The 112,784-nt window shown below is 58.2% G+C and carries 106 protein-coding genes, 8 tRNA genes and 1 other RNA gene (2 of these 115 cut by a window edge); 53 read left to right on the plus strand and 62 right to left on the minus strand.

All coding sequences use genetic code 11. The features are described from left to right. Positions 1–806, plus strand: the 3' portion of a protein-coding gene (locus tag G0D83_RS25115) for a hypothetical protein (protein WP_164197309.1). The gene continues 109 nt to the left of window position 1, outside the view; 806 of the gene's 915 nt are visible here — the last part of the coding sequence; its start codon lies off the left edge, out of view; its stop codon occupies positions 804–806. Here the strand turns inward: G0D83_RS25115 and G0D83_RS25120 are convergent. Then, positions 793–1,392 carry a hypothetical protein gene (locus G0D83_RS25120; RefSeq protein ID WP_164197310.1) on the minus strand — a complete coding sequence of 200 codons (600 nt, stop codon included), beginning with the start codon at positions 1,390–1,392 and terminating at the stop codon, positions 793–795. The two genes, G0D83_RS25115 and G0D83_RS25120, sit on opposite strands and share 14 nt — an antisense overlap. Before the next feature lie 64 nt (positions 1,393–1,456). Here G0D83_RS25120 and G0D83_RS25125 point away from each other — a divergent pair, with 64 nt between their 5' ends. Then, the gene (locus G0D83_RS25125) at positions 1,457–1,945 is read left to right on the plus strand and encodes a DUF1682 domain-containing protein (protein ID WP_164197311.1); all 489 of its coding nucleotides are present in this window, start codon (positions 1,457–1,459) and stop codon (positions 1,943–1,945) included. Positions 1,946–1,963: 18 nt separating this feature from the next. Here G0D83_RS25125 and G0D83_RS25130 read toward each other — a convergent pair whose 3' ends face one another. The 6 genes from G0D83_RS25130 to gyrB form a co-directional block, all read right to left on the minus strand. Further along, a complete protein-coding gene (locus G0D83_RS25130; protein WP_164197312.1) occupies positions 1,964–2,272 on the minus strand; it encodes an H-NS family nucleoid-associated regulatory protein in 309 nt (102 codons plus the stop codon). A gap of 104 nt (positions 2,273–2,376) precedes the next feature. After that, positions 2,377–3,393, minus strand: coding sequence for a hypothetical protein (locus G0D83_RS25135; RefSeq protein ID WP_164197313.1), 1,017 nt, complete (start codon positions 3,391–3,393; stop codon positions 2,377–2,379). Positions 3,394–3,483: 90 nt separating this feature from the next. Next, positions 3,484–6,201 carry a DNA gyrase subunit A gene (gene gyrA, locus G0D83_RS25140; protein WP_370457315.1) on the minus strand — a complete coding sequence of 906 codons (2,718 nt, stop codon included), beginning with the start codon at positions 6,199–6,201 and terminating at the stop codon, positions 3,484–3,486. Between the two features lie 147 nt (positions 6,202–6,348). Further along, the gene (locus G0D83_RS25145) at positions 6,349–6,840 is read right to left on the minus strand and encodes a polymer-forming cytoskeletal protein (protein WP_164197315.1); all 492 of its coding nucleotides are present in this window, start codon (positions 6,838–6,840) and stop codon (positions 6,349–6,351) included. Between the two features lie 245 nt (positions 6,841–7,085). Then, the gene (locus G0D83_RS25150; protein WP_164197316.1) at positions 7,086–7,520 is read right to left on the minus strand and encodes a hypothetical protein; all 435 of its coding nucleotides are present in this window, start codon (positions 7,518–7,520) and stop codon (positions 7,086–7,088) included. Continuing rightward, positions 7,513–9,963, minus strand: a complete 2,451-nt coding sequence (gene gyrB / locus G0D83_RS25155) for a DNA topoisomerase (ATP-hydrolyzing) subunit B (RefSeq protein ID WP_164197317.1) — start codon at positions 9,961–9,963, stop codon at positions 7,513–7,515. The genes G0D83_RS25150 and gyrB overlap by 8 nt, the downstream gene beginning before the upstream one ends. 152 nt (positions 9,964–10,115) lie before the next feature. Between gyrB and G0D83_RS25160 the strand changes: the two genes are divergently transcribed. Together G0D83_RS25160 and G0D83_RS25165 are read left to right on the plus strand one after the other, a co-directional pair. Beyond that, on the plus strand, positions 10,116–10,526 hold the full coding sequence (locus tag G0D83_RS25160; RefSeq protein WP_164197318.1) for a ribbon-helix-helix domain-containing protein: 411 nt from the start codon (positions 10,116–10,118) through the stop codon (positions 10,524–10,526). A 415-nt stretch (positions 10,527–10,941) separates the two neighbouring features. Further along, complete coding sequence (locus G0D83_RS25165; protein WP_164197319.1) at positions 10,942–14,283, plus strand: DotA/TraY family protein; 3,342 nt, start codon at positions 10,942–10,944, stop codon at positions 14,281–14,283. A gap of 29 nt (positions 14,284–14,312) precedes the next feature. Here the strand turns inward: G0D83_RS25165 and G0D83_RS25170 are convergent, their stop codons facing one another. Beyond that, positions 14,313–14,705 carry a hypothetical protein gene (locus tag G0D83_RS25170; protein WP_164197320.1) on the minus strand — a complete coding sequence of 131 codons (393 nt, stop codon included), beginning with the start codon at positions 14,703–14,705 and terminating at the stop codon, positions 14,313–14,315. Between the two features lie 327 nt (positions 14,706–15,032). On the opposite strand from G0D83_RS25170, the gene G0D83_RS25175 reads away from it, so the two are divergent. Both G0D83_RS25175 and G0D83_RS25180 read left to right on the plus strand, forming a co-directional pair. Next, positions 15,033–15,605, plus strand: a complete 573-nt coding sequence (locus G0D83_RS25175; RefSeq protein ID WP_164197321.1) for a hypothetical protein — start codon at positions 15,033–15,035, stop codon at positions 15,603–15,605. A 67-nt stretch (positions 15,606–15,672) separates the two neighbouring features. Then, positions 15,673–16,581: a hypothetical protein gene (locus tag G0D83_RS25180; RefSeq protein WP_164197322.1), complete on the plus strand. Its 909-nt coding sequence runs from the start codon at positions 15,673–15,675 to the stop codon at positions 16,579–16,581. 277 nt (positions 16,582–16,858) lie between these two features. Here the strand turns inward: G0D83_RS25180 and G0D83_RS25185 are convergent, their stop codons facing one another. Next, positions 16,859–18,064 carry a hypothetical protein gene (locus G0D83_RS25185; protein ID WP_164197323.1) on the minus strand — a complete coding sequence of 402 codons (1,206 nt, stop codon included), beginning with the start codon at positions 18,062–18,064 and terminating at the stop codon, positions 16,859–16,861. A 101-nt stretch (positions 18,065–18,165) separates the two neighbouring features. Further along, on the minus strand, positions 18,166–18,852 hold the full coding sequence (locus G0D83_RS25190; RefSeq protein ID WP_164197324.1) for a hypothetical protein: 687 nt from the start codon (positions 18,850–18,852) through the stop codon (positions 18,166–18,168). 51 nt (positions 18,853–18,903) lie between these two features. Between G0D83_RS25190 and G0D83_RS25195 the strand changes: the two genes are divergently transcribed. Next, positions 18,904–19,644: a thioredoxin domain-containing protein gene (locus G0D83_RS25195; protein WP_164197325.1), complete on the plus strand. Its 741-nt coding sequence runs from the start codon at positions 18,904–18,906 to the stop codon at positions 19,642–19,644. A 3-nt stretch (positions 19,645–19,647) separates the two neighbouring features. Here G0D83_RS25195 and G0D83_RS25200 read toward each other — a convergent pair whose 3' ends face one another. Continuing rightward, positions 19,648–20,439, minus strand: coding sequence for a hypothetical protein (locus tag G0D83_RS25200; protein ID WP_164197326.1), 792 nt, complete (start codon positions 20,437–20,439; stop codon positions 19,648–19,650). An 88-nt stretch (positions 20,440–20,527) separates the two neighbouring features. Here G0D83_RS25200 and G0D83_RS25205 point away from each other — a divergent pair, with 88 nt between their 5' ends. After that, positions 20,528–21,085 (plus strand): hypothetical protein, encoded by a 558-nt coding sequence (locus G0D83_RS25205; RefSeq protein WP_164197327.1) that lies wholly within the window; start codon positions 20,528–20,530, stop codon positions 21,083–21,085. Positions 21,086–21,204: 119 nt separating this feature from the next. On the opposite strand, the gene G0D83_RS25210 is transcribed toward G0D83_RS25205, so the two are convergent. Then, a complete protein-coding gene (locus G0D83_RS25210) occupies positions 21,205–21,459 on the minus strand; it encodes a YlcI/YnfO family protein (RefSeq protein ID WP_164197328.1) in 255 nt (84 codons plus the stop codon). A 191-nt stretch (positions 21,460–21,650) separates the two neighbouring features. Here G0D83_RS25210 and G0D83_RS25215 point away from each other — a divergent pair, with 191 nt between their 5' ends. Further along, positions 21,651–22,940 (plus strand): ATP-binding protein, encoded by a 1,290-nt coding sequence (locus G0D83_RS25215; RefSeq protein WP_164197329.1) that lies wholly within the window; start codon positions 21,651–21,653, stop codon positions 22,938–22,940. Positions 22,941–23,086: 146 nt separating this feature from the next. Here G0D83_RS25215 and G0D83_RS25220 read toward each other — a convergent pair whose 3' ends face one another. Next, positions 23,087–24,244: a hypothetical protein gene (locus tag G0D83_RS25220; RefSeq protein ID WP_164197330.1), complete on the minus strand. Its 1,158-nt coding sequence runs from the start codon at positions 24,242–24,244 to the stop codon at positions 23,087–23,089. A 130-nt stretch (positions 24,245–24,374) separates the two neighbouring features. Between G0D83_RS25220 and G0D83_RS25225 the strand changes: the two genes are divergently transcribed. Both G0D83_RS25225 and G0D83_RS25230 read left to right on the plus strand, forming a co-directional pair. After that, complete coding sequence (locus tag G0D83_RS25225) at positions 24,375–24,848, plus strand: hypothetical protein (RefSeq protein WP_164197331.1); 474 nt, start codon at positions 24,375–24,377, stop codon at positions 24,846–24,848. Positions 24,849–24,858: 10 nt separating this feature from the next. After that, the gene (locus G0D83_RS25230) at positions 24,859–25,212 is read left to right on the plus strand and encodes a hypothetical protein (RefSeq protein ID WP_164197332.1); all 354 of its coding nucleotides are present in this window, start codon (positions 24,859–24,861) and stop codon (positions 25,210–25,212) included. A gap of 797 nt (positions 25,213–26,009) precedes the next feature. Here the strand turns inward: G0D83_RS25230 and G0D83_RS25235 are convergent. Both G0D83_RS25235 and G0D83_RS25240 read right to left on the minus strand, forming a co-directional pair. Continuing rightward, positions 26,010–27,206: a transglycosylase SLT domain-containing protein gene (locus G0D83_RS25235; protein WP_164197333.1), complete on the minus strand. Its 1,197-nt coding sequence runs from the start codon at positions 27,204–27,206 to the stop codon at positions 26,010–26,012. Continuing rightward, entirely contained in the window at positions 27,203–27,445 is a 243-nt protein-coding gene (locus tag G0D83_RS25240) for a hypothetical protein (RefSeq protein WP_164197334.1), read from the minus strand. Before G0D83_RS25240 ends, G0D83_RS25235 begins: the two co-directional genes overlap by 4 nt. Positions 27,446–27,821: 376 nt before the next feature. On the opposite strand from G0D83_RS25240, the gene G0D83_RS25245 reads away from it, so the two are divergent. Continuing rightward, entirely contained in the window at positions 27,822–28,016 is a 195-nt protein-coding gene (locus G0D83_RS25245; protein ID WP_164197335.1) for a hypothetical protein, read from the plus strand. A 350-nt stretch (positions 28,017–28,366) separates the two neighbouring features. Here the strand turns inward: G0D83_RS25245 and ssrA are convergent. Then, positions 28,367–28,695, minus strand: a transfer-messenger RNA (tmRNA) gene (gene ssrA, locus G0D83_RS25250). 399 nt (positions 28,696–29,094) lie between these two features. Here ssrA and G0D83_RS25255 point away from each other — a divergent pair. From G0D83_RS25255 to G0D83_RS25270, 4 genes are all read left to right on the plus strand, one after another. After that, the gene (locus G0D83_RS25255; protein ID WP_164197336.1) at positions 29,095–30,495 is read left to right on the plus strand and encodes a hypothetical protein; all 1,401 of its coding nucleotides are present in this window, start codon (positions 29,095–29,097) and stop codon (positions 30,493–30,495) included. 100 nt (positions 30,496–30,595) lie between these two features. Next, positions 30,596–31,705 (plus strand): recombinase RecA, encoded by a 1,110-nt coding sequence (gene recA / locus G0D83_RS25260; RefSeq protein ID WP_164197337.1) that lies wholly within the window; start codon positions 30,596–30,598, stop codon positions 31,703–31,705. A gap of 30 nt (positions 31,706–31,735) precedes the next feature. Then, the gene (locus tag G0D83_RS25265; RefSeq protein ID WP_164197338.1) at positions 31,736–32,425 is read left to right on the plus strand and encodes a thioredoxin domain-containing protein; all 690 of its coding nucleotides are present in this window, start codon (positions 31,736–31,738) and stop codon (positions 32,423–32,425) included. A 61-nt stretch (positions 32,426–32,486) separates the two neighbouring features. Then, positions 32,487–33,383, plus strand: a complete 897-nt coding sequence (locus G0D83_RS25270; RefSeq protein ID WP_164197339.1) for a thymidylate synthase — start codon at positions 32,487–32,489, stop codon at positions 33,381–33,383. Between the two features lie 49 nt (positions 33,384–33,432). Here G0D83_RS25270 and G0D83_RS25275 read toward each other — a convergent pair whose 3' ends face one another. Further along, positions 33,433–33,627, minus strand: coding sequence for a hypothetical protein (locus tag G0D83_RS25275; RefSeq protein WP_164197340.1), 195 nt, complete (start codon positions 33,625–33,627; stop codon positions 33,433–33,435). Positions 33,628–33,809: 182 nt separating this feature from the next. Here G0D83_RS25275 and dut point away from each other — a divergent pair, with 182 nt between their 5' ends. Next, entirely contained in the window at positions 33,810–34,295 is a 486-nt protein-coding gene (dut, locus tag G0D83_RS25280; protein WP_203595656.1) for a dUTP diphosphatase, read from the plus strand. Here dut and G0D83_RS25285 read toward each other — a convergent pair. The 5 genes from G0D83_RS25285 to G0D83_RS32875 all read right to left on the minus strand — a co-directional run bounded on the left by G0D83_RS25285 (position 34,285) and on the right by G0D83_RS32875 (position 40,737). Then, positions 34,285–35,040 carry a sigma-70 family RNA polymerase sigma factor gene (locus G0D83_RS25285; RefSeq protein WP_164197341.1) on the minus strand — a complete coding sequence of 252 codons (756 nt, stop codon included), beginning with the start codon at positions 35,038–35,040 and terminating at the stop codon, positions 34,285–34,287. The genes dut and G0D83_RS25285 overlap by 11 nt on opposite strands. A gap of 181 nt (positions 35,041–35,221) precedes the next feature. Further along, entirely contained in the window at positions 35,222–37,390 is a 2,169-nt protein-coding gene (locus G0D83_RS25290) for a penicillin-binding protein 1A (protein WP_164197342.1), read from the minus strand. Between the two features lie 142 nt (positions 37,391–37,532). Next, a complete protein-coding gene (mutL, locus tag G0D83_RS25295) occupies positions 37,533–39,209 on the minus strand; it encodes a DNA mismatch repair endonuclease MutL (protein ID WP_164197343.1) in 1,677 nt (558 codons plus the stop codon). Positions 39,210–39,243: 34 nt separating this feature from the next. Further along, positions 39,244–40,017: a hypothetical protein gene (locus G0D83_RS25300; RefSeq protein WP_164197344.1), complete on the minus strand. Its 774-nt coding sequence runs from the start codon at positions 40,015–40,017 to the stop codon at positions 39,244–39,246. A 168-nt stretch (positions 40,018–40,185) separates the two neighbouring features. Further along, positions 40,186–40,737 carry a GIY-YIG nuclease family protein gene (locus tag G0D83_RS32875; protein WP_203595657.1) on the minus strand — a complete coding sequence of 184 codons (552 nt, stop codon included), beginning with the start codon at positions 40,735–40,737 and terminating at the stop codon, positions 40,186–40,188. An 80-nt stretch (positions 40,738–40,817) separates the two neighbouring features. Between G0D83_RS32875 and G0D83_RS25310 the strand changes: the two genes are divergently transcribed. Beyond that, positions 40,818–41,390, plus strand: coding sequence for a hypothetical protein (locus tag G0D83_RS25310; RefSeq protein ID WP_164197345.1), 573 nt, complete (start codon positions 40,818–40,820; stop codon positions 41,388–41,390). A 19-nt stretch (positions 41,391–41,409) separates the two neighbouring features. Here the strand turns inward: G0D83_RS25310 and G0D83_RS25315 are convergent, their stop codons facing one another. From G0D83_RS25315 to G0D83_RS25325, 3 genes are all read right to left on the minus strand, one after another. Then, positions 41,410–42,636, minus strand: a complete 1,227-nt coding sequence (locus tag G0D83_RS25315; protein WP_164197346.1) for a hypothetical protein — start codon at positions 42,634–42,636, stop codon at positions 41,410–41,412. A 79-nt stretch (positions 42,637–42,715) separates the two neighbouring features. Beyond that, entirely contained in the window at positions 42,716–43,573 is an 858-nt protein-coding gene (locus G0D83_RS25320) for a hypothetical protein (protein ID WP_164197347.1), read from the minus strand. Between the two features lie 34 nt (positions 43,574–43,607). After that, a complete protein-coding gene (locus tag G0D83_RS25325) occupies positions 43,608–44,627 on the minus strand; it encodes a hypothetical protein (protein ID WP_164197348.1) in 1,020 nt (339 codons plus the stop codon). 118 nt (positions 44,628–44,745) lie between these two features. Here G0D83_RS25325 and G0D83_RS25330 point away from each other — a divergent pair, with 118 nt between their 5' ends. The 22 genes from G0D83_RS25330 to G0D83_RS25435 all read left to right on the plus strand — a co-directional run bounded on the left by G0D83_RS25330 (position 44,746) and on the right by G0D83_RS25435 (position 63,738). Next, a complete protein-coding gene (locus G0D83_RS25330) occupies positions 44,746–45,027 on the plus strand; it encodes a hypothetical protein (RefSeq protein ID WP_164197349.1) in 282 nt (93 codons plus the stop codon). Further along, positions 45,024–46,925, plus strand: coding sequence for an ATP-binding protein (locus G0D83_RS25335; RefSeq protein ID WP_164197350.1), 1,902 nt, complete (start codon positions 45,024–45,026; stop codon positions 46,923–46,925). Before G0D83_RS25330 ends, G0D83_RS25335 begins: the two co-directional genes overlap by 4 nt. 7 nt (positions 46,926–46,932) lie before the next feature. Beyond that, positions 46,933–47,955, plus strand: coding sequence for a metallophosphoesterase (locus G0D83_RS25340; protein ID WP_164197351.1), 1,023 nt, complete (start codon positions 46,933–46,935; stop codon positions 47,953–47,955). After that, the gene (locus G0D83_RS25345) at positions 47,955–48,986 is read left to right on the plus strand and encodes a hypothetical protein (protein WP_164197352.1); all 1,032 of its coding nucleotides are present in this window, start codon (positions 47,955–47,957) and stop codon (positions 48,984–48,986) included. The genes G0D83_RS25340 and G0D83_RS25345 overlap by 1 nt, the downstream gene beginning before the upstream one ends. Before the next feature lie 108 nt (positions 48,987–49,094). Beyond that, the gene (locus tag G0D83_RS25350; protein WP_164197353.1) at positions 49,095–51,224 is read left to right on the plus strand and encodes a class I SAM-dependent DNA methyltransferase; all 2,130 of its coding nucleotides are present in this window, start codon (positions 49,095–49,097) and stop codon (positions 51,222–51,224) included. After that, the gene (locus tag G0D83_RS25355) at positions 51,221–52,525 is read left to right on the plus strand and encodes a restriction endonuclease subunit S (protein WP_164197354.1); all 1,305 of its coding nucleotides are present in this window, start codon (positions 51,221–51,223) and stop codon (positions 52,523–52,525) included. Before G0D83_RS25350 ends, G0D83_RS25355 begins: the two co-directional genes overlap by 4 nt. Beyond that, a complete protein-coding gene (locus tag G0D83_RS25360) occupies positions 52,522–52,911 on the plus strand; it encodes a hypothetical protein (protein ID WP_164197355.1) in 390 nt (129 codons plus the stop codon). Before G0D83_RS25355 ends, G0D83_RS25360 begins: the two co-directional genes overlap by 4 nt. Positions 52,912–52,939: 28 nt before the next feature. Further along, positions 52,940–55,939, plus strand: coding sequence for a type I restriction endonuclease subunit R (locus tag G0D83_RS25365; RefSeq protein WP_164197356.1), 3,000 nt, complete (start codon positions 52,940–52,942; stop codon positions 55,937–55,939). A gap of 40 nt (positions 55,940–55,979) precedes the next feature. After that, a complete protein-coding gene (locus G0D83_RS25370) occupies positions 55,980–56,153 on the plus strand; it encodes a hypothetical protein (protein ID WP_164197357.1) in 174 nt (57 codons plus the stop codon). A gap of 57 nt (positions 56,154–56,210) precedes the next feature. Further along, positions 56,211–56,522 (plus strand): nucleotidyltransferase domain-containing protein, encoded by a 312-nt coding sequence (locus G0D83_RS25375; RefSeq protein WP_164197358.1) that lies wholly within the window; start codon positions 56,211–56,213, stop codon positions 56,520–56,522. Further along, the gene (locus G0D83_RS25380) at positions 56,519–56,998 is read left to right on the plus strand and encodes an antitoxin (RefSeq protein WP_164197359.1); all 480 of its coding nucleotides are present in this window, start codon (positions 56,519–56,521) and stop codon (positions 56,996–56,998) included. The genes G0D83_RS25375 and G0D83_RS25380 overlap by 4 nt, the downstream gene beginning before the upstream one ends. A gap of 142 nt (positions 56,999–57,140) precedes the next feature. Continuing rightward, complete coding sequence (locus tag G0D83_RS25385; RefSeq protein WP_164197360.1) at positions 57,141–59,051, plus strand: pentapeptide repeat-containing protein; 1,911 nt, start codon at positions 57,141–57,143, stop codon at positions 59,049–59,051. A gap of 357 nt (positions 59,052–59,408) precedes the next feature. After that, positions 59,409–59,484: transfer RNA gene (locus tag G0D83_RS25390), tRNA-Asn, on the plus strand. Positions 59,485–59,552: 68 nt separating this feature from the next. Continuing rightward, a tRNA-Gly gene (locus G0D83_RS25395) sits at positions 59,553–59,628 on the plus strand. Positions 59,629–59,637: 9 nt separating this feature from the next. Further along, positions 59,638–59,714 (plus strand) — tRNA-Pro (locus G0D83_RS25400). 294 nt (positions 59,715–60,008) lie between these two features. Beyond that, positions 60,009–60,100: transfer RNA gene (locus G0D83_RS25405), tRNA-Ser, on the plus strand. Between the two features lie 32 nt (positions 60,101–60,132). Continuing rightward, positions 60,133–60,222 (plus strand) — tRNA-Ser (locus G0D83_RS25410). 151 nt (positions 60,223–60,373) lie between these two features. Further along, positions 60,374–60,449: transfer RNA gene (locus G0D83_RS25415), tRNA-Thr, on the plus strand. A gap of 175 nt (positions 60,450–60,624) precedes the next feature. After that, positions 60,625–60,715, plus strand: a tRNA-Ser gene (locus tag G0D83_RS25420). Positions 60,716–60,906: 191 nt separating this feature from the next. Next, a tRNA-Ser gene (locus tag G0D83_RS25425) sits at positions 60,907–60,998 on the plus strand. A gap of 134 nt (positions 60,999–61,132) precedes the next feature. After that, the gene (locus G0D83_RS25430; protein WP_164197361.1) at positions 61,133–61,903 is read left to right on the plus strand and encodes a hypothetical protein; all 771 of its coding nucleotides are present in this window, start codon (positions 61,133–61,135) and stop codon (positions 61,901–61,903) included. A gap of 275 nt (positions 61,904–62,178) precedes the next feature. Next, positions 62,179–63,738 (plus strand): serine protease, encoded by a 1,560-nt coding sequence (locus G0D83_RS25435; RefSeq protein ID WP_164197362.1) that lies wholly within the window; start codon positions 62,179–62,181, stop codon positions 63,736–63,738. Between the two features lie 7 nt (positions 63,739–63,745). Here G0D83_RS25435 and G0D83_RS25440 read toward each other — a convergent pair whose 3' ends face one another. The 5 genes from G0D83_RS25440 to G0D83_RS25460 form a co-directional block, all read right to left on the minus strand. Continuing rightward, entirely contained in the window at positions 63,746–64,606 is an 861-nt protein-coding gene (locus G0D83_RS25440) for a hypothetical protein (protein WP_164197363.1), read from the minus strand. 5 nt (positions 64,607–64,611) lie between these two features. Beyond that, complete coding sequence (locus G0D83_RS25445; protein ID WP_164197364.1) at positions 64,612–65,715, minus strand: hypothetical protein; 1,104 nt, start codon at positions 65,713–65,715, stop codon at positions 64,612–64,614. Between the two features lie 72 nt (positions 65,716–65,787). Further along, complete coding sequence (locus tag G0D83_RS25450) at positions 65,788–66,255, minus strand: hypothetical protein (RefSeq protein WP_164197365.1); 468 nt, start codon at positions 66,253–66,255, stop codon at positions 65,788–65,790. Further along, on the minus strand, positions 66,221–66,649 hold the full coding sequence (locus G0D83_RS25455) for a hypothetical protein (protein WP_164197366.1): 429 nt from the start codon (positions 66,647–66,649) through the stop codon (positions 66,221–66,223). The genes G0D83_RS25450 and G0D83_RS25455 overlap by 35 nt, the downstream gene beginning before the upstream one ends. Positions 66,650–66,748: 99 nt before the next feature. Further along, positions 66,749–67,216 carry a DUF5406 family protein gene (locus G0D83_RS25460; RefSeq protein WP_164197367.1) on the minus strand — a complete coding sequence of 156 codons (468 nt, stop codon included), beginning with the start codon at positions 67,214–67,216 and terminating at the stop codon, positions 66,749–66,751. A gap of 56 nt (positions 67,217–67,272) precedes the next feature. Between G0D83_RS25460 and G0D83_RS25465 the strand changes: the two genes are divergently transcribed. After that, positions 67,273–68,007, plus strand: a complete 735-nt coding sequence (locus G0D83_RS25465; RefSeq protein ID WP_164197368.1) for a hypothetical protein — start codon at positions 67,273–67,275, stop codon at positions 68,005–68,007. A 55-nt stretch (positions 68,008–68,062) separates the two neighbouring features. Here the strand turns inward: G0D83_RS25465 and G0D83_RS25470 are convergent, their stop codons facing one another. From G0D83_RS25470 to G0D83_RS25480, 3 genes are all read right to left on the minus strand, one after another. Then, positions 68,063–68,533 carry a ProQ/FINO family protein gene (locus tag G0D83_RS25470; protein WP_164197369.1) on the minus strand — a complete coding sequence of 157 codons (471 nt, stop codon included), beginning with the start codon at positions 68,531–68,533 and terminating at the stop codon, positions 68,063–68,065. 152 nt (positions 68,534–68,685) lie between these two features. Further along, the gene (locus G0D83_RS25475) at positions 68,686–68,940 is read right to left on the minus strand and encodes a hypothetical protein (protein ID WP_164197370.1); all 255 of its coding nucleotides are present in this window, start codon (positions 68,938–68,940) and stop codon (positions 68,686–68,688) included. Beyond that, positions 68,937–69,614, minus strand: coding sequence for an MT-A70 family methyltransferase (locus G0D83_RS25480; RefSeq protein WP_164197371.1), 678 nt, complete (start codon positions 69,612–69,614; stop codon positions 68,937–68,939). The genes G0D83_RS25475 and G0D83_RS25480 overlap by 4 nt, the downstream gene beginning before the upstream one ends. Positions 69,615–69,754: 140 nt before the next feature. Between G0D83_RS25480 and G0D83_RS25485 the strand changes: the two genes are divergently transcribed. Together G0D83_RS25485 and G0D83_RS25490 are read left to right on the plus strand one after the other, a co-directional pair. After that, positions 69,755–70,093, plus strand: coding sequence for a hypothetical protein (locus G0D83_RS25485; protein WP_164197372.1), 339 nt, complete (start codon positions 69,755–69,757; stop codon positions 70,091–70,093). Position 70,094: 1 nt separating this feature from the next. Further along, on the plus strand, positions 70,095–70,535 hold the full coding sequence (locus G0D83_RS25490) for a hypothetical protein (RefSeq protein ID WP_164197373.1): 441 nt from the start codon (positions 70,095–70,097) through the stop codon (positions 70,533–70,535). Here the strand turns inward: G0D83_RS25490 and G0D83_RS32880 are convergent. The 4 genes from G0D83_RS32880 to dnaQ are packed head-to-tail and all read right to left on the minus strand — an operon-like array spanning position 70,528 to position 73,920. Continuing rightward, on the minus strand, positions 70,528–71,736 hold the full coding sequence (locus tag G0D83_RS32880) for a methyl-accepting chemotaxis protein (protein WP_370457317.1): 1,209 nt from the start codon (positions 71,734–71,736) through the stop codon (positions 70,528–70,530). The genes G0D83_RS25490 and G0D83_RS32880 overlap by 8 nt on opposite strands. Before the next feature lie 44 nt (positions 71,737–71,780). Beyond that, positions 71,781–72,236 carry a hypothetical protein gene (locus G0D83_RS25500; protein ID WP_164197374.1) on the minus strand — a complete coding sequence of 152 codons (456 nt, stop codon included), beginning with the start codon at positions 72,234–72,236 and terminating at the stop codon, positions 71,781–71,783. After that, positions 72,211–73,137 (minus strand): hypothetical protein, encoded by a 927-nt coding sequence (locus tag G0D83_RS25505; protein ID WP_164197375.1) that lies wholly within the window; start codon positions 73,135–73,137, stop codon positions 72,211–72,213. The genes G0D83_RS25500 and G0D83_RS25505 overlap by 26 nt, the downstream gene beginning before the upstream one ends. Before the next feature lie 3 nt (positions 73,138–73,140). Beyond that, positions 73,141–73,920, minus strand: coding sequence for a DNA polymerase III subunit epsilon (gene dnaQ, locus G0D83_RS25510; RefSeq protein WP_164197376.1), 780 nt, complete (start codon positions 73,918–73,920; stop codon positions 73,141–73,143). A 60-nt stretch (positions 73,921–73,980) separates the two neighbouring features. On the opposite strand from dnaQ, the gene G0D83_RS25515 reads away from it, so the two are divergent. Continuing rightward, positions 73,981–74,460: a hypothetical protein gene (locus G0D83_RS25515; protein ID WP_164197377.1), complete on the plus strand. Its 480-nt coding sequence runs from the start codon at positions 73,981–73,983 to the stop codon at positions 74,458–74,460. A gap of 7 nt (positions 74,461–74,467) precedes the next feature. Continuing rightward, positions 74,468–75,097: a RusA family crossover junction endodeoxyribonuclease gene (locus G0D83_RS25520; protein WP_164197378.1), complete on the plus strand. Its 630-nt coding sequence runs from the start codon at positions 74,468–74,470 to the stop codon at positions 75,095–75,097. 114 nt (positions 75,098–75,211) lie between these two features. On the opposite strand, the gene G0D83_RS25525 is transcribed toward G0D83_RS25520, so the two are convergent. Further along, entirely contained in the window at positions 75,212–77,401 is a 2,190-nt protein-coding gene (locus G0D83_RS25525; protein ID WP_164197379.1) for an ATP-dependent helicase, read from the minus strand. Between the two features lie 85 nt (positions 77,402–77,486). On the opposite strand from G0D83_RS25525, the gene dnaE reads away from it, so the two are divergent. From dnaE to G0D83_RS25540, 3 genes are read left to right on the plus strand one after another with little or no spacing between them, the layout of a single operon-like run. Continuing rightward, complete coding sequence (gene dnaE, locus G0D83_RS25530; protein WP_164197380.1) at positions 77,487–81,158, plus strand: DNA polymerase III subunit alpha; 3,672 nt, start codon at positions 77,487–77,489, stop codon at positions 81,156–81,158. Positions 81,159–81,214: 56 nt separating this feature from the next. Then, positions 81,215–81,364, plus strand: coding sequence for a hypothetical protein (locus G0D83_RS25535; RefSeq protein WP_164197381.1), 150 nt, complete (start codon positions 81,215–81,217; stop codon positions 81,362–81,364). A gap of 13 nt (positions 81,365–81,377) precedes the next feature. After that, positions 81,378–81,599 (plus strand): DUF433 domain-containing protein, encoded by a 222-nt coding sequence (locus G0D83_RS25540; protein ID WP_203595658.1) that lies wholly within the window; start codon positions 81,378–81,380, stop codon positions 81,597–81,599. Positions 81,600–81,718: 119 nt separating this feature from the next. On the opposite strand, the gene G0D83_RS25545 is transcribed toward G0D83_RS25540, so the two are convergent. From G0D83_RS25545 to G0D83_RS25555, 3 genes are read right to left on the minus strand one after another with little or no spacing between them, the layout of a single operon-like run. After that, the gene (locus G0D83_RS25545; protein ID WP_164197382.1) at positions 81,719–81,877 is read right to left on the minus strand and encodes a BrnA antitoxin family protein; all 159 of its coding nucleotides are present in this window, start codon (positions 81,875–81,877) and stop codon (positions 81,719–81,721) included. 41 nt (positions 81,878–81,918) lie between these two features. After that, on the minus strand, positions 81,919–83,331 hold the full coding sequence (locus tag G0D83_RS25550; RefSeq protein WP_164197383.1) for a hypothetical protein: 1,413 nt from the start codon (positions 83,329–83,331) through the stop codon (positions 81,919–81,921). Between the two features lie 21 nt (positions 83,332–83,352). Then, complete coding sequence (locus tag G0D83_RS25555) at positions 83,353–84,030, minus strand: HNH endonuclease (protein WP_164197384.1); 678 nt, start codon at positions 84,028–84,030, stop codon at positions 83,353–83,355. A gap of 208 nt (positions 84,031–84,238) precedes the next feature. Between G0D83_RS25555 and G0D83_RS25560 the strand changes: the two genes are divergently transcribed. Continuing rightward, on the plus strand, positions 84,239–84,487 hold the full coding sequence (locus tag G0D83_RS25560) for a type II toxin-antitoxin system VapB family antitoxin (protein ID WP_164197385.1): 249 nt from the start codon (positions 84,239–84,241) through the stop codon (positions 84,485–84,487). After that, on the plus strand, positions 84,484–84,909 hold the full coding sequence (locus G0D83_RS25565) for a type II toxin-antitoxin system VapC family toxin (protein ID WP_164197386.1): 426 nt from the start codon (positions 84,484–84,486) through the stop codon (positions 84,907–84,909). The genes G0D83_RS25560 and G0D83_RS25565 overlap by 4 nt, the downstream gene beginning before the upstream one ends. A 140-nt stretch (positions 84,910–85,049) precedes the next feature. Here G0D83_RS25565 and G0D83_RS25570 read toward each other — a convergent pair whose 3' ends face one another. The 4 genes from G0D83_RS25570 to G0D83_RS25585 are packed head-to-tail and all read right to left on the minus strand — an operon-like array spanning position 85,050 to position 89,861. Next, complete coding sequence (locus G0D83_RS25570; protein WP_164197387.1) at positions 85,050–86,618, minus strand: hypothetical protein; 1,569 nt, start codon at positions 86,616–86,618, stop codon at positions 85,050–85,052. Positions 86,619–86,673: 55 nt separating this feature from the next. Then, entirely contained in the window at positions 86,674–88,077 is a 1,404-nt protein-coding gene (locus tag G0D83_RS25575) for a DotG/IcmE/VirB10 family protein (protein ID WP_164197388.1), read from the minus strand. An 11-nt stretch (positions 88,078–88,088) separates the two neighbouring features. Then, complete coding sequence (locus G0D83_RS25580) at positions 88,089–89,246, minus strand: DotH/IcmK family type IV secretion protein (RefSeq protein WP_164197389.1); 1,158 nt, start codon at positions 89,244–89,246, stop codon at positions 88,089–88,091. 12 nt (positions 89,247–89,258) lie between these two features. Beyond that, positions 89,259–89,861 (minus strand): type IVB secretion system apparatus protein IcmL/DotI, encoded by a 603-nt coding sequence (locus G0D83_RS25585; protein WP_164197390.1) that lies wholly within the window; start codon positions 89,859–89,861, stop codon positions 89,259–89,261. A gap of 280 nt (positions 89,862–90,141) precedes the next feature. Between G0D83_RS25585 and G0D83_RS25590 the strand changes: the two genes are divergently transcribed. The 3 genes from G0D83_RS25590 to G0D83_RS25600 all read left to right on the plus strand — a co-directional run bounded on the left by G0D83_RS25590 (position 90,142) and on the right by G0D83_RS25600 (position 91,631). After that, a complete protein-coding gene (locus tag G0D83_RS25590) occupies positions 90,142–90,711 on the plus strand; it encodes a hypothetical protein (protein ID WP_164197391.1) in 570 nt (189 codons plus the stop codon). 89 nt (positions 90,712–90,800) lie between these two features. Next, positions 90,801–91,016, plus strand: a complete 216-nt coding sequence (locus G0D83_RS25595) for a hypothetical protein (protein ID WP_164197392.1) — start codon at positions 90,801–90,803, stop codon at positions 91,014–91,016. Positions 91,017–91,091: 75 nt separating this feature from the next. Continuing rightward, a complete protein-coding gene (locus G0D83_RS25600) occupies positions 91,092–91,631 on the plus strand; it encodes a hypothetical protein (protein WP_164197393.1) in 540 nt (179 codons plus the stop codon). Positions 91,632–91,784: 153 nt separating this feature from the next. Here the strand turns inward: G0D83_RS25600 and G0D83_RS25605 are convergent, their stop codons facing one another. The 17 genes from G0D83_RS25605 to G0D83_RS25680 all read right to left on the minus strand — a co-directional run. Continuing rightward, positions 91,785–92,423, minus strand: coding sequence for a hypothetical protein (locus G0D83_RS25605; protein WP_164197394.1), 639 nt, complete (start codon positions 92,421–92,423; stop codon positions 91,785–91,787). Continuing rightward, a complete protein-coding gene (locus tag G0D83_RS25610; protein WP_164197395.1) occupies positions 92,420–93,412 on the minus strand; it encodes a thioredoxin fold domain-containing protein in 993 nt (330 codons plus the stop codon). The genes G0D83_RS25605 and G0D83_RS25610 overlap by 4 nt, the downstream gene beginning before the upstream one ends. Positions 93,413–93,475: 63 nt before the next feature. Beyond that, complete coding sequence (locus tag G0D83_RS25615; protein ID WP_164197396.1) at positions 93,476–95,980, minus strand: DNA topoisomerase 3; 2,505 nt, start codon at positions 95,978–95,980, stop codon at positions 93,476–93,478. Between the two features lie 347 nt (positions 95,981–96,327). After that, positions 96,328–96,453 carry a hypothetical protein gene (locus G0D83_RS32580; RefSeq protein WP_255455867.1) on the minus strand — a complete coding sequence of 42 codons (126 nt, stop codon included), beginning with the start codon at positions 96,451–96,453 and terminating at the stop codon, positions 96,328–96,330. 366 nt (positions 96,454–96,819) lie between these two features. After that, positions 96,820–100,566, minus strand: a complete 3,747-nt coding sequence (locus tag G0D83_RS25620; protein WP_164197397.1) for a helicase C-terminal domain-containing protein — start codon at positions 100,564–100,566, stop codon at positions 96,820–96,822. 71 nt (positions 100,567–100,637) lie between these two features. Further along, positions 100,638–102,164 carry a hypothetical protein gene (locus tag G0D83_RS25625; protein ID WP_164197398.1) on the minus strand — a complete coding sequence of 509 codons (1,527 nt, stop codon included), beginning with the start codon at positions 102,162–102,164 and terminating at the stop codon, positions 100,638–100,640. A gap of 18 nt (positions 102,165–102,182) precedes the next feature. Continuing rightward, the gene (locus tag G0D83_RS25630) at positions 102,183–103,703 is read right to left on the minus strand and encodes a YqaJ viral recombinase family protein (RefSeq protein WP_164197399.1); all 1,521 of its coding nucleotides are present in this window, start codon (positions 103,701–103,703) and stop codon (positions 102,183–102,185) included. 141 nt (positions 103,704–103,844) lie between these two features. After that, a complete protein-coding gene (locus G0D83_RS25635) occupies positions 103,845–104,411 on the minus strand; it encodes a hypothetical protein (RefSeq protein WP_164197400.1) in 567 nt (188 codons plus the stop codon). A 9-nt stretch (positions 104,412–104,420) separates the two neighbouring features. Then, positions 104,421–104,987 carry a hypothetical protein gene (locus tag G0D83_RS25640; RefSeq protein WP_164197401.1) on the minus strand — a complete coding sequence of 189 codons (567 nt, stop codon included), beginning with the start codon at positions 104,985–104,987 and terminating at the stop codon, positions 104,421–104,423. A gap of 14 nt (positions 104,988–105,001) precedes the next feature. Beyond that, on the minus strand, positions 105,002–105,577 hold the full coding sequence (locus G0D83_RS25645; protein WP_164197402.1) for a type 4 pilus major pilin: 576 nt from the start codon (positions 105,575–105,577) through the stop codon (positions 105,002–105,004). Between the two features lie 6 nt (positions 105,578–105,583). After that, positions 105,584–106,138 (minus strand): hypothetical protein, encoded by a 555-nt coding sequence (locus tag G0D83_RS25650; RefSeq protein ID WP_164197403.1) that lies wholly within the window; start codon positions 106,136–106,138, stop codon positions 105,584–105,586. Positions 106,139–106,202: 64 nt separating this feature from the next. Beyond that, positions 106,203–106,826, minus strand: coding sequence for a type 4 pilus major pilin (locus G0D83_RS25655; RefSeq protein WP_164197404.1), 624 nt, complete (start codon positions 106,824–106,826; stop codon positions 106,203–106,205). A 77-nt stretch (positions 106,827–106,903) separates the two neighbouring features. Next, positions 106,904–107,983, minus strand: coding sequence for a type II secretion system F family protein (locus G0D83_RS25660; protein WP_164197405.1), 1,080 nt, complete (start codon positions 107,981–107,983; stop codon positions 106,904–106,906). Between the two features lie 25 nt (positions 107,984–108,008). Next, positions 108,009–109,625 (minus strand): GspE/PulE family protein, encoded by a 1,617-nt coding sequence (locus tag G0D83_RS25665; protein WP_164197406.1) that lies wholly within the window; start codon positions 109,623–109,625, stop codon positions 108,009–108,011. Positions 109,626–109,915: 290 nt separating this feature from the next. Beyond that, positions 109,916–110,998 carry a hypothetical protein gene (locus G0D83_RS25670; protein WP_164197407.1) on the minus strand — a complete coding sequence of 361 codons (1,083 nt, stop codon included), beginning with the start codon at positions 110,996–110,998 and terminating at the stop codon, positions 109,916–109,918. Next, positions 110,995–112,455, minus strand: coding sequence for a type 4b pilus protein PilO2 (pilO2, locus tag G0D83_RS25675; RefSeq protein WP_164197408.1), 1,461 nt, complete (start codon positions 112,453–112,455; stop codon positions 110,995–110,997). Before pilO2 ends, G0D83_RS25670 begins: the two co-directional genes overlap by 4 nt. Before the next feature lie 6 nt (positions 112,456–112,461). Beyond that, positions 112,462–112,784, minus strand: the 3' end of a protein-coding gene (locus G0D83_RS25680) for a secretin N-terminal domain-containing protein (RefSeq protein WP_164197409.1). It continues 1,270 nt past the right edge of the window; the window shows 323 of its 1,593 coding nt (coding positions 1,271–1,593); the start codon falls outside the window, past its right edge; the stop codon is at positions 112,462–112,464.

Raw genomic sequence — 112,784 nt, forward strand, 5'->3', positions numbered from 1 at the left:
AGCTCTACCGGTGGAAGACCGACCAGGTGTCCATGCCGCCGCATGTGAGGATCCAGCTTGAGACGCTGATCACGCAATCGAAGTCTGGAACGGGCGTCAACACCCTCATGCTGTCCATGAGCCGAGAGCCGCGCACGGGCACGGATGACTCGCCCATGCAGGCCTTCTTCAACGATATTGCCGGCCGCTTCGAGCTGTTCTCTGAAATCATGCCTTTCGGGCTAGACGTCACTGATCTGACCGAAAGACTGGTCGAGTTCGGCTTCCAACTTCCGTCAGTGGACGTGCCCACCGACCGGGCCCAAATGAAGCAGGCGCGGTTCATTTTCACTGGCTTCCTTCACTCGCTGGAACTCCTGCACCAGTGGATTGAAGCAAACCTGGTCGACACGTCGCAATCGGCCGCGCTTGGCCGTGAGGCCGTCATCGAGGCGAAAGGCCGAGTTCGCGATGGGCTTGTAGCGAGCGCGATCGCAAAGATGGATATCAGCTCGGTGAACGCAGGCTCCCTCAACACCGACATCTTCCTTGAGCAGCGGAAGAATACGCTCGATGCGTGGAACGATGACATCCGGGCCTTTGTGACCGCCTACCTTGCCGAAGGCTACGATCTCATTCGTAACCCCTTCCGGTTGACAGAGGCTGACAACGACGCCCTCTATTTCGAGATGGAGACCTGGGCGAACACGAAGACCACCGACATCACGGCGTACTTCACACTCGCTGAGCGCACCATCCTGCGCGAAGTACGCGCTGTGCGGAAACTGCTCAAAGAGCAATCGACAGGCCAGGCTACGGCCGCTTGATCTCGGCGAGGCACTGCTCGTAGTTGTCGTAGAGAATGGTGTATTCTTCGGAGATTACGCCATCTCCCATCTTGAGAACCACCTGTGCCCAGGCGCCACCTTCAATGCCCTCTGCAGCCGATACAAACTCCAGACGACCTTGCGTCTCGAGGCGAGATACCATCGCCTCGAGATTGATTGCGGTCGACAGACCTTCGCCAGAAACATAGGCAAACTCACCGATCCCCGCCATCGTCTCGATGAGAACGTCGGTGAGAGACTTCACAAGAAGCTTTTCAGGGTCGACGTCGAGCGTTTCTCTCGGCGCCGTATATGCACCAACGCCGCACACGCCAGCCTCCGGCGCAGCCAGGACCTCGAAACGAGACCACTCGTCGTCGCCGTTGGGAACACGCCTAAGAGCGACCTGCGGCTGTTCAATGGTTCCGATGCCCATTGCGCGACTGACCTCCATATCGACGTCGAGATCGGTGAGTGCGGTTCCCATCGGTAGACCGAGGTTTGGCGAGGCGTGGGCCCCACAGGCAAGCAGGGCCATGGCAGCGGAAAAAAATACGGGCTTGGGCTGAAGGTAGGCTTGAAGCATGAAAACTCGCAAAAATGACTCTCTCGGCATATATGCGAGAGTGTCATTGGAGATGTAAAAACAGATGAAAAAGTTTACGCAGGCCGCATTGGCGGCAACCGTTGCCCTATGCCTTCCTTGCGCCTCAATTGCTTCTGGGGCCTCTACGGATGAAGTTCCGGCCACCCAGGAAAAAGATCACCGGATGATCGTAGACGGGATTCCGGATCGGAAGTTGCCAGGTCACGAAAAGATGATGGATCGCATACGGGAGCGTCTTGGGCATCTCGACGAAAAAAGGGCTCACGCCGCTGAACAGCGGGCGATGCGAAAAGAGAAGGCATCCGAAGCGCGCGAGAAAAGAAAGGCAGCTTTGGAAAAGCGCCAGGAGGCCCTGCGAAAGCATGAGCAACGTGCTCGTGAGCGCAAGGAAATGATCAGCGAGTTGCGCAGTCTTCCGGGGCACGTAGAGGATCGCAAAGATCGACGCGGGGATGTCGTCTATCGTGCCGGATGCGAAAGCGGTGCTGGAAGACGGTCAGACGCAGGCGGCGAACGCTGCGCGTCAGAATAAGCGCCTTCCAGCATCCTCTTAGATCGAGAGGTCTTCGAGCGCTTTGCCGTTGTCGAGGGCCTCGATGACCCAATTGGGCTTACGGCCGCGGCCGGTCCAGGTCTGAGACGCGTCGTCCGGGTTGGCATACTTCGGAAGGCCTTTGCTGCCCTTGCCTCCAGCTTTCAGGTCTGCAACGGACAGACCATATTCTGCCTCAAGCTCACGCACTTTGGCCGCGAATTCGAGCTTCCGGGCATCTTCGACCTTTTCCATCTGCTTCGCGATATCTTTCTTGAGCGACTCAAGCTGATCGCGATCCAGATCCATCAGAAATGCGGTATCCATTTCTTCCTTCCTTCTTGTTTACTTCGTCGGGTCGGTAATGCGCTGGCTCATATACGAGCATTTCAGAGAATGCAAACACCACCGACCCGACGTTAGGTCACCGTTTATCGAAGAAAGTCAGGAACGTCGACTTCGACATCATCCGTCTTTTCAGACGTGGCGGATTCATCGTCGTCAGCCTGATCGCCATCTTCTTCGGACGCGCCGTCCTCTGCTGCCATCTGAGAGATATCGTCTTCCGAGAATTCCGATGCGCCCTCGGACTCGCTGGCGATCTCACCAGCCATTTCCTCGACGAGTTCCTCGTATTCGTCGGCGGACCCGGTGTCGGTCTCATCGCTGGTCTGTGCATCAGCATCCGCGTCGGAGAGGTCCTGTTCGCTGTCGAGTTCAGCAGCGTCGAGGAAATCGTCCTCTTCGTCATCGTCATCGTCATCGGACTCGCCGTCTTGCCCGGCGCCAACTTCCACCTCTGCCTCGGGTGCCCTCTCGGCTTCGGGTTCATTCGAAACCTCTGCAGTGCCCTGCTCGGTCGATGCGCTTTCGGGCTCCTCCTCCGAGGGCGCCTGAACCTCGCTGGTCTCCTCTGCCGTCTCTTCGGCGGAAACTTCAGCCTCCTGGCTTTCCGGGACAGCTTCACTCTCAGGCTTGGGATCGGTCGCAGTCGCCAAAGCGTCCGGCTCCGGTGCGGCAGGCTCTTCCTGCGAGGTTTCTACGGCAGCGGTCTCGCCGGTTTCGTCACCTGTCTTGGGGGCCTCTGCAGCCTCTTCTGCCGGCTTGGTCTCGCTGGCATCGGCTTTCTTCTTGCGCGTACGCCGCTTGGGCTTCACTTCGACGATCTCGAGCATGCCCATCTCGGCCAGCTGCGAAACGCGGCTGTCGATCATCGCGCGAACCTTGTCGGCATCGAGCTCTTCCGGAAGGTCCGTGATGAAGTCCGCAAAGTCTTCGGTACCCTGATCGAGCCGCTCCTGCGCGTCCTCGTTCGCCTTGCGCAGATCTTCGAGTTCCTTTTCCTTGGCCTCGATATCGAGCACCAGTTTGGAAATCTCAGTCTCTGTTTGCGTGTTCCGCACAGCAAGTTTCTCGCCGTCGCCGATAATGCTCAGAAGGTCCTTCATTGTATTCTCCATTAGTCAATCTATTCTTATGACAACATTGTCGGGAAGTCAATAAAAAGAATAAAGGCCGGGAGTTTCCCGGCCTTTAAGTTATTCTTCGATTTCGATGTCCTCGTCGTCCGGGGCGGGGACCTTTGCGACCGTCGTGATCGTCTTCCCGTCTTCGAGTTTGACGAGCTTCACCCCTTGCGTTGTCCGACTTGCTTTTCGGATGCCCTCGATCGGAATTCGGATGGTCTGGCCATCCTTCGTCATCATGACCAGTCCGTCTTCTGACGTGACCGGGAAACAAGCGAGGAGAGGGCCAGTCTTCTTGTTGATCTGAGCAGCTGCAAGCCCCTTCGCACCCCGGTTCGTGGTCCGGTACTCATATGCGCTGGACCGCTTTGCAAAGCCGTTCTCCGACACCGTCAGAAGGATCTGCTCCTGCGCCTCGATTTCGGCCATGCGGGCTTCGGACACTGTGACGGTCCGCTCGTTGCCTTCCGAGCCAAGTACGACGGTCCCGCCATTGTTGAACGCGTGGCGCTCATCGTCGGTGACATCGTTGCCGTGCAGAAGACAGGCGCTGATCACCTGGTCGTCCTTTGCGAGCTGCATGCCGCGGACACCGGTCGATGTGCGCGAGCCGATGACCCGCAGATCGCCGACACGAACTCGCGAGCACATGCCCTTGCGGGTCGCGATCATGATCGTGTCGTCGTCACGGCACAGCAGGACGTTCACGAGCTTGCCCTTCGGATTGCCGTTCTCATCATCAAGCGGCATCGAGATCTTCCCCCGCTTGTTGATCGACATGAAGTCAGCTGCACGGCTGCGGCGGATGTTGCCGAAGTCCGTGACGAAGACCATGCTGAGGTCTTCGATCTCGTCAGGGTTTTCCGGCATCGGAATGACCGACGAGAGATACTCGCCTTCCGTCGAGCGCAGCTGCATGTAGTTGATCATGGGCCGGCCGCGGGCGTTGATGGCCCCCTCGGGGAGCTGCCATGCTTTCAGAGAGTGAGCGATGCCGCGCGAGGTGAAGAAGACAAGCGGGCTATGCGACGAGCATGTCATCACCGATGTGATGAAGTCGCCATCCTTCATGTCCATGCCACTTCGGCCACGGCCGCCACGCTTCTGTTCGCGATAGGCATCAAGGTCGGTGCGCTTGACGTAGCCACCATGCGTGAAGCTCAGGACCACTTCCCGGCGTTCGATGAGGTCCTCGTCATTGAGCACGTCGAGCTCGTTCGCTTCGATCTGCGTACGGCGCGGGTCCGCGTAGCGTTCACGCGCTTCCAGCAGTTCCTGCTCGACAACCGAAATCAGAACCTGTCGATCATTCAGAATACGCACGTAGCCGCGGATTTCTGCGGACAGCTCGCGAGATTTCTCGGCGATCTTGTCTCGCTCCATCCCCGTGAGGCTGCGCAGGCTCAATGCCAGGATGGCGTTTGACTGCTCCTCGTTGAGGTGGAATTCGTCACCGGGCGCGTGGAACTCGTTGTCCGGGTCAGCGTCAGCAAGAAGACTCTGAAAATCGCCCTCAACCGGGAACGGCAGAGCCATCAGGCGAGCCCGTGCGGTATCGACATCAGGTGCCGACTTGATCAGTTCCACAACCTTGTCGACGAGCGAGACTGCAGCGTAGAGGCCGATCTGTTTGATCAGGGCATCGCGCGCGTTGGTCAGATCATGGATGGTACGGCGGCGCACGACGTCCTTGCGGAACGCGACGAAGGCCCTGATCTGCTCCATGAGCGGCATCACCTTCGGACGTCCATACTCATCGAGACACGTCGCGTTGACCGCGAACGTCGTCACAAGCTGGGTGTGCTTGCGAAGCTTGTTCAGGATGATGTGCGGGTCCGTGTCGCGACGCATGTCGATGACGATCCGCACGTTGCTGTCGCGGTCGGATTCATCGCGCACATCTGTGATGCCATCGAGAATCCTGTCCTTGTCATTCGCCAGATCTCCGATCTTCTCGAGGAAACGGGCTTTGTTCACCGAGTACGGAAGCTCGGTGATAACGATGCGGGACTTCCCGCTCTTGCCTTCCTCGATATCCGACACACCGCTCAGCACAATCGAGCCGCGCCCAGTTTCGTACGCATCACGGATTCCGGCCTTGCCGCGAATGATGCCCCCGGTCGGAAAGTCCGGGCCCGGCATGATCTTCATGACGTCATCAAGGTTTGCGGCAGAGTTGCGCAGAACCAGCAGGCACGCATCGATTGCTTCAGCCGGGTTGTGTGTCGGCAGCTTCGTCGCCATGCCGACAGCGATGCCCGCGCCGCCGTTGATCAGCAGGTTTGGGATGACGGTCGGCAGAACCTTTGGCTCGAGTTCTTTGTTGTCGTACGTCGGCGACCAATCGACCGTCGAGCGGTCATAGTCACGGGTCATCTCGTGGGCGCCGCGGGTCATGCGAGCTTCAGTGTAGCGCATAGCGGCCGGCGGATCACCGTCGATCGAGCCGAAGTTGCCCTGACCGTCGACCAGCGGCAGGCGCATCGAGAAGTCCTGCGCCATGCGGACCATCGCGTCGTAGATCGCCGAGTCACCATGCGGGTGGTATTTGCCCATCACATCGCCGACGACGCGCGCAGACTTGTTGTAAGCCCGGTCCTTTGTGAATCCGCCTTTGATCATCGCATAAAGGATGCGGCGGTGCACCGGTTTGAGGCCATCACGCACATCGGGCAGGGCGCGCGAGACGATCACTGACATCGCGTAATTCAGGTACGATGACTCCATGACACGCCCGATCCCCACGTTATCCGTGGATCCGGACGGCCTATCCATTACATCTTGGGACATTGATTAGCCTTATTGGTTCAGGATGAACTCTATTCATAAAAGGTTTTCATGTCAACAAAGCCAAGGATAGGTTGGGAGGCTTGAAGACAGGAAAGGCGGACACCTGGGCCCGCCTTTCTGCTGATACTCACGTAAGAGGTGACTTGGTCAGTCGCCGGTTACGCGGGAGAGGTCTTCAGAAGACGAAGCGCTCGGACGGGAAGCAGAGTCGCTCGCCCCTCGCTGATCAGCTGTTCGGTGGGATTGGACGACGCGCGGATAGCGGCGTGCGTTCGCGCCGGTCGATGCCATGACTTCATCATCGGGACTGTCGAGCTCGGCTTTGCGGATTTTCGCGCCCGGCTCGAGGCCATATTCGACGGCCATGAACTTGCCTTCGAGGGTCGACGTGGCGGTAGCGAAAATCTTGTTCGCGGTGACCTGGCCGACCAGTCGGCCCGACGACGAAACGGTTTCTGCGTCGACCTTGCCTTGAACGTCGCCATCCTCATCGATCATGAGGCGGTAGCAACGCAGGTTGCCCTCGAATGCGCCGATGACACGCACGTCGCCCTCGCTCTCGAAGTCTCCTTTGAACATCGTGCCACTTGCGAGAACGGTCACTGTTTCGTCGTCAATTTCATTCTTTTTGGAATTCATTTTATCTCATCTCCTAAGCTATGCTACGCCGGGTCACCCGTCTGACCAGACACGCTTCCAAAAGATTGCTTGTTTGCAATGCAAGGATAGGAATAGCGGCGCAAAGGATAGATGTCAACGATTTATTCTAGGCATTCTTTACGCCGCACGGCGCGAGATATTTATGAACTCCGGAACGCGACAAAATAAATGCCGGTCCGCAGTTACGCAGACCGGCAACTCATGCGCCTATTTTCAGCGAGAGATCAGGTGACGGCCAGGAAGCCCTGATCAGCCGCGACTTTCGGGTGTAGGGTTTTCAGAAAGCCATTTTTCGAATGGAGCTTTCCCGCTCGGCCCGAGACTTCGCACGTCGTCGAACTCATGAGCCCAGCGAAATCGACCAGAGCATTTAGCACCGGATCGTAGACCGACAGATAGACTTGCAGCTTGCCGTACTTCTCTTTGACTTGCGTGAAGTAGAGTTCCTCGAGGTCGAACGCATCCGGATCATTCTGCAGGCGATTTCGTACGTGCTGATTGATCGCAATCGCCAGGTTGAGCACGATGAGATCCCAGCCGGCCTCGTGCTCGAACTGGGCTATGCTCGGCTGCCCAAGATCGTTCTGCAAAAGGTAAGGGGCGGCCTCCGCGACCGCCCTCCAGATGTTTGATGTCTCATCTCTTGCCGCGTCAGGCATCGAGGTTCTCCACCAATGCCGCATTGGCCTCAATGAATTCACGCCGGGGCTCCACGACATCGCCCATCAGCGTGCTCATGATCATGTCAGTGTATTCGGCATCATCGATCGTGACACGCAGGAGCTTGCGGTTTTCAGGGTTCAGTGTGGTCTCCCAGAGCTGGTCCGGGTTCATCTCGCCCAGACCCTTGTACCGCTGACGCGACAGCCCCTTTTGACCACGCGCCAGGACGTAGTCGAGCGCTTCCTTGGGGTCGAAGAAGGTCTTCGTCTCGCCGTCGGGCGCTTTGACGCGAGCGCCCTTGAGATAGACCTTTCTGAGATCACCGAACGATCCAAGCACTGCGCGTGCGGATGGGTTGTCGCAGATCGTGCCCGGGACGCGGATTTCGCTGTCGACGCCCCGCTGACGGTAAGAGATCACCATGTCCCCTCCATCGACGGCGCCGGACCACCGCGTGGCGTAGACCCGGTCACCCATGATCGAGGCGATGAAATCTGCGGTCTTCGCCAAGCTTTCATCTGTCTCATATGCCGCCGGATGGAAGGCGCCGGCAACAGCCATCGCGCTTGTCAGCGGGAGGAAGTTGATCTCGTTGTCGACCGTCTCGATCTGCTTCACTGTGCTGCGGAGTACAGTGAAGTGCTCGATGAGGCTTTCTTCGAGAAGCACAGTCCCGTCAGCGAGCACCATCTCGAGGCCCTCGACGCCGCGGTCCAGAAGGTATCCGTCCAGCGCGTTGTCGTCGAGCAGGTAGGTCTTCGGCTTGTTCGGGCCCTTCGAGACGCTGTAGAGCGGCGGCTGAGCGATGTAGACATAGCCTGCCTCGATCAGCTCCGGCATGTTTCGATAGAGGAACGTGAGAAGAAGCGTACGAATGTGCTCTCCGTCGACGTCGGCGTCCGTCATGATGATGATCTTGTGGTACTTCGTCTTCTCGATATCGAAGCCGTCCGCGCCGATGCCGCAACCGAGAGCATTGATCAGCGTACCGATCTGCTCGGATTTCAAGATTTTGTCGAGGCGCGCCCGCTCGGTGTTGAGCACCTTGCCTTTCAGCGGCAAGATCGCCTGATTGCGCCGAGAGCGCCCCGTCTGGGCAGAGCCCCCTGCGGAGTCACCTTCAACGATGAAGAGCTCGGCTTCACGCGGGTCCTTCGTCTGGCAGGGCTTCAGCTTGCCAAGCAAGTTTGCAATTTCCAGACCTGACTTCTTGCGCGACATCTCGCGAGCCTTCCGGGCTGCCGCGCGAGCCGCAGCGGCTTCAGCAGCCTTGCCGATGACGGCCCTGGCTTCATCCGGGTGCTCATCGAGCCACGAAGAAAGGACGTCGTTCAGAACCGCTTGGACGGGTCCGGTGACCTCGGACGAGACCAGCTTGTCCTTTGTCTGCGAGGAGAACTTCGGATCTGGTACCTTCACCGAAAGAACGCAGGTCATACCTTCGCGGATATCTTCCGCCGAGAGGGCGATCTTCTTCTTCCCCTTCATGTTGTCTTCGGCGTACTTGCCGACGCACCGCGTCAGAGCCGTCCGCAGCCCCTGCAGGTGGGTGCCGCCGTCACGCTGCGGGATGTTGTTGGTGTAGGCCAACACGTTTTCAGAGTAGCTCTCGTTCCACTGGATAGCGGCTTCCACCGTAATCGTCACGTCACGGCCTCCGGCGGCCACAGTACGTTCACCGCGCGCGACGATCGGCTTTTGCATGATCGATGTGCGTGCGCGGTCGATGTACTGCACGAACTCAGCAACGCCGCCGTCGTAGTAGAGATCGTGCTCGCCAACGCCAGCGGATGTTTTGTCGGTGAACTTGATGCGCACGCCCGAGTTCAGGAATGCAAGCTCACGAAGACGTTTGAGGACGATGTTGCCGTCAAAGACAACGCTCGAGAAGACGTCGGGGGACGGCCAGAATGTGACGATCGTGCCGGTCTTCCGCGGCGCCTCGCCGACAACTTCAAGCGGCTGGTCGAGAACACCATCCTTGAACGTCAGGAAGTGCTGTTTGCCATCACGGAAAACCGTAACCTCGACCCTTTCAGAGAGTGCGTTCACAACGGATACGCCCACGCCGTGCAGACCACCAGAAACCTTGTAGGAATTCTGGTCGAACTTACCGCCGGCGTGCAGCTCAGTCATGATGACCTCGACGGTTGGCTTGCCTTCACTCTTGTGCATGTCCACAGGAATGCCGCGGCCGTTGTCGCCGACCGTGACCGAGCCGTCTTTGTTCATGGTGACAGTGACGGCGTCACAATGCCCAGCAAGCGCCTCGTCGATCGAGTTGTCGACGACTTCCTGGATCATGTGGTGCAGGCCCGAGCCGTCATCGGTGTCCCCGATGTACATGCCGGGGCGTTTGCGAACCGCTTCTAGGCCCTTGAGGACTTTGATTGATCCGCTGTCGTACGCTTCGGTTGCTTGCGTCTGTTCAGTACTCATCTCTGGAAAGCTATCCTTTTGGCTTACCCATATTAGTATCGGCGCGCCGGAAACATGTCAACTATTCTACGTCCGAGCGAAACATGATGGATAGATGGGTTGACAAAACATGAACAGTGTTGTCACATAGTGCCGAACAGGGACCAATCTCTATGAAGTTGAAGACAGGGACGCCGCCAAGCCGGCTCGGGAAAAAGCAAATCATCGCATACGTCGCGCCTGAACTCGCAGAAGCCGTAGAGCGCCTCGAAGAACGAGACAACATCTCGAAACAAGAAGTCGTCGCTCGAGCGATCAACGCAGTATTGCACCGGCACGGCCGGGAACCCATCCTCGATCTCGGGCATTATCGTCTTGTTCGTCGCCGAAAGGGAAAGTCAAAGCCGAGGACAAGCGACAAGCTCCCCCTTTGCCGACGTGGTCGACGCGGTGTCGGCGGCTGGTATGACTACAGCAAGGTCGCTCGTGTCGGGGAGTTCGCTCAAGACGTCGATCTCTCAGTCCAGCGCATCGTCGAGATCGGGCTCGAGCACGTGACAGGGATACGTCAGATCGACGTCTGATCCGGCTGACCCTTTTTTGAGCCGACTTGAACGCGGCATAAAAATAAGGGCTCTGACAAAAGGTAGAAAAAAGGGGTTGCAGGTGATGATGTGATATTGTAGATAAAATGCAGCTGTTTAGCTGGATATCGCTACTGTTATCCGCCGCACAGGCGGCTTAGAAGAGCGCAAATACTTTGTCCCGTGCCCCCATTGCGTTACCCGCCGCACAGGCGGCTTAGAAGATGCTTTCAAGCGTGGACATGGAATGTTTGCTGTTACCCGCCGCACAGGCGGCAGAACCCCGGCTCTTGTAGTCGGGGTTTTCCTTTTTCAACAACTCTAGACATCTGCACCTTCGCGCGCACTTGACATCCGAAAAACAAATTTAACAGCCGGCGACCAGTTTGGGAGAACGGCTAAAGGATTGAGGCGGATGTCTAGAGAACAGATCAAGGATCGCGTGAAGAGCGAAGCCAAGGATTTCGTCACTGATGGATTGCTCGGAGCCCGCGAGTGGGAGCAGTCGAAAGTATGGTATCTCACAGGGTTTAGTTCGATCGCCGCCGGCGCGTCGAAGGGTCTCTCCGGGGCTGGCCGCTCAGGTAAGTACACTGTTGGCCTGATCAAGCACGCATTCTCTCGCGAGAAATCTGAGCCGCTCGCGTGCGACAGTTCTGATCCGCGGGTACGCTTCGGCGCAGCTATGGAGCGCTATCAACTCTCTGAAAACGAAGTCTCTGAAATTCATCGCCGGTCGACACAGATGTCTATCGTGTGGATGCTGATTGTTACTGCTCTGACTGTGTGGGGTTTCTACTACGCGAGCAATGAAGGCGGCGCTGCGGGGCTTGCTGGCTTCGTGTGTCACTTGTTCGCGGTGCCAATGATGCTCCGGCAACTGTTCTGGAACTATCAGCTTCGGCACCGCTCGCTGAATTCTTTCAGAGACTTCGTTCGGTCTGGTGACTGGCTGCCATTTGGTAGAGCAACGGCGGGCATCATGCTCGCGATCGCCGCGGGTGCTGCCATGTTCCTCGTTCCCGGCGCCGCATATGCTGCTGATGGGTTTTCCGGCCTGGACTTCTTGACTGAGTCCGCAAGCCAGCCTGGCACGCTCTATTACGAATTGCTCCAAGTCCTGGCGCCCGTCGGTCCGGTTGAACCAGGCGCCATGCAGTCACCCTGGGCGGGCCCGCTGAGCAACGCCATGCGCGTGTTCAACGTCACGCTGCTGTCAGTCGGCGGCGCGATGCTCGGATGGCATACGATGTCGGGGATGGTGTCGACAGCGCACGAAGGCAAGATGCTCGGCCAGAAGTGGCACCAGATCTGGGCGCCGATCCGTGTCACTGCAGGTGTCGGCTTCCTCGCTCCGATCGCTGGCGGCTTCTCTGCCGTGCAGATCCTGGTACTCCACGTTGCGCTGTGGGGGAGCGCCTTCGCTGACCTCGTGTGGAACGCTTATACGGATACGTTCCGCGACCAAGCCTACATGACAAATCTGCTCAACACTGGCACTGATGAAGAGTACACAGACAAGTTCGGCAATCCGCTCCCTCGGAAAGATATGTCTGCTAGCGTGAAGGCATTTGCTGATAGCGAAAACGGCCGACAGCTGATTTTCGGACTCATCGAGCGGCAGGTCTGTATGCGTGGCCTTCAATACGGTCTCGAACGAGCCGCGGCGTCTCTAGAGAACCGCGGTCAGTCGGTGCCGGCCGACATCTCGACTGCGTCAGGTGCTGATGCAGAAGCGATCTTGACCCGCTTCAAGCAAATGTCACCCGACCTGGCGGCCGGTATTAGTGCGGACACGAACACCCAGGGTAGCTCAAACACGATCACTTTCTTCGATATCTTCTCCCAGCAGCCCCAGCACCGCGTCGGGATCGGCAAGGAGAACGGAACGCTGTTCAGTCGCTTCACGTACCCACCTGCGGACGAAGGAACCAAACTGCTCATTGAAGAAGGCGGAACGGCAGCGGTCACGTGGAACTTCGGCGTATGTGGCACAGTCAAGATCAACCCGTTTTCGATCGAGAAGCTCCAAGAAACACTGGCTCTCGACCCGTCGAGCTATCAATCCCTTGAGCTCGTCGCAGACTGGAATCCGCTGCAGTATTCGGAGCCGAACTGGTCTGCGGTATCTGCGGACTTGCTGCAGCACCAGGTCGCATACAACCTTGTTATGAACTCGGCCGAGCAGATCGGTGCGCAGGTCGACGCTACCGTGTTGCCGCACACTCAACTAATCGCCGACATGATCTTCAATTCTGTAGTCTATATGCCGGATGCAATGAATGGGATGACGCCGCAGGACATCGAGTCAATCCTCGTCGACGCTGACGGTCCGCTTGTGGAAACTCTCGCAGCGGCATATCAGGCATGGCTCGACATCATCAATACGCAGCGCGCATCCGTCGGTGACAACGTCTACGATCTCATCGACACAACCGATATGAATCCGTATATCGACATGGCCCAAGAGAAAGGTTGGGCTGCTGCGGGCGCATTTTATATGGTTCTCGCAAAGACGCAGCAGAATAATTACAATATCGACCAGATTGAGGCATCATTCGGTGGAGGTTTCACGAATTGGAACACGAACGGCATGGTGATGCGTGACGATCTTCTTGATGTCTTCGGCCGGAATGCTCAGGGGGAGGGATTGATCGCGCGCTTCGCGCAAGTTCGATCCCTGAACTATGATGCGATCATTGAAAGCGAAGAGGCCATTGCGAAGGAGTTCACTGCGAAAAATATTGAGAGTGATGCCGAACTTTCAGGATTCTTGCCGGAGGATAGTGTCGGCGGCTGGATTGAGAAGAACACGATCGGCTTCATCAAGCAAAAGCTGACTGAACTTCAGAACTTCGTGGCATCCGGTTTGCTTGACCTCATTCTGATGCTTGAGCCGGATCCCTACTTTGCTCTCGTCGAGATGGTCAACTTTGGCCTTACACTCGTCAACATTGCAACAATGCTTTGGATCATGAGCATGCTCGGGTTCCTTCTCGGTGCCGTGATAAAGGGAGGCCCTATTGGGTACGGGATCGAGAAGGCAACCGGAGGTGCAATAGAAGGTATTTTGAATAGCGTAGTCGGCATCCTGAAGTTCTTGGGCACAATTATCTTCGTGCTAGGGATCGTCCATGCATTCATCCTTCCGATGATCCCATACGTCTTCTTCACATTCTTCACTCTCGGCATGGTCATTCTGATTGCTGAAGCGATGGTGGCGGCTCCGATCTGGGCTCTTATGCACGTGCGCATGGACGGTGCGGAGTTTGTCGACAACATGCAGCGCCCGGGTTACATGATTGTCTTCAACCTGTTCTTGCGACCGACGCTTGCCATTCTCGGGCTCATTTTCAGCTTCAGCGTATTCTCGGCAGGAATGTGGCTCGTGAATGCGACGTTTGAAATTGCGGCGAGGTCGACTATGTCGGACGGTCTCAGCATTGTGGGCGTCCTCGTCATGGCATGCATCATGACATACATGCACTATCAGATCGCTACGCGCGCGTTCGGCTTGATTACAGAAGTGCCCGATCGTGTGACCCGTTGGTTCGGCCAGGGCGGCGAAAACCTGGGCGAAGCCGAGGAAGCGAAGCGTACAACGGCTCTCTTCGTCAATTCGGCAGAGAGCAGGATGCGCGAGCTTGGAGGCCTGACAAAGGGAAGTCGTCCTGAGAAGGAAAATGACCCGAAGGACAAAGATCCTGAGGCTGGCGGCGGGAACAATAGAAAAGCGTCTCCGCAGTCCAAAGACTGAATAGAAAAGAGGGGCCTAATGGCCCCTCTTTAGTCGAATATCTTGGCGTTGCATATCATGTCAAACCAGCCTCGGAAGGCGCCACCTTTTCTTGCAGCTGCGTCTTGTATTCGTTTGAAATAAACGATATCCCGCTTTTGCACGCGCTGCCCCTTCCGAGGTCCATGCGGTATTCGAATGTCATGCCTAGACTCTGCCCGAGCAGGATTATTTTCCGCACCTCCGTGAACTTGATCTAGGAGGTCGAGTAGATAGTTCCTCTCAGCCTCCAGCCCCGCGTAGTGAAGCGACCACACTTGCTTGTCGTGGCTACATTGGGCAATCTGTTCCTCGAGACCAGCGCAATGACGCTTCCATTTTTCAATGCTCAGGGCGCGCTGATCAGCTTTCGCCTTGTTGTAGCCTGCGGCAAATTCCATCATGTTCCGTTCCATTCATTCCTTGGCCGCGCTGCGGTCTCGTGTGCCAGCATACGCTTTAGCGCTTCGCGGACAACATGTGCTTTCGATACCTTCATCTCGGTACAGTAGGCTCCCAATTCATCGTACAAGGTCTCCGGCAGCTGCACCGGAAGGACTTTGATCTCGACACCGTCAGGGTGTATCCGCGGTCTTGCCATCAGTTGATCTCCTTATGTTTAATATATAGGAAACCACACTTGAGTGTCAACATATTTGTAGAATAGATTTCACGCTACTTTGTTCTTCGTGAGCTATATGTGGAGTGAACAGAAAACCGGAGACAGGACGATGCAGACTACACGGGCCCCTAGACGCATTCGGCAAGTCTTGTTCGATGTTGTAACCAAGTCGCTGATGCGGTTGGGGATCATCATCTTTTGTCTGCCACTCGCAATGGGAGTGCTAGCTTCCTACCCGAAGAAATTCGCAGACAGAACAGGGATTTTAACGATATTTGCGTTGTCCTTCATTGTTACAGGCCCGGTTTTCGTCGGCGCGCTACAGCCGATATTCGACACTCTTGATGATGTGCTGGTTGAAGATTTGCCCAGTTCGAACGATCAGATCGTATCGCTAGTTGCGTCGGTCCTCTTTCTGCTGCTTGGTTATATCGTAGCGCGACGTTGCCGTGATGTTGTCGGCCATGTTGGAGCACTTGGTGTAGCGGCAACCAGGGCATCAATAGCCTTTGCGATTGCGAGCACTGCCTTGTGCGCCACATGGCAAGTGCTCGATGGAGATCGCGGTAGCGCGATTAGCGCGATCGTCGGAGCGGGTAGCGTGATCCGGAACGCTGATGGGGCGACACAAGACCAGATTCGGGCCGAGTTCGAAGCACTGCGATTTGATCGCGAACGATAGGATCAGTTGTGTCATGCGCATCGAAGCGAACTTTCCAGCAAAGCTCATCAGATAGGAGACGAGTCGCATGGATAAGATTGATAAGGACGCTCTGAGAGATTTCGAGAAGGACATCGAAGAGGCAAAGCGACCGAAGTCGGAAGAGAATGGCGTATCTAGATCTTCGAGCCCTTCGGCCGGAGTGGCCAAAAAGGAACCGGACGAAGACGACGACTTCAACATGGGCTCACAAGCTGCGATTCCTCGACCTGGGGACTCATCAGAGCCCCGCAGCGCCACTGGTGGTGGCCAAAACCTCGGCGTGATTGGCGGCGCTCTGGTTGGAACAGCGCAAGTTGCCAAAATGGGTGTAGGAGGCGTGGTGGCCGGAGTGAAGGGTGCCGGCCGTCTTTGGGTCAATCACCAGGCTAGCCAGAGTGCCAAGAATGTTCAGGCGTTCACTAACAATATGAACAAGGCTATCAAAAACGATGCAGAGCTTCGGCAGCATGTGGCCGAGCACCAGGCGACATATTCCGGGTTCACGGCTCGGGCGCAGGCACTTGCGAGTTCTGAGGAATTCAGGGCGCTCTACGACACGAAAGAAGACCGTGTTGCTTCAGCGCTGATGCAGGTTCAGAGAGAGAACCCCGATATCAGCATGAGCGCCTACGATAAGTCTTGCACGAAGATGTCTGAGCTCGCTGAAAACCAGAGTGAACTCGTCACGAACTTCAACACGAGGCGGTTCAAAAACGTGATGGCTGGCGCCACTGCGGACGAGCAGGAGACGATCCGTGATGCGATCGATGCCCAACTCGGAGATAATGGCGGGCTCGCGGCTGCAGGTAAGTCTTCTCGGATCACAAGTGACGCGGAAAAAGAGAACGAAAAAGATATGCAGTCTCGGCTTGAGCAGCTTCGCGAAATGATCGCAGAGATCGTCCGGAACTTCATGAACAGAGTGTTTGGCCACGGCGGCCCCAAGCCAGGCTGAGCGTGATGCCCAGCGCACCTCAAGAGGTCGCCTTCGGGCGGCCTCTTTCGTTTTCAGATAGCATACGACCTCTGTCTCCGCATCGGTCAGGGCCGGCGGAACCCAAACTCTGAATTCAAGAACTCTGATTTCTAGAAGTCGCACGTATACAAACCCCAGGGAGAGGCAAGCCCCCAGACAGCCCCAAAGCCAGATGAGCACCCGCGCCCCGGCCTCTGTCGCCAACGAAAAGGGCCGCCCGAAGGCGACCCTGACACTACCTAGACATCCGCGATGATTACATCGAGGGGGCAGCAGCCTCGCCATAGTTCGGCTTCGCTTCGAGCACCGGGGTTTTCGGCATGAAGTAGAGCGAGTCGGCACGGTGATCTCGGACGAAAAGAACACGCATCTCTTCGATGTCGACCAGTTCGAGGCGCTCGGGTGCGTAGACCCGGCCGACCGCGCGAAGGGTCGCTTCCGGGATTTCCACGCGCTCACCGCGCTCGAGGTAGGCTTCGAAGTGGGCGGCGACCGTCGCGGTGGGATCATCGGCAAACTCTTCGCTCTGGCGCCCGGTTTGGTAGACACGGATGTCTTCCATTGGCGTGTCTGTGATCGGCGCGTAGATCTGCCGTGCGGTCTTCACCATGCTTTCGTCGCGGGCTGCAAGGCCTCGTACCATGCTTTCGAGAGACCGGAGTTCATGCTTGCTGGTGAAGTGCGGCAACTGGAAGCCTTCTCCCAGGCTTTGGAGCGCAGTGTCCCAGCTCTCCGCCGTCAGGCGCATATCGCCGGCTTCGACGCTGACCTGTTCACCGCTCACACGCTCTGCTTTTGCGACTTCGATCGCGTTGTTGAGCATGTAAGCGGCTTCTTTCATCGACATCTCGACGTCGCCGCGCTCTTCCATGCGATTGTGCAGCCCTTCGTTGACCGCGGCGAAGAAGCCGATCATGTCGAACTCGACGTCGTCCGCTTTCTTCACAGCCGCTTGGAAGCTTCCACCGAGGCTTTGAGTGGTGAGTTTCGAAGCGACGGTGCCGTCTGCTGTCACGAATGCGAGGCCATGGTTCCGCTCGAAGGGCACTGCGGTCAGCTCGCCAGTCTCCGCTTTGTACTCGACGATGTCGCCGAATTCATTGACGGCGATTGTGCGCGGGGCCGACAGTTCGCTTGCCGAGGCGCCTTCGACGATCTCACCATCGAAGCGGAAATCGCTGCCGTCGATCTCAGCAGCTTTGAGAACGAGCCCGAGGCCATTGTCGAGATCGAACACCACGTCGCCAGGAGACACTTCGACGGTTGAGGTAACGGGATATTCCTCCTCGTCGTAGTCGTCATACTCATAGTCGGTGACGATCTCAACGGACCCAACGCCGGCGTCATCGATCACGCGTGCAACGGTTCCCGATCGGCCGATGGTTGCGACCTGGGCTGTGTGAAACAGGCCTTCGCGTTCGAACGCTTCGGCTGCTGAGACGACTTGAGTTTCTTCGGGCATGTAAGGCTCCTATCCTTTGAGATTCTGCGCTATCACTCAGCTGCGCAAAATAAGGATAGAGACAACGCTCCGCAAGGAATAAATCGTGCTTCCAGCGCAGGTCACCAACGATCGCACAGGGACTGCCAGTATCGGTAGGACCCAGGGGAGTCGAGCTCGCCGTGGAGACTGTTCCTGTCGACAACAAGGTTGGCGACGCTCCGCTCGAAGGTCGACTTCATCGTGCTGATCGCGAGCCTGGAGATGTCGCCCGAAGAGCGGTAGCGCTTGGGGAAGTCCCGGGCGATCGCAGCGACCAAGTCATTCTTGACTGCGGGCACATGACTGCGGAGTGTCTGATCGTTGATTTTCACGTGTTCTCGCTCGTGCCGGAGGGTGACATCGTATTGGCATGAGCCGGGCGCGAACTCTCGTGCGACGTAGACGACCATCGAAGAGTACCCGAGCTGAAACTCAACAAGCGATGGCCACACACATGTGCTGCCGTCGGTGAGCGTTGCCACGCTGAAGTTGCCTTTGATGCCCGAGCGCAGGTTGCCGACGGTCAACCCGTTGATGACGGAGTGCGAATGTAGCGCAATCTGCCCCTGGGATTTCTGCGTGAGCTGCTGGCGATCGAGGGTGCGGTCGTACTGGACTGTGGTCGACAGTGGCACCATCTGAACATTGACCCGCGGGTAGGATGAGCGGCCCTGAAATACATCAATGCATTGCTGGTCCGCGGCTTGGGCGGTGTCCGCGAAGAGTGCCGAGATGGCCGCATAAAAAATCAGGAGAAAACCACGCATTCACATATCTTCAGTATCGTTTGAACTACATGTATGCACGAGGAATAAAGAATGATGACCAGAGGGAAGGTCGCGGCCGTTTTTAGAACGGTCGTCTGGAGTGTTGGGGTCTCAGCTGCTCTGGGGCTGCAGGCGTCTGCTGAGACCGCGGGTCTCGGCGGAACGGAGCTACCGGAGGACTTCTTTGGAAAATCAGAGTCCATGGAGGCGCCGGTGGGGCACAATCCCGAGCCGGGTTTTCCGATCTTTCCGCGGGTCGGCAATCTGCAAGCGCCGGTGTCGATCGAGTACTTCTACAGCTCGGACTGCGAGAGCTGCGCGGACGCCTCCCGGGCTCTGTTTACCCTGCTTTCTCAGGGGGAGGACGTCAACGTGACTTTCCATGGCGTGGGCACGTCTGAAGAGGCATATGTGGACGCCATCGGGGAGGTTGTGCTCTTCAGCATCGATCCGAAGCTGTTCGAGCTCTTTCACTTTGGATCGATGATGGCTTTCGACCAAGGAAAGACTCTGAATTCTGTTACCTTCATGGGTGAGATTGCCGCGCAAGCGGGGCAGGTTGACGTTCTGCAGGCGCGTATGGAGCACTACGAAGAGTGGACGGCATCCCTGACTCTGAATTCCGAGATCCTAAGCGCACTCGAGGCTGAAAACCTGCCGGTCTTCGTTATCAACGACGTGAAGTACGAAGGTTTTGCAAGCCTCGAGGACCTGGTCGGCGCCATTCGCATTGCAAATGGGGAGGAGCTCATGCAGCAAGGAGTGGTGCCAGGCGCCGGCCAGGGGCGCTGACGATCAGGCCCCCATTCCGTGCCCAGAGTGCCCAGCGCGCAGGTCCCGGCGCATTTCGAGGTCCCGCAGAAGGCGGCATTGGGTGGTGTTTTCGAGGGCCTCGGTAAAAATGCTCTCTGGGACCTTTGATCCGCCGGAGGGCAGGGCCTCGGGATGACCGCCGAAGTAGTCGCATATGGCCTCAACGAGGTCGACACGGAGAGCGTCATTGTCGGGGTCGACGCCTTCAGCCCGCAAGCCTTCTCGCAGGGGTTCGGGGAGCGGCAGCGGGGAGCCATCACGCAGCTCACGTATGTCTTCATCTTCGAGATCGAGAATGATGTCTGTCACATCGATCGTCTGGCTTGCGCCGCCAGCACTATGGATATCGGCTTGGATTGTGTCCGCAAGCAGAACGGCACTCGCCGCAGGGATCGTCACTTCCAGCTCGGCCCCCTGAAGGGTGGGGAACACGCAGGTGAGCATTTCAGAGTCCGTGTCTGGCGTCCGATGAGAAGAATGGACGGTTCCGTATCCGAGGAAGCCTGCGAACTCATTGTCGCGGCAGAGAACCCGCCGATCCTGAAAACTGCACTCGCCGTTATCGCGTGCTTGCTTGGCGTCTTGAATGGCGCGCTGCCACCCAGTCTCTTTCGAGAAGACAACGTTCGTTCCGTCCGCTTCCGTTCCAGCAACTTCAAGAATGGGCTCATCGAGTTGCTTGAGCACAGCGAAGACCTGCTGTGGCGCCAGGGCGCGCTGGGCGAGGTGAACACGGACGCCGTCCGCAACGAGGCAAGAGACATTGCTGAGCATGGAGAGAAATTCCTTAAAATCTTGAACCGTATGTGTACAAAGAATAGAATGTCGCAAGACGGCCGTATGAATTGGCCGAGGAGAGCTTATGAAGACTTGGTTGATTGGTTGCGCGCATTTTGGGCATTGGGGCATCTACAAGTTCACGCGCGACAACGGCGAGCGGCTGCGCCCGTACGCTGACAATCCAGAAGACGGTGATGCGTATCTGATGCAGCGCTGGCAGGAGACGATCGCGCCGGACGACAAAGTCTACGTCATGGGGGACGTATGCATCTCGAAGAAAAGCCTGCAGTTGCTCGAGGGGTTGAACGGCAGGCTTACGCTGATCAAGGGCAATCACGACCGCTTCAAGCTGCGCGACTACCTTCCGTACTTCGATGACATCCTGGCCGAGAAGGAGGTTGCTGGCTGCATTCTTTCCCACCGGCCGATCCATCCGGGATCGTTGCCCAGGCACTGCTTTGGCAACATACACGCGCACACGCATGATCGCTTTGTCATGATGGAGACTGCACACGGATCGGTACGAGACCCGCGATATTTCAACACATGCGTTGAAGTCTGTGATTTTCGGCCGGTGCTCTTGCAGACAGCAACGAACGAGCTCGCACGTCTGAATCCAAAGCCTCCCGAGAAAGACTGACGACGTAGGGAGGCAGGGCGTCGTCATTTCGACGTGGGAGGCCTCGGGGAAGAGATCCGCGAAGGGCGCGCCGAACAGACTGGTACGCACGTTCGCACAGGCCTTATTTCGCGCAGGCCCTATACCGTATCATCCGGCTCCGGCGGCACGTCGGGCGCCTTATCGAGACTTCCCGTCAGCTCGCCCCGCTTCGCACCGGCGGCGCTAGCTTTGAGGAAGTCGTCCGCCGTCTGGACCGCTCCGATCTTCTGTGCGACGGCCGTAACGATCCACTGGTTTAGCGAAACGCCGTCCTCTTTGGCTAGCCGCGCGGCGGTCTCTTTGAGCGACTGCGGCAGTTGCAGCGGGTATTTGTAGCGTTGTGTCTGCGTCATCTCTCTCCGACTTTCCGATGTAGTGTGCGCCAATCCGACGGGAGATGCCCCGTGCCTCTTGTAGATGCCCAGTCGGGGGCACGAAGTGAACAAACTCTGCGAAGCCTACTATACAAATGATCAACCCACAAATAGACAATCCGCCAGCTCTCGGCTAGCCTCTTTGGTGAAGCAGCAGAAGGGTGAGGTGCATGGTTGACGACGACGAATATCTGGCCAGGCATCTTGTGGATGAGCTCGAGGAAGCGCTCGCATCCGCACGCGTGGTGAACTTGGTTGGACCTCGTCAAGCCGGAAAGACGACTCTTGTGCGCGATCTCTTCCACGTAGGACGGTTCATCACGCTCGACGACGCTGCGATCTTGGAGGCCATTGAGGCTGACCCTGAGGGACAATTGGAGAGCCTTGTCGGTGGCCTGGAAGGCGGACCACTGATCATTGACGAAGCACAGAGGTCAAAGAAGCTAGCGTTGGCAATCAAGAAGATCGTCGACGTTAAGCGTCAAAAAGGGCAGTTCTTACTGACCGGCTCGTCGAACGTTTTCACAACCGCGGAGGTCTCGGACTCGCTTGCTGGAAGGATGCGAACTCTCAAACTATGGCCTCTCTCGGCCGCAGAAATCAAGGGCACGCAGGTCAATCGTCTTCTCGATTGGGCAATGCAAAAGGAGCCATCCCTCTCGCAGATCGGAGCGCTGGAGCCGGCGACACGCAGCGACTACATCGATCTTCTTCTGGCAGGCGGCTACCCCGAGGTGAGAAAGCTTCCGGTAAGGCCTCGTAAGCGTCAGTACCGTGACTACATTGATGCCGTGGTCGATCGGGACGTGGCCGACGTTCTGCCGGTGCGCAAGCCGAACTCTTTGCGTATCCTGATTGACCAGATGGCTTCGAGGACCGGCCAGGAAAGCAATGCGACTGAGCTCTCGAAGCTGGTCGGACTCCAGAGACCAACCCTCGATCAGTATCTGGATATCCTCATGCGACTGTCGCTGATAACAAAGCTCGGCGCTTGGACCTCAGGCGAGAGCCGCCGAGAAATCAAACAGCCGAAATATCACTTTGTGGACATAGGCGTCGCTTGCGCGTTGCGCCGCATCAACGCTGAGACCTTCGATATCGAGAACATGCCCCAAGCTCTCGGGCCACTGCTCGAGAGCTATGTTTTCGGCGAGCTTCAGCGCAGCTTGCCCATGCAGGACAACGACTGCCGCCTCTACCATTGGCGCAGTTCTGATCAGCGTGAGATAGACATCCTAGCCGACGGAGGAAATCGGCTTGTGTGCGTTGAAATCAAGGCGGCTTCGTCGGTCGACAAGACAGACTTCAAGCACCTGAGATGGTTCGCGTCAGACGGACCAGGCCGGGATCGGACCTGTACGGGGATCGTCTTCTACCTTGGGCGGGAGAAGCTGACCTTCGGCGACCGGAACTTCGCGTTGCCCGTCAGCGCACTTTGGAGCGAGATGATTGTATCTTGACTCGGAGAAGTACTGCGAAAGCGGGGGGCCGCGCAGTGTTTTCATCCGCGAAAGGAGATAGGATGCATACCTCTAGGGCGAAAAATCAGAGACCGCTGCCAGCAGGACTGGGAGCGGTCTCCCGTGTTATAAGTCCTAATGACCTCTTACGGACGAGGTCCTGAGCTGGCGGAGGAGGCCGGTCGGCGGGCACCCAGCGACAGACGCGGAGCGGCTCGGCGAACACCAGGCTTGGGAGCGGCAGCGCTTGGCTTTGGTGCCTCTTCTGTCTTCTGCTCGTTCGTCTCCGGCGCAGGCTCTTTGTCAGCTGGCTTGGACTCAGGCTCAGGTTTGGCCTCGGGCTCTTCGCTTGGCTTCTCATCGGCTTTCGCCTTGCTTCCGACACTTGGCGCTGGGCGACGACGCGAGAAGCGGCTTCCGGCTTTCTTGGGCGCGGGCTCGGGATCTTCGTCCGCGGACGGCTTGTCTTGATCTTCGAGGCCGACGTTTTCAGAGCGGTAGTCTTCGTCTGAATCTTCTTCGCTGCCGAACGCCTGATCGTCCGCAGCCGGTGCAGCTTCCTCGGCCGGCTTGGCATCTTCGGCAGTCGGTTCGTCGGCTGGCTTGCTCTCCGGATCGGCTTCCTGGGCAACCTCTTCGTCCTCTGCAGGCGCATCTTGGGTTTCTTCTGAGGCCTGAGGCGCTTCTGGCACCTCGGCGTCAGCATCGTCCACGGCTTTCGGGGCCTCACCTTCGACTTCAGCTTTAGCGGCCTCATCCTGCAGTTTTCCCGAGCGCATCGCATCGAGAAGCTTATAGGTATCTGACTGGTCCGGCTCTTCACCGGCGACGTGCTCTTCGCCATCGAGGTCAATGTCGTCAGTCGGCGCAGCGCCTTGGAAGGCTGCTTTCAGAGCGTCCACGTAGGACTTCTTGGCCGCTTCGAGATCGAGGTCTGCGGCATGGGAGGGGGCAAAGCCCTTGAAGTTGAAGATCACCTGCCCTTTGTGTTCTTTGCGGACGCAGTCCTTGAAGTCCACAGAGATGCCGTCGCCTTCGATGTCGGCCTTGAAGTAGCTGCCATCTCGCAGTGCGCCCGGGTGGGTCATCTGCTGAAGCTCGCCGGCAAGATCACGCACGATCTCAACGAGTGAGAGCGCTGTGGTGTTGTAGGCGATGAAGTTGATTTCCTCGTCGGCCTTCTGGCCTTCGATAAACGCATAGAAGACCGGCGGGCGCGCGTCCTTTGCTGCGGTCTTCCCGTACCGGATGGATTTCACGGCAACTTCGGTGTGCGCGACGCGGTCTGAATTCTTTACGGCCATGGGTCTCTCTGTCTTTTCAGGATTTATCCTTCAAATCTCTCTGAAAACGCAAGCAACAAATTTCCGGCGGTTTTATCTATCCTAAACCGGGGTGTGCCATCATGCAGACAGCATTTGGAGACATACACAGATGAAGAAGACGATTTTCACGAGTATGACCGCACTCGCGCTGACGGTCGGGGCCCCTGCATTTGCCGCTGACGCGGTGATCAACAAGGCCTGGGAAGGACACAAGGCGGACGATGTCTGCTTTGCGATCAGTTTTCCCGAGGGGCAGCGGCCGAGTGGTGAGCGGTACGTGACCGTAACGAACCGGGTCGCGGACAATGTCAAAGACGAGATCGCGGTCGTATCGGGCTTCCCGGAGAGTGCGAACATCGAGGGAACGGTCAAGATCGACGAAGAGCTGCCGTTCCAGCTGCTCGTCTACAAGGGCACGGGCTTTCTGAAAACAACGGAGCTTGAGAAGAAGGCGATCGAGCAGATGAAGGCCGGCCGCGCACTCGAGGTAAAGTGGACGAAAGCCGATGGGAGCTACGTGGTTGACGAGTACAGCCTCTACGGCATGACCGCTTCTCGTTCCTTCGCCAACGAATGTAAGTGAGGGGGTGATCATGGCTGAACACACGCAGGTCGCCGTCGCCCTGGTGAAAGTCCTTGAGTTCAGCGGTCGCTGGTTCATGTTCATCCGCTCCGAAGCATGGAGCCTGCGCCGGTCGATGCAATCTGGTGGCGTGAACACGATCGGTGAGATGGCCGACCTGACCCACAACTTCGGAATGTTTGCCGGCAATGCATCTAAGGCGCTCGCGGGAGACGAATTGGCCAAGAAGACTGCGCTGGCGGACATCGAGTCTCACATCGCGGTATTCGAAAAGGCTAAGGGGAATCTGCCTCAGCGGGCCGGCGACCTGGAGCAGGGCATCGCTGCGCTCAAAGAGCTGGGACATTCGCTCGAAGCTCTCTGATGCCAAGAAAACTCTGAAATTTGAAGTCCGCGGGTTGCTATGCAGGTCGCGGACTTTCTCTTTCGGGGGATGAGACAGATTGGACGGAGGTGGTGACATGGCGACGAAGAGGTACCCCAACTCGGCAAAAGGATCGCGTCGTTGGGCGCGGGTTGGCCGCAAGGGCCGGGCAGCGATCCTGCGGGAGATCGATACCGGGGAGCGCTACCGCCCAGCGCGCCGTGTACCACGATGGAACTGGGCGGTAGCAAAGGGCGCGCCGGGAGGAACCTGAAAAATCGCCTCTTGTCCGAAGATTGCTGCATGTTTCGGACAGGGCGAGCGTTGGCGCCCTGCCGCAGATATCCGAGCATGGTATAGGGCTATACCTCTTCAGGATAAGAAGGGATAAGGTCCCCTGGCGCGATCGAGCGGCGTGCGACGCGCAACGTAATGTTTCTGCAGCTCTTGGTAGATTGCGTGGACGGGAAGGGGGAGAGGCCTGGACATTTCCTACACGAAAAAATTTCTGTGTAGGACGATAGTGGGCTCTGGATTACCAGGCAAGGCTGCTCGCGGTTGAGGGTGCCTACTCGTGCCGCGCCACCTACGGTGTCAGGGCGACCGTAGGTGGCGCGGCACGTCCATAGACTGATGGGCAGACTGGCCGCCCCTCTAAGCCTCGGACTTTAGTCCGGGGTCATTGACGCATTCTAAGCGCCAGCCCGCCTGCGTGCTTCACGCTTCACCGCATCGATACGATATATCAGTATTGCGCCTGTTTCGAGTCGGAGTGGTCTATTCAGAACCGGCGTTGCTCAGAAGTTGCTCGCGAAGTATCTGGGCTCGTTCTGTGCCGCCACTTCGGTTTCGAACTCGTGGCTGCGCTGGGCGACCTGGCCATCATGTCGTTCGAGGATGCCGAGCTTCTTGGCATATGAGGTCGCGAACTTCATGTGATCCAGGTTCTCGGTGTCGTACTTCAGGGTGAAGTAGGCGATCCGTTTCGTCATGACGTCGTCGAACCAGTCCATGGTCTCTGCAAAAGTCCGATATCGTCCGTTCTTGATGAAGACCGAGCGGTTTGCACGGATTGCCGGCCCCATGGCGCCTACTGTGTTCACGTGGGCATTCGGGTTGCGATCCAGGTTTCGCAAGAAGGTTGCCGCACTGCCCGAGCCCAGGAAGTGGGTGACGTAGTATTCGTCCAGCTCGAGGGGGCGACCAATAACACTGGTTACGCGTTCCTGGTCATCGAGCATGAGGGCTGCGGTCATCAAGGCGGAGGCGTCCACATTGTCTCGCTTGCGCAGGATGCGCCTGGCGGCTGAACGCGTAGAGAACCATGTCTTGGGGGCGGTGCCGTGGATTTGGCTGGCGTCGACGGAAAAGCCCAGCGCGGGACCGAACGTCTTGATCACATTGCGCCAGGTGGTCTCGGTGAACTGGAACATGCCTTGAGCGCTACTCGTGTCGGCCGAAGCTGTCTTCACGAAGTTGCTCTCTTTGGACGCGAAGGCATAGAGCACGCCCTTGGGCACGCCGGTGATGTCCGACGCTCGCTGGATGGCATGGTGGGTTTCCTCGTCGATTTCAGCATCCGGGACATCGAATTCTTTGGCGGTGACATTCTTGATGAGAACGCCGGCGCCCGCGGCAGCATAGGGGACGCGCATCGATTGGGCGAGGATGCCTTGGTAGTCCTGGTAGTTGAAGCCCGTCTCGACCAACTGGTCGGCAACCGGCGTGGCGGTTTCGGGGGCATCTGGCACGGGCATGACGGGCGCGTCCCTCCAGGGGAGGTCAGGAGCCGGCCCGGGATCGATCTGTGAGATTTCAGGATCTTTGGGCAGGGCCCTTGCGTAGTCCAGGTTCTCGCCAGCCCAGTGACCGGACACCGTGTAGGCGAGCACGGCCGCGAGGCTTAGGTTCGCGACAAAGGCAGACCGGCGGTAGACTCGAAAGCCTCCGCTGAAAAATTCCTTCAAACGGCTTTTCTGCTCGTATTTATTCATCTCAATCTCAAATCTGTCATCCGGGAAATGCGACCGGAGACGCACTCAACAAGAAGCAGGCTGCGGGTTCTGATCAGGCGTTTTATGAAGAACTCCGGCGCCTTGGCGACGAAGACATCTGAAACGGTCTTGATGCGAACCTGATCGAGCACGATCTCAACGGTACGCGGCCGACCTCTTAGGCGCCGAGTGAACAGAGCAAGCTGCTGCTTTTCATTAATAACGAATTCGGGTTCCATCCCAGTAAACATGGGATGACAGGGTTAACGCGGTTCGAAATGAGAGCGAGATGGCCCGACAATACGGAAGATTGACAGTGAACCGGCGGATTCATATCTGCAGTGCAATCAGCGACGGATCGACTGAGGCGAAAGCCGATAGCGCTGGCCCATAGTTTTCTATGCACTTGCCTATGGCGGTGACATTTTCAGAATGTTGGTGTGTCGAGTAATCAGCTCAAGGGAGTGGCCATGCCGCTCTCTTGTTGCGTTCTACGGCTGCCCAAAGTTGAGGGGTACGCACAGAATGTACATTCTGTACATCACTGGCTTTCCTCTACTATAGTGCTTGACGACCAATGAAGGGACATGAGCAATGAGCAGGCGGGTTCTCAACATGTCCAGCATCCGGGACTTCGTGTTCGGGCGGGTGTTGCCGAAAGCCTATGAGGACGAAGCTGCCGCATGGGCTGAGCTGAAGAACACCCTTGCCGAACGCCTGCGCGCCGCGTCGGAAGCTGGCACCTCTGCAACGCCGGTATCTCAGTTGACCGAAGAGACCCTGAAAGGGCATGGCAAAGACAAATCCTGACATGGGTTGTCTCGAGACTCCTGCGTGCTGCTCACTTCAAATGCCAAGAATCATGCGCTTTCTAGCGATCATCTCGTCAGTGGACTTCCGCGCAGTCTCGACATCGTCGAAAGGTTCCCTTCGACGATCTTCGAAGAAGGCTCTAATGGCAGCGAGTTCCGCGTCCTCTCGCTCATTCCGTACTTTGTCCGGAATATCTAACATGGTTTGCCAACTCCGATGAAGACGTGTCCAAATATCCGCGCATTGTGCGGAATTTCTAGCATGGTTTCATCGATAACCAAAGCCAAAAGCCCATCAGGGGAGGGCTGACCGAGCGTGAATGGGGGAAGAGTGCAGGGTGGGAGACCAAGGTCTTCCTTCTGTTTCGACGCTCCCCTGCGAGCGCAGGCAGTCAGGCTGCCATTGCACCTTTCGGCGCGAAGTTGAAGTTTGCAGTTATTTGCAGCGGATCAATAACGGAACCCACCCGACGCTCTCCAATCAACTACGACACCAATCGATCCTATTTCGGCCCCATCAACGACAGTCTGTGTCGAGTTCATCCGGCGTTTCCGCCGCTTTGAACAGACTGCCCTTGGTGGAGCCGCCCGGTACCGCCCCGGGGTCTTGAATGTCTTCGCATCTCTTCCACAAGCGCAAGGAGAACATAGCTCTATTCTTCAAATTCGTCAACGGGCGACAGAGTGAATTTCTGAAAATCCTGGAAATCTGTTGAGACAAGAATACCGGGCGGCACCACCGGGACCCTCTTCTCAGTCCCATGGGAGTTGCCTGTCGCCGGCTGGAAGGATCAGGTCAGCTCCTCAAGGGTGCAATCTTCCGAATGTTCCATCCCGGCCTCTCGGCGAAGACGAACGCACCGTTCACCTGCGCCACAGGCAGCCTAGGTGGGCCGCCCGGTACCGCTCGATAGGGAGACACTAACAAGCGTCTGCGTTAGATACCTCTATTCATATTCCAAGGCAAGCCCGATGCCCGAATAATCGTGAATGTTGTCAAAATAAAAGAAGAATAGAATGTTGACGGGGTAGGGTATTCATGGATAGATAGCTGTGGACCGATCAAGGGAACCAACGTGTCGAAAATCATTTGCATCTACCATGGCGGCTGCCCGGATGGCTTCACCGCGGCATGGGTCGTCAACACATGGATCAAGAAGCAGCAGGCGCTGGGCGCTCTAAATGCTGAACAAGAGGTCGAGTTCTACGGTGACTCATATGTCCGCCCGAACCCGCCGGATGTGACCGATGCTCACGTGATCATGGTCGACTTCAGCTACAAGTCCGACACCCTGCTCAAGCTGAACGACAGCTGCCGGACGATGCTGGTTCTCGACCACCACAAGTCGGCCGAAGCCGAGCTTGAAGGCACGATCACGATGCAGTCCGACCGTTCGGCGCTCGAGAGCTGGTCGGAAGGTGTCCGTGACAACCATGTCTACGTGAACCCGATCGGCATCTTCGACATGGAGCGCTCCGGTGCGCGTCTCGCATGGGATGTTCTCTTCCCTGACGATCGCACGCCGCTTCTCGTGCAGTACGTTGAGGATCGTGACCTGTGGCGGAACAAGATGCCGAACACGAAGGCGATCAACAAGTACATCATGTCGCAGCCGATGACCCTCGAGTCGTATTCCGAGGTGATGCTGACGCTGGAAGCCGACACGGCGCGTGCGATCTCGGAAGGTGAAGCAATCCTGCGCCAGTTCGAGATCGAAATGGACGCAACGGTGGAGGAAGCTGCACGGCGCATGACCCTGTTCGGTTACGAGGTGCCGGTGGTTAACGCCCCGCACTTCATGGCCTCTGACATCGCGCGCAAGCTCTTTGACGGCAAGGCCCCCTTCGTCGCGATCTACTACGACCTGGAGGGTGGGCGGAAGTTTTCACTGCGTGCTCCGAAAGACTCGGACGTCGATGTGAGCAAACTCGCATGCACCTTCGAAACCGGGGGCGGTCATGCTCAGGCTGCTGGTTTTACCGCACCTGCAGGCTGGGAAGGGGATGCCTACGATGGCGAGAATGACGAAAAATCGCTTGCGATCATGGAAGATGCCCTCGCGGCGGTGATCGGCGAGGACGCCTACGACTGCACGCGGGAGTGGAGTGCTTGGCGTGTCGGCACGATGGGGGAGTCTGACTTCGAACCTGTCGTTCACGACCAAGAGCGCATGCAAGAGATCGCAGAGACTGCCTTGGGCGTATCGAAGGCCATGATCGCTGCTTCGTACGAGGCTGCAGCGGTCGCAATGAACCCGATGCTGCGTTCGATGATCAGCCGCGGGGAGGCCGCAAAGGTTATTCGTTCGCTGACGCCCGCAGATGCGAGTGCGGCTCTCGCGGCGAAGGTGGAGCCGCTGGAAACGGCACTGCGTGATGCTGGAGATATCCTGAAATCTCTTCCAGACGGAGCGGTGACCGAAAAAATGGCCTCGAAAATGGCAGCTCGGATCGACAAGCTCCTGGCGGCCCGCTGAGCAATACATCATGCGCCCTGCGGAGGGATACGCCGCGGGGACCGAAAGGCGAGCGCACCGTCTGATCGTGCGCCCAAAGAATTTTTTGAAGGAGACTACCATGGCCCCTCGTGGCAAAACCGCATCCGCTGGCGACGCTGGCAAGGCAGACAAGCAAAAGGCGCTCGACAACGCCCTGGCACAGATCGAGCGCCAGTTCGGCAAGGGCTCGGTGATGAAGCTCGGTGAGCGCAAGTCGATGGATATCGAGTCGACATCCACTGGCTCTCTCAGTCTCGATATCGCCCTGGGCATCGGCGGGCTTCCCTCTGGCCGGATCATCGAGATCTATGGCCCGGAAAGCTCGGGCAAGACGACGCTGACCCTGCACGCGATCGCGGAAGAGCAGAAGAAAGGCGGCGTCTGTGCCTTCGTCGATGCCGAACATGCGCTCGATCCGCAGTACGCCAAGAAACTGGGCGTCGATCTCGATGAACTGCTGATCTCGCAGCCCGACACCGGCGAGCAGGCGCTGGAGATCACCGACACACTCGTGCGCTCGGGCGCGGTCAGCATGGTCGTGGTGGACTCCGTGGCAGCTCTGACGCCGAAGTCCGAACTCGAAGGCGACATGGGCGACAGCTCGGTGGGCGTACATGCGCGCTTGATGAGCCAAGCCATGCGCAAGCTCACCGCGTCGATCAGCCGGACCAACTGCCGGGTCATCTTCATCAACCAAATCCGCATGAAGATTGGCGTCATGTTCGGCTCTCCCGAAACCACCACCGGCGGCAATGCGCTGAAGTTCTACAGCTCTGTTCGCCTCGATATTCGCCGTATCGGCTCGATCAAGGACCGTGACGAAGTGATCGGGAACCAAACCCGGGTGAAGGTGGTGAAGAATAAGGTCGCGCCGCCCTTCAAGCAGGTCGAGTTCGACATTCTCTACGGTGAAGGCATCTCGAAGATGGGCGAGGTGATCGATCTGGGCGTGAAGGCCGGCGTCGTCGACAAGTCGGGCGCATGGTACTCCTACGGCGACGAGCGTATCGGCCAGGGCCGCCTGAACGCGATCGCCTTCCTGAAGGAGAACGAGTTCATCGCCGCAGAGATCGAAGAGAAGGTCCGCGTCGCCGCCGGCATCGGGGATGGAGACGAGGACGCCGTGTTCGATCTCGATGACGAGGTGGACGCAGACGACGACGAGGGCGGCGACTTCCTCAACCAGTAAGGACGCTGGATAGCTCAGCCAGAGAGCTCAATGACGACGCCGCGGTTCCTCGCATGGGTCCGCGGCGTCTTTTTTCAGGGAACATCAGATATGACACAATTTCAGAAACGGAACTTCATTGGCGTCGCCGCAGGGATGGCGCTAGCGGTAGGCCTACTTGTGGCAAAGAACGTCTTCTTCCATGATCGGGTGATGAATTACACCTATGCGCCAACGCCATCCGAAGCTGTCCTGGTGGACAACGGAGGCGAGGGGGAAATCCTGATTTTTGGCAGCCTGTCTTGCCCGCACTGCGCGGCGCAGATGACAGAGGATCTGCCGGAAATTCTCGACAAGGCACCGGGGAAAGTCATCTACCGCAACGTGATCAAGCAAGAGTTCAGGGCGACCTCGCTGTTTTCGGTGATGCTGAGCTGCATTCCCTCGGAAGAGCGCGGTATGGCCGTCCGAAATGCCTATGCGCGCCAGGATGACCTTTTCAGCATGACCCAGAGTACGGTCTTCGAGGCTCTCCTCGAGGTCAGCGACGTTCCGTCCGAAGACGTGGTCCGGTCGTGCATGGAAGAGGTGGCCGAGGGGGACACCGAGGCGAAGATCGCTGGAATGCTGGAGGCCTATCAAGAGCAGATGAGGACTCTGAAAATTCAGGCAACTCCGACCATCGTCATGGACAGCAGACGCATGATAGGGCGCAGGTCGGCCGAGGACCTTGGCCTTTGAGCGCCCGAAACCATTCCCCCGCATTTCGAGACCACCGCACAAAGAAAGGATCGCTAAACAGATGAGACACCCGGAATACCAATACCTGGAGCTGATGGATGACATCCTCAAGAAAGGCGATGCACGCATGGACCGAACGGGCGTGGGCACGCGCTCGACCCTTGGTGCCATGATGCGCTTCGACCTCTCTGACGGCACCGTGCCGATCCTGACCACCAAGCGGGTCTACTGGAAGACGGCCGTGCGCGAGATGCTCTGGTTCCTGACCGGCGGAACAAACATTCAGCCTCTCCTTCGCGACAACGTCCGCATCTGGACCGATTGGCCGCTGGCGAAGTACCGCAAGGAGACAGGCAACGACATCTCTCAGGAGGACTTCGAGGCGCGCATCGTCGGCGATGATGACTTCGCAGCACGCTGGGGAGACCTGGGGCCCGTCTATGGCAAGCAGTGGCGCCGCTGGCTTGGGGCGGATGGCCGCGAGCACGATCAGATCGGCGATCTCATCACGACCCTGCGGGAGAACCCCTCGAGCCGGCGGATGCTGTTCCATGGTTGGAACGTTGCCGAACTTGGCGGAATGGCGCTGCCGCCGTGCCACATGGTCTACCAATATCATGTGACCTCGGACGGCCGGCTTAACTCATTGATGTTCCAGCGCTCTTGTGACGTTCTGCTCGGGCTGGCCTTCAATCTAGTGGGGCAGTCCGTCCTGCATCTGATGCTTGCCCAGCAGGCGGGTCTGAAGCCTGGAGAGATGGTCTGGATGGGCGGCGACACGCATGTCTACTCGAACCACTTCGAGCAGGTTCGAGAGCAGCTCACGCGAGAGCCACGTCCTCTGCCGAAGATGACCCTGGCCCGCAAGGCGGCGAGCATCGATGACTACCGGATCGATGACTTCGTGGTCGAGGGCTATAATCCCCACCCGCCGATCAAGGCGCCGGTTGCGGTCTAAGCAACAAACCCACGGCGCGGTCTACTCTGCGCCGTGGGTACCCATGGGATCACTCGGCCTCGTACTTCCAGCCGCCCATTGGACCGATGACTGGCTCGGCCGCCAGGTTGGAGAGCGGCTCAATGATCTCGCCGTGATGGCCTGAGAAGCACAGCCCGGCGTATTCCTTTCCATCTGCTCCAAGACAAGTAATCGCGCGATATGCCGCGGGCTTTCTGGTCATGGGCTGCCAGGTCTCAGACATCGAAAACTCCTGAAATCTAGAGGCGGACTGTGAAAACCACCTCAGTGTGTAGAGACATTTTATCCTGCAGGTAGCTGGGCGCAAGTATATTAGAATAGATGCGCTCAATTGAGGCGATTACCGCAGTGAAACCCGGCGATCACATCTGTCGTATCGAAGCCGGTCACTGGAAGGACACTAGGATGGAATTGAAATCGGTCGATGTGAAAGTCACCAACCCACGCCTCTTCGAATTGGGAGGCTTGCCGAAACGTGCGACAGATGGCTCAGCCGGCTATGACGTGGCAGCTTGCATCGAGCGGCAGGTGATGATGTTCCCCGGGCAGACACATACTTTCGAACTCGGGTTCTCCGTCGCGATCAAGGACCCGCGGTGGGGGCTCTTTTTCCTTCCCCGGTCAGGTCTAGGCATTAATGCAGGGATCATTCTCAGCAACTCGATTGGCCTCATCGACAGTGACTACCGCGGGGGTCTAAAGCTGTCGCTTTGGAACCGGAACCCGGCAGGCAACGAGCCCTTCACGATCGGCCCTGGTGACCGCGTCGGTCAGATGCTGTTCCTGCCGATCGGCCTGCCAGCTCTCAATCTGGTTGAGGAATTCGAGGATGAGACCGCCCGTGGAACAGGCGGTCTCGGGTCTACTGGAATCGGGCGCCTTACTGTCTGAGCATAGACAGATCGAAGTTGCGCATGGTCAGCTCTTTCTTGAGGCGCTGCAGGCCACGGCTTTCAAGCTGACGCACACGCTCTCGCGTAACGCCGAGATCCTTGCTGATCTCATTGAGGGTCTCGGCTTTGAAGGTGAGCTTTCGGCGCCTGATGATCTCGCGTTCGCGTTCGCTCAGCTGCATCAGGCAGTCTTCGAGAATTTGCCGCTGGTACTCGGCTTCCGAACTCGCAACTGTGCTCTCCTCCGGACCCATGCGCGGACATTCCAGCATGTCCATGGCGGTCATGTCCTTTTCTTCCCCGATCGGCGCGTCGAGGTTGATGGCGCCGAACACAGCCATGTGTGCGAGATGTTTGTCCTTGCCCTTGGTGCGATCCATCTTGGTATCGATGAAGGTCCGCGCAGAGATGTCGATCACCGTCTCGACCTTGGGAAGGTGACCGGTGACGTAGGTCAGGATCCACCAGCGTGCGTAGGTGGCGAACCTGTTTCCCTTTTCGAGGTCGAACTTGTCGGCCGCCTTCATGATCCCCAGAATGCCCTCCTGCGCGAGGTCGCGTTGGTGCTCCTCGTTATTGGAGTACTCCTTGGCCTTCGAGTGGGCGAGGCGAGCGTGGGAGCGGACAAGCTTGACCAGGGACGCCTCATCCCCACTCGCTTGCCACTTCCTGATGGCTTCGAATTCTTCTTCTTCGGTCAACAGGGGCTCGTTCATCGCCGCCCTGTATGAAAGATCGATCATGGGCAATACCTCAACAATTCTTTTGGGGGGTCAAAGACCTACAGAAGGCCATTAGACGCGATGAAGTAGAAAATAGAATTAAATCAAGAGGTTGATTTTGTTGACAAGGCAAACCGAAAGCCGCTCGCTGCGGCCTCCGTGAACATTTTCACGTCGATATTTCTTTGATCGAGAGCCTAATTTATTGCGACCGACGCAAGATTTCAGGGAAGCTGCCCTCGCCGGGAACTCCGGTGTCCCGATCAATGGTCTCGATGTAGGCGCCCTCGGGGAAGGGGTAGTCGTTCGCGCGGAAGGCGGGATCGACTTTGTCAAAGACTTCGCGCACAATTGGAGCTGCGGTCTTTCCGCCTGTCTCGTAGCTTCCGAGCGGGGCGGGGGTATCGAAGCCCACATAGGCACCAACCACGAGGTTGCGCGTAAAGCCGATGAACCAGGTGTCCTTGGCCCCGTTTGATGTGCCGGTCTTGCCCTGCAGCTCGTACCCGGCTCCCTCGAATGCCCTCCAGGCAGTCCCGCGCTCGACCACACCCCGCAGCATCGAGCGGACCTGAGCGAGGGTAACCTCATCGAAGACCGGGCGCTGGGCATCCGTGGCGGCATCTTCTGAGGCCTCCGCGTTCAGGGATTCCAGGTCGGTCCCCGCTTCAGTGAGGATGTGATCGATGAATGTGGGGACTACCGGGCGACCATCGGATGCCAGAGAAGCATATCCTGCAACTACGTTGATGAGCTTTGCCTCGACCGCTCCGAGGGCCATTGAGGCGTGCCTGGGAGCCTTCTCATAGACGCCCAGCGCCTCCAGCGTGGAGGCCACCGTCTCGGCGCCCAGCGCATCAAAGAGGCGCAAGGTCACCGTGTTTCTGGAGTGTTCGAGTCCGGAGCGCAGGGTGACGAAGCCATTTTCAGAATATCCGTGGTCCCGCGGGCGCCAGACATCCTGTCCGGCACCTGCATCTATGGCCATCGTGCCGTCAAGGATCGGGGAGTTCGGGGCCCAACCGCTCTGGAGCGCGGCGGCGTAGGTGAACGGTTTGAGGGAGGAGCCCGGCTGGCGCTCAGCCATGATTGCCCGGTTGAAGAAGGAGTCCCCCTCCTTGAAGGCCCCTGAAAGCCCAAGCACTCGGCCGGTTTTGGGGTCCATGGCGACGACACCCCCTTGGACCTTGGGTTCCTGGCGGAGTTCTGCATAGCCATCGAGCAGTTCGACCATGACCCAGCTTCCAGGCTCCAGGGCGGCGGGAGACCTTTGGGCCCATTCGATGGAGGCTTTTGAGAGAGGGTAGGACTGCAGGCCAAAGGATACACCGTATTGACCTGCTTTCTGGATCAACAGCCCGGTCCGCCACGAGGGGAGCGCCGGAGTGGCCCCCTCTTCAACAGCGCCCCGCCAGGTTCCCTTCCTCCGGTCGTAGGCAAGGAGCCCATTTTGAAGGGAGCGCTCGACGATACTCTGAATTTCAGAGTCCTGCGCAAGATGAATCTGCAGCCCGGCGGCGGAGAGCGAAGTGTCGTCTGCCATGAGGCTCTTGATCTCGGGAAGGGCCGCTTGGAGGTAGTGCGATTGCTTGAGGAAGGTGGCTGCCTTCTCATCAAACGCCAGTGGGCTGGCCAGGGCGGTGTGGTGATCCGCCTCTGAAATGAAGCCATCTGCGAGCATCCTGTCGAGGACATATGCGCGGCGTTTTTCTCCGGCCTCCGCATTGCTTGCGTAGCGGCTGGGTGCCTTGGGAAGTCCCGCTATGAATGCGGCCTCGCCGAGTGTGAGATCAGAGAGGGCTTTGTCGAAGTAGGTTGCGGCGGCAATACGGACCCCATAGGCGCCCCTGCCGAGATAGATCTCGTTAAGGTATCTCTCCAGAAGTTCTTCCTTGGTCAACAGCTTTTCCAGCTTGGCGGCGGCCAACGCCTCCTGAGCCTTGCGCTCGAGGCTCTGTTCGGGCGAGAGGATCACGTTTTTCACGAGCTGCTGAGTAATCGTCGACGCTCCGGACTGAACGCTTCCGCTGGTCATGTTGCCGGCGGCCGCACGCAGGATCGCCAGGGTATCAAAGCCGGGGTGGGTCCAGAAATTCTTGTCCTCCGCTGCAATGAACGCATCGATCAGCACCTGCGGAATTTCAGAGAGTTTGGCGGGATCGCGTCGCTCCCGGCCGAAGGAGAAGACCTCTTCACCATCAGCGTCGAAGACCGATGAATGCACGGCTGGCTTATAGTCGAGAAGGGGCTCGAGATCAGGTAGGAGCGCAGTCTGCTCCCGGACGTAGGCAAGTCCCACGGCGCCGGCAGTGAAGGCGGAAATGAGGACTAGTGTGAGAAGGAAGGAAACGATGTACGTCGCGTAGCGCATAGGGGCCTCTGAGTTGAGACCAGTCTTACTCGGAGGGGGTTAAGCCATGGTGAGTTCGCTCTCATGGCGTCTAGGACGTCTGCGGCTTTTCCCTGCCTGACCAGGAACCTCTCTCAGATTTCCTTGCGAGCTAGGTTCCCAGTCAGGCAGCTCTGTCAAATAGCCCGAGAAGTCCCTCGTGAGACACCCGGTGGATGGTAGGCCGCCCGTGGTTGCACGTTGCCGATCTCGGCCAGGCCTCCATGAGGCGCAGGAAGCTGAACATCTGGTCCATGGTCAACTTGGTTCCGTTCTTGATGGCTTGCTTGCAGGCCTTGTTGGCGAGGTCGTAAGCAAGCCTGCGGATCACATCTGCGCTGGGCACCTGGTCTGAAAGAGCGCGGACCAGGGCAGAGGGATCGAGTGAGGCGCCATTGAGAACCGGAGCGGAGACGAGGTAGGTTTCCCCATCCTCATGGCTGAGCTCGATGCCCAGGTGCATCAGTTCGGGCTCGATCTCCTCCAGACGTACTTGGGTGGCAACATCATCTGCCAGCAAAATTGGCTGCCGCAGGCGGTGCGACGAAAAATCAGGATTCTCGTTGCGTTGAAGCATGCGCTCCATAAGGATTTTCTCGTGGGCGGCGTGCTGGTCGATGATGATGAGGCCATCCTTCGCCTCGGACAGAATGAAGCCATTGCGGTATTGGCCTATGGGGCGCCCCAGTGGCCCGCATTCCGCAGCGAGGTCCACGGCTTCTCCTCCGATCATTCCCATGCCACCTTCGACAGCATGTTGCAGAGCGCCGCCGCCGTCGGAAGAACTCAGCTCGGCAATGATGGCTTGCTCAAGCGCGGCCTGGAACCCTGACCCGTCGCGGAAGACGACGGAGCGCTTCTGGGGGTGCGCGTTGTAGTTCACGTTGCGTGTTTCCAGTGCCGGCGACAAGGACAGCACATAGGCGAACTCACGGTTGCCAATCGAGTAGAGGCTTCGCCATACCCGCTTGATGGCCTGCTCGACTTCTGGCGCCGACACCAGGAATTGCCCAACCTGGCATACCTTGTTGCGCTCAGATGCCCGTGCGCCTGGCTGAAGCGGAGTGATGAAACCGCTGAACGTCCACGCTTCGTCGCCCACATCGAATTGAACGTCGACCTGGGTTGCCTGATCGATGAAGTCCTGACCGAGCACATCCGAGCATCGATCAGCCAGGGAAGATGCCTCGAAGACTTCCACGTGGGTCTTGGCCTTCTCGTCGGTAAGCCGGAAGGAAATTTCAGGATGTAGGACCGCCACGCGCTGGACGTAGGTCTTCACTCGGGCGACATCACTACGCGGGGTGCCTAGTTGGGCCCGGCGTGCGGGAATGCGTGCGAAGAGGTACCCAATGCTGATCTCGGTTCCCAAAGGCCCGCGTGCCGGTGTGGGCTGGTCAGCGGGGACGCCATTCACGATGGAGATTGTATGCGCATGGTCACATGCTGCCGTTCGGGAGGTGATGGCCACATCCGCAGCACGTGAGATTGCATAAAGGGCCTCACCCCTGAAGCCGATGTTTCGGGGGTGAATGGCCTCGCCTGTTGTCTTCGTTTTCGACGAGTAGTGCCGCATCCACGACACCGAAAGATCGTCGGCATTCATGCCCCGGCCGTTGTCACGGATCTTGAGCCCGTCTTGGCCGCCGGAGCGCATGCTGATCTCGATTTCCGTCGCACCAGCGTCGATTGCGTTCTCGACGACCTCTTTGACAACAGAAACCGGCCTGTCCACCGCCTCGGAGGCGGCGAGAATTTCGATTACATCGGGGGAGAGCTGCTCGATAAGTCTTCGTGTCATGATGACCGAAGACTACTCTCCTCCGTTTAACACATCATTTCGTCATGGCTTTGGGAAACTTGATGATTTTGGCGACTGGGAAGCGGTCTTCACGGTCCTGGAGATCTTCCTTGAGCAGGCGGATCATCGACTCGAACCAGGTTTCACCAAGATCGTTGTCATCTCCGGGCAGGCGCGACTGGGGATACTTGCAGTCCTTGATCGCCACGAACATCGGGTCGATGGCGAGCAGATAGTCGACGACCGCTTGGTCGTCGAGGAAATCACAGCGGCTGAAAAGGCCACTATGATCACGGCGAAGGCTTGCAGCACCCGTCCAGCGGTTGGTGAGGTCAGCTGCCATCCCCTTCCGGAAGGGATCGGTGATAACGCCCAGGTCTTTCAGGAACTGATGCGCCGCCTGATCATAGAAGAAATAGAACAGGGCATAGAGGGCACTGGTTTCACGGGTTACGGGGAAGTCGCCGGAGTCGACCACTTTGCTGAGCGCCTGGGCGACCAGGTAGCCAACCTTATAGGAGGCCGAGTGTGCGTCATCCACGGCACCGTCCGCGGAGATCAGCACAAGGCTCTCTTCGGGGACGTTGAAGTCGGTTTCTTCGACCACGAGGTCACCGAAGGGCATGTTGTGTTCGACTTCGTAATCATCGTGGTACGCGATGAAGGTGCTCACATGCGGAGACGAGAGGTGCGCGACCTCAAGCGGAATGATGGCTTTGAACATACGCTGAACAAGGGTGTCCTCGGCGCCGCCGACTTCCTCGATCGAGCCTTCCCAGAACAGGTGCTTAAGGTTGGTACCCTTCATTTGATCCGCCTCACTTGTTATTGGATGCATACGATTTGTGAGCCAGTTTCTAGCGGCTGTGAGGTGATCGAGAAACCGCCGGTTTGTAAGATTTTTGCGTCGAAATACTACTTACGAGGACATAATTTTGACACAGAAAGGCCGCCGGAAAACTCCATTCCGCGGGTGTTAATTACGTAGATTTACGTACGAGGATATACGACCTATCCATTCGGGTAGGTCGTTAAAATCTAAGGATTGGAGGAGGTTACCCGAAAATGCGCAAAATACGAGAAAAATGACGCCGATCAGCACCAGGACCTTGGTGAATGTGGCTCGCGCAAATTTATCACGATCCGCACATCTTACAATTATCTGTCTTGCGCGGCCTGAACTGACCGAAAAGAACTCGCGCCGCCGATTCACCCGGTGCCGTTTCAAGGCCTCGTGGGCGGCGCGTTCGACGCCGACCGCATCTCTCACCTTCACGCAAAAGGCGACCTTGAACGGGAGTGCAACTCCTGTCGTCGAGGAAAGTTCCCGAGCCCGTGCTTTGGGAGTGCGGCCCGTCGATCCGATCTTCACGATTCCCGGCATGGCTGGGTTGGTGAGCACATAGACATAGCCAGCCGCGCTCTTGGCACGAGCTCGGACTCGGGACTTGGGCTTGTGACCTGGTGGTCTTCTGGCTTTCGCGCGTGACATCACGTCGTAGGTGGCGGTGGACGCTGAAATCGTCATTAATGTGGATAGGGAAGATGTTGACACTATCCTTGAGGGAGTGTAGCTCTATTCTTAAATAAAATAGGGCACCTAAATTCATGCAGTCGAGTATTAAGCTTCGCCGTGTCGACGAACTCATTGATCGTCTGGAGGAGATCGTCGCGAGTGACATTGCCGGGATCATTTCAATTCCGCTCTTCGCCAAGGATGCGAGGCAGACCGTTGAAGGCAGACAACTGGAGATGGCTGACGACCTGAAACGCAAGGCAGACGCTTTGCGGATGATCGGTGTCCTGGAGGTGGCGCGCAAGAAGCTGTTCATCTCGTCCGGCATTGTCGAACTCGAATGTCAGAAGACGGTAGCCAGCCGATGGGTTGAGCAGGCGCGCAAGATCCTGGAAGCGATCGAAAAGGCGGAAGACCAGACGCTTCCCTTCTTCGATGACCCCGGTCTGGCTGACGGAGTCGAGATGCAGTTTGCGGGACTGTCGGCAGAAGAAATCGAACGGGTTCGCGCGAAAATCGAGAATGGTCAAAGCGGCCTGGCAGCGCTTGATGAGCGTATCGAGGATGCCTGGAATGCCGCCCAGATCGATATCTCGGATTCCGATCTGGACCTACTCCAGGATCTCATGCCTAACTACGTGCGACAGCACCTGCAGGCGGCATGACCCTGAGGGGCATCGCCCCTCACATTTTGGCAGCGGGCGCGGCGGCTTCCATTTCGGGGCCCTGCGTCTGCTCCGCGGTCATCGACTGACCATCATGACGGATCACCACCTGTTCATCGTCGTTGTTCACGCGCATGGTGATCTGTGCAACGGCATCCTTGGCGACCTGGCACTGCAAGGCCATGAGTTTCTCGACGTCTGATAGGCCACGCGCGATATGCGCAGCTTGAATTTTCACGCAGTTTTCCGTGGCCGCCTCAGCGATCTCTTGAAGAGACCCGGTTTTTTGACCCGACAGTGCAACCATGGCTGCAAAGGAGATCGGGCTGCTGATATCCCGCTCGATCTCCACGTGAGCTTCACTGATCTCAACCTTGTCCATGTGGCCGGTGTCCTGATCAACGAGATAGGCTGAAGACTTCTCGGCACCTCCAAATGAAGCAAAGGCCATCATGGCGAGAGCGCTCACGCCGACTGCAAGGCGCACGGATTTTTTCGACAGGAACTTTGCGATCGACGACAGGGGTCCGGTGGCCTTGCGGTCCTTACGGGGCTTTTTGACGTGGTAATCGCTCGCGGTGACTGTAGGTGCCATGTCTACGCCGCTGAAGTGCATTCTCACGGTGTCTGGCCCATGGCGCAGTTCCATGAGAAGATCAGGTCGGCCCTCGCCTGGCTCACCCATGGCGGCCGCATAGGCCAGAGCATCGATCCTGGCGGCATTGAGTTGGCTGCGCATGGTGACCTGCATCTGCGGCAGGATGCTATCGATGTCGACTGCGTTCTTCGCGTTCTCGTAATTTCCGGCATCCCCGAAAAGGTAATCCGGCGTCTGTCGCAATGCCTTGATCCGGCTGGGAGGAACAGCAGAAGACTGCAGCAGGTTCATGTCGGTGATGTCGCGGGTTACTTTGAGGACGCCTTCGCCCATGTGAAGATAGTCGCGGATACCATCGCGGTGAACCATGTGGATATCACCGTCATCGCTGACGTGTCCGACGACCTCCGTGAGGTGGTCGGTTGACGGCTGCGAGCAGAAGCCGCGCATCAAATCCGGGGCTGGCAGGAAGTCACCCTGATCGGGCGCGATATACCCTTCGTCTCGGCAACGGACATTGAACGCATCCTGATCTTCGTCGGCCTCCATGTTGGGGGCGAGGTGGGCGCGCACGTCCGCTGAAATCAGGTCAACGCGCTGAAGCACGCGGATATCATCATTGATTTGTGCATCATCGTGCTCTGACATGTCGGAAACTCCCTTTTCGAAAGAGCTGCGCGGAGGACTTGCAAGAGACCAGTTTCCTGCCAATCCTCGCGCTCCTGCGTTACTCGTAGCGGCCCCCTGCCGGGTTCCAGGTCAATTTCCTGACCCCGCCCTCGGGAGAGTTCGTCACCAGTGTTTTCAGACGGGTCTCATCAACCTCTCGACTGACGGCAATGTCAGAGGCTCCGATCCGGAAGGAGGCAAAGGGCGGGGCGTCGATGGCTTTGAAAATCATCACGATCGACTGCTCGAAGGTCGGATGGGTAATTTTCAGGAAGTATTCAGGGGTCCCGTCATAGTTCAGGTCAGCCCCGGCGATCTCGATCTTGGGCGACACTCCTGTTGAGGACATGATCAGATATGTATCTCCAGGCATCGAGCGATTGAGAATGCTTTCGAGCCGGTCTTCTTCGCCGCGGGCGGAAAACATCTCCGAGGCATCCTGCCAGGGCATAAGGTCCCCATAGGAGGACAGATCGGCCGCATACCGCTCTCCGGTCCATGTGAGGGTGACCTGCGTGGCTGACCGGCCAAGAGACTCTGAAATCACCAGATCACGCCAGGCGCCTTCGTCGGCATCTTCGAGGCTGATACTGGCGCCGTAGTACTCCCCAACCTGTTTCCACCCTGTCTTCTCGTCGTAGGCGGCGATCACATACCTGCAGGAGGAGACGTCGTTGCATCTGGTCCCATCTCGCAAAATGACCTCGTTGGTGCCGGAGCCATTCAGGTCGACCACCGAGTGGTAGATACCGGTGGCGGGGACAATGTCACCGGTGACATGTTCGTATATGCCTTTCATTTCCTGCCAGCGCCCGAGCTTTGGAACGAGAGCTTCGGCCGCCGATACGGCTGTTGCGGCCGTGAGGCTGGTGGCTGCCATCGCAAGCGAGAAGAGGAGGGGGGACTTCAGTTTCATGGTGAGACCTCTCTTAAATTTTATTGCTGGGGGATCACGCGCAGAATGCGCCGCCGCCGCCCATGAGGGTGGCCATGACCGCGCAGGAGACAGGCTGTGCGTTAACCAGAGCCACGCCGCCAACGATGTGGGTTAGGCCGGAGCCCAAGCTTGCTTGTTTGCCGCCATCGGCCGTATCCTTGAGGATAAGCAGGCCGCGCACAAAAGCGATGAGGCCGAAAGGGATCAAGGACAGGAAGGCGACTTGCATGATGAGCAGGTAGCGCGCCTCGGAATCCAGGGCGCTCGACCCGGCGTCAGTGGCGTAGCTCATCGCGGTGAGAGTGATGCCGGTAAAGTGGCTCACGTCCTGACTGGGGAGCCCGAAAGAGGCCCCGATGACCTCCATCACCAGGAAGATGTTTACCAGCGCGATACCCACTGTGAATTTCGCGGCGATGGCCCCGAAGGTCTGCTGCCTTGCCTGCGGGTTGTTCAGGTTGGCAAGCCCGACCATTGCATTGCCCACGAGCACGATCCCCAGCAGAACCGAGATGCCCATCACCAGCGTCGAGAGCGGACCTGCGGCATTGAGGGCAAAGTTGCCGGCCAGCGCCATGATACTGTCGGCGCCGAGCGCGCCATTGGCAGCCCCAACCGAGTCTTGAATCCCGAAATCCCACATTCCGCCGAAGCCAGCCGTTGCGAGGCCCATCATCAGCGTGGACGGCATTGCAACTAGGAAGGTGCCTGCCGCGAGCGTCAGCAAGCTGCCACTCAGCGCGTTGGGGGCTCCCCCCTGGTTGTCGGACACTTTCATCAATTGCATGAGAGCCCGCGCGAAGAGGTAGATACCAATCACGAAGCAGGCGGCCATGACGAAGGTGATGACTTGCGCAACCGTGCTTTCCTGAAGCACGCAGAACATGCCCCCAAGAGTGCTGCTGCTGCACGATTGGAAGGCCCCGCCTGCACCCTCTTCCTCTGCAGCCGCCACAAGAGTGGGGGTCAAACCAAGCAGGATAGATGAGACCACTGTTTGCGCCACGAACGGCGAGTTCTGGAAAATCTTCATGGGGCACCGATGCATATTCTGTTCACCATGTAGGCACGAAGATTATTCATGGGTTTTCGGAAATGTTGACAAAGAATAGTTATATGGATAATCTGATCGAGAAATAAGGATGGACCCGATGGCAAACGACGCCAAGATCACCGAACTCGAAGGCCTGAAGGCCAAGCACCGTGACCTCGAACGTCAAAAGATGGCCGCAGATGCGGAGATCTCCCAGCACAAGCGGACCCTGGCGGAGCTGATCAAGGAGATGAAGGACAAATTCGGCGTGGAGACCGTCGAAGACCTTCGGAATCTCTATGAAGAGTTGCAGGAGGAGGACGCCAAGAAGATCGCGGAGTTCCGCGGTCAGATCGAGGCAATCACCGAAAGTCTGGCAGCTCTCCAGGAGGACGCATGACCCGAGTTCGTCCGTCTCTCGGCAGGCTGAAGCCTCGCGGGTCGGCGATCGGCGCAGGCACATCTGCCGCTTCTACCGGGGTGTCCGCCCCTACTGATGATCGCCTGAACCAAGCGGGTGCTGATCTTGAGACCATGGGGCGCACAGTATCGCAAGTCCGCACCGAGCTCGCCAAGTCCGAGGGCCGCCGAGAGACGCTGCAAAGGCGCCTCGATCAGCTGACACAGGACGTCGGGAAGGCTAAGGGGCGCGAACTGCTCAAAGGGGACGTCGACGCCTTCCTTCAGGATCTGCAGGCCTCGCTGCACAAGAAATCGGTGGGCAGCTATGAGCGCCTTTTGACCGCTCTGGCGCACGACGTTCTGAAATCGGGCGACGAGATCGGTCTCGATCTCTACACGGAGCGCGGGCTTCCGGCGCTGGATATTTTCGTGCGCGCCGGTGATCACCGGGAAGACATCCTGAACGGCTGCGGCGGTTCGATGACCAACGTCATCTCGCTCGGGCTTCGGATGATCGCCACCGTTCGCTCGGGCATGCGCAAGTTCGTCGCCCTTGATGAGCCGGATTGCTGGATCGCTCCTTCGCGGGTCCCGAATTTCTATGGTGTGATCGACGACCTGGGGCAGAAGCTCGACGTCCAGTCGCTCCTCATCAGCCACCATGCGCTTGAGCTGATGCCCGAGGGTTTTGCGATTTCCCGCCTCTACAAGGACGGGAACCGCATCATCTGCCAAAACGATCCGAAATCGGACGCGTGGGCGGAGGACCAAGTAGGCATTCGTCGTCTGCGGATGGTGAGCTTCATGAGCCATGAAGACACCGAAGTGCGTCTGGCGCCGGGAACGACTGCGATCATCGGCGACAACCACATCGGCAAATCCTGTGTCATCCGCGCACTGCGGGCCGTGACCTACGGTGAGATCTCGGATGCCGATATCCGCCATGGGTGCAAGAACGTTGCCGTGGAGATCGAGATCGAAGGCGGCCGCGTCGTCAAGCTGACCCGGCAACCGGGCCGCAACCCGGTCAACGAGTGGACCCTCGAGGACCTGGAAGGCAACGTGCTGACGGACGCAGACACCAACACTGAATTCCGCTCCGGTGGCCGCTCGGCGCCGGACTGGGTTGGCAAAGTCACGGGCATCCAGAAGTTCGAAGGTCTGGAGCACCAGCTTTCGCACCAGAAGTTCCCGGTGTTCCTGATGGGGGAGAAGGCCTCCACACGCGCAAGCGTCCTGTCGATCGGTCGGGAGTCCGGCTACGCCCAGAAGATGATTGAGCGCCAGCGGCAGAAATCGCGTGCCGATGCTGACCTGATCAAGCGCGGCGAGATCGAAGTGAACGAGATTCAGGAACAACTCCTAAAGCTGCACGCCTACCAGGAACTCGCAAAGGACCTCGATGCAGTCGAGGAAGGGCTCACCAGCCTCCGCGGCCGGCATGATCAGACAATTGCTGCCCACGGCCTCATGGCGCAGTGCTCCGAGCTGGAAGCGCGTCTTGCCAGGGCCGAGCCGGTAGCGGCGGCACTGGGCGCTCTGCCGACCGAGTTTCCCTCGATTGAGGCGAATGTCGAGAAGCGGCGTGAAATCACCCGTATTGGAAGCCAAATCGCCGGTATCGAAAAGCGCCTCGGCGAGGCTGTCCGGATCAGCGAAGCGATGCCTGACGAATTGCCGACAGTGCCGGAACTGGCTGATCTGGGCGAAATCCGCGGCATCCTGCGAACCCTTCAGGGTGTGACGATTTCCAACAGTGAAGCAACCAAGCGTGCTGCCAGGCTGTCGGGAGAGCTCGAGGAGGTCGACCGCAAGATCGCCGCAGCAATCGAAGACGCCGGGCATGTCTGCCCGCTCTGCAACAACAACATCGAGCACAGCCATGACATCCTCTGAAGAAACCATGATCGCAAACTCTGAAAATGTCGCCGAACTGAAGCTCGAGACCGGAGCCTCCGGATTCCTCTTCGTTGGTGATCCGCACGTGAGTGTTCGTCGTCCGGGCCGGCGCAAGGACGACGACTATCAGACGACGATCCTCAACAAGCTGGCGGAGGCGGTTCGCATCGCCAACGACCACAACTACGTCATGGTCATCCTGGGTGATCTTCTGGATGAGCCAGTGCCGGGCAGCGAAAGTCTGAAAAACCGTCTGATCCGGATCCTGAAATCCGCACGCTTCAAGGTCGTCAACCTTCTGGGCAACCATGAGCGCACCCATGCCAAGCTGAGCGACGATGACACCCTGTCCCTGCTCGAAAGCTCCGGTGCGTTCGATCTGATCAAGCAAACCGGCCCGTACGGCGTTTTCGATTTCGAGGGCACCCGTATCGGGCTCGGGGGCACCCCGTACGGAGAGGACATCCCCACCGACGTGAGCGGAATGTTCCCGGACTGCAAAAGCGTGGTGTGGATCACGCACCATGACCTTGCCTTCGAAGGTGCATATCCCGGTTCCCGCCCGCTGCACGAGATCAAGGGCTGCAAGCTGGCCGTGAACGGGCACATGCACCTGATGAAGAAGATCCGCCGCGAGGGCGAGACCACCTGGTTCAACCCCGGCAACATCACCCGTCAGGCCGTTGACGCCATGGAGCACATCCCGCGGGTGTGGGGTTTCGACCGCAATGGCAAAATCGAGCCTTTTGATCTGACGCACCGAAAGGATGCCTTCGATCTCACAGGTCGCCTGATCTCGAGCATCATGGAAGACAGTGCGCCCGAGGAAGAGGGGTCGATGGAGAGTGTCTTCGTGCAGCTCATCCAGGTCGAGGAGAGTGCAGACTTCTCCAAGACCGACGATGGCACTGTGATCCGCGAGCAGATGGAAACGCTCTTCGACGAGAGCAACACCGATACCAAGGTGCGCAGCCTTGTGGTTGGCCTTCTGAACGAGGTCGTGGAAAGCGAGAAGGCGGCAGCGTGATGAGTGAGATCGGCGACATCTTCGAAAGCTTCGTGGTGAACCTGCCTTCGAAGGAAGAGCGGGCGGCAAAGCGCCAAGCTGGGTACGATTGGACAAAGTCGAACCTGGTGCGCGCGAATGCCATTCAAGCGAGAAAGCCGGGAAAGGAGGCGGTCCGCTTCAACCTGTTGTCGATCGAGTCCTGGCTGGCAGTCGCCAACCTCGCGGGAGTGCCGTATATTCGCGCTCATATGCTCGATGCATTCCCGTCCGAACGGTTCTGGGAAGCCCTGGATAACGAGCCTGAGGCGTCGGCCGCGTTCGACACGTTCCACGATCGCGTCGTATCCCTACTGCAGGATACCGAGATGCTTCGGATGGAGCACGTGACACCGGCAGAGGTCAAGAGCGTGATGTCGCAAGGGCAGGCGATGACTCAAGGCTTGTTCGAGGACATCGAGGGCAAGCGCATATTCTTCCTTTTCGAGGACCGTTTCCTTTCGACCTTCAGAGACACCGGCGAGGACATGGTGCGGGCCTATGCGCGCCCGATCGAGACTCCACGGAAAATCGCCGGGAGCTTCCGTGGCGAGGAGGGGAGTTGGCCGGCAGAATTCAGAGTCTTCGTCGAAAACGGCAAGATCGTAGGCATCTCGAACTACTATGTTCAGGTCGCGATGGACCCGGAGGAGTATGCGCCACTGGCGAAGGCCGCAGTCGATCACGCCCAGCGCATCCTCAACACGATGGAAGAATTCAGGATCGGCGTCGGGAGCTATGCGCTCTGCCCAGACATGCCCGAGGACGGCGCGGAGCTGAGCGATCGCCCATCATGGATGCCCGCCACCTGGGGGCATCAGGACTTCACGATGGACTTCATGGTGCTCGCCGACGGCACGGTCACATTCCTCGAGGGCGGGCCCGCAGGCATGGCCGCGGCCGACCCCTGCTGCTTCTTTCAGGAAGATCGCGAGGTTGGGGAGGATTTTCTGCATGGCGTGGTGTTCTCACAGACCGGGCCTGTCATGCCGCTGGCCGAGCTCACCGCTTGAGTCCGTTAACCCCTAATTTTCAATGAAACACATGTTCCAAGTCACGGCCCGACCTCGTACCTTAACGGGCAATACGGAATTGGATCTAGAGAACTCAGGAGACCGGCTTTGAGCCAGGATACTATCAACAACAACGCCACGTTCATTTGGTCCATTGCGGAACTGCTCCGGGGGGACTTTAAGCAATCGGAGTACGGCAAGATCGTACTTCCTCTCACGATTCTACGCCGCCTCGACTGTCTCCTGGAAAACACTAAGCAAGCCGTCCTCGATACCGCATCCGGCCTTCCTGAGGAGATGGATGAGCAGATGCGCATGACGATCTTGTCAGAGATCGCGGCCGCCGGAGGGCAGATTTACAACACCAGCCAGTTCACTTTCGCCACCTTACGCCAGCAGGACGCCGGGCAGCTGCGTAGCAATCTCGTGGACTATCTGACCGGTTTCAGCCCGAACGTGCGAGACATCTTCATTGAGAAATTCAAGCTCACTGAGATCCTGAAGGACCTCGACGACAAGGGCTCCCTCTGGATGGTCTTCGACAAGTTCTGTCAGTTGGCGATCCACCCGGAGAAGGTCTCAAACCTGGAGATGGGCTACCTCTTCGAGGAGTTGATCCGCCGCTTCTCGGAAATCTCCAACGAGACCGCCGGTGAACACTTCACGCCGCGCGAGGTGGTGCGCCTTCTGGTCGACCTACTCTTGGCAAATGACGATGAGGCCCTTTCCGGCAAGGGGATCATCCGCCGCGTCTATGACCCGGCCTGCGGCACAGGCGGAATGCTATCGGTGGCGGAAGAGGCGATGAAAGAGTTCAACTCCGCACTCAATGTTGATCTCTTCGGTCAGGAGTTGAACGGTGAGTCCTTCGCGATCTGCAAGTCCGACATGATGGTGAAAGGCCATGATGCGTCCCGGATTGCTTACGGAAACACACTGACCGATGATGCCCATGAGGGGGAGACCTTCCACTACATGCTCTCCAATCCTCCTTACGGCGTGGATTGGAAGAAATATGCCGCACCGATCAGGGAAGAGGCCGAGGACCTTGGCTTCGACGGTCGCTTTGGCGCGGGCCTCCCCCGAATTTCCGACGGACAACTGCTCTTCGTGCAGCACATGGTTTCGAAGATGCGCGATGACGAGAAAGGCTCTCGTGTTGGCATCGTTATGAACGGCTCCCCGCTTTTCACTGGCGGCCCTGGGTCCGGCGAAAGCGAGATCAGGCGGTGGCTACTGGAGAACGACTTGGTCGAGGCCATCATCGCGCTGCCGACCGACATCTTCTACAACACTGGCATCCAGACCTACATCTGGATCCTGTCGAACCGGAAGCCGGAGCAGCGCCGCGGGAAGGTGCAACTGATCGACGCGTCCGGTGAGCGCTTCTGGCAGTCCATGCGCAAGTCTCTGGGCTCTAAGCGTCGTGCCATCGGCGATGACGCGCGTGCCGAAATCGTGCGCATCTATGGCGAGTTCCTAAACGGGACCGCCGGCTACGGCGATGTATCCAAGACGTTCGACACTACGGATTTCGGCTACCGCGAGATCCGGGTGGAGCGCCCGCTTCGTTTGAAGTTCGAGGTCACTGAGGAAGGTCTGAACCGTCTTTCCGGGAGCAAGGCATTCAAGAAGCTGTCGCAGCTAGAACGATCCGATGTTATCGATACGCTTAAAGATGACTTGGCCGGACAGGTATTCATGAGTCGTGATGCCTTCCTAACGGCGATGGAAGAAGCATTCGAGCGGTTCAAAGCCATGACCACGAAGACCCCGGGTAAAACTGTGGGCCCGGCAACGCTTCAAGAGAATGTCTCTCAAGCAATGGAGCACATGGCCGAGAGCATCGATACCTTGTTTGGTGGGCGCAAGAAGACTTCGTTCTTGAAGGAGGCGATCGCTATCTTCGGAGAGACCGATCCCGAAGCTGAGATTTGCTTCGACTCCAAAGGGCGGCCTGAACCCGATCCGAAACTGCGTGACAATGAGCTAGTTCCCTTGTCCGAAGATTGGTTGGACTACTTTAAACGGGAAGTCCGCCCGTTCGTGTCTGACGCCTGGGTCGATGAAAACCATACTGATCAAACTGACGGCGGAGTTGGCCGGGTTGGCTTCGAGATCAACTTCAACCGGTATTTCTACCAGTACATCCCGCCCCGACCACTGGCGGAGATCGATGCGGAGCTGAAGACGTTGGAAGCTGAGATCGCCGGGCTGCTGAAAGAGGTGGTGGCATGAAGTTTGATGCGCACATTTTCTGGGCGCCGCAAATCGCAGCCGACTGGCAATGGCAACGTGTCGCGGAGAGCTTTAAGGTCATAAATGGCTTTCCGTTTGAATCGGAGCACTTCAATGTCAATGGTGTCGGCTTTCCGCTTGTCCGTATCCGGGATATTTTGAGCACAGATTTGCCTACAGCCTACGATGGCACGAACGGCCTGAATTGCGTCGTTCAAAATGAAGACATCGTGGTAGGCATGGACGGCGATTTCAACTGCGCATGGTGGTCCAAAGGAAATGCCCTACTCAATCAACGTGTCGCTGCGCTACGTGCCGTACCGACAGGCAAATTAGATCCCCGCTTTGCTTTCTATCAGATTCCTTACGGGCTGAAGGTCATCAACGATCTTACGCCTGCGAGCACCGTGAAACATTTGTCCTCCTACGACATAGCGGCGCTTCGTCTTCCGGCTCCGGACCTCCCCACCCAGAAACGGATCGCCGCCTTCCTCGACCGCGAGACCGCGCGGATTGATGAGCTGATCGCGCTGCGCACACGGTTCGAGGCAAAAGTTAAAGAAAGCCGGGAAGCCTTGATCGCGAGCCTACTTGTGGGCTTGCCTGAAGAAAATCAACGCCCATCAACAACCAATTGGCTTGAAAACCTACCATCACAAGTCGCACGAGAACGTGCCAAAGTTCACTTTCAAGAGCGTGTGCAACTTAGCGAGACGGGCGATGAAGAGCTCCTGACTGTTTCCCACCTCACAGGCGTCACAAGGCGATCCGAAAAAAACGTGAATATGATCATGGCCGAAAGCCATGAGGGCTATAAGCTTGTCCAGCCCAACGACCTCGTCATCAACACGATGTGGGCGTGGATGGGCGCGATGGGTGTTAGCAAGGAAGCTGGCCTTATAAGTCCAGCATATGGAATCTATCGCCCAACCAGTGGTAAATTATTGCCCGAGTATGTGGATCTTTTGGTGCGCTCCAAACCTTTTGTTGCCGAGGCGACACGGCGCAGCAAAGGTATCCACTCCTCCCGCCTACGTCTGTATCCGGATGCTTTCTTGGATATGCGATTGCCGGTGCCAACTCTGGAGCAACAGGATAGCATTTTGAAACAGATCGAGGCCCGGGCCACCCGCGAAGATACGCTTGTAGAAAAGAATGCGAAAGCGACAGAGCTGCTGCGCGAATACCGGACCGCCCTGATCACCGCCGCCGTCACCGGCCAGATCGACGTGGACACCTACGGCAAGGCGGGCACCACCTCGGAAACCCTCGACCGGATCGAAGAGGAGATGCAGGCATGAGCGAGACCATCAACGATTTGAAAGGCGCCGTGCGCGCCTTTCTAAGCGCCCACGCCCAGCCCGTCCCGGCCAAGACCGCGACAAGCAAGAAAGAGCATCTCGAGGTCTGGCACGTCGGTGCCCGTCGTCGCGCGCTCGGGGTGGAGTTCGACCATGACGGGCTGGTGAATTTCTGGGTCACGAGCCTGAACATGCCGCAAGGTCTGCCGCCCTCGGTCGAGGTGGTGCGCAAGACGCCAAAGGGCAAAGGCTGGACCGATGCCAATGGCGATGGCGCAAACAGCAATCTCAGCGGCTATGACGACTTCCGCACCCGCCCCATTGCCCGCCTCGGCGTCACCCGCATTGAAGACGCTAAAGCGATCCTTGATCACCTGAACCGCTGAATTCCCACAGAACATTTCGAGTACCCATATGACCAGCCCAGCCATCTCCCGCGAAAAGCTCCATACCGAAGAAGCCGTGGAACTCCACCTCGTCGATCAGCTTGTCACGCGCCAGGGCTGGCGCGAACGTCCCTACACGGCCTTCGACCGCAAGACCGCCCTCGATCCCGAGATGATCGAGGAATACCTCCGCACGACGCAGCCCGACGCCTGGAAGAAGCTCTGCGACCAGTATCCCGGCAAGGAACGCGAGACCCTGACCCGCCAGGTCGAGGCGCGCCTCAAGTCCGTTGGCACCCTCGAGATGCTGCGTCAGGGCATCACCATCGTGCCTGGAATTAAAATCACGCTCTGCACCTTCAAACCCGCTTCCGGCCTGAACCCGGCCACTCTGCGGGCATACGAGGGCAATATTCTCGGCGTGATGCGACAAGTCCGCTATTCCTTGCGATCCGAGAACGCCATCGACGTGGTACTCTTTGTCAACGGCATCCCCTTCGCCACCCTGGAACTCAAGAACACCCTGACTGGGTCGACTTACCAGACAGCCGAGAAGCAGTACCGCAAGGATCGCGCCCCCAATGGCGAACCCCTCCTGACCTTCAAGCGTGGCGCCCTCGTTCATTTCGCGCTGGATCAGGACAACGTCTCGATGACGACCCAGCTGAACAACGGCAGGACCCGCTTTCTGCCCTTCAACCGCGGCCGTGACGGCGGTGCCGGGAACCCGGATATCGAGGACGAGTTCCGCATCGCCTACCTCTACCGGGACATTGGGGCCCGCAAGGCTGTCTTCTCGCGAGATGTCCTCCTCGGGATCCTGCACCGCTTCGTCCTAGTGGACGAGGTCCAGCAACCGGGCGGACAGCTGAAGCGGACCACGATCTGGCCACGTTTTCAACAGCTCGACGCCGTGCGCATGCTGACCCAGGATGCCAAGGCGAATGGCGCCGGCCAGAACTACCTCTTTCAGCACTCGGCTGGCTCCGGGAAATCCAACACCATTGCCTGGGCCGCGCACCATCTCGCGACACTGCATGACGATAATGACCAGGCGATCTTCGACACTGTGATCGTGGTTACCGACCGTGTCGTCCTTGATCGCCAGCTTCAGCAGACAATCAAGTCGTTCGCGCAGACGGACGGATATGTGAAGCCAATTGACGGCACGTCCCGCCAGCTGAAAAAAGCGATTCAGGACGGTGCCAAGATCATCATCTCGACGATCCACAAATTCTCGACCGATCAGCTCTCGGTACTGAAGAACGAAGCTGGCAAGCGCTTTGCCATCATCATCGACGAGGCACACAGCTCCCAGTCCGGCAAGCATGCCGACAGCATGGCACGCGTTCTGGCCGATGGAGACCTTTCGGAGGAAGAGAAGGAGTTCGATGCCACCGAACAGGCTCTGCTTGAGCTTCAGCGTCTGCGCGGACCTCAGGCCAACCTATCCTATCTCGCGTTCACCGCAACGCCGAAGAACGTAACCATGGAGCGGTTCGGTCGCATGGGAGAAAGCGGCCCTGAGCCGTTCCATCTTTACTCGATGCGCCAGGCTGTTGAGGAAGGCTTCATTCTGGACGTTCTGCGGAACTATCAGACCTACAAGTCCTATGCGAGGCTGGAAAAGGCGATCGAGGATGATCCCGAGCTTCTCGAGCGCAAGTCCTCGCGCAAAGTGGCTCGCTTTATCGACTTCCACGAGACTGCGATGAGCCAGAAGGCAGAGGTCATTGTTGAACACTTCCGCCGTCATGCTCTCCCAGAGATCTCCGGTCAGGCCAAGGCGATGGTCGTGACCTCGAGTAGGGAACATGCAATCAAAACACATCAGGCAATCACGAAATACATCGCGGACAATGGCTACACGGACGTGACATCTCTCGTGGCTTTCTCGGGTGAAATTACGATCGACGGACAGACATACACTGAGCCGGGTATCAACGGCTTTGCCGAGACAGAGCTCCCGCGACAGTTCGATGGGGCATTCTACAACGTCCTCGTGGTCGCTGAGAAATACCAGACGGGCTTCGACCAGCCCAAGCTTGTGGCGATGTATGTTGACCGCCGTCTGAGCGGGCTCCAGGCCGTGCAGACCCTCGCGCGGCTGAACCGGACCTATCCGAGCAAAGAGCGCACCTACATTCTCGACTTCAGGAATACGGTGGAAGAGATTCAGGATGCATTCAGGCCTTACTACAACGTGACCCAACTCGAAGACATCTCGGATCCGAACCAAGTCTACAACCTCGAAGCCCGCCTGAAAGCCTTCGGCGTTCTGGACGCAGGGGAGATCGATCGTTTTGTCACCCGTTTCCTGCAGGCTTCCAAGCGTGCTGACGAACGCCCGGTTCTCGAGGGTGTCGTCCGGCAGGCTGTAACGCGTTTCAATGAGAACCTGAGCGAGGATGACCAGGAAGAATTCCGGCAGGTGCTGGCGTCCTTCCTACGCTTCTATTCCTTCATCGCACAGGTAGTCGACCTTGGTGACACGGATCTTGAAAAGCTACATATCTACGGGAGCTGGCTGAAACGACTTCTCCCGTCTCGTCAAGCGCCTCAGGGCGAGGATGTGACCGACGACATGTTGGAAATGGCGGCCTTCCGCCTCCAGAAGGAAGGGGAGGAGCAAAACGCTTCGCTGGGCAAGGACGACAATCAGGCACTGAGCCCGATCGACCGATTTGGGGCCAACCCCTACACCGAGGAGGAGGCAAAGACCCTCACCGAGATCATCTCCTCGTTCAACGCGCGGCACGGTACCGAGTTCTCGGAAGATGACTACCTCCGCTTCGAGGGGGTGAACAAAGACATCCTCGAGGATGACGTCTGGACGGAGATGCTGCGGAACAATGACCCTAGGGACGTTCGACCCCGGTTCGATGCAGAGTTTATGCGCCGGGCGATCCAGGCATTCCAGCGCGACAACGCCATGCGAAACGCCTTCATGCAGGATCAGGAGGCGCGCGATATGCTCATGGGCCTGATGTTCCAACGTGCTGTACGTGGTGCTGGGCGGGCGGCCTAGACGACCTGATGCCCGCTGCCTGGGGCATCAGGACTTCACGATGGACTTCATGGTGCTTGCCGACGGCACCGTCACCTGCCTCGAGGGCGGGCCCGCAGGCATGGCCGCGGCCGATCCCTGCTGCTTCTTTCAGGAGGGCCGCAAGTTTGGGCATAGCGTGGCTTTTTCAAAAGTGGGCAAGGTGAAGCCGCTCGATACCTTGCCGCAGACATAGGTCTTCCACGCCTCCAGTCGGGCGTGATACAGTCGGCCGACGTTAAGGGACTTCATCATGACGAACCGCTACTTCGTCATTAAGGCTGCTCAGGCCAAAGCGCACAGGACGCGCTTAGAGAGCGCTGCCGAGGATATGCGTGAGGTCGCAAAGCAGTTCGGCGTGAAAATAATGTTCTTCGGCTCCTTTGTCGAAGGTCATGTGGATGGTCGGTCAGACCTGGATGTTGCGATCCCTGACGGGCTGACGATAGAAGACCGTCGACGATTAGAGGAAGCATTGGAACGCAAAGCGGCCTCGCAGGGGATATGCGTCGATATGATTTCCCTCTCTCGCGCCGAGGCCTTGGGAGCCGCTTTGGTTTCATGAAGATCGCCAGTGCCCTACCGCTCTTCATCAGGATCAACCGGAAACTCGAGAAGATTGAAGTGGACCTTTCCCATGCTCGGCGTGCGGCAGAAATAGCTAGCGGACATGGGACAGAAGAGGCCTTCTATCTCGACGACAGTATGGGGCGATCTCTGCACAACATCTATTGCGGCATCGAGGGGATATTGGAGGACATCGCGATCGACATCGATGGCGCACGACCCGGAGGCGCGCGGTATCATGCAGACCTTCTCGACCAGATGACATCGGACACACCGATCAGGCCTGCGGCCATTCCTGATAGTCCCGAGTTGCGTGATCTGATGAGGTTCAGGCACTTTTTCAGGAACCTATACGGTGACCCACTACGTCGCGATGACCTCCTTGAGAAAGTTGCCGTGGTTGAGAACCGGATCATCCCCGACATGATGAACGCACTTCAAAAGGTGCTCATCGCTATGGAAGGGGAACCATAGGGCGCATCTTTGGTGCGCACTTCTTCTTTTCACATGGCCGACAACTTCCGCAGCAGACGAAATACCAATCTGCTTCGGAGAACCCATGGCACATACCAGGCATACAGAGACGCCGGCCCGCGTAAGGCCGCGTGGAGAACACATGGCGCAAACCGGCGCCCGTCGGCGCTCGAATAACTCGATGTTCGGAAAGGTCAGGAAGAATCCGGACGATCTTCTCGGTCTGCCCGTGAAGATCGAGGTGAAAGATCTGCAAGGCAAGATCCGCTATGCTGACTACAGCAGGGCAGAGCACACGAGAAACGGTGTGGAGCGCAAGAAGCGTGAAATGCTGGAAAGGCTGCTCGAACCAGGGATGACCAACCCCGAGCGAAAGGATTGGTCTGGCTTGGACTTGTCAGGCTTGGATTTCCGCGGATTGAATCTCACCGGCTTCAACTTCAGCGGATCAAAGCTGACGGACACCAAATTCGACGGCTGTAACCTGAGCGGCACCAACTTCTCCAACACAGATTGTGAAGGGACCAGTTTCGATGGTGCCTATGCGGACTGGGAGGTCCGGTTCTGCGGCGCCAAGCTGGATCGTGCAAGCATGTCGGGGAGCACCTTCGATGTCCCGAATTTCCGGGGCGCGAAGATGACCGATGTAAAGGCGCCCAGGGCCTCGTGGACAAATGCAGTGATGACGCACACACGGCAACGCCGGGTCGACTACAAGGAAGCATCTTTGAAGAATGCAGATTGGGGCCGAGCCCGGGTGATCTCATGCCTTCTTGAAGGTGCCAAGTTGACAGATGAGCTGAGGGCAACGACCAATGAGGCGCTCTCACGTGGTGGCTTCCAGGCGCTCGATGCTCATGACTACCCGCACAAGATGAGGGGTGCTCTCTTCATCGGCTGCAAGACCGACAAGAAGACAGACTTGAGTTCCATGGCTCGCGGCAGGATTTTCAGAGACAAGGTTACAAATGGCATTGCTCGGAACGGGTCCGCGCTTGCGGTGACAGCTTTGATGGTCGCGCCCAGTCTTGTGATCGACGCGGCAGGGCTGGCAAACTTCATGGAAAGCCTGGCCACGATGTCGGTGCTCTACGTCACCGGTATCGTCGACTTCATCAAGGACAAGGTGTTCTCGCCGGTTTCTGAAAAACTGCAGAAGGCGGTCATGGACCGCTTGGAGAAGCGCCGGGAAGAAGGCCAAAGCAGGTACACCAACTCGCTTCACAACCTGAAGGTTGTCATTTCCCAGCGCGGTCAGCTTGACCACCTTGTGCGTGCGCTCGAGGCTGTCAAACAGCGAAAGAGCAAGGGCTTTGCAAACAGCCTGATGGAGTTCATCACGGGCGACGACCACGATATCGTTGTCTGCGACAAGGAACATCTGGCGGAAGCCGTGGCGCACATCTCATCCAACCGGAACCGCGGGTACGAGGTGACGAGGACAATCTCGTTGATCCGTCAGTATCCGGAAGAGAACTGTGCCGGGATCCCGAGCTGCGTGACCTTCAACAAGGACGGCTCCACGACTCTCTCGTGGATCAATGAGGGCAAGACGACGATGCTTGCTCGATTTGACGAGCATGGAGAGTTCATGGATCACTTGGATTTCAGAGCGCCTGAGGATGCGGCGAACTCTCCGAACGCGTTCCCGAACATCGGCACGCTCTTGCAGACCCTCAATGCTTTCGAGCGCCTGATCCTGGACGATGGGGGTCTGACGAAAGACAAGTTCGATTACGACCCGAAGGAATCCTATGTGACGGCAGGCGAGAACGGCTCGCTCTTCGTGCATAAGTCTGGAGAGAGCTCACTGCACAACAAAAAAGGCCCCTCCATCGTGCATCAGAAGAGGACACCTACCGGCCCCGCATGGCATGCCAGTCATCACTTCCTGGAAGGCAAGCTATACAATCCGGATGACTTCGCAGTTGAGGCGAAGAAGTCCGATCGCGTGAGGGCAGCCGACAGGCTTATGGCCGCTGTCAGCCTGCTTGAGAATGCAATCTCAGTGGGCAAAGCACCGCCAAATGAAGGCACGCCAAGGTTGAACTGAAAAAAGTTCAGAAAAAAATTGGATAGACGCTTGACGAGAGCATTCTTGCGCTGTATCTATCCATCAACGAGGCGAGACACACCGTTTCGACCTGCCGAAATTAGAGAGATCAAGACAATGACCCCCACGTCGAATACACCAAATGGATCAGGAAGCTCCGCAACGCGGTAGCCGGCCCCCTTTTGCGTGTCGATGTGGATCGACATCTCTACGAGGGGCCCTTCTGGGCCCCTTTTCTTTTGCTCTTTGACATTGATGACCGAGAAACAGCCTAGAGATCGACTGATCTCGATAATGGCAGAAGACACTGTTTTTCAAACTGTCCTATAGCAGGGCCTTTTGGAAAACAGTGATCGTTTCCGTATAGTTCAGTTGGTAGAACAGCGGACTGTTAATCCGTGTGTCCCAGGTTCGAGTCCTGGTACGGGAGCCAAATTTTCTTGATCTGGAACCTATCTGCAAGAATAGGTCTCGGGTCAGCCCTCGAAATCCCGAGGGTTTGCGGATGTAGCTCAGTTGGTAGAGCAGGAGATTTCCAATCTTCAGGTCGTGGGTTCGAACCCCGTCATCCGCTCCAAAGTTTCGTCTGTGCATAGCTTAGCCTGGTAAAGCACTAGATTTGGGTTCTAGGGACCGTAGGTTCGAATCCTACTGCACAGACCATGAATTCCCTTGCAGTAGAGGGAATATATGCCGGATTTTCCGGTATTCTCCATCGTGGAGATGTGGATTGTAACGTAATTAATAGGGTACCGGTTCGAGTCCGATGGACAAGACCAAGGCGAAGGGGCTTGGCGGCGCCCGGAGCCGATATAGCGGTGAACATCCCAGTGAAAGAAGCCCGCCGACCGTTTGAGCATTGCTTATGGCTTGCGAGGTCGACTGGAAGTACCAGGCCAACTACGGATCGGCCAAGTCGCCAAAGAATACAGGTCCATGGTGATCCTGTTCTCATATGGGGAGGTGGCAGAGCGGCTTAATGCGGTGGTCTTGAAAACCTCTGGGCGGTTTGCGCCGTCCCCTGGGTTCGAATCCCAGTCTCCCCGCCATGAGAACAGTAGATCTCGAATGAACAGAATACGGAAGGTTGGCCGAGCGGTCGAAGGCGCTGCCTTGGAAAGGCAGTGTACGTTATCGCGTACCGAGGGTTCGAATCCCTCACCTTCTGCCAAGAACAAGGGCTCCATGCTGGCGTCAGCATGCTAGGCCGGCTGGGTGACTCACCCTTCGCGAGGGCGAGTGGAAACACCGACATCGCGCGTGTTCCGGGTCGTTCCGGCTGCCGGCTCCAAAAATTCAGTGTGCGAGCGATCGCACATTGGGCGCTTCTAGCTCAATTGGTAGAGCAATTGATTTGTAATCACTAGGTTGCGAGTTCGATCCTCGCGGGGCGCTCCAGTTTCTCTAGGTATCTTTGATACCTGGAGCGAAGGCTTCAAATGCCTTTACGGCGAGTGGCTCCGCGGCCGAGATAGCGGGGCAGGGGAGGCGTTTAGGCGTCTCATACGGGCAGCGATAGGTGGGGCTGAACGACGAGTTTTTTGGATCGGCGCTCAGCGTGCCTGTCCAACGTGGAGAGCTGGCCGAGTGGTCGAAGGCATCCCCCTGCTAAGGGGACAGGCGGTAGTACCGTCTCAAGGGTTCGAATCCCTTGCTCTCCGCCATGAATAGACGAATTGCGTGGGTTAGGGTCCACGCGATCACCGCGACCAGTTGTTGCTCCGCTGGTATCGGGTTTGGGGACAGCTCCCGAATGCTGCTTGGAGCAACGGCAGACCCTCGATACCGGCACCTCGAAAGAGTGCCCCCGGAAAGTGGTAACCGGGATTTTAGACCAACCAATTTGGGTTTCTGCGGAGGTTTGGCAGAGTGGTCGAATGCGGCGGATTCGAAATCCGTTGAGCGGCGTAAGTCGTTCCCTGGGTTCGAATCCCAGAGCCTCCGCCACATCGCCATCGCATCGACAAGATCACTTGCCAAGCTAGCAGGGCGAACACACATTCCAGAAGAAAATTAGAGATCGGACACAAATGGCGAGCAGCATTACCTCATCCCCCCGTCGACCGGGCCCGATTGTTCAGATGAACTGCTCGTCCCCTGAGGAATTCTGGGGGGTCGAGGGCGATCGTGAGCAATGGGTGGCCTTCGGGGACCATCGAATCCAACTGTATAACGAAGCGATCGCCCTCAAGGATGATCCCAAAGGCCCGGGAGTGTTCGTTGAGATCCTCAACCAGTCTCCAGACTTCCCGCACTTCCCTGACCTGGGGCCCAACGAGGAGCTTCTGGTGAAAGACCATGTGCGCTGGGCGCCCCACGCCGATGAGCTTGTATGGGATGCGATGAGGGGAACGGCAACGCGGCTTGTGGGTATCCACATCGACCGTCATGACTTCTACTACCGCCTCCGGGGAAAGGGTGGGAGCGACCTCTTCCTGTCAATGGCCGTTGCTCTCCCACTTCTCCGAGAAGAATGGAGCCAAGACGACTATGCTGAGATGGAGGACACTCTCACTGAATCTGGCGCCGGCCAGCTAGGCAGCCTTCTGGTCACTCGTGAGATGGAGATGTTTCGGCCGGTCCCCTTCGGCAAGAAAGCCTTCGTGCTCCTTTTCACCAAAGAGGACCACCTGATCTTCGGACCATTCGAGGACGAAGGAACGTTCGATGCCTTCCGCACCAAGATCCAAGGCATAGGAGAAGGGGGATTTCAGACAGACTGGGACGATCGGGTACGGTCAAACCCTCGGTTCCGTGGGCTCGAGCTTCCTGAGGGGATAGAAGATCGCCCAACTGACAAGATCAGCGACGAAGACTTCTTGAACCTCTTTTTTTTGGAGTTCGTGCCATAGGGTTTCAACGGCTCTATGTTGCGCGGCTTCAACAGCCGCATTCGTCAGATAGTTGGCGAAAAGTTCCAGTTGAGATGTGAGCGGCTTAGGCGCAGCATGAGAGGATGTTTACTCGTGCTCTGATCCGATTTGCTTGTAGCTCCAGCTTGGTAGTTTCCGGGCTGCCCGCGGCTGCTGCTGCATTCTTTCCAAACGGTCAGTGCGCTCTCGTCGTTGCCTCGCGACCGTCGGTTGAAGAAGCGCGAAGCTACATCCTCGAAAACGGATGGGCAAACTTGGCGTCGGTCTACTTGAGCGACAATGGCTGGTACGCGATAGCCGTCGATATGGTGAACACCGACAAGGCGGCAGCGGTGCTCAACAGCCGTAAAGCGGCTGGATACTACCCTTCTGACGCCTACTGCTCTACCGGGCAGAAGTATGTTCGTGAGGTCGCGTGGCAGGCGTCTACAGGTGCCCCACTCGCGTCGACTGAAAACCTCTGGTCGGATTTCGACGCACGGCCTCTCAGCCTCGGTGACAAGCGTTTTCTTCAGGCCGCTCTCGCACTGGAGGGCTACTACAATGGGCTGCTCGATGGGGCATGGGGGCGTGGTAGTCAGGATGCATTCGAGCGGCATGCGATGGAAACCTTCGACATCGACAAGCCGGCCAATGCGCATGCTGCATGGCTGGCAGTGTCGGCTATGAGACGAATTTCAGAGGAAGGCTGGGAGCTCAAGAATGTCGGTTACCTGGGCATCTCTATGTTCATGCCAAGCGCGCATATGCGGCTGACCGAAAAAGACGGGACCCAGGAGATTTGGGAACACGAGACAAAAGACCTTGCGGTGCTATTCGACGACCTGGACCTCTCTGGTCTTGCAAGCGCGCACGAGCGATTGGCCAGCGAGCCCAAGAGGATTGGTCAACCGTACGAGGTCCGTGGAGAGGACACGTGGGTGACTTCGGTCGGAACAAGTGATGGTTCGCTCTACGCTCGTAGCGACAAAATTCAGGGGACTTGGTCAACGGTGCTCATCGCTGCAGGCTACGATGCGAAGTCCGACATAGCGCTCATATCGAGCAGTATCCGGCGTGGCCCTCCTTCCGAAATGTTTCCGACCGAGAATGGGGTTCTGATGACCTACGTGTCGCAGTTCCTCGATGTGCTTTCTGAGGAGGATTCCGAGGCACCAGAAACCGGTATGGTCAGCTCCACACCACCGTCGGTGCCCGACGAGCAGGGGGGCTTCACGGGCACGGCCTTTTTCGTCAACGGCGACGGCATCGCGCTCACAAACGCCCATGTTGTCGAGGAGTGCGGTACCGTCACTCTGGACGGAAAGCCCGCAGAAATCTTGAACGTGAGCGCCGCCTTTGACTTGGCTGCGCTCAAGCTAATGGTCCCGGCCGAGACCGAGTGGCTTCCCTTTGCGAAGCACGACGCGGGATTGAATGCTGACATCACCATTGCCGGCTACCCGCTTCATGGTCTTCTCGGTGGCCTGAACGTGAGCAGAGGCAGCGTGTCCTCAATGAAGGGGTTGGCGGGGGATGAGACCAGCATCCAGATCTCCGCACCGGTGCAGCCCGGGAATAGTGGCGGGCCGGCGATCAACAGCTCCGGCGGTGTGGTAGGCGTTGTCGTATCCAAGTTGAATGCGCTCGCCCTTGCAGGAGAGACTGGCGACATCGCGCAGAACGTGAACTTCGCGATCCGAGGGACGTTGGCGAAGGTATTTCTGGCATCCAACGGGATCGCCTACACCGAGATCGAGAACGGCGCGTATCTGGCACCTGAAGACGCCGCTAAGCGCCTTCAGGCGACTACCTTCCTTGTAGAATGCCAGTAGTAGACCACTAAGGCGACATCGCGCTCTCCACGGCGAACTCTGGCTCGAGTTCATGCAGGTGCTCGGCGATCTTCTCAGCATAGGCCTTCGGATCGGCGAAGAAGATGTCGACCTGGCCGGGCTTGCCGGCGGTGACAGCCTCGATGTGAGCGCTCCTGTCTCCGTCGACCTGCCGAATGCCCACATCGATCGCACCCGAGACCAACGGGTAGCGGGAGAGTAGCCTCTCTGCCTCTGCGCGCTGGGCGGCGAACCAATCCTGATTGCCGGGCTCGAAACGATGACTGCCGTCAAAAGTATTCTTGGTCATGCGGTCGCGGTTCTCGCGATCGAGGAGCATCAACGGCTGTTCGTCGTTGTGCGCGATCATGGTCTCTGCCGCGATCTCTCCTGCAACCACCAGGTACCGACGGACATAGTCTAGATCCCAATTGGGTTGGACGAGGATGTGGTGGTGATAGCGGTCGGCGGAGATCGCGCTCTCATGTCGAATGAACTCGTCTCCGACTTGCGTATATCGCAGGTACATGGTCGGCTCGCGCATATTGCGAACGATCGCCCCTAGGCCACGCGCGTAGAGCTTATCGAGCTCAGCCTGTACTTGGTGTTTGGGCACGATACGTGCATCGCCCAGCGCCTCGAGGACGTGGGGGTCCGAGTAGGTTTCCTGCACGTCGGCGATGCGCTGGGCGTTGGAACCAAATCGGTCCCGCCCCCAAAGAGGTCGGTCGCCCTTGTGTGCGTAGATGGTCGCCCACGGCTCGATCGCAGGGCCGAGGACTTGGTGGAGGGCGGCATAGAGAAGCGACTGCTCTAGGCGCACGCCAGCTTCACACTCGAATGGCTCCAGATTGTAGTCGATGATCATGTCGGTCACCGTGTCCGCACAATGGTGACTTCGAAGTCTGCCGTATCCTGGGGGATGTAGCCGGTCTCAAGATCTCCATGATGGCAGCAGCCGCCGAAGGTGAACTTCTGCACGTCGCCCTTCGCAAGGTTGTAGTGACCGGCAAGAACCAGGCTGAGGGCCGCAGAGCCAAGCGCGTTCCGCTTGGGGAACCCATTTTCCCCGGGGTCTGCCATTTCACATGTCTGGAGAGACTTGTTGATCCGCGATCGGAGCGTGGACGAGTAGAAGAACAGGTTCGGATGCAGAGCAGCCTCGCGAGAGAGGCGTTGGCGATGTCGGTTGAGTGCGAGATTTTCAGAGTATTCCTCGGGCAACTTGTCTGCCACCGCTTCGCCTTCGACCGCATCCTCCTGACGGTACATGCGCTTGAGTTCCGCCACGCCCAGCGCAAGAGCACGGATCAGGTCCCGTTTGGGCTCTTTGGGCTTCCACGCCTCGGGCACCATGGTCCAAGCGCGGGGCACCTCATTTTCAGGAACTTCGTTGCCGGCCAGCACGTCAGCGGCATTCAGCATGTAGCATCCAGCTGCCGCGGCGAGGCGCCCGGCGAAATAGCCATCGTCTTCCTCGTCCGTATAGCCCTCCTCGGTACGCTGACGGAGGCATTCGGCCTCGATCTCGCGAAGAACCCCTTTGAGCTGATCGTCGGGATGCGCGAAGTGGCGGTTGATAATGTCGAAGATGACCCCTTGGCGGAGCATGTCATCGATCACGCCCTGCACCATGTCGCTGTCTTCTTGTTCCATTCCGCCAACGCGGCTGGTGCGAAGGTATCCCGCAGCGGCGTTGCTGATGGCTTCACCGATCTTCTCCTGAGTGATCCGGCGCTGGTCGAACCAGTTACTGAGGACACGATTGGCGTCTTCTTCGGCTTCCTTGGCCTCAGCAACCATGCGCTGGGCTTCGAGCGAAATGCGTTCGGGCTCTGCCATCATCTCTTGGAAGGCATCAGCCTTGAGCACGACAAAGCCGTCTCCAAATACAGCGTCGTCGTCTCCGTCCAGAAGTTTCTCGATCAGGCTTGCATCCGCGATCAGGTCGCGAGCGTCTTTATTGTGTTCGGGCATTCAGCGCTCCATGTTTGCATGGATAGTGCCCTGAGAAGCGGCAGGAGTCAAATAAGGATAGATGCAAACTCGTTATACTGCGGCGCGGGCTTCCTGAAAACTCATCTCGTCAATCAGGGTGACCGGAAATTCGGTCTCGAGCCAGGCCCGTGCCCCGCAGCGCAATTGCCGCCCGTCGTAGACCGCACGGGTCTTGCCTTCGAACTCGACCTCGCGAGCATAGCGAGTGGTCCCGTCGGGGCACTTGACGGTGTAGACCGGCCTGTTCCCACCATCTTTTGCATTCATGCCGATGTGCTGCCGGTTCACATGCACGATGGTAGGAGTTCCCGGCCGTCCTGGCTGGATCGTCGCCGGAGCTTCGGCTGCATCATCAGAAGCAGTCGATGCCTTGCGCCGCGCCATCTGATCGCTGATGCAGCCGAAGGTGTGTCCTTGCTCCTCAGTGGCTCCACAGGAGCAAAATGACACATCTCCACTCTTCGTGGCCTGGGGGTCGGTATCCTCAAGGCTTCGGGGAACTGGGAACGTCTGGATCATTTTCAGAATCTTTCTTTGCAATGTACTCTTTGCGGGCGGCGTGGAAATCCTGGACCCACTCACTTCGTGCAGCTCGTGTTTGAAGGACGCGATCGCGAGCTTGCAGAGCCTCGATCTTGCCGCTCTCGGTCAGGTACCAGATCGGCATCGCCTTGCTTCCAAGGATGCTGATGTTGACTTGTCCTGCGCGCAGCCACCCTTTCTTTCGGGCCGCCCGATGGGGGGCCCTGAGCCAGCTGTCGACCGGCGCGAAACGGCCACAGAACCGGTCCTCCTCCTTGGCGGCATCAGGGTCTTTCACATACGACATCATGACCTGATCTCGATAAGTGGACTCGGGCGGCAGGCGGCGCCCTACGAGCTGCTCTGATGGTGTCAAAGGCTTTCTAGCCATCGGCTTCCTCCGTACTTCCGTGAGTATTGCTGTAGCCGTACTTGGCTTCAAAGACCTCGGTCAAAAGCACCAGGCCGCCCGCAATGAGCACCAGCAAGATCACGCGAGGCCAGGTCGGTTCTTGGCCGTAGTTTCCACGGATCCACATGGGTCAGCCCAGCGGCTTGGCGGGGCGACTGAGGTGATTTCCGCCGAAACCAGCATTTCCTCAAGCCAGTCTTCGTCACGCTCCTCGATGTTCTCGCAGAACAATTCAGCGCCATCGCGCTCCCGGACCATGGTAAAGCCGCTATCGGCCACCCGTTCGAATGTCGACCCGACAGCCGCCTCGATCACGCTCAGGCCGGGGGTGTTTCCACCCACGGTCGCCTCGGTCATCCAGCGGTACTCCCAGAGACCGAAGGTCAGGCGCACAACTTTCGTCGCCATGCGGCCGCTGTAGTTCACGTTCGGGTCAAAGTTCACGACTTCGTCTGGCATTAAATAGCTCTCGTTGATAAAGAATAGATACCACCGCCCGAGCATGTTTACAAACAATTTATTCTTGTTGCGTCGCGCCCCTTTCATTTCATTTTGGCTTCTTTGGTGGAGGATTGGTTTGGATATAGACAAAGGACACCGCAATGATCCTGGCGGACTCTATTGGCTTCGCAGCCACACATACGATCTCATCCATCCTGGCGGAGATCCCCGACGCTGATGTGAGCCACGGCTCCAAGAATTTTCAGGAAAAGGTACCGCTTGGTGTGAATGACACGGCGCTACCGGACTTTCTTGACGAGATGCGGCATCGCAAGGGTCACGGAGCCCGGCCCTACGCCATCCATGCTGTCTACGAACCGGGACAGGGGAAGGCGATCTGCAAGATGAAAGGCGTGAAGCATATGATCATCGTGCGCGAGCCGATCAAGCAAATCCAGAGCTGCTATGCGTGGATCGTCAAAAAGGTCCTCGCCGGAGATGTCCGGGCTCAGGAAAAGCTGGTGATGTTTGACCGCGAGGTCCTGCAGGGCCAGCCTTCAGTCGCCAACTCCTTTCCGAACGCTCTGTTCACCTTCGCCACCAACCACGTGATGGCCTATTCGACTGCTGCGATCCAAGCTGGATGCGAGATCGTCCAGATGGAGCGCCTGGTCTCGGATGAGGCATATTTCAGGGATGCGTTTGCCGTCCCGGAAGCCGCCGTGCTCAGCCACTTTGCCGGTGAGAACGTTCATCGGGCTTCACACAAGGGAAAGGTTTCAGCGCTGGGCGTGGCGCAGCCTGACGAAGACGCTATCCTCAAGCTGTTCAACTGGGACCTCGGCGATCGGACCTTGGACTTCCAAGGCGTCCGAGAAGCTCTGGGGTACGTCTGAGAGGCCGACGTAGGGGTGGGCGATCGCAAAGGAGAATGCCTCGCCCACTCCAACCTCATTTCCAAGTCATGATGCGCCGTATCTCTGCCGAAGCTTTCTTGGCTGCCGCCAGGTTCTCTCTCGTCGGCTCGGTGAAGATCCGGTCGATGGCATCCAGCGCGGCGATGACTTCTCGATGTTGTTTGCGAGCCTTGTTGATCTGCTTGTATTCGAGCTGACGGCGGGCATGATCGCGCTGCTGTTCGATCACCTCCTCAACGGGCGCCCCACTCAGATCGACACGGGTAGACCCCGGCTCCAGAATGGCGATGAGGTAGGGCGCTCCTCGCGTCCAACGCGCTATGGCGGTCTGAACCGCCTCGTGCTGGTCTCCCGGCAAAAGCGCCTTCACATCTTCAATGACACCGATTTTCAGGGGGACAGGCTGTCCTGCCAAGGCGGGCGGGATGCTTCCATCTCGCCAGGAGAACTCTCCGAACACGCGTTCGCCAAGAGTAGGTTTCTTTTCGCGCTGGGCGTCTGACATAGGGGAGCTCCATGACTTATGGAGTGGCATATAGGCCGTCACGGTGGGGACTTCCATGCAACAACACGGTAGACTCTGAAAATGAGAAGCCAGCCGCGAAGGCTGGCTTTGTCTGCGTGGCACGAGTGTATGTGGGGACGACCGTCGCCGAGTTAACCTGGCATCATGGACATCGGAGACGGAGCCGTTTGGGGCTCTCGCCGGTCCACCATCTTCCACTCGTCCCCGAAACCTCTGGCCTGCTTGAAGGCCTCGACCTCTTCCTCATCGCGGAAACCGATGTAGCAGGAGATCGAGCCCGCGCGCGAGATGTAGAGGACGTCCTGCATACTCTCGACGCCGAGGGGATGGCCGGGCTGGCTTGAGTACGGCCACCACTTCACGTGGTCGAAACCCAGGGCGCTCATTCCGCAGCCACCTGAGGACGGCCAAGATCGGTAGCCGAGTTGTGTGCGTACGTCTCCCAGGTCGGCTCGTAGAGCGGGTCAGCCTGATCACCCCAGACCGCCCAACCATCGCGCACGCCGCGGCCGAACATCTCGAGGTAGGGGCCCCAGGAGCAGGCTTCGATGAGGTCATACTGTTCATCGGGCTTGCGGGAATGCTCGCGCTTGCGGGTCTGCATCATGTTCACCTGCGATCGCGCCGGCGCCAGGGTGCGGGCATTCTTGCCGCGGACACCAAAGAGCAGAAGTTCGGTCACGTTGCGGAAGTAGAAGCCAACGCCGCGTCCGTCAGAGCCGCCGTCCTTACGGATCTTGTGCCAGACGATGTTGGACTTGTACTCGAAACCCCAGGCCCTCATGACGTCGATGCCGTCGGGCAGCAGGGCATTGGGCACCCACAAATACAGGTGGGCCCGCTCTTCGCATGCATCTGCTACCGGGATGTCCTTGATGTCCTCGAGAGACATCGTCCCATAGCGTGCGAGACGGGCATGTTCCGGGGCAACCTTGCCGGTGCGGTTCTGAAAACGCCAGGGCGGGTCGGCCATGATGGTCGCGAAGGTGCGATCACCGATAAAATTCTGAAAATCGACGGCAGCGTTTGCCGACGCGGCTTCGACGTGTTCTCGGGGCATATTGTGCTCTCTATCTATTCTTGATCGACGTACCATAGATGCCGGTGGCTGTCTTCATTATAATATGGATAGAACTCTCCCGTATGCAATTTTGTTTAAGCATCATGGGGTTATATTCTCACTGAAGAAGTGAGGAAGAGATGTCGAACTGGATTATCGGCTCAGACATGAACAGTGGTGTCAAAGGTATCTGCAAGAATGTGCCGGAACTCCGACACTATCTGGTTCATCTCGAGCACCCGAGGTGCATCGTGGCAATAGGGGACATCGGGCTGGGAGCGGTGTTGGCGCCGCAACTGGACGTGAATCCGTACTTCTACAAGAACCGCACTCAAGACTTCGAGCTGGTGCTCCTTGAGGGCATCGACGAAGACATCACCGACCTGAAGGAAATTCAGACACTCTTCTACGATGCCGCGACCCACTACTGCATCCACACGCAGGATGCCCTGGCGATGCAGATGGCCAAGGACTGCTGAGATGACCCCAAAGCAGGTCCGAAGCCTGGAGCTGGTCAAGAGGATGCGAAAGCTTGATCTGGAAGCCAAGGCCGGTCGGCTAGGGGAATTGCGCCACAAGGAGGCGATGCTCTCTGGGGAGATGGCGCGCCTGTCGGATCTTCTGATGAGGGATAACGCCCAGCAACCGGTTGAGACCGCGAGCTACATCCCTTTGTTCGTGAAGTCGGTGACAGCACAGTCCAAGATCATCGAAGAGCACCTCACCCAGACATCTGCCGAGCGAGAAATCCAGGAAGAGGCGGTACGTGAGGCCTTCGGAGAAGTGAAGAGCCTCGATATCGTCATTGGGAACGCCAAGGCCGAGATCCAGGCGGTCCGGGCCAAAAAGGAAGCTGCCGAACTTGAGGAGATCGCATTGATGATCCACCAGCGCGGGAAAGCCCACAGGACAATCAGGTAGAGTGATCGGCAGCCCCCACAGCTGCCCGAAGCTTTGAAAGCTCGTCTTTGAGACCGTCTTCGAGCTTTTTCGAAGCTGCCTGCAGATCTCCGAGACGCATTCCGGTTTGATCGGTCTCGATCTCTTCGATTTGGAGATCTTCTGCAGCTGCGATCGCACGAACTGCGACATCCGTGGCATCCTTGATCAGCTTCGAGATCTCCTCGATGGAGCCTTTCGACTGATCAGCCAGGCTGTTCACCTCATCAGCAACCACCGCAAACCCGCGGCCTGCCTCGCCCGCTCTCGAGGCTTCGATGGAAGCATTCAGGGCAAGATTGTTGGTCCTCTCCGCAATGCTCCTCACCTTGCGAACCACGTCGTGAATGGAGCCGATTGCCTCACGCACGGCAAGAAGGTGACTTTGCACCACCTCTACGGAAGCAGTGGCCTTCTTGTTTTGGTTTCCGGCGTGAAGTTGCTTGCGATGTCCCTCGCGCAAGAGTTGCTGCATGTCTGTAATCCAGGGCGTCATGGTTCCGAGCAGAACACGGTCCAGCCCCTCTTCAAAAGTCGAGATCAGCCCGTATAGATGATCAAGCTGCCCTCCCGCCGGGGCGTCCTTCTCTGCCGCGTCTGTGGCATTTGCGAGGGCGGAAAACTCCTTCTGCATGCGGCTGACCCGATCCTCCAGGGTCCCGTTCTGGATTTCGACTTCGCGGAGCTTTCGCCTCAGACGCGGCAACTCCTCGAATGCTACAGAAATCGGAGAGGCCATGATAAGGGCGGCACTCCCTTCATGGCTTTCGCTATCAAGGCCCGCTAGGCTGCGACGGAAACCGGCGGTATTGTCGCCGTCCTTTTTGAGTAGCCGGGCCGCCTCATCGGCTGTGGCGCGTATTGCGTCCAGAGCGGCCTCACGACGAGTTTCCCGCTGAAAAGCGGAGCGGGCCGCGTAGGTCACAATACCAAGTCCGGAGGCCATGAAGCTGACCAGAGAGAGGCCGAGTGAACACCAGGCAAAGCGTGAGACGGCTTCGAGGCGATCGGCATCCGCAGCGACGACACCTTGTGCAGACGTGGCAGAGGTCATCACATCAAAAGCCGATTGCGCCTCATAGAACGTAAAGGTGGTCGCCACCAGGGACGAGAAGCCAAGGATGGTCGACCCGTAGATCGCTGATTTCCAGAATTTAGATTGGGTTTTCATCTCCACCACCACCTTGAGGCTCTCCCCGCCAGAGGTGTGGCGGGAAGATTTAGATTTCACATCGCGCCGGGTGCGGCCGTGTCGCTGTAGCCTGAGTTTTCCAGGCTATACTCGGATTCCCCATCGGAGAACGTGTCTTCGATCTGAGACTTGAGCGAATTGAAGGCGGCTTCCCATTCGTCCCGCTCGAGCGAAACTTGCGTGAGTTCGGTGTCGAAGCTCTCTGCCGAAGCCTTCAGGTTCTCATACGAAGCCCTGAGCTCGGCGAGCTGAGCTTCGGCGCTCAAGCGCCCCTGTTCGCTGGCCGCGAGCTTTTCAGAGAGTTCGTCCCGCTGCTCGATGAGCATGTCGTTCTCCTGGCTGAGCTCTTCTTGGCGGTCCCTCAGCTCCTGCGTCTTCTTCTGGAGACTGATGATCTCCAGGAGGGTCGCGGCGCTGGACTTGCGTTCCCGATCTTTCAGAGAGTGAAGCCGCCGGCGGGCACTCTCAAGCTCCGTTTGCGCGTTCGACATAGCGCTGCTCCTTCTTCGATGACACATTGCGGCCAGCATCCAGTTCCGGGACTGCTGTTCTCTTCGTGACCATTTCGACCTCATCCTCGACTTCGAAGGTGGTATCGATGTCGTCGAAATCGTCAAAATCACTGCTATGGCTGAAGAACCCTTCGACTTGGCCCTGCAAAGACGCAAGCAACGCGCAAAGACGTTCGTTCTCGTTCGTAGCGTATTGGATCCTCTCCTCAGCATCCGAGGTACGAGCACGCTCCTGGGTGAGCTCATCTCTGAGTGCCTTCTCCCTCAACTCGTGGTCTGCAGTCAGCTTGTCCATCTCAGCCTTGTGGCCGCGATTTTGGGCATCCAGCTTTCGGGAAAGATCACGCTGGTGACGTGCGAGCCGGTCCCCGAGTTCGCGAGCCCTGGTGTCTGAAGTTTCCACCTTCCGATCGGCGTCCGCTTGGATCGACATGATGGTCTCGTTGAGACGCCCCTTCAGTTCCGAGGCTTCGGCCACCTTGGCATTCGCATCTTCAACCTGGCGGTTGAGATCAGCAATCTGGGCGTCACGCGATTTCACCTCGTCGGACAGCGCCTTGACCCGAGAGACCAGATCGGAGTTGTAGGCTTGGTTGGCCACGATCTGGGCATTGTGCGAGGAGCGCATCTCTTCGAGAGCGTCCGCGGCATCTTGCTCCATCTCTTCGAGCTTGCCCTTCACTTGTGTCAGTTCTGCGTTTGCTGCCTCGAGTTCGGAAGCAGCTTGGTCACGCTGCTGTTTCAGCTGGCGGGCATTTTCGATCAGACGCTTGCGATGAGCTTCACTGCGCTTGAACGTCTCGGAGAGGCGCGCAACGGTCCCCTCCACGGATTTCCTCTGGCTCTGCGATGCAGCCCTGTTCATATCGATTTTATTCATCAATCAACCTCTTGGCGGAAAGCCATTTGCTTCTCTGAATGCCCTGTTATCGCAGACTTCAGTTTCACTGGGCTTAACCACGACGAGTTTTGATCGCAGTTCGGAAGATTTTGCGGTCGGAGCCGGGCGCTGATCTTTCTCGGACTTCGTTTGATCAGGCTGATTACCCGCGCCAGCAACGACCGGGCTCCTGCGCCGCGCCAGAAGAGACCTTCTCTTGCCCGGCGTGGCGGCCGGAAGGCTCATCGAGTAGTTCGCACCGCCGTTTAGCTCCAGCCACACCTGGGCGAGCAGTTTGGCATCGATGATGGCTCCGTGCCCATCGGCGCGGCTGTCTTTGTTGATCTTGTAGTGATTGAGCATCGCATCGAGCGTGTGGCTCCCCTTGTTCGGGAACTGCTTGCGAGCGATGATCAGTGTGTCGGCGATGGGGTTCCCAAGCTGAGGGAAGCCTGCTTTCTGGAACTCTCCGTTGAGGAAAGCCATGTCGAACTGCGCATTGTGGATCACCAGCCGAGACGTGCCGATGAAATCCAGCAACGCCTTGGCGATATCCTTGAAGACAGGCTTGTCCTTCAGAAACTCCGTCGACAGGCCGTGGACCTTCTCGGCCTCGAAGGGGACATCACGTTCGGGATTGATGTAAGCGTGAAACTCACGGCCTGTGGGAACCATATTGAGAAGCTCGACGCACCCGACCTCAACCATACGGTCGCCGTTCTTGCTGAAGCTGAAACCTGTGGTTTCCGTATCGAGAGCGATTTCGCGGAGCTTTTGCGTCATCTATACTTAGTCCTTGATGAGTGTTGACATTCATACGCCAAGCAATCTATTCTTTCAAGTATGAATAAATTGCTTCTTCTTCCGGCCTTGCTCTTCGTTGTATGGGATGTCTACGCAAATTACGTCCGGCAGGAGCCTGTCCCTCTCCCGGAAGGCCGCGCCTTGCTCATGGAAGCTATGGGCCCGGGGTTTGTCGCTGAGGCGGAGGCTTTTTCAGCGAGCCTGGATGCTGAGTTCTCGGAGATGGTGTCCCGGATCGATGCCTACGAGGCCAGTGACGAATGCAAGGCAGCTGCCAATCTCCAAGCACAGGTCGTATCCATCGAGGCGGCCAGCATGATGGACCTGGTACTGAAGAGCTCTCGGTGGGTATCGCTGGATGAAGAAATCGAGGCCTATTCCGCACGATATTTCGAGTTGGGCTGCCCGCTTGGCCTAGGAACGCAGTTGCTTGCACGAAAGAGCCGTACCTCACTGGCAGCACGATCGATCGTGTCCGATGCGCTCGAAGGCATGCGGGCCTACGAGGCCAAGAGGTAGGAAGCAGATGACACTGAAGCTGTCGAGGGCCGAGGCGGCACGGCTCGGGATCAAGGGAAGAACGAACACCCCGGCGAAACTGAAGAGCCCAGCCAAGAAGGGAAGAGTTGCCGCCTCCTCGGATGACGACAGGTCCGCGATAAGCTTCCTGGTTCCGCTCAAGCCACAACCCAAGCACCGGCCGCGGACGTTTCTCGACGAGAGATCCATGCGCAAAGCTTTTCGCGAGGCGAAGGGGAACATCGAGGAATTCGTACGTCGCCTGCGGATGAAGACGGTGACCACCAAGGAAACCAAGGCATTCGAAAAGGCGGTGGCGCAGGCGGCGGGGCTCGCCATGCGGGGGCGCGATCCATTCCCGGGACCAGTGAAGGTCACGGCAGTTTTCATGTTCGAGGGAGCGGATGACACCTGGCCAGTTGCCCAGGGAGATGGCGATCTCGACAACCTCGAGAAGTCATTCGCAGATGCCCTGAACGGGATTGTCTACACCGATGACAGGATGACGGTCAGCCACCAGACCTACAAGGTCTGCGTCGACGGGCCGGCTGGTATCTTCATCCGGGTGGAGCCGGCCCACGAAGATGTCTTAGCTGAAGCCCTGGCGTTGGTGAGCGATCCGATCCCGACCGATTGAAAGTCAGAAGCCGACCATCTGAAAGTCAGTGGCCGACCAATTGAAATTCATCCGACTGAGAACGTCGCCTGATCATGGGCCGGAGGATACCCTGCCGGCCCATGAGCGTATGGTCTACTGAAGCCCTTGCGCTGGTGCCCTTGAGCTCCGGCTCTTGAGGCGGGAAAGCCTGGTTCTCCCTGCGAGCGGCCGCTTCACCTTGCCTTTGGCAGGCTTTTTGAAGGTGATGCCTGAGCATTCGGGACCACCATCCTGGTCGTAGCACTCCTCCATCGGATCGTAGCCGTGGCGGCCTCCGGCCAGGCCTGCGGTGCGCAGAAAATCGGACGGCTTGGCTCGCTTCTTGTTTCGCATCTTCGCGCCCGTCACCATCACGGTATGGCGCGCCCGGGTCAGGGCGACATGTGCGATCCGCCGCTCTTCATCGATCCCGCCGATCGGAGGGCCAACCCACGGGTCGTCGATATCACCCGCGATCTCGTCAATCGAGTTCTGGGAGGGCAGGATGCCTTGTTCCCAAGCTGGCAGAATGATGTGGTCATACTCCAGACCCTTGGAGGCGTGAATAGTGCTGATCCGAACGCCATCCTCTTCCTTGGCAGCATCGGTCATGAGGGAGAACTCCTGCATGAACTCCACGATATCCTGAAATTGTCCGGAGAGCTGGCGCAGGAAGTCGATGTTCTCCTGGCGAGAGACTCTGATTTTGTCATCCTCCTTCCGTTCAGCGATGAACTCGCGGTAGCCGGTATCCTCGTAGGCCATGTCGATCACGAGCTTCGGCGACACGTCCATCTCGATGGCGGCACTCAACTCCGACAGGACTTCACCAAGGGCGGCCACCACGGCGATCTTGGACTTACCGACGTTGCTGTCCACTGCGCGGGACGCAATTAGGAAGCACGCTTCGTGGATGGGAACCTGCTGGCCCGTGGCCACGTCCAGGATCGCCTTGACGGTGGTTGGGCCCAATCCGCGGCTGGGTTTGTTGGCAATCCGTTGGAATGCGATCTCGTTGTAGGGGTCCACGCCAACCTTCACGAAGGCGAGCATGTCCTTCACCTCTTCGCGGTCAAGCAAGGAGGTGCCTCCGGTGAGGAAGTAGGGGATGCCTGCGGACATCAGGGCTTTCTCGAAGGGCTTGAGGACGTAACCCGCCCGAGCAATGATCGCGATTTCATTCACCTCGGCGCCGTTCCCGATGAGCTGCTGGATGTGTTTGACCACCACTTTGACTTCACTGAAGTCGTTTCCCGCCTCCACGTATTTCACCGGGGCGCCGGACCTTTCGGAGTTCAGCAGCTTGGGGTCGGGACGGTCGTTGACGTCCACGAGCATATTAGCCGGTTTCAGGATTTCTTGCGTGCATCGGCGGTTCGTCTTCAGCACTACCTCGACAGGGTATTCCTCGTCGAGCCTTTGCATGATCTGGGGAGCACTGCCTCGGAACGAATAGAGCGATTGATCGAAGTCGCCCACACCGAACAGGTTGCCGGAGTGCCGGTAGAGATGCTTGAGCCACCGGAACTGCAGCATGTTGGTGTCCTGAAACTCATCCACCAGCAAGTACTTGATCCGTGCGCTTTCCTTCTCGGCGATATCAGGATGGGTGTCGAACAGGTGCACGACGCGCAGCAGCAGGTCGGCGAAGTCGCACATGTTCTTGATATTGAGAAGCTCCTGATACTCCTCGTAGATCGTCACGAACTGCTGGTTTTCGGCGGTCAGGTGTTCGGTCTTGAGCGCCTCGTCGATATGAAGCCCGCATTCCTTCCACCGCAGGATCTGCTTCATGGCCTCCTTGAGAAAGACGCGTCGATCCTTGTCGTGCAGAGCCTTCTCGCGCTTGACCTGATCGGCATGCACAGACGGGGCCATGCCATCAGGCTTGCGGGGCTCTTCGAAGGCGGGATAGGCGCCAGACAGGGTCAGTGCCTCCTCCATCACCTGCTTGACCTCATCGTCATCGAGAATGGTGAAGCGACCAGACTCCAGACCTGTCATCTCGGCATACTTGCGCAGAATACGCAGCGACAGGGAGTGGAAGGTGCCCATGCGGACGCTGTGGGCGTCATCTCCGACGACTGCCTCCACGCGTTCTCTGATTTCTTCGGCAGCCTTGTTGGTGAAGGTCACCGCCATGATCTCATGCGGCTGAGCCCGACCTTCCGCAAGGAGGTAGGCAATGCGATATTTCAGAGTCGTGGTCTTCCCAGTGCCAGCGCCCGCGGCAATTTTCACCACGCCATCGCGCGCCGTGACGGCCGATCGTTGATCCTCATCGAGGAAACTTAGATCAAGCATTATCTATCCTTTGTTTCTTGCCCGACATGTTGACAACATTTGGGTTTGGAGTCAATAAAGAATAGATCGAGATAACGGAGTCCCCATGCACACGCATCTGCTGGTGAAGAGCCACTATTCCTTCTACGAAGGCACATCCAAGGTGCCTGCGTTGCTCGCGGCTGCGAAGGAAGGGGGAGCCCACTCACTGGCGCTCACGGATCGTGACAACATGTATGGGGCCTACGAGTTCTCCAAGCTCGCCAAGAAGGAGGGCATTCAGCCGATCCTCGGGGTTCAGCTCAGACTTCAGTTCGGCGAAAAACCGGATGACACAGGCTACATGGTCTTCCTGGCGATGAACGAGGAAGGCTACAAGAACATCTGTCGCCTCATGATCGAAGCGCAGCACCCGAACGAGGACGGGGTTTGCGATGGCATCGTCAAGGGCAAGTCTCTTGCCAAGCACACCGAAGGGGTCATCGCGCTGAGCGGAGGCGAGGATGGCGTGCTTGTTCGGATGCTGCAGAAGGGGCTGGACAAGCAGGCCGAGCAGATGGCGAGCTTCCTGCAGGCGCGATTTGGTGACCGCTTCTATCTGCAGATCAACCGCTCAGGCACCGAGATGGATGATCCTGAAATCGATCAGGCTCTGGTGAGCTTGGCGATCAACCCCAAGTTCGGCGGCAAGCATGCGGATGGAACCGCGTTCAAGGGTATCCCTGCGGTCGGCACATCGGAGGTGCGATACACGACGGAGGATCGGCACGTGGCCTTCGAAATCCTCCAAGCGATCAAGCAGAGCCGCAAGGTCGAAATCAGCGATGATGGCGTCAGTGGGGTGTTCAAGGGCCGTTACCACATGCGGAGCCGGGATGAGATGGAGGGGCTCTTCTCCGACATGCCGGAGGCCCTGCAGAATGCCAACTACATCGCCCAGCGCTGCTCTTTCATGGTGACCGACCGTGCTCCGATCCTTCCCAGCTTCACCGATGGCGAGACCAGCGAAATCGAAGAGCTGCGTCGCCAGGCCGAAGAAGGTCTGGAAGATCGCCTCAAGGATCGCGGGCTGACTGACGAGAAGCGGGCCGAGTATTCCAAGCGTCTCGACTATGAACTCGGCATCATCGAGAACATGGGCTTCCCCGGATACTTCCTGATCGTTTCCGACTTCATCAAGTGGGCCAAGGAACAGGACATCCCTGTTGGTCCCGGCCGCGGGTCGGGCGCAGGCTCTATGGTGGCCTGGGCCCTTCTGATTACCGATCTCGATCCTTTCGAGTTCGGATTGCTGTTCGAGCGCTTTCTCAACCCCGAGCGGGTCAGCATGCCCGATTTCGACATCGACATCTGCAAGGACCGGCGTGATGAGGTCATCAAGTACGTCCAGCGCAAGTACGGCGAGGAACAGGTCTCGCAGATCAACACCTTCGGCGAGGTGAAGTCGAAGACGGCCCTGAAGGACGTCGCCCGGGCGCTGGTGCATCCGCAATACGGCGTCTATGGCTTTGGCGAGCTCAACACGCTTACCCAGATGCTTCCGAACAAGGATGGAAGCCCGGAGCCGATGGCGCTGAAGGACGCCTATGAAAACTCTCAGGACTTCCGTGAGCAGATCGACAGCTCGCCAAAGATGCGCGCCCTCTATGATCGCAGCCGGATGGTTGAAGGGGTCTATAAATCGACCGGGATGCACGCTGCCGGCGTGATCATCGGTGATCGCCCGCTGCATGATCTGGTTCCGATCCGCTGGGACCAGGAAGCAAAGATGCCGGTGAGCCAGTTCAACATGAAGGGCTCTGAAAACACCGGCCTCGTGAAATTCGATTTCCTCGGGCTGAAGACCCTGACCGTGATCAAGACCGCGCTGGGCTTCATCAAGCAGACCCGGGGCGAGGACATCGACATCTCGAAAATCCCGCTCGACGACGATGCGGTCTACGAGATGATGCGCGAGGGCAAATCTGTTGGGGTCTTTCAGTTTGAATCTGGCGGCATGCAGAAGGTTCTGCGCGACGTCCGTCCGACGCGGATCGAAGACCTTATCGCCGTAAACGCGCTCTACCGACCAGGTCCGATGGACAACATCCCGCACTACGCCGCGTGCAAGAACGGCAAGGCTGAGCCCAACTATCCCGAGCCGGTCGATCGCACCAAGCCGTTCCTGGAAGAAACCTACGGGATCATGATCTACCAGGAGCAGGTGATGCGCGTGGCCCAGGAGGTCGCCGGATACTCCCTTGGCGGTGCGGACCTTTTGCGCCGGGCAATGGGCAAGAAGATCGCATCTGAAATGGACGCCCAGCGCGCCAAATTCGTCGAGGGTGCCACCAAACGCGGCACGTCGAAGGCCAAGGCCAATGAGCTGTTCGATACAATCGCGAAGTTTGCTGGCTACGGCTTCAACAAGTCGCACGCCGCGGCCTATGCCTACGTGGCCTACCAAACGGCCTGGCTCAAGTGTCACTACCCGGCCGAGTTCTTCGCGTCGCTGCTGTCCTACGAGGAGAAGGCCGAGAGGATGGCCCTGATCAAGGACGATATGGCAGCTTTCGGGATCGAGATGCTGCCCCCCTGCATCAATGCGTCGATCGGCTTCTTTTCTCCGGAGGCGGACAGAAAGTCCGAAGGGGGCTTCGGCATCCGTTTTGGCCTGACGGCGATCAAGGGGATCTCGGGGGAGATGAAAGCCTTCTTCGAGGCGAGAAATCAGAAAGTCTTCTCGAGCCTCAAGGATTTCGCGTCGCGCGGGGCAGGGCACTTCAACAAGTCCGCACTGGAAAGCCTTGCGGCGGCAGGAGCCTTCGATGGCCTCGATGACAACGCCCGAAGGGCGGTTGCCGAGATCAATTGGCATCTGAAGAATGCCAAGAACGACAAACGGCAGGCGAGCATGTTCGGTGGCGGCATGCTGGAAGACAACCTGCCTGCAGACATCGTGGAGATGAAAGACTGGGGCAACCGGCTCGAGCGTGAGTTCTCGGTCGTGGGGTTCTACTTCAAGGAACACCCGATCGATCACTATCTTCCGAAGCTCCGCCGCAAGGGTGTGAAACCCCTGCTGGAGCACTACGCGATGATGGACGAGCAGGAGATTGCAGAGGCCAACGGCAAGCTTGTCTGCGTGATGCTTGACGGTGTGTTCGTGAAGGACTCCCGGAAGGGTAACCGCTACCTGCGGCTGGTCGGCAATGAGAAGATGAGCCCGATCACGGCGATGTTCTTCCCGCCCAGGTTTGACAATCAGGGCCCCTCGCTGAACAAGGTCCATGAGATCGGCAAGACAGCGATCGCCAACAAGGTTCCGGTCGTGATGCGGGTGAACATCGTGCGGGAAGACGGAGAGGGAAACAGCAGCCTCTTCCTTCGGGACATCGTCCTTGCCGATGAGATCGCGCAGGATGTGAGAGGGGACCTGACCATCCGCTGTGATATGAACGAGTTCGCAGACACCTCGGAGAGCGCCAAGATCAAGGTCGAGGCTGCTCGGAAGCTGAAGAACGGGCAGATCTCTGAATCTGAAAAGGTCGAGGCGGTTGCAAAGGCTGACGCGATCCGGATCCGTTCAGGACTTGCACAGCTGAATGCCTACCTCGAGCAGGTGAAGGCAGAAACCGATCAGGAAGCGTCGGGGGTCAGCCAGGTGCGCCTTGAGCTGATGAAGGCCGACAAGTTTGAGGGCGGCAAGCTCCTGAATGGCAAGTTCCTGATCACCAATGCTGTGGAGGGCAAGCTCAAGACCATGGATGGCATCACGGGGCTGGTGGAGGTGCTGTGATGGTGCCATCTTGAAGCAAGGACGCAGTCCGCATCCCCAACCGAAAGGAGGTTGCATTGCGTGAAGTCGTACAACAGTACCTTAGAGCATTCGGCAGCATCCGCCGGGAGAACCCGTTTGGCGCCTGGTTGGGGCTTGTAGCGATTGTCGCCTTGTTCCTGTTTCTATTAGCTGTCATTTTGGCGGCCCTATCCGGCAACACCTGAAGAGCAGAGCGCAATGGCAGATCTCGAAGCACCGATTTCAGAGCACATCACGGTGAATCCGGACATCTTCGGCGGGGTGCCGATCATCAAGAATACGCGCATCCCGGTCTATGCGATCCGGGGGCGGCTGATGAATGGGGATACCATCGAGGTATCTGGTCGAAGACTATCCGGAAATCCCTCGCGACGCCTTTGTTGCCGCCGACATATTCGCGCGGGACCACCCCGAATGTGAGGTTCCTGTTGCTGGCGGGCGCCCATGGGAAGCGACGAGCTAGCCTATACGCCCCCTGACACTCGGTCGGTCTCAATGGCGCTAGGTCTGATTGCGCTGCTCACTAGCGCGACCGACGCTCAACTCAATCCGGCAGCGTCCCGCAAGGCCTGGTTCATGGGAGTCTGCCACCCGGGGCCATCCGCCTTGAAGCGCGCCACGCCTTCAGGATCCAAGCGCAGGGAGACCGCGACCTTTGAATTTGCCGCCTTCGGACGTCCGCCAGCACTCCTGCGCATCTTCTTTGCGGTCGGCTATCGGCTCGCTCTGAAGCTTTCGCTCACCGGCCCCCATATTTCTTCATAAGCTCGATGAAGGTCTGCTTGCGCTGCTTCCGGCCGAGGAGCGGGATCGTGTCCATGCCCCAAAGCAGGTCCCGGTTCCCGGTCAGGGTGAACTGAGCGAGGGCCATTGAGCTGACGTCGCCTTTCCAGGGCACTTGACGGTCGTTCGCGAAGAGTCCCTTTGGAAGATCGCTGATCTGCGGCAGCAGGCCGAGCGTGAGGCCGTGGCGGATCAGGTCCGGGATGTCTTCCTCGAGCACGGCGGCGCGCACCCAGCCTAGGCCGTAGGAGACCACGGAAAAGCCCTTCTCCGCGAGCTGCATGGCGGTCAGGAACATGTTGGCCTTATCCGCGCCTTTGATCCAGACGCCCTGCCAGCTCGTGTGTGCGCGATCCTCGCCCTGAACTTTGGACTTCTCCTCGCCCAGCGCGCAGGCCCTCCACAGGGTCTCTGCAACCACGCCGGCCGACCACGAGATTTCAGTGTATTTGGACGACAGGAAGTCTTTCACCGGCTCGGGCAGGTTGGGCCCCAGGAGGTCATACTCGGCGCCCATGTAGAGCGACTTGATGTCGATTGAGGTGAAGTGGTCCATGACGACGAGTTCCGGATGGGCCACCCAGCTCCGTGCGATCCGCTTCTCCTTCTCCATGGCGTTGCCGAAGCCGTAGATCGGTGCGATGTCCCCGTCGATCCGGTTGATGGTTACCTCGGCGATGCAGGGGTTTTCGTTCTCCAGCACCCACTTCATCTTGTCCTTGGCGACCGACCTGATTTCGCTGCGTCCGTAGAATTCGAACGGACCCCTTGGAATGGGCGTGTGGAACATCTCCTGGGCATAGGACACCCGCGGGCGGCGCAGCATGACCCAGCGGCCGCCGCGAACAGGTGAGACACCGGTTTGTGTGAACTCCTGCCAGGCGTTGCCACTCTTGATGATCGTGGCGGCCTCCGATTTGGGGTACTCGGCCTCCGGCAGGACGCAGCGCATGTCCTCGCGCAGGAAACGCCCGATGAAGACGTCCTCCATCCGCGAGCGCGGGTTCACATCCCTGATGAGCCGGAAGCTCATCTGCATGATGCGGGAGAAAAACTCTGAAATGATCGGAGCCGCCTGCGTGACCTCCGTGTCGTTGGGGTTCATCCCCCACTCTTTGAGGACGTCCTTTGGAGACACGACCAGGTACTTGTCGTGCCGTAGCCAGGGGCTGCGCCATGCATCGGACTTCTTGTAGAAGGCGTCGAAGGTAATGTTGGTCCACCAGATGACATCTGTTGGCAACTCATAGATGCTGGAAATGCGTTTGGCCGGCTGTCCGCTTACCGAAGCGAAGCCTTCTGCCGGCTCGCTCTCGCTGTCGAAGGCGACGTAGCCGAACCTGCGCGTGATGCCGTCGTTATCTGCCACTTTGTATGCGTCCTATCTCTTTCACTCGCGCATCGCGGATTTCAGAATGCCGAGCCAGGTTTGCGGCTTCATGCTCACGAACGGGCCGCCGGGGTCCATCCAGCTGTCTACGATCTTGTCCATGGTGTTCTCGTTGCCGTTTTGGCGTACCCCTAGCGGCAGCATGCGGAAGCCGTGCAGCATCTCTCCGCGGCGTTCGTAGATGTCGTCCGGCATGGCGAGCATGATGTTCGCGAGGTCGAGGAGATCCGATGTTCCAAGACGCGCCTCCGCATGGTCCTCACGGGCTCGAAGTTCGGCCTGCAGCTTTCGGGCTCCATCTGCGATGGTTTGTGCCGACCGCAGCGTGTCCGGTTTCACCTGACGTGCCTGAGTGGCGGTTTCCGCCCATCGCAAGGACACCTGGATGGCCCTGACGATGTGGTGCAGGTGTCCCTGCGGGATTTCAGGGAGCCAGATCAACACGGCCTCTTCGTTGCGACCCGCGAGCCCGATGTGCTGGCACATATGGCAATAGCTGCAGACCGTCAGAAGGTTGTCCGGGCGGTTGTCCGAGTGATCATCATTCACGTGGTGAACTTCCTGCCACTTCTTGGATTTGAAGCCGCAGAGCTGACAGGTGTTGTCATCTCGCTCGAGGGCCTTACGGCGCACAAGACCGAATTCAGCATCCGCCTCCTCGGAGCTTTCGTCGTTCATCCTCCAATTTTTGGCTTTCACTGAGAGTCTCAGTCGGGGGTCACTCATGGGGCACCTGAAGTCCTTCTTGTCTCTCAAGTGCTTCACAGGAGTTCATAAGTGGTGAAGGCGGTCAGGAAGGCGTCACCTGAATGGCTAGAGGCCTTACAACTGAGCTTGAAGGTATATCCCGGCCATTATATACTCAATATTCCAAAAAGGATATACCATGCCGCTCTACATCAAAGACCCGGACGTTGACATTCTGGTTGAGCGCTACCTTGCGGCATCCGGCGCAAAGACCAAGACCGAAGCGGTACGGAGAGCCTTGGAGCTTGGCATTCAGGCTTGCGAGAAGCGGGAAACGCTTTCTGAGCGGGTTGCCAAAGTTCAACGCCAAGCCGCCAAGGCCGGTTTGGGCGCGCGAGAGGCGGACGACAAGGCGTTCATGGATGACCTCTGGGGGGAAGATGAATGATTGTCGATGCGAGCGCGCTGTGCGCAATTTTGCTGAACGAACCGGAAGCGCCTGCGATGCTCAAGGCTCTGGAAGCCTCGGAAGGCAAGGTATTGATCTCGCCAGTCGTCCGAATGGAAGCGACGCTGCGGATCGCTCGATCCTTTGCTGACAAGCGGCAATCGGTCCACACTAACCCCGAGGACTTTGATCAGGCGGCTGACTTGACAGGAGCGCTCTTAGAAGCGATCGGGGCGAAAGAAATGCCCATCTCGGAGAGCATCGGGACGCAGGCGATCGCGGCGCTAAAGAAGTATGGAAAAGTGGCGGGTCATCCCGCCAAGCTGAACATGGGTGATGCGTTCTCCTACGCCCTCGCAAAAGCGTTCAACCAGCCGCTTCTCTACAAGGGGAACGACTTCACCCACACGGATTTGGCCTAGTGGATCCGAGTCGACGATCTGAGAGAGCGACTCCAGCCCGTTCCTGAAAACAACGGGCTGGGAGTAATCGCGAGTACCGCCGGGCCTGGAGAACAGTGACTTCTTAGACCTCGACAGTTTCTACCGATCGAGGCGTGTATTCAGGGGATGATCACGCCGCTCTCGGTGACCACCGCGAAGTTGCCATTCATCCGCATGAACTCGCGGATCCGGCCAGCGCCTGGGATTTCCTGCCCGACACCGAACATGGAGACTCCAGTTGGAGTGTCGATCCACACGAGGTCGTTGGACAACCCAGCGAGACGATACTCCGTGAAGATGTGCGGTCGGTTCGGAGGCTGCACACCGTTGCCGCGGGCTTTCAGGGCATCCAACTCACGCTTTTTCGCCGCAAGCTCCCTGCGAAGTCGTGCGGCTTCAGATTCAGAGTTCTTGACGGATGCCGTTTTCACACCCGGTTTCGTAGGCGCTTTTTCAGAGTCCGCTTCAGAAGGTGCCGGGTTGATGCCGGTGCCGACCGTAAGTGGGGTGTCTGCGACAACGGGAAGCTGGAGGCTCGGAGTATTGGCAGGGGCCGCGGTCTTTTGAGCACTGAGCTCAGCCACCCGCTTCTCCAGGTTCGCAACCTTCTCTCCATTGGCTTGTTCGATGCCTTTGAGGCGTTCGGAAAGCTCGTCAAGTGAGGCCTGCAGAGCACTCAATTCCTTCGCCGGAGCAGATGCCTCTGAAGAGGGGGCTGGCAGGTCCATCAAACGCTTGGAAACGACCTCATCCACCAAGGAGCGTGTCTCCTCCTTGGTCATGACATCGTCCTCGAACTTGTCGAGGCGGTTGAGCACGTCATCCAGCTTGGTCAGAACATTGGCAATCTGCTCATTCGACTTCGAGCTCTGCGTAGCCTCGGGGAGCGGAGTATCCTCGAGGGCGGCAGGGGAAGCTTCGAGCTCTCCTGCATTTCCGAAATCAGGGAGCTCAAGCCCTGGCCTGTTTCCTGAGGACTGGGAATCCGATGGGGAACCACCCAGATCCAAAGGCTCCTCACCTCGTACCGGCAGGCCGATAGAGGGAGACGGGGCCTGTGTCTCGCTCCCGGGCATTGCCGGGAAGCTTGGTGCCTGATTGCCGGCCAGGCGTTCTTCACCCGGGATCGCAAGCGGGGCATTGGACGTCGGCGGCGTGTATCCAGGGTTGGCCTGTTGGGTGTATGCGGGCGGAGCGGATTGCTGAGGCGCACTACCACCCCCGGTAAGCATGGGGAGCACAACGAAATACCCTGCGCCACCGACCAGCAAGGCCATGGCAGACACGGCGCCAAAGAAGATCATCTTACCCTTCTTTGAGCCCTCTTTGGCGACAGGGCCCTCGTCGTCCTCATCGTCGTCATCCTCCTCAATGTGGCCGTCGTCCTCATCTTCGTCCTCGTCGCTGAAGAATTCGTCCAAGGCGCCGCTGGGAGGGACATCATCCTCTTCCTCGTCCTCATCTTCGAAATCTCCGTCCTCGTCTTCATCGAAGCCATCTGCGAAGTCGTCTCCTCCATTGCCTGGAGGGGGAGGGACGTCATCATCCTCTTCATCGAGGTCATCGAAGAAGTCACCATCGCTGCCGAAGATCTCATCGTCATCGTCCCCATCGGGGCCGGCGCCAGGAAAGCCCCCTTGGGCCATTTCGGTCAGGTCTTTTGCAAAATCGTCGTCGTCGGCGGCCATGTCTTACTCCACTATCCTTGAAGAATTTGTCTCAATTGGTTTCCCCACTGTGAATTCACTCAAGGAACAGAATTCCCAGTGGGGTGTTGGCTTCCACGCGCACGGTTGTCGGGCGGGCACCAAGGTACTCATCGATGATGTTGCCGGTTTCCTGGGCGGCAGCTCCCCCTGCGATGAGCGCATTGCTCCGCATGGACCGTTCTGCAGTGGCAACTTCGGATTGCCCATCGCCAAGGTTGCTGACGGTCTGCCCGGACTCTGAAATCGCAGTGCCCAGACCAGAAAGGAATGCCGTGCTCGCTTTGACAGCGACGCGGCTCAGCAGGTGCCGATCCACAGACGTCGCAATCCCCGTGCCCACATGAGCAGTGTCGACAGCAACCGCCCGGATCGGGAAGGTCCCATCCACCTTTTTGCCGCTCATGGTCTCGCCGATGGAAATCGAAGAGAACTCAAGCATCAGCTTTTCGTTGGAGAGCGAGAAGTTACCCAGAAGACGCGCACCTGCCAGATCGCCCTGGAGAATCTTCGCCACGATGGGCCCCGGGGCATCGCTGTCTGCTCGGGTGACCATGGTGGCATAGATGATGTCTCCCGCCAGAGGGGCCTTGAACGGCAGCTCTGAGGCTGACCCTGAAGGCACCGACCCGGCACTAGCTGCGGCCATCTCGCCGTCCTGGGAACTCGTCCCCACTGCGCTATCCCGCGCCTGCAGGATGGCAGAAGGCATTTCGACCCCGCCATCAGAGGCGCCGAAGGAGCCCGAGCTTCCGGCGGCCGCGGACATCTCCGCAGGAGGTTGGTACCAATAGGCGGTAGTAGGTTCGCCTGGGACAGTATCGACACGCTGCATGATCCGCGCCATCTGCTGCACGTAAAGATTGCGGAGGGCTTCATCAGTCTGAGGCTGCGGACGTTCGACCAACTGAGGTTGAGCCGGCTGTCCCTGAGGGGTGGCTCCGCCTCTCGGTGTCAGCGTCGGCGCTTCGATGTTTACTGTCTCGCGAGGAATGATTGTTGGCCGGGGCTCTTCAACCTTTGCAGGCGCATCCGGGATCTCGATCGGCTTTACGTCTTTGGGCTGAGACACTTGCGGGCGGATGATCTCAGGCTCCTTTTTCTCGAGCTTGAGTTCGAGCTCGGTCTGATCGCGGACATCGGTTCCGGTCAGCGTCGGCAGAGCTGACTTGCCGGAGTTCTTGGCCTCGTCGATGCGCTGGCGATCGGCCTCCCTCAGGACGCGCTCGTAGGCTTCGTTCACCTCGCCGCTGATCACATCATCGCTTTGGTTGGGGGCCGAGCGGGTGCGGCTTTCAGACTGGGCCGTCGCCTCGTCTCCGCCGGAGAAGACCACGATGCCAATGATGCCAACGATGACGGCACCCAGAAACATCAGCATCCGCTTGGAGCCTTTGTCGCCGGCAATCGTCTTGAACACGTTTTTCTTTTCGTCTGCCATTGGGACGCTCCTTAGTTACGGCGGGCCGAGACGGTATCCAGACGGCCGCCTTGGGAGATGAGTAGGATGGGGCTCTCGGGAAGAACAAAGACGCTCACACCACTGACGTTCGAGCTCTTTCCGATATAAGCTGGAGAGAGTACCTCGCCGTGGGTGCGCACGTACATCTTCCCTCCGTAGAGCCAGGATTCCACTCCAGATGCGCTGGTCTCCATCTCATCTGCGCCGCGAGGGGGCAGACCATCGAGGAACGCGATCATCGTCTTGTCGCCGGTCGGGGACAGGCTGAGGTTCTCGGTCATCGCGTAGTTCGAGTTGGGCCCCACATCATCGATGCGGGCGTCAACGCGGAAATCGACCTCGTCTTCGTCCCGCGCATCCAGTGTCAGCAGTACGGGGACAGGATTGTCGACCAGGGTCACGACCATGTTCGAGGACGCGTAGTCGGTTCTCGGGTTCACCACGATGATGTTGGTCACGCCCTGTTCCCCTGCAGGCTGGGCGGCAAATGCATTTGGATCACCGGGGGTAACAGTCAGCACAGGCCAGGGGTTACCATTCCGGTCAGAAAACGTGATCGTGGAGACCTGACCCAGCTGCATGCGGATGACCGGGATTTCTTCTCCCGGCTTGAGCGACAGATCGATCGACCGAATGGTCCTCTTCGGGTCAGCAGTCACCTGTTGGCGCTCGGCCCTGCGGGTCTCCTCATAGCGCTTCTTGAACATCAGGATTTGCTCGGGGGTCATCGGAACCACGCCTTGCATGGCTTCAATGAAGGCCCGCTGCTTCGGAGACATCCCCGAAAGAGGGTCATCCGCCTGAATTTCCGCGACCGCGTTGCTGTTCTCGATGATCTTGAAGATCTCGGCCATCGCCTTGGCGTCTTCGGCCGACAACTCGGGCAGGTCTGAAATCGAGCTTTCCGGAATCGCCGCGACGGCGCTGGGCTGAACGTCGGGCCGGATGGCCTGCGCGCTGGCGACCACCTGATTGCGCACCTGCGCCTGGGCATTCTGAATTCTGATCGGGTTCTGCGGATTGCTCTGAGCAGAATAGATCACGATCTCGGGCGTCTCCTGTCCGGCATGAGCGCCAGGTCCAGCGGACACGTAGATTGCGCATGCTGCGGCCAGAGAAGCGAGAATTCGGTTGCGATGATGCATCATGAAATGGACCTCTTACTGGGCAATGATCTGGGCGATGCCGATGCCCTTGGGGTTTTCGAGTACTGAACGGCGCACGATGACGGCTTGCACCACCAGGTCCTGCGTGGGCTTGCTCTTGGGCCCTTGGTAGGTGACGAGCATGGGCAGCTCGATCTTCCAGGCGTAGCGGCCGTTCAGATAGCCTTCCGCGACCACCACCGGCGCGGCCCGCGGGGCAGCCGTGGTGACATATTGGTTCGCCTTCACACGCTGGAGTGTCTGGCTTTCTTCCAATGCGGTCAGGAAGCCCCTCCAGCCTTCGGTGGTGAAGGCGCTCTGGGATTCCTGGAACTGCTGGCGGTAGTTGGCGAAATCGTAGGTGTAGGCTCGGGTGATTGCCTCTGTCGCCCAGCTGAGAACCTGGTTGTTCGACTGCACCGGCTGGTCGAGTGCAGTCAGAGGCAGGATGCCGCCGTTGGAATCCGTGGCGAAGTACCGGACCTCCTGCTTGCGCAAGCCAAGAAAGACGTTGGCGACCACCGACAGCGCCAAGACCAGGCACACGACCAGAAGCAGCTTGTTCTGGAGGTACACCTTTTCCCGGACCATGGTGTCGCGCAGCAGCCTGGTTGCCACCACATCTTCAATTGGTGCACGGGGCATTTCCCCGGCAGCACCCTTCGCACGCTTCTTCGGTCCCGACGCTATGCGCCCGGAAGCTGGCCTTGTGCTGGTCTTATTCTTTTGGTCCTTAGCCATCCAACATCCCTGGCCGTCGATCTGCGGCCGCTGATACTGTGGCTGATATTCAGGATAATTCTTAAATGGGGGCAAAACCGGCTTTCAACCGGATTTTATCCATTGATGATAATCTGTCCTTAACAGCAGATGCCTAGGTTCAGATCAGGACGCCCACATGACCCAAATTCAAAGAAAACCATGGAAACCAGAAGAGACTGAACGGCTCATCAAGACTTGGGATGAGATCGGGAGCATTGTGGTCATCTCGATCCTTCTGGGCCGAAGCCAGTCGTCAGTACAAACTCAGGCGAGCCGGATCGCGCTCCCCAGGCGAAGCGAGCAACTTCAGAGACATCGTCGGCGCTGGTCACGCAGTGAGGAGCGCCAACTGGAGGCTTCGTTGAAAGCCAACACGACCGGCCGGGGTATGATCGACATCTATTCGATCGCCGAGGACCTCAACCGTAGCGTGGATGCGATCGCAGCAAAACTTCAGGACAGCTTTGCCAGTGAGGCGGAGCTTGCCGAGAAGATCGACATTCCAGACCATATTCAGGAAATCATGGACCGGGCCCTGGACAAGGACAAGAAGGCGCAGCCCTACGCTGAACGCGGGACCATCAAGGACACCCGCTACAAGGAGCGTATGCGCAATTGTCTGACCTGCGAGAACCCGTTCTGGAGCGAGGGCGCCCATAACCGCATCTGCGATCGCTGCAAGAAACAGCACGACAGCGACGACTGAGCCTTAGGTTTCCAGAGCGGTGCCATTGAAGTCCCCTGTCATTCAGGGTCATGTGTTCACCGACTAGAACTTCAAGGAACCCCAGACTGATGCTGCCCGACACAACGCTTGTGATCCTCCTGATCGTGTATCTCGCGCCGCTTGTCTTCGTCATCTGGGCGATCCTATCGGTTGTCGCTGCCCTCAAACGAATTGCGACGGCCCTCGAGGCCCAAGCACTCGGTGATGGCAACGCTAGTGCTTCTCCCGCTGCTCGGGCCAAGAGCAACGACCCTGCCTACAAATACATCCCCAAGCCCAAGTGATCCGGGCGCGCCGAGAGACCATTGAGGTGTCTGCTGAAGAGGCTGATACATGGGAAGCAGCGGCAAGGAACATAGATGACTGAAGAGCTCCAATTCGAACTCGTCTTCTTGCTCCCGGAAGGTGAGCACGATCCCTTTGCACTGTCCGATGCTGTTTTCGGGACAGGCCATGAAGATGCCATCGTGGGCACAGGCCATACCGGCCTTCTGCGAGTGGAACTTGAAGCGTCAGGGGCTGATCCTGAGACGGTGATCCTTGACGCCGCAAGGGGTCTCATCAAATCCTTGCCCGCGGGCACTGTCCTGCGCGAAGTGAGGCCTGACCTGGTGACACTCAAGGCTGTGGCCCGGAGGCTCGGGGTAAGTCGCCCGGCGCTCAGTCAGCGCAAGATGCCATTGCCTGTCGTCGGGGGCCTATACCGGATCGACGAGATTGTGGAAGCCGTGATGGAAGCCTTCGAACCCCAAGAAGCAGGTCAACGCTGTCCGCGTCTCAATCTGGTTGCGGCCTCGAAGTGGTTTCGGGCTGGCCCCGCCGCGCGCAGGTTGAACGCTCTGCTGACGTTGAGGGAAATCGACCCCGCCACGCTCGAGAGGACGGGCGCAGCGAAGTGAGAGCGGAAAGCTGCTCAACTCTGATTGTCCGGCTTCTTCGAGATGATCCGGGGTAACTCGTGATCCCGCGCCCTCATCTCAACCAGTACATGGGAAGCGCAATGCCGTCAGTCAAGAGGCCCCGCTGATACAGCGGGGCCTCAGATTTCTAACTCATGCCATTTGGGGAGCGAGCGCTTCCCCGCAAGTGATCCGCAAGCCCGGCCGATTTTGAAGCCCGGCCGCATGGACGTGCTCGAGGGCCTTGTGCAACTGGTCAACGGTGCCATCGTTCCGCAAGACATGGGAGAACATCGCGTCTGGAAGCGGCAGCTCGCTGGGGTGTGCGTCGCTGAAATCCTTCTCATCGTGATCGGCGCCTTCGATTTTCAGAGTCTGGAGGCGTGCACCGAACATGTATTGCAGCATCGCAATCTCATTGGGGTAGCGGATGTCGTCGATGACCACCTTGCGCCCCGCCTCGAGATGGCGACGCACCTTCGAGCAGGCGATCTCAACCCAGATGTCCGAATAGATCAGGTTGCGGATCTCATTGCCAAGCACACGCATGATGTGGCGGCAGGTGGTGCCCCGCAGGGAAGCGATGGGCTCCATCTTGTCGGCTTGCGAGCCTTCGATCAGGCGCCAGATATCGTCGGTCTCCACGCCAGCTTCGTCGAGGATCACCTCGGTCATCCGCTTGAGCGTGTCCGCCATCTTAACGCGCACAAAGCCCTGCGCGAGAAAGTGGTCGGCCGCGGTGCTTTTTCCGGCCCCTTGAAGGCCATTCAGGGCAACGACTTCAGCGCTCATTGGGCCACCTCCGCCAGGAAGGCATCCATGTCGCGGGGCAGACCATCGCTTTCATAGAGCGTGCCCTCTTCATCGTAGTAGAAGAGCGTCGGGGTAGAAGTCAGCTGGAGCTGCTCGAACAGGTCCATGTTCCGATCGAGGTATCGGCTGGCGTTCTTGAACGCGTCGGTCCCGGCGGCGGGGGGCGCCTGAACTGGCTGCATACGGGTGGAACCTTCTCCGGCAAACCACGCCCGGGAGGGAACATCGCGCGACAGCAGGGACAGCGCCTTCGCCTCGCTACCTTGAAGGCCAGCGATCAGGATGATCCGCACGGTGACTTCCCTGTTCACGACGCGGGGGCGCAGATCCTGCCAGGCGCGGTGGCAGTAGGGGCAATTGGGGTCAGCAACCATATAGACAACCGGCGCATCGTCCACTCCGACCTGGAACCAGGCCGCGCTTTCCAGATCCTGGCGAACGCCATCGCCTGCACGATCAGACAGGTATTCGGAGACGTCCTGCTGTGCCGCAGCTCCGCTTTGCACCTCGGGGATCGAGACCTCGCTCAGCCCGTTGGTGACAGCCGGTTCGGGAACAGCCGTCACCTCGACATCGGTCTCGCCTCGCGCAATCTCGGCATTGCGCTGGGCGGCCCGGTATCGGTTTTCCATGTCCGCGATCTGCACGCCGGTGACATTGGTGCCGGTCTCGCGGAAAAGAACGCCGGCAACGACATGCTTCTCATCGGGGGTGACGTAGAAGGTTTGCACTTTCCCCGACGGGCTCTCCCCGAGGTATCCTTTCAGCCCGCCTGCGTCTCCGAGGTAGGTCAGCCGAACACCACTGTCGATGAGATATTTCAGAACACCTTTTTCAGAGTCTGCGGACAACGCCTGCATGACGCTGTCCGATGGGATGGACGGGATTTGCGGCTGGCGATCGTCCTGAGCAAAAGCTGGAAGCGCCAGGACTGAAGACATGGCGCTCGAGAAAATCAGTTTCTTCATCGTGATACCTCAAAATACGAGGTAAGCAGTACCAGCAGGGCGTTTAATCCGGTTTAATCTATCCTATTTTGGCCAGATCGAGTTGTCACATTCAGGGTACTTGTCGCAAGACAGGAAGGTCTTCCCTTTATTCTGGCCTTTCGAGATCTTCCGTGTCCGCATCGTCCCCTTCTTGCACTTACTGCAGGTCTCGCCATCCCCCTTCATGGGCTTGACGTTGCTTTGAGGAAACTCGGCCGCGTCGCATTTGGGGTAGTTGTTGCAGCTCAGGAAAAAGGTGCCTTTCTTGGACTTTCGGGTTTCCATGATGCCGTCCGAACATTTGGAGCACTTCTTGCCGTGCCCGTCGATGGGTTTCGGCTTGGGCCACTGGACAGCCTTGCACTGTGGGTATCGATCACAGGACAGGAATTTCTTGCCTTTATGTTCCCCGGTCTGAATGAGCCGGGTGACCATCTTCCCCTGCTTGCAGGTCGGGCAGTCATCGCCATGCCCCTCGATCGGGTCCACCTTGGGCTTCGGCCACTCGACTGCGTCACAATTTGGGTAGCGGTCGCAGGAGAGGAACTTCTTGCCCTTGTGCTTTCCCTTGCGGACCTCTCGGGTCATCATCTTGCCGGTGCCGCACTTGGCGCAGGTGTCGCCGTGACCTTCGACAGGCGTGATCTTCTTGCCGCCCTTGATGTTCACGTCGGCAATCTTCCCGTCTGCCACGCGGTTCTCGACGTTCTTGATCTGCCCCTCCATGAACTTCTCGTAGGGCAACTCGCCGTCCGAAACCTTGTCCAGGAACCCTTCCCAGACAGCCGTGAGAGCCGGGTCGGTAATCTCGTTCGGCAAAGCCTCGATGACTGACTGGCCGGTGAGGGTGGATACTAGCTTGTTCTTGCCCTGACGCTGCAGGAACTTCCGCTTGATCAGGGTCTCGATGATGTTCGACTTGGTCGCTTCGGTGCCGAGACCGTCGTTCTCTTTGAGGCGCTTCTTGGCCTCACTGTCAGGAACGAACTTGTGCACGTTGCTCATCGCGGCGATCAGAGTACCGTCTGTGAAGGCCGGGGGCGGCGTCGTCCGCTTGGCTTTGACCTCCCCCTGGCCGGCGGTGACAGGATCCGACTTCGACATAGTAGGTAGGCTTTGCCCGGCGTCTTCACCCTCCGCGTCCTCGTCCTCCGACTTCGAGCTCTCTCCTGAGAAGACGACCTTCCAACCGGCGTCGATCTCCTTGCGCCCGGAGGCCGTGAAACGATCGTCCCCGACAGCCACCTTGGCTGAGAGCGCTTTCCAACGCTGATCAGGATAGAACTGGGATACGAAGGTCTTGGCGATGATGTCGAAGACCTTCGCCTCCACGCCCGAGAGCTTCGCGATCTTATCCGCGGTTGCTTCCATGGTTGGAATGATGCCGTGGTGGTCGCTGGTCTTGCTGTCGTTCCAGGTTGGGCTCTTGAGCTTGGTGTTGGCGTTCTGCGCCGCCGCACCCAATTGAGCATCCACCTTGGATAGATTTTCCAGGATAGCGGGAGCTTCGTCTTTGAAGATCGCCATGGGCAGGTAGCGACTATCCGAACGCGGGTAGGTGGTCAGCTTCAGAGGCGGATCGTAGAGCTTCTGCGCAACCTCAAGGGTCTGTTTTGCTGACAAGCCGAGTTTAGCTGAGCACTCAGTCTGTAGCGCAGAGAGCGAATAGGCGAGGGGTGGGGACTTGCTCTTATCCTTGGCATCGAACTGCGTGACCTGCCCCTGTTTGCCAGCGACGCGATCCATAACCTCCTGTGCTACTGCCTTGTCCGTCAGGCGGCCCTCGCTGTCTTGGCCAGGGCCATCATCCGGTAAGATATAGCTGGCCTCGAATGTCCCGTTCTCATGGGTAAACAGGAACTGGGGGAGGTAGTGATCGACTGCCTTGAAGTTCTTGATCTCGAGATCCCTGTCGACCACGAGTCGCAAGGTGGGGGTCTGCACGCGGCCGACGCTGACCAGTTGGTCTGTGCCGCCGGCACGAGCCTTGTTCGTGTAGAGGCGCGTAAGGTTGATGCCGTGGAGCCAGTCGGCACGCTGGCGGCAGATAGCAGCCAGGTAGAGCCGCTCCATCTCGGAGTTGGGCTTCATGCTTTCGATTGCTGAGATCAGGTCCTTACGAGCATAGGACTTCACCCACAGCCGCTTGGTATTCTCTGAAAATGCGTCCCAGCCGTTCTCGATGAGAAGCTCGTCGACAAGGAGTTGCCCCTCACGAGCCGCGTCGCCGGCGTTGACGACATACTTGGCCTTCTTCAGGCGCGAGGCGATGCCGGAGACGTGCCCCTTTTTGTCGTCGATGACTTTCAGCTTCCACTTTTCGGGGATGATGGGCAGGTCATCCATGTTCCACTTCTGGAACCGCTCGTCGTACTCCTTGGCCTCGCAGAGCTCGTACATATGGCCAAACAGCCAGCAGACCTCATCCTCGCCGACCTGCCAGGCCCCGTTCGACTTGGAGGCCTTCGTGTTGTTTATGTCCGCGAGAGCTTTCGCTATCTCCTCAGCGAGCGAAGGCTTCTCTGCGATGTATAGATGCTGTGCCAAAACACGTCCTTGGGGTTTGTCACCCGGAGACGTACTAAGAAATCCTGAAAGCCGGTTTTACGCGTGGCCGGCGGCAGGGGGGGGATGATGTCGCACATCTTGTGCGAGCAGCACAACCCATCACCAACGTGCGAGAATTTGTTCTTGTAGGCAGTCAGGCTGCGCATCTTCAGATATGTTCGCACCAGCAGAGTGCGTCGAGGAGCACCTATCGCGAAACTCTGAAAACGCCGACAAGCCTCTGTTTTAACGGATCCGGCACCCGAAAATGCAGGTTGAAACGCTGCTGAATTTCCGGCGAGAGATAGCGGGCGGCCAGGTGCGGCCCCGTTTGATCTACCTGGGTCTTACCCGACCATGTAATTGAACACGCCAAGCACGATCACGGCACCAGCAATCAATTCGACTGCTTGTGCTTTGAACCAACGGAGGTTCTTGTTCCGGACTGCTTGCTCGATCTCAAAATCACTCATGAAAAACGTCCTCTGTACAATGTCTGGCGTGATCACTACCAATCTCCGGGACTGCGAGGCAGCCTCACAGCAGGTTAGCGGCCAGAGATTTGGGAGGTCTGGCATAGCACTCATGGGTTAGGCAAACATTTCTGGATGAGCCGCCCTATCCCTATGGATGCACGCGCCACCTAGACGTCCTATACCTGGTGGGCAATGGAGCGCGAGGCGGCGCCTCGCATTTTCCATGGCAGCCCGGTCGAACTCTCCGCAGAACGGGGTGTCGCCGGTTTCGATCCCCCCGAGATGACCTTCGTTCACCTTCTCCCAATTGCTACGGTAACAGGCGGAGATCGCAGGAATGGGGAACTAATCTCGCCTAGGAGATCAAGCAGCCACCATCGGCGCTGAGCATTCGGTCTCTTTCGACTTCGCCATAGATGCCTCGTTAGCCATCTCCCGCCACAGGCCCGAGAAATTCAGAGACTCCCCCTTTCCATGGATGACTTCGACGAGGGTAGGGAGATCATCTGGATCGATCCATCCCCGCATCCCGCGCCAGTCTCCCTGGAGCTTACCGGTGATATTCTCGAACTCGGGAACCTGATAGACCTTGGCCAAGGACTTCTTGCCGGGAATGGTGATCCTGAGCTTCGGCCCGTCGGCTTCGATGATCATGCCTTCGTTCCGGTTTGACGCGTTGGTGAAGATCTCACCGCCCTGGCTGAGGATATCGAAGGCAATCTCCGGGTCGGTCGTCCGCCCGGGAATGGCCGACATCGAATTGTGCCGGGACAAAGGAAGCAGAACTGCAGATTGCGTGGTGCCATCCTCCATGGTGATCCGGGTCGTTGTGCCGATGTCGCGCTGGGCAGACAAGACAGCTGCCATGAAGGCGTTGCCATCGAGAACCCTGCGTTGAATGGTGACTTTGCCGCTCTCGAGGTTGTCGAATTCAGAGAAGTCGTGCTCATAGGTGCCGGAGACCTTGTGAAGCTTGAAGTTGGCATCATTCCTCAGGGTCGCGAGCGTAGCCTTGCGGGGCTCCTCGTCGCCGGGCAGCAGGTAGTCGACCGTGTAGGCGCCGGCCTTATGGTAGTCATCGGGGTCACGGGGCAGCTTGAGCCCGATGACGACGCCCGTGAGAGGCTCGTTGTTGTCGTCGGTGACGGTGAGCTGGCAACCGGGCTGCATTTCCCTGAGTGAGCGCTGAATGCCAGTGAGGCGATCAGACTCCACCTTGACCAGGTTGTTCTCACGGGCATTGAGAGCCTGGATGACTGACTTGTAGGTCTTGGGCAGAGCCCTTTTCAGAAAGTCGCCACGGTGCTCCTTGAGAAACTCGGCAACGGCTTCACGCTGTTCCTTCATGGCCTCATCGGCAGACATGCGATCCTCGAGGATCGACAGGAGGTCTTCTCGGCCGATCGGATAGACGTACTCCTCCCGCTCGATTGTCGACAGGAAAACCGGGGCGCCAAAGACCGGACCGTCCTCGGGGTTGCCGGGATCGAACAGCTCGCGGTGAACCTCCCGCCAGCGACCAGGCAACTCCCGCGGGCGGGTAGGGTGGATCCCCTTCGCCGCAAGTGCGCGCTGGGCATCCTGGTAGGCCTCGATGAAGGTGTGATAGATGGCGTCCCTCTCTGCGGTCTTCACGAGGGCCAAGCGAGACAGGAGCTTGTTCACGTAATAGAGGGACTCGGCAGACTCCTCTTCCTCAATTTTCAGAGAAATCCCCATCTTGATGGCCGTCTGCGGGTTCTCGAGGAGAATGCGCCGAGCGATCCGGTCCCCAAGGGCATTGATAGGGTCCGGCACGTCCAGCTTCACTGCGGCCTCGCCGCTGCCGGAGACGTTGGCGCTGAGTTCCTCCACCTTCTTGTTCTGGGCGGCCAGGCTGCGCAATTCGAGCGATGTCGCAGTTGCCAGGCAAGTGAACTCGGGTTCGTTGACCCCGCCGCGGCGTTTGATCCGACCCCAGAACTGGACGCGGTCAACCGGATCACTTGGAATCTGAAATTCCAACATATGGCGAACCCGAAGGTCCGGGATGCCTTTCTTGGCGTGAAGGGAGAGGCCCGTCGATGCGGCCTGGGTGAGAACGATGCCGTCGAAATGGCCGTTCTGGAACTGGTTGATGGTGACGTTCCGATCACCCTCCTTGGCAGGCACCACCTCGCCTTGGGCCATCTTCACACCCCGGGCCGAGATTTCACCAATCAGCCAGGGCTGCTCGATGACTCCCTGTGCATGCAGAAGCCGGCCCTCGGCCTCGATACCCTCGATGATGGCATCCATGGGCGAGATCGCGAGCATCGGGAAGAACTCGATCATTTCCTTGAGGTGCTGGGCCCTATCGAGGAGGTCGGGGTCCTCGATCTCGATATTTTCAGGATCCTCTCGGCCTCGGCGTTTGCGCGCCGTCATCGAGCGGTCTACGAGGAGCTTTAGGACATCCTTGAAGCTGGCAGGGCGCTGGTTGCCGTTGGCATCGGTGAGGTAGCCTCGTAGGGTGCCATCTTCGTCAGTCATGACCTCCCGCAAAACAGCTTCCATGGTGTTCTGAACCACGATGACGGGCTTCTTGTCGTTGAGCAAAGACTTCACAGACTGCTCGATGCAGTGATCGATCTTGCAAGCGGCCAGGAACTGTTCCTTGAGCGCTGAAAAGCGAACACCCCAGTGAACGGAGTAGTAGACGTCCTTATTCTTCTGGGCCTCGGGATCGTTGGTCTTCTCTTCGAGGTGACCTGCGATATCCATGCTGAGACGACTGATTTCGGACAGGATGGGAGCGAGCTCGTCCGAGAGCGCCTCATGCTGATCCTTGCGGGCTTCGTCGAAGACCACGGGGATCTTCATGTCAGACAGATCGTGCTCGCGCCGGATCAGGCGGCCGGTCCGTGCCAGCATTTGGGAGAGCGCCTCGAGAAGGGGCATGCCACCTGAATTGAGCACTTCCACCATGTTCTCCAGCCGGCGGACGGAGAGTGGCAGTAGCGGCATGTAGGCCTTTAGGTTGGCCGCTCGCTTGGCGTGGGTCGCGGAAGAGTAGGAATAGCTGGCAGCCCTCTCTACGGCATCGTCAAAGGTCACGGAGGTGTTCGACCCCTCGCCGGCTGCGTTATGGCTTTCGTCGGCATGCAGGTGCGCCCCATTGCAGAGCTCAACGAAGAACTGCCCCTTGGCAGAGCCAGCCCGGTTGAACTGCGAGTAGGTCGCCATGGCCATCTTGGTGCCTTCCGGCAAGGTCATGGAGGAGATGACCTTCTTGTTTTCCTTGGCTGGGAGCGATTTGAACAGGACTTCACCGGTGAGCTGATCGAGGATCTTGGCCCCGTCGTTCATCATGTACGGCGTGCCGATGATCTCCAGGGCATCGATGTCGATCACATCTCGCATGAAGTCGGTAAAGAGGTTGGCCTTCTCGGTGAGGAAGACGAAAAGGCGATCATTCAGCGCTGCCCAGCGGGCGAGGGCGGCACCAACGCGTCCTTTTCCGAGGCCGGTCTGGTCGGCGCAGATGGTTCCGGAGCCATAGCCGATGCTGTCGATGGAGAGGGCCACGGCATCAATCTGCTCCGGAGAGAGAACGGCATGCATGGCCTCGAGGGTGGGGTAGGCGAGTTCCTTGCAGACCCACTCGTCGATGTCTCCATGTCGATCGCGAACAGATTGAAGCGCCTCAGCGGTCCCTGCTGCAAGGCTAAGGGGAATGGCCGCAATTGGCTCGCCCCCGGCGCTTGCGGGCATGTATTTGGCCTGGAAACTGTTGAGCATCGGCAGGCTGTCCCCGCCCCCGGTGCTGACCGTCTTCTGCGTCAGGAGCCCTTGAAGCACCCGCGGTGTCGGATCCAAGAGCGCCAGCCTGGTTTCGGTAATAAGGGTTCTGCGGCGAACTGCAGCCGGGAACGCCTCCAAGATTTCAGACATCTTGATTTCGCTTCCCGGACGGATGAACCAGGTGCCGATCCTAGTGAAGCCGAGAGTTTTCAGAGTTTGCAGGACGGAGTACGCAGGCTCGTCACCCGTTTGAATGGCCATGCATTCAAGGCCAGTGTCCTCAAAACGTGCCCGGAAGAGAGTGCTCTCATCTCCCAGGTCTACCCAATCAATCGTCCGATCGCTCATGAAATGCTCTCTTCATAAAAAGAGGGCCCGCACTTTCATGCGGGCCCTGTGTTCTTCGGCGTGGCCGAGCCTCAGGCGTTCATACCCGGGGACTGACCCTCGTTTTCGAGGTCCCGCTCGTTCTCATTGTCGTTCTCGTTCGAATTCTCGTTCGAGTTGGACTTGCTCCACTCCCGCGGGTCGTAGCGCTTGGCGGTGGCCTTCGCGAGGCCTTCCAGCTCCGCATCGAGACCTTCGACCAGGGCCGTGTTTGGGGTCGGAAGGATCTTCGGAACGTAGGCCGTTTGCGTCAGACGCGCCGGGATCTGCTTCGTGCCGAACATGTGGTGCGGATTGACCTTGGACACGAAATAGCTCTCGAAGAACTGCTCGGTATCCTGGTCCTTGCGGGCCATCAGCACGACATCGGCGGTGCCGATCACGTTGTGAGTCCTCTGGCGCTCCTGACCGTCGCTGCCGGTGAAGGGCTTTGCCGCCATGTTGAACGGTGCTGCCATCTCGTCGGCGTTGTCGAGCGATCCTACCCCGGTCTTCTGGCGGATGACCGGAATGACCTCCATCAGAAGATCTTCAGCCTCTTTGGCCTCATCGCTCTGGAGGAACTCGAGATAGTCGACCAGGTTGTCGATGAAGTCATTGCCGTAGGTCACCTCGCCATCTGCGTCCGCGGATGCAAGGTGCTCCATGGCGCCCGAGATGCCCTTTTCGAGAATGGCCTCGTAGGTGATCGGGTCTTTGCCCTGGGGCGTCACGCTTGCGGAGATTGCCTCAGCAAAGGTTCGCGAACGATAGGCGACTTCGCCTTCAGAAGTCTCTTCCTTGACCAGACCGCCCCAGATATTGGCGAAGTTGAACTTGTCTGCCGCCTCGACCTCATCGTCGAAGTCAACGATGCGCAGACCAGCCTGATAGCCGCTGCCGGCCATGACGCTGAACTCCGGGAAGAACGAATAGGAGTCGTAGACGACACCAAGCTGCTCCAGCACGGACAGGTTGTCGAACTCGCGGGCGCGGGTCAGCCACTCATCTGCGAAGGCGTCTCGTTCCATGCCTTCGAGGTCTGCCACGATCGACTTGATCGCCTCCGAAGTTGCATCCGAGCCGGCGCCCACCAGGGACTGTGCATTCTCGGCCCTGAAGATCTCGATCATCTGGAAGGAGCGGTCGTTGCTGGTGCGCTTCGGATGCACTTTGACGAACTGGTCAAACATCGCGATGTTTGTCTGGACGCCGTCCTTCTCGAGCTCTCGGCACATGTTGGTGACCCAAGAACACACGAGCCCGTTGCCCTGCACACTGCAGTTCTCGAAAGTCATGTAGACATTCGACTTCAGGAACTTCTCGATCTTGCCAAGCTGATTTTTGGCCGCGCCAACTCTGTCGCTCGCGACCTGAATTTCGACCTCGGTGCCTGCAGCGAAGCGGCTGTCGAAACCTGCCATGGCATTGCTTGCGAGCTCCACCTTGAATGTGATGGAATCTTCGGTGACCTGAAGGTCTTTCTTTGGGTCCTTCAGAAGCGCCGAGACAGTGGTCTTCGGGGTGAAGTTTCCGCCACCGCCACCGCTGGACTTCTTGTTTTTGAAACGTGGTGCCATTTGAATAGCTCTCCTATTTTAAATCGATGGTCCCATCACGGGTTCCGCCCGCTTCAGGGTGTCTTCCAGTTCTTCAATCTTACCGAGTACGTCGTCCTGGATCAGATCTCGCTCGGTTGATTTGCCGCGTGCTACCGCGGTGCTTAGCTCCTCTTTGAAGAAGCAATTTGGGTCCTCTCCGAAAGAGAGAAGTGCTTCTCTTAATTTTTTTGCATCAAGCGCACCTTTTTTCTTCTGAGGGAGCTTTTCGCCAAGCTCCTTGATAGATGACATGGCATCCTGAACTTTGGGTTTCGATCCCTCGGAAACGCCTTCCTCAAGGATAGAAAACGCCGTAACCAGCCCGTGCCAGAGGGTTTTCACCTTCTTCGTGTCATAGTCTCCGACCTTGCGCAGGGCGTCGATTTCAGCGTCTCCAAGACCGAGCTCTGCAAGTCGGGTCTCGGCAAGCTCCTCGTCTGGCAGGAGTTTCGCGGTGATGTCTGCTCCGGCCAGCTTGAGCTTGTTCTCTCCCAGGCTTCCTGCCTTGGCGGCATAGTCCTCGAGCACTTCACGCTTCGCGGCCGCCAGCTTCCCAAACTCCTTCTCCGCAGTCTTGAAGCGAAGGAAGTCGGATGCCGCTTCCTGGATTTCCTCTGGGACTTCCTCAGGATCGATCGCAGGCTTTTTCTCAGAGGGCGGCACCTTGCCTTTGAGAACGTAGTCGTTCCAGTAGTACTCGTTGGCTTCAACGATGTCGGCGACGACCTTGGGGTCATACTCGATGTCGAACATGGTCACGGATGCGCGCATGTAGTCAAAGGTTGCGAGGACTGTCCTGTCGACCTGAACACCCTTGATGTCGGCGTCTTCGCGGTAGTGGTGGAGCTGATAGATATAATCGTCGAACTCGGGCGCCTCGTCCCACCCGAAAGCCTTCCGCGTGTCCTCGTTCGGCATCACGTAGTCGAGGTCGGTCTCTGTCTCAGTGGCCTCCATGATTTTCTTGGTGTTCGACACGTACTTGGACATCATATCCTGGCTTGGGCATTTGAAGTCGACAACCCAGCGCTCGACGGTCTCGCCATCCGGGAAGGTGACCTCGTAGAACTCATCCAGAGATGAGCGCATCCAGAAATACTTGTCGTTTTCCGCGTTCTCGATCAGCTGCTCGCGCTCATCGGTCAGACGCTTGAGCTTGTAGCCCCTGCCAGCCATTTGGTCTTCAAAGACAGTGCGCACGAGGTCTTCGAGCACCTGGCCGCGCCGGGTGTGCTCGTCGCCTCTGCCCGGGGGAATGATGCAGAGCTTGCCAGCAACGATCTGGTGGGCCGACGTGAAGTTGTTGGCTTCTCCTCGCAGTGACTTCGAAAGCGGGCCGACTTCTGAGCCGCCCGAGCCGTGCAAGCGAATGCAATGCCAGAGAGCGCGGTCCGGCTCGATGTCGAGAACCCGGTTGATCCAGTTCTCAACATGCTGCTCCTCCAGAACTCCTGCCTGGGGTGATGCATAGATGATGTCGCGCATCTGTTCGCGAAGCTGCTCGAGGTCGGTGGTCATACTTCTATCCTTGGCGCCTGTTCTCACCCATTTTCAGGATTTTCAGCAAGCAACAAGGATCAGCTAAATAAGAATAGACATGAGTGCAAGGATAAAATTCAGAATCTTTTTCAGAAACTACCTTCTGCCGACAGCTTGCGATCACCACTCGCTAGCGAACATCGGCGCGGAGGGCATGAAAGCGGCGTTCGCACTGCTGATGCTCCGTGGGATGACGAGCGTGTCATCATGGGTATTGGGCAGGCGAGAGCTGTTGCGATCATAGAGCCCCGCGTAGAGGTAGGTGTACTTGTTCTGGGCCTGCTCGAGGAACATGCCATGGGTGGCGAAGCGCTGACGGACGCCGGGCAGGGCAGCATTGTAGGCAGCGGTACCGACCTGTCCGGGGTAGGCAATTGCGGGAACCATCGTGGTCACCACGTGCCCGCTCCCGTCTGAGAATGCCCGGTAGAGCGAGTTGCTGTTGTAGGCCGCACCATTCGCGGCAACCCCTGAGATCTGGGCTCGGATGGAAGCGCGGGGGATTTCGACGGCACCTGCGCAGCTTGCCGGCACCGCCTGGCACGCTTTGACCGCGGACTTGTGGTACATGAGCATTTGCTCGACCTGGACAGACGCCAGGTTCTCCTGCTCCGGGTCCTCTCCGGAACTGATGACCACCATGGACATGATCATCATGCAGACAGCGATAATGTAGATGGCGTACATGTGGGCCCCTCAGTAAAAGCGCATCAGGATGGATTTTGCGCCCGCGGCCCGGCAAGTCGCGATAGTATTCTGTGACGCTGGGGTATCGACACCGGTCGCCTGGTTTCGAATGTAGAAGCCATAGCCGGTGTCAAAGAGACCCGAGGTGGCAAGCTTGACGCATTGCTCTGTAGAGGACAGGCCCCCGACCTCAATCACATAGTGATTGCTGCAGTTTCCTGCCGGGCAGCTCATACCGTCGGTGTAGTTCCAGACCCAAGTGTTGCCGCGTATCGGATTGAGGATTTCATTCGCCGAGGTGTCCACGATGCGGGGTGGCAGCAATCCGGAGGCGATCAGGTTCGCGGTGGTCACATTCGAGTAGTCGGGCGATGTGAGCGTCATCTTCTGGATGGCTTCGTGAACAAGCTCGATGTGGTCTTTCACGGCAACCACGTCGATCTTGTCTTTCGAAGCCAGGATCACCCAGAGCGTGCCGGCGGCGATCATGGCACCAACAATAAGAACCATCGCCACTTCGAACGCACCAGAGCCTCTCTGGCGGCGCTTGTTGAGGTTCCGTGGGGTGATCATCATGTTTTCGGCCTTCCTCAATAGAACACACGGAAGTGCAACGCATTGCTTTCCGAACAGTGCGCTCGGACCTGCTGTGGGGTCGGGTACTCTCCATCGACGAACGAGTAGGTGTAGACGGTCGGAACACGGAATCGGATGCCCCAGGCATCTGTCTGGTGCGCGGACATCAACGCCGTAGAGACGGCAACACATTGCTCTTGATTGAGGTCATCGAGGCCAATGACAATCATTGCGTTGGGCCCGCCCGTGGTTGGGTAGGCAGCACTGAACACCTCTACCCGGCCGCCGAATGCATGGATCAGCAGGCCGGAGGAATTCACGTCCATACCAGGGGGAATTTCTCCATTTTCGATGACCCACGCCCGCGACAGCCCGGAATAGTCGGATTTCAACTGGAAGCCGCGTTCGATGGCGAGGTGTAGCTGGGCGACACTGCGCGTGAGCTGCATCACCTTGCCGTCCATCCGGATCTTGCTCATCCAAGCAATGAGCATGGCAGCCACGCTGGCCGAGATGATTATCCCCACGGCAAAGCTCAGGATATGTAGACCACGTTCGCGGCGATGTCGGGACCTGCTATGCATGTTCATGAGGCCCTATTGTTTCTTGAAATAGAAGGTGATGCCTTGAATGCCCATGCCGTTCTGACAGACCGCGTTCACGCGATCGATTGGGGGCAGCTTCCCGGCGATATCGTCGATCACCTCGGTGCCGACATCGTTCATCACCCGGATGCGGTCAGCGACACGGCCGATCGGAGACCGTGCGATCCTGAGACATTGATCAGAGGGGATTTTCATGGCGGCCACGTAGTAGCCGTTGTTGCAACCGGCACAGCCAATGTGAGCACGAAGGGCCTTATAGCGATCATAGGGGCTGCGGACCTCTGTCCCGCTGCCAACCATGCGTTCCGGCAGGTTCAGCTGGTTGAGAATGAAGTCGTCATCGACGGCGCTGTAGTCCGGCTTCAAGGCGTTGAGACGCTCGATGCCGTTGCGAATAAGCGTGATATCCTCGATGACGGTGTTGGCGCGGCGGACCTCATTGGCATGGCTCATCGCCATCATGACGCCTGCAGCGACGAGACCGGCCAACACGAGGCAAACGGCGGTCTGAACAAGGGCATTGCCCTTCTGACTGCGGTGTTTCATGGGAGGTCCTTGTCAAATGTCTAGGCAGGCCGCCCCCTGAGTGATCGAGGGCGGCCTTGCAGGATCAGTAGAATTCCCAGGTGATGGTGATGACACCGTCACTGGCATCGGTGCAGGCGGCCTGCGCTTCGGCCGGCGTCATTGCCCGCTTGTCCACGCCGGTGGCGTCCTGGTCAGTGTGCATGTTCACGAGGCTGCGGCCCAGGTCCTTGGTCATCAGGGCGGTGCAGGAGTCTTCAGGAATGCGGTCCGCGGTGATCACGTAGGTGCTGCCTGTCGAGCCCGGCGCGATGGTGATATCGTCGTTGAACGGATGCTTGATCGTGTTCGCCGAAATCATCTTCGCAGGAAGCGTACCGGAGGTCGCAACGACGGCGGTATCGAGGCCCGTATAGGTCGCCTGACCGTAGTAGAGGCTCTGCACGGCGGTCTGCATGGCGGCCAGCTGGCCCATGAAGTCGTTCACCTTGGCGGAGTCGTTGGCCGTGTTGAAGAACACGAGGTAGCCAGCGGCCACCACCGCCGAGATGATGAGGGCCATTGCCATGCCGAGCAGCGCGTTGCCCTTTTCCTTCGCTCGCTTGGCGAACCTGCGACCGCGCCCAATTGTCTTGTCGCCCACCCGAGAGGCGCGTTTGGATCCCACACTCATTTGTGGGACCGCGAGCTCTTCTGCTACTTTGTCCATAATTAAACTCCTTTATGGAATAACGTAATCGAATATGCGCGCCAGAGTTTCCCTGGGCTTAACAATAGACCTGAAATCTATTGCAGCGCCTGGGTAACCTGTTGCTGAAGTGAAAAGATACCAGATGAAATCCAACCGAAGACCACGCCCAGAACGACCATGGAGGCGTTCCTCATGAGAGCGGATTGCTCCTTGATCTTGACGATACTGTCTTCCATCCATTCCGTGCCGAGCGTTGTCAGGGTCTCATCAAATCCATCGAGCAATGCGTAGGCTCTCAAATCGCTGACAGCTTCCTTGTCGGGAAACTGATAGCCGGTGGCATGGAGGGCCTCCCCGAAGTTCAAACCTTCATCTTCGATCTGATATGCAGTCGCGCTCAGCCGGGCATCGAGGTAGGGAGACGCGGTGCGCTGCATGATTTGCATGGCGCGGGTAAGACTGACGCCGGCTCGAACCATGGCTGCCATTGAAAGCAGGAAGCCCGCGCCAACCGAGAGCCGGTACATGGAATAGGGAGGCATCTTGTCTGCAAACACACGGCCGCGCTCAGACCACCTGGGTAGAGAGATGATGATGCCAAGCACCAGGACAACAAGTCCTATGATCGAGGGGACGAGGTATGAGTTCATGAACTCTGCCACGACTGCCAGGCTTCGCCCCGACCCGGTCCAGAGCTCCTTCGGATGCACGTCATCGAAAGCCGGGACGATCTTGATCGCCACGAGGTAGAGGAAGGCAACAAGGACTGAAAGCAGAAGTGCTGGATAGGCCAGACCCTCTGCGATGGCCGCCTGGATTTTCTTGCCCCCTTCACGGATGTAGATCGCGTTTTCCAAGGCAATGTCGAGGCGGCCGGCGGATTCCCCCGAGGAAATCACCACCGCATCCTGCTCTGGCACCCACTTCTTCACGGCAATGCCAAAGGGCGTCCCGTTCCTCACCTTCTTGCGCCAATCGTCCAGCATGAGCGCCATGGGACGGTTGGGTTTTTTACCCTCGAGAGATTCGAAGGTCCACATGGTGTCGAGGGCATTGGGCAGAGAGACGCCGTTGCGAAGGAACTTCATGATCTTGCGATAGACGGTCAATCTCTGCTTGCCGGAAATCTGCCACAGCACATACTTGTGCCCGATATTTTCAGGAATGAGTTGCACGGTAATACCTCTATGTTCTTTTCAATTAGGGCTCGACGTCCGCTTGTTCTAGTACAAATGGGAATCTATCTTTGGGAACGTCATCCAATTCGGACTCGACCGATCTGATGTCGACCTTGCCTTGAAGCACCTTCATCATCGCGTGCTCCGAGAGCGTCATGCCGTCCAGCTTCTCCAGCCAGTACCTGTAGGCCTTGATCTTCTCACCGGCGGCGATGTGCTCCATGAACTGGATGTCTGGACGGATCGTCTCGGCAACGACGGTCCTTCCCGTGATGCCTTTTCTGCAGTGTTTGCAGCCATTCTCATTCGCGACGAACACCCGATCCAGGTTCTCGGCACCAGCCCGTTCAATGAGCATTTGAGCGATGTTTGGATCGAGGATGCGGTCGTCTTCATACTCCATGACGTCCTTGATCGGTATTTTGCACTTGGAGCACAGGGTCGGAACCAGGCGCTGGGAGACCAGGCCAATCACCAACGTGTGGTCGGAAAGCATCGACATGGGAAGGTTCCAGTCCGCCAGTCGCCCGATGGTCGAGATCGCATTGTTGGCGTGGACGGATGACAACATAAGGTGGCCCGTCATGGCACCGCGGAAGGCAAGCTTGCCCGAGGCCGCTTCCCTGATCTCGCCGATCATGATCGTATCCGGGTCCGACCGAAGAGAGTCTGAGATAGCGTTCTCGAAGGCCTGCTCGATGGACTCGCTGTCGTCCGACGCGGTCACAGGGACCTGAGGCACCCCGGGGATGTTGTATTCTGGCGGGTCTTCGATTGTCCGGATGGCCCGCTTACGGCGTGTCTCGCGCATGAGTGCGATGAGAAACTTCTGCAAGGTCGTGGATTTCCCGGAGCCCGTTGCGCCGGAAATCAGAATGAGGCCATAACGCTTCTTTCGCATGATCTTGATGTCGCGGATCTGCCGCTGGGAGTAGCCGAGCACATCGACGTCGGTCTCATCATCCTCTGCGTCGACCGTCTCCGGCAGGATCCGGGCCACGAGTTCACGGCCGCCATTCGCAAGCGGGTTGAACTGCAGTCGGATTGACTCGACGCCCTCAGGCAGCGTTGCGTCTGTGGCGGAAATCCGAGCCTTTTGGGACTTGAAGGCCTGGTAGGACGGGTCACTCACGTCAGCCATATAGAAGATCGCTGAAAGCAGGCGATCAGCGTGCGTGGCGGTCATGGTCGAGTGGTCTTCCATCTCGCCGTTGACGCGCACGCGGACGGAGGCCTCGAACTTCTCCTTGACGATGTGGATGTCGGTGCCGCCACTCTGAAAGACGTCTTCCACGAGATTGAAGAAATCACGACGCATCTTTGCGTCTTCATCTCCCTTTCTCTCGCGCCCTCTTGTCTGATCCGCGTCGGCCCGGATGTAGATCTTTTTCAGAACATCTGGCGGGACCAGATATTCTTTGCGGATAACGACATTTTTTCGTCTGGCGCGGTCACGGATCTCCACCACATGAGGATCGAGGTAGTCTCGGGAGGCAGACAGCAATGTGCCGTCGTCAAAGATGAGTACCTTGCTGCGTTGCTTTTCGTTCGCCGGCAGGGGGCCACCGGAGAGAGTGATGACGTTCCGCGCCTTGTTCTGGAGGAATTCCTTGAGCTGGACGTCGCTGGCTTCATTCATGCCTACCCTGCGAGCCTGCTTGCCCCGGGATTTGGTAGATGAGTTACCAGAGTTCTGGACGCGCTTCTGGCCTGTTTTGGCAGCTCCGGCCCCACTGGCACTCTTGCGAGACTTGACAGCAGGACGCTTCGGGGCTGGAGCCTTCCTTATCCCAAGTATAGCCAGAAAACTGTCTATGAACGACGCCATCTCTTTTCCTAAAAACCCCGCGGCAAGGGTGACCTATGCGCGCGGGGCTAAAGGATTGATAACGCGCCGTTGGAGCGCGGTTTCGTATGGGCGGGCCGACTTTAGGGATTGGCGCCGTAGGCCGCGTCTTCGAGGAACGGGTTATCCTCGAAAGAGGGCGTGTTCACGCTGGTGTCCACACCCGGCGAAGGGGAGGGGGCCTGAGTTGGAGCAGAAGGCGAGTATGTGCCGCGGGGGAGGGTAAACTCGTTGTCATCCTTGATAATCTGAACACCGGTCCGCCCGATTTCCGTTACCCGGCTTCCATCAGGTAGGACCGTGTCAACCGTCACGGATCGTTCAGCTCCACCGGGGTAGGACAGGACGGCTTCAGCACGGCCGGCAACCATCTGGATCTTCTGCACCCGAGCCTGCGGCGGCTGCACGAGGGAAGCAACCGTCGATGTTCTTCCGGGGGTGGAGGGAACATCAGATACGACACGCACAGGTCCAGATGGCGTTTGTTGGGACTGTTGAGCCGAGCGCAGGGCCCCATCAAGATCCTGAATTTCACTTTCAGCATCTTCAAGACGCTGGTTCGACTCCTCGAGACGGCGGTTCGCCTCTTCCAACTGCTGCTGGAGAGTATCCCGCTCGGCGTCCTTTGCGGAGATCGCCTGCTCGTAGCGTTGATCGGCCTCATCAACCTGAGCCTGCAGGGTCGAGATCGTACCTCTAAGGTCATCGATGCTGCCACCACTGATTTCGCTCCAGAGCTGCTTTGCCAGCTGTGCCTGCTCGAGCTTCATTTTCAGCACCTTGATTTCGGTCTGGGAGTCCGAGATTTGCTCGAGGGTGTTTTGCTTGGCTGCCACATCGGGCCCCGACAAAGCATCCTTCTTCACGTCCGGCTTCGTGGTGGACAGCTGCTCGAGGCGCTTGTCGACGTCGGTGATCAGCCCTTTGTAGTAATTGTCGAACTGATCCAGGGAGACATCTTCGTCCATGGAAGGAAGGGACCGCTCCGAGCCAGAAGAGCTATCGGAGGCAGACCTGCCACGCGCAGGCTGGTTCCAGTTGGAGTCGGCGAACGGATCATCATTGAACGGATCATCGACAAAGCCGATGGTGTCCTGGGCCATTGCCGAGCTTGCGATGGCGACAAGAAGGGCGGTGGTTGTCAAAAGTGCACGCTTGTGGGTCATCGGAATACCTCTTCATCTGATTGTGGTTTGGGCAGGGGGTGCTCGCGCTTCTCAAAGACCTGTCCGCGGACAGACCAGAGACCCCTGGACGCATCGAAGGACACGGAGTCGATCGCCAGCGCCGGAATGGGCGACAGGAGTGGGAGAAATTCGGTGGGTTTCTCCTCAGACTCGAACGAAAAGCTGGCCTGCTTGTAGTAGCGGGACGTCTGGTCGCTCGGGTTGTTGGGCTGTTCCTGCCACTTGATCTCACGGCCCAGCTCCTCGAAGGAGAACAGCAGATGCCTGCGGACCTTTTCAAGGCTGGCGGTTTCGATGCTGGCGCCGTTGTTGGACACGAAGGAGCTGGGTTGGGAAACGCTCAGAGACGTAGACATCGCGCTGCGAGACAGATCGAGCTCCGGAAAGCCGTTCTGGCGCAGGTAATACTCGGCCCATGGAACCGTGCCGCCCACATTGTTGAAACTCGTGGATACATTGCCCTGGCCACAAGACACCATGCTGGTCTCCCATCCCGGCACGCCGTCGGGCGCGGTGAGAATGTCATCCACACACACGATGATGGTGCCCGGGCCGTTTTGATATCGGACCCACGGCGGATCGGGTGGCGTCTCGTTTTCCTCCTGGGCCTCCTCGATGCCCAGGACGGGCGCAACGGTGTCTTTCACCGCGTCAAGCATGCCGCGGATTTGATCTTCCTTGGCAGCGCGGGCTCGTGCGGCATCTTGAAGCGCATCGGCTTCTTCCTTCTGGACCCAATAGTAGCCCCCGCCTGCTGCGCCGACGATCACCAGTGTCAGAAGCAAGGCAACTACGACCGTTCCGGTAGGGTTCACCTCGACGAGCTTGCACCCTTTGCTGCGCAGCTTGATCGCCCGAAGGTTCACATCCTCCGTGTCCGGAGCTCCCCAGCGCTTGGGAGCCATGAGATGGTCCCAATCCGAGGAGGACATGAGGGCCATGAAGTCCTCACGAGCGTCGGCCTCGTCATAGTACAGCTTGTCGCAGGCCGTCAGGATCTGACCGCCCCGTGCCGCTGCGATGTAGTACAGCTGGCCTACTTCGAAGACACCAAGCCAATTTCCTTCGAAATGCGCGCACAGAATGTCCATCAGGGCCAGCATGCCTGCCTTATGGCCCATGGCTTTGTCACCGATGCCGTATTGAGCGATGTCCCCAGGGCGCACGCAGAAGAAATCACCGCGATCTTCCTTCGCGGCGGCTTTGGCCTCCTTCTTTGCCCGGCCCGAATTGTCGGCAAAGTTCCAGGTGAGGCCGATGGCGTAGGTCTTCTTGCCGATGGTCAGTGTGCCATTGCCCCGAGACTTGGCTTTTGGCGCCTGCTCGATATCTCCGAAGATTTCCTCCTCTTCAGCCGCGCCCTGATCCTCCCCCGGGTTGGGGGAGGTGTCAGTGTTGTCGGTGTCAAAGAGTGCGTCGATGTCACTCGTTTTCATGAGCGATCACCTCACTTCTTCGATCGCCCGGCCGGTGTCGAGGATCACCGGCGTGATCATCACAACCATGACATCTCGCTGGAGCGACGCGGTATTGCGCCCGCCAGTGACCCAGTTGTCGGCACTGCCCACGCCCTGTTTTTCGCTCCGGGCGGTCGTCTGTTCAAAGCCGCTCAGCACAAGCGTGTTTCCATGCGGGATCATCACCTGGTTGGTAAAGCTGCGGTTGTTGATGTTCGGAAGCTGAACCTCGCTGCCGTTCACGGCAAAGCGGTCGAAGCCATCATCGGCACCAACGAGTTCCGAGGTGCCGATGTTGTACTGCAGTG

Source organism: Salipiger sp. PrR003 (assembly GCF_010500785.1).
GTDB classification, from domain to species: Bacteria; Pseudomonadota; Alphaproteobacteria; order Rhodobacterales; family Rhodobacteraceae; genus Salipiger; species Salipiger pacificus_A.

What these genes read in the sequence shown, in the direction of transcription:
- G0D83_RS25120 (WP_164197310.1), bottom strand. Translation starts at nt 1,392, where the DNA reads ATGCTTCAAGCCTACCTTCAGCCCAAGCCCGTATTTTTTTCCGCTGCC.
- G0D83_RS25125 (WP_164197311.1), top strand. Translation starts at nt 1,457, where the DNA reads ATGAAAAAGTTTACGCAGGCCGCATTGGCGGCAACCGTTGCCCTATGC.
- G0D83_RS25130 (WP_164197312.1), bottom strand. Translation starts at nt 2,272, where the DNA reads ATGGATACCGCATTTCTGATGGATCTGGATCGCGATCAGCTTGAGTCG.
- G0D83_RS25135 (WP_164197313.1), bottom strand. Translation starts at nt 3,393, where the DNA reads ATGAAGGACCTTCTGAGCATTATCGGCGACGGCGAGAAACTTGCTGTG.
- gyrA (WP_370457315.1), bottom strand. Translation starts at nt 6,201, where the DNA reads ATGTCCCAAGATGTAATGGATAGGCCGTCCGGATCCACGGATAACGTG.
- G0D83_RS25145 (WP_164197315.1), bottom strand. Translation starts at nt 6,840, where the DNA reads ATGAATTCCAAAAAGAATGAAATTGACGACGAAACAGTGACCGTTCTC.
- G0D83_RS25150 (WP_164197316.1), bottom strand. Translation starts at nt 7,520, where the DNA reads ATGCCTGACGCGGCAAGAGATGAGACATCAAACATCTGGAGGGCGGTC.
- gyrB (WP_164197317.1), bottom strand. Translation starts at nt 9,963, where the DNA reads ATGAGTACTGAACAGACGCAAGCAACCGAAGCGTACGACAGCGGATCA.
- G0D83_RS25160 (WP_164197318.1), top strand. Translation starts at nt 10,116, where the DNA reads ATGAAGTTGAAGACAGGGACGCCGCCAAGCCGGCTCGGGAAAAAGCAA.
- G0D83_RS25165 (WP_164197319.1), top strand. Translation starts at nt 10,942, where the DNA reads ATGTCTAGAGAACAGATCAAGGATCGCGTGAAGAGCGAAGCCAAGGAT.
- G0D83_RS25170 (WP_164197320.1), bottom strand. Translation starts at nt 14,705, where the DNA reads ATGATGGAATTTGCCGCAGGCTACAACAAGGCGAAAGCTGATCAGCGC.
- G0D83_RS25175 (WP_164197321.1), top strand. Translation starts at nt 15,033, where the DNA reads ATGCAGACTACACGGGCCCCTAGACGCATTCGGCAAGTCTTGTTCGAT.
- G0D83_RS25180 (WP_164197322.1), top strand. Translation starts at nt 15,673, where the DNA reads ATGGATAAGATTGATAAGGACGCTCTGAGAGATTTCGAGAAGGACATC.
- G0D83_RS25185 (WP_164197323.1), bottom strand. Translation starts at nt 18,064, where the DNA reads ATGCCCGAAGAAACTCAAGTCGTCTCAGCAGCCGAAGCGTTCGAACGC.
- G0D83_RS25190 (WP_164197324.1), bottom strand. Translation starts at nt 18,852, where the DNA reads ATGCGTGGTTTTCTCCTGATTTTTTATGCGGCCATCTCGGCACTCTTC.
- G0D83_RS25195 (WP_164197325.1), top strand. Translation starts at nt 18,904, where the DNA reads ATGATGACCAGAGGGAAGGTCGCGGCCGTTTTTAGAACGGTCGTCTGG.
- G0D83_RS25200 (WP_164197326.1), bottom strand. Translation starts at nt 20,439, where the DNA reads ATGCTCAGCAATGTCTCTTGCCTCGTTGCGGACGGCGTCCGTGTTCAC.
- G0D83_RS25205 (WP_164197327.1), top strand. Translation starts at nt 20,528, where the DNA reads ATGAAGACTTGGTTGATTGGTTGCGCGCATTTTGGGCATTGGGGCATC.
- G0D83_RS25210 (WP_164197328.1), bottom strand. Translation starts at nt 21,459, where the DNA reads ATGACGCAGACACAACGCTACAAATACCCGCTGCAACTGCCGCAGTCG.
- G0D83_RS25215 (WP_164197329.1), top strand. Translation starts at nt 21,651, where the DNA reads ATGGTTGACGACGACGAATATCTGGCCAGGCATCTTGTGGATGAGCTC.
- G0D83_RS25220 (WP_164197330.1), bottom strand. Translation starts at nt 24,244, where the DNA reads ATGGCCGTAAAGAATTCAGACCGCGTCGCGCACACCGAAGTTGCCGTG.
- G0D83_RS25225 (WP_164197331.1), top strand. Translation starts at nt 24,375, where the DNA reads ATGAAGAAGACGATTTTCACGAGTATGACCGCACTCGCGCTGACGGTC.
- G0D83_RS25230 (WP_164197332.1), top strand. Translation starts at nt 24,859, where the DNA reads ATGGCTGAACACACGCAGGTCGCCGTCGCCCTGGTGAAAGTCCTTGAG.
- G0D83_RS25235 (WP_164197333.1), bottom strand. Translation starts at nt 27,206, where the DNA reads ATGAATAAATACGAGCAGAAAAGCCGTTTGAAGGAATTTTTCAGCGGA.
- G0D83_RS25240 (WP_164197334.1), bottom strand. Translation starts at nt 27,445, where the DNA reads ATGGAACCCGAATTCGTTATTAATGAAAAGCAGCAGCTTGCTCTGTTC.
- G0D83_RS25245 (WP_164197335.1), top strand. Translation starts at nt 27,822, where the DNA reads ATGTCCAGCATCCGGGACTTCGTGTTCGGGCGGGTGTTGCCGAAAGCC.
- recA (WP_164197337.1), top strand. Translation starts at nt 30,596, where the DNA reads ATGGCCCCTCGTGGCAAAACCGCATCCGCTGGCGACGCTGGCAAGGCA.
- G0D83_RS25265 (WP_164197338.1), top strand. Translation starts at nt 31,736, where the DNA reads ATGACGACGCCGCGGTTCCTCGCATGGGTCCGCGGCGTCTTTTTTCAG.
- G0D83_RS25270 (WP_164197339.1), top strand. Translation starts at nt 32,487, where the DNA reads ATGAGACACCCGGAATACCAATACCTGGAGCTGATGGATGACATCCTC.
- G0D83_RS25275 (WP_164197340.1), bottom strand. Translation starts at nt 33,627, where the DNA reads ATGTCTGAGACCTGGCAGCCCATGACCAGAAAGCCCGCGGCATATCGC.
- dut (WP_203595656.1), top strand. Translation starts at nt 33,810, where the DNA reads ATGGAATTGAAATCGGTCGATGTGAAAGTCACCAACCCACGCCTCTTC.
- G0D83_RS25285 (WP_164197341.1), bottom strand. Translation starts at nt 35,040, where the DNA reads ATGATCGATCTTTCATACAGGGCGGCGATGAACGAGCCCCTGTTGACC.
- G0D83_RS25290 (WP_164197342.1), bottom strand. Translation starts at nt 37,390, where the DNA reads ATGCGCTACGCGACGTACATCGTTTCCTTCCTTCTCACACTAGTCCTC.
- mutL (WP_164197343.1), bottom strand. Translation starts at nt 39,209, where the DNA reads ATGACACGAAGACTTATCGAGCAGCTCTCCCCCGATGTAATCGAAATT.
- G0D83_RS25300 (WP_164197344.1), bottom strand. Translation starts at nt 40,017, where the DNA reads ATGAAGGGTACCAACCTTAAGCACCTGTTCTGGGAAGGCTCGATCGAG.
- G0D83_RS32875 (WP_203595657.1), bottom strand. Translation starts at nt 40,737, where the DNA reads ATGACGATTTCAGCGTCCACCGCCACCTACGACGTGATGTCACGCGCG.
- G0D83_RS25310 (WP_164197345.1), top strand. Translation starts at nt 40,818, where the DNA reads ATGCAGTCGAGTATTAAGCTTCGCCGTGTCGACGAACTCATTGATCGT.
- G0D83_RS25315 (WP_164197346.1), bottom strand. Translation starts at nt 42,636, where the DNA reads ATGTCAGAGCACGATGATGCACAAATCAATGATGATATCCGCGTGCTT.
- G0D83_RS25320 (WP_164197347.1), bottom strand. Translation starts at nt 43,573, where the DNA reads ATGAAACTGAAGTCCCCCCTCCTCTTCTCGCTTGCGATGGCAGCCACC.
- G0D83_RS25325 (WP_164197348.1), bottom strand. Translation starts at nt 44,627, where the DNA reads ATGAAGATTTTCCAGAACTCGCCGTTCGTGGCGCAAACAGTGGTCTCA.
- G0D83_RS25330 (WP_164197349.1), top strand. Translation starts at nt 44,746, where the DNA reads ATGGCAAACGACGCCAAGATCACCGAACTCGAAGGCCTGAAGGCCAAG.
- G0D83_RS25335 (WP_164197350.1), top strand. Translation starts at nt 45,024, where the DNA reads ATGACCCGAGTTCGTCCGTCTCTCGGCAGGCTGAAGCCTCGCGGGTCG.
- G0D83_RS25340 (WP_164197351.1), top strand. Translation starts at nt 46,933, where the DNA reads ATGATCGCAAACTCTGAAAATGTCGCCGAACTGAAGCTCGAGACCGGA.
- G0D83_RS25345 (WP_164197352.1), top strand. Translation starts at nt 47,955, where the DNA reads ATGAGTGAGATCGGCGACATCTTCGAAAGCTTCGTGGTGAACCTGCCT.
- G0D83_RS25355 (WP_164197354.1), top strand. Translation starts at nt 51,221, where the DNA reads ATGAAGTTTGATGCGCACATTTTCTGGGCGCCGCAAATCGCAGCCGAC.
- G0D83_RS25360 (WP_164197355.1), top strand. Translation starts at nt 52,522, where the DNA reads ATGAGCGAGACCATCAACGATTTGAAAGGCGCCGTGCGCGCCTTTCTA.
- G0D83_RS25365 (WP_164197356.1), top strand. Translation starts at nt 52,940, where the DNA reads ATGACCAGCCCAGCCATCTCCCGCGAAAAGCTCCATACCGAAGAAGCC.
- G0D83_RS25370 (WP_164197357.1), top strand. Translation starts at nt 55,980, where the DNA reads ATGGACTTCATGGTGCTTGCCGACGGCACCGTCACCTGCCTCGAGGGC.
- G0D83_RS25375 (WP_164197358.1), top strand. Translation starts at nt 56,211, where the DNA reads ATGACGAACCGCTACTTCGTCATTAAGGCTGCTCAGGCCAAAGCGCAC.
- G0D83_RS25380 (WP_164197359.1), top strand. Translation starts at nt 56,519, where the DNA reads ATGAAGATCGCCAGTGCCCTACCGCTCTTCATCAGGATCAACCGGAAA.
- G0D83_RS25385 (WP_164197360.1), top strand. Translation starts at nt 57,141, where the DNA reads ATGGCGCAAACCGGCGCCCGTCGGCGCTCGAATAACTCGATGTTCGGA.
- G0D83_RS25430 (WP_164197361.1), top strand. Translation starts at nt 61,133, where the DNA reads ATGAACTGCTCGTCCCCTGAGGAATTCTGGGGGGTCGAGGGCGATCGT.
- G0D83_RS25440 (WP_164197363.1), bottom strand. Translation starts at nt 64,606, where the DNA reads ATGATCATCGACTACAATCTGGAGCCATTCGAGTGTGAAGCTGGCGTG.
- G0D83_RS25445 (WP_164197364.1), bottom strand. Translation starts at nt 65,715, where the DNA reads ATGCCCGAACACAATAAAGACGCTCGCGACCTGATCGCGGATGCAAGC.
- G0D83_RS25450 (WP_164197365.1), bottom strand. Translation starts at nt 66,255, where the DNA reads ATGATCCAGACGTTCCCAGTTCCCCGAAGCCTTGAGGATACCGACCCC.
- G0D83_RS25455 (WP_164197366.1), bottom strand. Translation starts at nt 66,649, where the DNA reads ATGGCTAGAAAGCCTTTGACACCATCAGAGCAGCTCGTAGGGCGCCGC.
- G0D83_RS25460 (WP_164197367.1), bottom strand. Translation starts at nt 67,216, where the DNA reads ATGAAAGGGGCGCGACGCAACAAGAATAAATTGTTTGTAAACATGCTC.
- G0D83_RS25465 (WP_164197368.1), top strand. Translation starts at nt 67,273, where the DNA reads ATGATCCTGGCGGACTCTATTGGCTTCGCAGCCACACATACGATCTCA.
- G0D83_RS25470 (WP_164197369.1), bottom strand. Translation starts at nt 68,533, where the DNA reads ATGTCAGACGCCCAGCGCGAAAAGAAACCTACTCTTGGCGAACGCGTG.
- G0D83_RS25475 (WP_164197370.1), bottom strand. Translation starts at nt 68,940, where the DNA reads ATGAGCGCCCTGGGTTTCGACCACGTGAAGTGGTGGCCGTACTCAAGC.
- G0D83_RS25480 (WP_164197371.1), bottom strand. Translation starts at nt 69,614, where the DNA reads ATGCCCCGAGAACACGTCGAAGCCGCGTCGGCAAACGCTGCCGTCGAT.
- G0D83_RS25485 (WP_164197372.1), top strand. Translation starts at nt 69,755, where the DNA reads ATGTCGAACTGGATTATCGGCTCAGACATGAACAGTGGTGTCAAAGGT.
- G0D83_RS25490 (WP_164197373.1), top strand. Translation starts at nt 70,095, where the DNA reads ATGACCCCAAAGCAGGTCCGAAGCCTGGAGCTGGTCAAGAGGATGCGA.
- G0D83_RS25500 (WP_164197374.1), bottom strand. Translation starts at nt 72,236, where the DNA reads ATGTCGAACGCGCAAACGGAGCTTGAGAGTGCCCGCCGGCGGCTTCAC.
- G0D83_RS25505 (WP_164197375.1), bottom strand. Translation starts at nt 73,137, where the DNA reads ATGAATAAAATCGATATGAACAGGGCTGCATCGCAGAGCCAGAGGAAA.
- dnaQ (WP_164197376.1), bottom strand. Translation starts at nt 73,920, where the DNA reads ATGACGCAAAAGCTCCGCGAAATCGCTCTCGATACGGAAACCACAGGT.
- G0D83_RS25515 (WP_164197377.1), top strand. Translation starts at nt 73,981, where the DNA reads ATGAATAAATTGCTTCTTCTTCCGGCCTTGCTCTTCGTTGTATGGGAT.
- G0D83_RS25520 (WP_164197378.1), top strand. Translation starts at nt 74,468, where the DNA reads ATGACACTGAAGCTGTCGAGGGCCGAGGCGGCACGGCTCGGGATCAAG.
- G0D83_RS25525 (WP_164197379.1), bottom strand. Translation starts at nt 77,401, where the DNA reads ATGCTTGATCTAAGTTTCCTCGATGAGGATCAACGATCGGCCGTCACG.
- dnaE (WP_164197380.1), top strand. Translation starts at nt 77,487, where the DNA reads ATGCACACGCATCTGCTGGTGAAGAGCCACTATTCCTTCTACGAAGGC.
- G0D83_RS25540 (WP_203595658.1), top strand. Translation starts at nt 81,378, where the DNA reads ATGGCAGATCTCGAAGCACCGATTTCAGAGCACATCACGGTGAATCCG.
- G0D83_RS25545 (WP_164197382.1), bottom strand. Translation starts at nt 81,877, where the DNA reads ATGCGCAGGAGTGCTGGCGGACGTCCGAAGGCGGCAAATTCAAAGGTC.
- G0D83_RS25555 (WP_164197384.1), bottom strand. Translation starts at nt 84,030, where the DNA reads ATGAACGACGAAAGCTCCGAGGAGGCGGATGCTGAATTCGGTCTTGTG.
- G0D83_RS25560 (WP_164197385.1), top strand. Translation starts at nt 84,239, where the DNA reads ATGCCGCTCTACATCAAAGACCCGGACGTTGACATTCTGGTTGAGCGC.
- G0D83_RS25565 (WP_164197386.1), top strand. Translation starts at nt 84,484, where the DNA reads ATGATTGTCGATGCGAGCGCGCTGTGCGCAATTTTGCTGAACGAACCG.
- G0D83_RS25570 (WP_164197387.1), bottom strand. Translation starts at nt 86,618, where the DNA reads ATGGCCGCCGACGACGACGATTTTGCAAAAGACCTGACCGAAATGGCC.
- G0D83_RS25575 (WP_164197388.1), bottom strand. Translation starts at nt 88,077, where the DNA reads ATGGCAGACGAAAAGAAAAACGTGTTCAAGACGATTGCCGGCGACAAA.
- G0D83_RS25580 (WP_164197389.1), bottom strand. Translation starts at nt 89,246, where the DNA reads ATGATGCATCATCGCAACCGAATTCTCGCTTCTCTGGCCGCAGCATGC.
- G0D83_RS25590 (WP_164197391.1), top strand. Translation starts at nt 90,142, where the DNA reads ATGACCCAAATTCAAAGAAAACCATGGAAACCAGAAGAGACTGAACGG.
- G0D83_RS25595 (WP_164197392.1), top strand. Translation starts at nt 90,801, where the DNA reads ATGCTGCCCGACACAACGCTTGTGATCCTCCTGATCGTGTATCTCGCG.
- G0D83_RS25600 (WP_164197393.1), top strand. Translation starts at nt 91,092, where the DNA reads ATGACTGAAGAGCTCCAATTCGAACTCGTCTTCTTGCTCCCGGAAGGT.
- G0D83_RS25605 (WP_164197394.1), bottom strand. Translation starts at nt 92,423, where the DNA reads ATGAGCGCTGAAGTCGTTGCCCTGAATGGCCTTCAAGGGGCCGGAAAA.
- G0D83_RS25610 (WP_164197395.1), bottom strand. Translation starts at nt 93,412, where the DNA reads ATGAAGAAACTGATTTTCTCGAGCGCCATGTCTTCAGTCCTGGCGCTT.
- G0D83_RS32580 (WP_255455867.1), bottom strand. Translation starts at nt 96,453, where the DNA reads ATGAGTGATTTTGAGATCGAGCAAGCAGTCCGGAACAAGAACCTCCGT.
- G0D83_RS25620 (WP_164197397.1), bottom strand. Translation starts at nt 100,566, where the DNA reads ATGAGCGATCGGACGATTGATTGGGTAGACCTGGGAGATGAGAGCACT.
- G0D83_RS25625 (WP_164197398.1), bottom strand. Translation starts at nt 102,164, where the DNA reads ATGGCACCACGTTTCAAAAACAAGAAGTCCAGCGGTGGCGGTGGCGGA.
- G0D83_RS25630 (WP_164197399.1), bottom strand. Translation starts at nt 103,703, where the DNA reads ATGACCACCGACCTCGAGCAGCTTCGCGAACAGATGCGCGACATCATC.
- G0D83_RS25635 (WP_164197400.1), bottom strand. Translation starts at nt 104,411, where the DNA reads ATGTACGCCATCTACATTATCGCTGTCTGCATGATGATCATGTCCATG.
- G0D83_RS25640 (WP_164197401.1), bottom strand. Translation starts at nt 104,987, where the DNA reads ATGATGATCACCCCACGGAACCTCAACAAGCGCCGCCAGAGAGGCTCT.
- G0D83_RS25645 (WP_164197402.1), bottom strand. Translation starts at nt 105,577, where the DNA reads ATGAACATGCATAGCAGGTCCCGACATCGCCGCGAACGTGGTCTACAT.
- G0D83_RS25650 (WP_164197403.1), bottom strand. Translation starts at nt 106,138, where the DNA reads ATGAAACACCGCAGTCAGAAGGGCAATGCCCTTGTTCAGACCGCCGTT.
- G0D83_RS25655 (WP_164197404.1), bottom strand. Translation starts at nt 106,826, where the DNA reads ATGGACAAAGTAGCAGAAGAGCTCGCGGTCCCACAAATGAGTGTGGGA.
- G0D83_RS25665 (WP_164197406.1), bottom strand. Translation starts at nt 109,625, where the DNA reads ATGAATGAAGCCAGCGACGTCCAGCTCAAGGAATTCCTCCAGAACAAG.
- G0D83_RS25670 (WP_164197407.1), bottom strand. Translation starts at nt 110,998, where the DNA reads ATGACCCACAAGCGTGCACTTTTGACAACCACCGCCCTTCTTGTCGCC.
- pilO2 (WP_164197408.1), bottom strand. Translation starts at nt 112,455, where the DNA reads ATGAAAACGAGTGACATCGACGCACTCTTTGACACCGACAACACTGAC.